We start from the raw sequence: 90,558 nt of genomic DNA on the forward strand, positions 1-90,558 counted from the left end.
AATGGGATTTAGTCAAACGTTTGCGTAAATGAATTATTACTTAGTGTCATAATGGTAGATATCGCCTTTACTTCAAAACAATATTAAAGATAATTAAATATAAATAAAGCTGGGTTTTTACATAATTCAAGTTTTATTTATATTGGCTTAACATCAAAAATAAGAATAAAATTCCTTTAAAAAAGAACGGTTTACGCCTTTTTTCGCACAATATACAAGACGTTAATTTTTTGTAAACTCCTCTGGATGGATTTAATTTCTTCTTAAAAATTCTTACATTTAGCATAAAACCCATTTACATGCTCGCTGGAATCAACAGATCAGATCAACTCAATAAATTAAAGGAATCAACAATTTGGGATATGGTAGTCATCGGAGGTGGTGCTACCGGCTTAGGAACGGCAGTGGATGCCGCCAGTAGAGGTTTCAAGGTCCTATTGATAGAAAAATATGACTTTGCCAAAGGAACCTCTAGCAAAAGCACCAAATTGGTCCATGGTGGAGTCCGTTACTTAGCCAATGGTGATATCAAATTAGTTATGGGTGCCTTGAGAGAACGAGGCCTGATCTTTAAAAATGCCCCACACGTTTCTTCCGTACAATCCTTTGTTATCCCTGTCTACTCGACATTTAGCAAACTGAAATATTTAATTGGCCTGAAGCTCTATGATTGGCTTGCAGGCAGTCTCCGAATCGGGAATTCGGAAGGCCTCTCTAAAGGGGAAGTCATCCAAAAATTGCCGCACATCAAGACCAAAAGCCTTAAAGGTGGCATCTTGTATTATGATGGCCAATTCGACGATGCTAGGTTGGCCGTAAACTTGGGCCAGACCGCTTTTGAACATGGTGCGACCGTATTGAACTATATGGAAGCGATAGAAATCCATAAGAATGAGCAGGGAAAAGTCAATGGTATCAGCATAAGAGATACTGAAACTAGCGAAACCTATCATATTAAAGCTAAGACGGTTATCAATGCGACGGGCGTTTTTGTGGATGATATCTTGAAGATGGACTCCCCTGCGCATAAGAACTTGGTTCGCCCAAGTCAAGGTTCGCATATTGTCATTGACCAGAAGTTCTTGGATGGTATCGACGCCTTGATGATTCCAGAAACCAGTGACGGCCGGGTTCTCTTTGGGGTGCCATGGCATGGGAAAGTGCTATTGGGGACCACAGATATCCCGATCAAGGATCATATGAACGAGCCTCGCCCGATGGAAGATGAAATCAACTTTATCTTGGAGACCGCAGACAGCTATTTAAACCCTGCACCGAAGCGTGAGGATATCTTGGCTATTTATGCGGGATTAAGGCCATTGGCTGCTCCAAAAGATGATGATGAAAGCACAAAGGAGATTTCTAGGGACCATAAGCTTATCCACTCTGAATCGGATTTGATCACGATCACTGGAGGTAAATGGACAACTTACCGTAAAATGGCTGAAGACACCGTCAATATGGCCATTCAGATCGGTAAACTGAAGGATGTACCATGCAGGACGAAAAGCTTGCCGATCCATGGTTCTACACCCGATGTATATCATGCACATTGGAATCTTTATGGTAAGGACTATCAAGCCATACAGCAACTGATCCAAGAGGATGAGTCATTGCGCGAATTGCTCGTGGATGGCTATGAGTACAACGCTGCTGAAGTCGTTTGGGCCTGCCGCTACGAAATGGTCAGGAAGGTTGAAGATTTCCTTGGCAGACGTTGTCGTCTATTGCTTCTAGACGCTGAAGCATCAATGAAGGCCGCTCCTAAAGTGGCTGAAATAATGGCCAAAGAATTAGGGAAACCTGAAGGATGGGCACAAGAAGAAGTTAACCAATACATTGAACTAGCTAAACGCTACACACTATAATTCAAGACTATATAAACCTTAGAGAATGAAAGAATATATTGTTGCATTAGATCAAGGAACGACAAGCTCAAGGGCAATTTTATTTAACAAGAAGGGTGATATCGTGAATATTGCCCAGAAGGAATTTCAACAGATCTACCCTAAATCTGGATGGGTAGAACATGATCCGCAAGAGATTTGGTCTAGCCAGATGGCGGTTTTCACTGAAGCTTTGGCGAAATCCAAGACCAAGTTGGAATCCATCAAAGGAATCGGGATCACCAACCAACGGGAAACCACCGTGGTTTGGAACCGTAGGACTGGAGAACCGATCTATAATGCAATCGTATGGCAAGATCGAAGAACTGCTGACTATTGTGCCAAGCTGATCCAGGATGGACACTTGGACATGGTTCAGGAGAAAACTGGTTTGCTGATCGATTCTTACTTCTCTGCTACCAAGATTAAATGGATCCTGGACAATGTGAAAGGGGCAAGAAAGCTTGCAGAACGCAAGGAGCTTGCTTTTGGAACCATTGATTCCTGGTTGATCTGGAACTTGACCAATGGCGAAAAACATGTTACAGATGTGACAAACGCATCGAGGACCATGCTATACAATATCAATGTGTTAAAGTGGGACAAGGAATTATTGGAATTATTTGATATTCCGGAGTCCTTATTACCGGAGGTTAAGAGTTCATCGGAGGTTTATGGTGAAACTTCTACGGAATTGGGCAGCCGTCCTATTCCGATTGCCGGTATCGCTGGGGATCAACAGGCAGCTTTATTTGGCCAGATGTGTATCAAAAAGGGAATGGCAAAGAACACCTATGGAACAGGCTGTTTCTTGTTAATGAACATTGGTAACAAGCCTGTAAAGTCTGAAAACAAACTGGTAACGACCATTGGTTGGAAAATCGGGAAAGAGGTGGTCTATGCACTTGAAGGCAGTATTTTTATCGGAGGAGCGGTTGTTCAATGGCTGAGAGATGAATTAAAGATTATCAAAAAATCAAGTGATGTGGAAGCTTTGGCCAGCAGTGTTGACACCACGGATGGCGTCTATCTCGTTCCAGCCTTTGCTGGATTGGGCGCTCCACATTGGAACCCGAATGCGAGAGGTACCATCTTTGGGATCTCAAGAGGAACTACTGATGCCCATATCGCTAGAGCGGCGATTGAAAGTATTGCCTACCAGACCCATGATATCCTGAAAGCGATGGAAGCTGATTCGAAAACCAAGATCAAGGAATTGCGCGTGGATGGTGGAGCGACACAGAATCAATTTCTTTTGCAATTCCAGGCGGATATATTAAAATCTACGGTGGTAAGACCTAAAATAACGGAAACAACCGCAATGGGGGCAGCATTTCTAGCAGGTCTTGCCGTTGGGTTCTGGAAAGATTTAGCTGAACTGCAAGAATTGTGGCAAGAAGACAAACGCATTGAAAACAACAAGTCTGCAAAGCTTGACAAGAACCTTGAAGAATGGAATCGCGCGGTAAATGCAGTCATTTACTGGTCGAATAACGCTTAATACCTATTTGATAACATATTACTATAACTAAACCTAGAAATGACACCATTTATAGCTGAACTTGTTGGCACCGCCGTAATGATACTCTTGGGGGGCGGAGTTGTTGCCAATGTTGTATTGAACAAAACGAAAGGAAATGATTCAGGATGGATCGTAATCACTACTGCATGGGCTTTGGCCGTATTTGTAGGAGTAAACATAGCTGCTCCTTATTCAGGTGCCCACTTAAACTGTGCAGTGACCATAGCGAATTTAGCATTGGGTAAAATGGACCTCGCTACTTCCCTATCCTATATTGGGGCTCAATTCTTGGGAGCAATGATTGGAGCAACGGTGGTATGGTTGGTCTACAAAAGTCATTTTGATGCCACAGAAGACCCTGGAGCAAAACAAGCGGTATTCTGTACAGAACCCGCTATCCGAAACCTGCCTATCAATTTGATTTCAGAGGTGGTTGGAACTTTTGTTTTGATCTTCACTATCCTTCATTTTACAGATGCCAAGCTTTCTGATGATACGGTTGTAGGCTTAGGTTCCATTGGAGCCATCCCTGTTGCCTTCTTAGTTTGGGTTATTGGGCTTTCCTTAGGGGGAACTACTGGTTATGCCATCAATCCGGCAAGGGACTTAGGTCCAAGGATCATCCATGCGATACTCCCGATAAGGAACAAAGCTGGATTTGATGCAGGTTATGCTTGGGTACCGGTTCTTGGTCCAATTATTGGGGCATTATTAGCTGTAGGTCTGAATTTATTGATTCACTAAAAAGATATGAAAAAAGGATTCTTTAGGATTTTGAACAAAATCAACCAGAAAGTACTTCCAAAGTATAGCAAGGAGGATCCTTCTAAACTAAGTAAGCTACAACAGGCTGTTGTAGCTTACCGGTATTATGTATTGATAAATTCGATGGATTAGGAAACGGCTTTGTCCTTTTCGTCATCCCCAGGAGTTTCATCAATGATCTTAACCACATTTGAAGGGAAGACCATATTCTTTCCATCCAGCACATTTTTGATATCCTCGCCTATCTGATTCTTGGTTGCCCAGAATACTTCACGATTAGCCCATGCCCTCACCACTAAACTGATACCGGTCTCTTTCAGGTCCCCTACGATTACCTCTTTCTTAGGCGCATCTAGAATTCTTTCATCTGAATTCAATACCGAAAGGATAGCCTCGCGAGCTACTTTGATGTTAGTATCATAGGAAAGAACAAAAGTGAACTGCATCCTACGGGCTGTGATTTTTGTATAGTTCTTGATAACCGAATTCGCCAAGGTGCCATTCGGGCTAAATACACGGATTCCATCGTCATCGATAATGGTGGTATACAAGAGGTCGATCCTTTCGACGGATCCCGAAGAACCATTGGCACTCGAAATATAATCGCCGACATCAAATGGTCTGAAAATAAGAATCAAAACCCCTCCAGCAAAGTTGGACAGACTACCTTGCAAGGCCATACCTACTGCCAATCCGAAAGCAGACAAGGCCGCAATAAACGATGTGGTTTCAATACCCATGGTATTTGCTACCGTGAGGATCAAAAGCGCATACATTGCAAACTTCATCAAGCTCTTGATAAAGGATCGGATCGAAATGTCAACATCCTTTTTCACAAATCGCTTGTCGATAAATCTCAGAACGAATTTAATGACGTAACGGCCAATAAATAGGATAAAAAAACCAACGGCTATACTCGGGATTTTAAGAAGGATTACGTCGAACAACTTCTCAAGGCTGGATTCTAAGTTTGCAAAGTTCATTTTCTTGCTGTGATAATTTAGCCCAAAAATAAAAAAATAGTCTTTTATTCAGTAGATGGCTTAATATTTTAAATAACTTTAACATATGGACTACTGCTATTTTGATAATAACGCCACCAGTAAGATAGATGATCAGGTCTTTAAAGCCATGCTAACCTATTTAAAGGATTCTTATGGAAATGCTTCCAGTATACAGCATAAATTAGGACGGCAGGCAAACCACGCTATCGAGAAGGCTCGCATACAGGTTGCTGACTTACTGAACGTAAACCCTAAAGAAATTTATTTCAGTTCGGGAGCAACAGAATCCATAAACACCGTAATCAAGGGAATCAGCAAGGCATACCAATCTAAAGGCAACCATATCATCACTTCCAGCGCGGAGCATAAAGCTGTATTAAGCAGCTGCCAAGCGGTTGAAAAAGAAGGCATGAAGGTTAGCTATCTTTCAGTTAACAAGTTTGGGGTAATCGACCTGGAAGAACTTAAAAACACCATTACGGATCAAACGGTCTTGGTTTGTATAATGGCTGCCAATAATGAAACAGGTGTACTGCAACCCATTGAGGAAATTGCAGAGATCTGTTCCAATAAGGACGTTCTTTTTTTCTGCGATGCCACCCAATGGATAGGAAAGCTTCCTTTGGATCTCTCAAATATCCCTATTGATATACTTTGTATGAGTGCCCATAAAATTCATGGTCCCAAGGGAATTGGCGGCCTGTATATCCGCAGAAAGTCTAAACCCATACAGATTCCCGCATTGATCGTTGGAGGCAAGCAGGAATCAGGATTTCGAGGTGGAACTTATCCAGTCCATCAAATTGTTGGCTTAGGAGAGGCCGCTAACCAAATCAATTTTGAACATAAGGACGTTGGAGAAATAAGAGATTATTTTGAAAAGAGACTTTTAGAAGAGATTGAGGAAAGTGAAATCAAAACACTAGGCAGCAATCGATTACCTAACACTAGCAATGTGCATATCAAACATGTAAAAGCAACTGAATTAATGACCAAACTCCCAACACTAGCTCTTTCCTCAGGTTCTGCTTGTGTCTCTGGTGATCGTGATCCATCCCATGTGTTAAAGGCTATGGGCTATACCGACGATGAGGCTTATTGCAGCCTTCGGTTCAGCTTTAGTAAATACAATAGCATGGAAGAAATTGACTATGCGATTCCACTCATAAAAGCAGCCTGTGAAAGCATTAGAAAGGATTCACCTATATGGGAGATGTACAAGGAGGGATTAATTTGACAGAAGAAAGATGATTGAAATCATATTTCATATTTGTTTTATGTATTTTTGTAGAATTATTCAAAGGAGAAAAACATGGTTACCGTAACTGATAAAGCAAAAGAACGTATAAGCGCAATTATTAAGGAGGAGAACTACGATAACACTTATTTCGTACGTGTTGCTGTTGAAAGCGGTGGTTGCTCTGGCCTGTCTTACAAACTGAACTTCGATAATGAAGAGAAAAAAGGAGATCAGTTTTTCGAGGACAACGGAGTAAAGATCTGTTTGGACATCAAATCATACCTTTATTTAGCAGGAACAGAATTGGATTACACCGATGGATTGACTGGAAAAGGTTTTGAATTCCATAATCCTAATGCATCAAGAACTTGTGCTTGCGGAGAGAGTTTCTCTGTATAAGAAAAAATAAAATCGATAAAAAGGCTAGCTGGATCAGTTAGCCTTTTTTATTTCCCAAGCTATGATCAATCTGCTGACCATGCCATACCTTGCCATTCCCTCAATCTGATTATTATGCTTCAGGTATTGGTTGTAAAACAAACCTGAAACATCAGAAATCCAACCTGTATAGCGCATCCAGTAATCTTGGTCTTGCTTAATATCTGCCTTCACCTTAGGAGAAAGCTTCTCTTTAAAGACCTCAAACTTCGATCGATCCACCAAATACAAGGTCCTTAGCAGGTAGGTCACACTTTCATAATAGGCAGCATATTGATACCAAGGATCAGAATGGTCCTTCAATTTAACAAAGGCTATAAAATTACATTCGTCCTCAAATCCTATCCCCATCTGATGGGAAAGCTCATGTGCCACGGTGAAAGGATAACTGGTCTTCGGCATTTCTGCATTGATATGGGCTTCGTTGCTAAATGGGTTGAAATACCCTGACACCCCAAAATATGAGGCCATAGGCCCAATCAATGGTGTTTTTATCTTAACCTGTGATTTTGTAAGCATAGGAAAAGTATGGTCCTGTTTCATCAATTCCTGAATCTGTTGGTCCGCCTTCTCCCTATCCTGATCAGTGATATCTATTTGCTCGCGAAGTGCATTAGCTTTGCTAATATGAGCCTCCAATACTGAAAGATGGCCTTCCAGAATGATGGTATCTACTTTGATATCGAGCTGTTTACTGATTGGAATTCGATAATAATTCAAAGCCCAGGCAGCGTAAAAGAAGATATAGAAACTGAGCAACAGGCCTATAAACCTGAGGAACTGCCGACCAGATTGGGAAAACTGCTTCTTGAAGAGCAAAAGAATAGTCTTCAATAGATTCCATCCAAGAAGGATAAAAACCAAGGCATAGATCAAGTCGCCAATACTAAAGGGCAGCCATCCAAAGAGAAACCTTGGGATATAAACATAAATTGGGTAGAAACCGCGGCTATAGGCGCTTTCTACCCAATTAGAATTAGATTGCAAGATCTGTAAGCCCAATATCAGCAAAATACAGATGCCAATCCATTTGTAATACTGCTTATTTGACTTAGGTCTTGCCATAACTAATCTTCGTTTTCGAAATATAGTTTATAATAATTCATTCCCTTATCCTCATCATAGCCCTTTTCTAGGAGCTCCCGCTTACCATGCACATAAATATGGAAGTTTTTATCCAGTTTAAGCACAGATTTATAGCTACTTGCCATTTTCTTCACGGCAGGAGCTGCAATATCAAAGTTTGATTGGAAAGGCGTTTCAAATTCATCTTCAAAATTGCTCTTATAATCCTTGAACAAGGAAATAGCATCTGGATTACCAATTACCTCTTCGTTGAATTCATCCTCCACAAAGGTCTCCTTGGTTTTGAAATAATTCATCGAACGATTCATCAGATCAATTTTATCAGCTTTGTCCATATCAAATACCTCATCAATCTTGTCATTGACAAAGTTTTTATAGACTTTCATCAGATTCCCGGTCTGTTGGTAATTATCATTTCTGGTCTTCAGCTTCAAGAAATCATCCTTCCAATAAACTGCTTCCGAACCATTGGTTGGATCTACACAGAGCACTTTATAGCCCTCCTCCTCTTCAACATTTACAATGACAACCCCTTTATCCAGTTTATTGATATTGATCGCCTTCTCCTCATAATTCACACCTAGGCCGGATGCCTCGGTATAAACTTTTAAATAAGCTTCCTTATTTTCAGACTTAAAGATTCCGATCGCTTTATGCTCCTCTCCTTCCAATTGCACATTATCTAGAGCTACGACATATAATTCCCCAGATTTGATCTTAGGATGCTCCGTCACCTCATAAAGAAACTTAGCGATGGATTTCGAGAACTCCACAAATCCTAGATCTCCCGAAAAATACTGTCTAGAGAAGTAAAAAACCTCATTCAATTCTAAGGTATCATTAGGATGGTAAAACCGATACACTTCATTGGCCTTTGCAAATGGCTTCATAAAATATTGCATCAACAAGTCTGCTAATATCTCATCAGATTTAACATCTACTTCTTCCTCAGATAGGGTAAAATACTCGTCTTGGCTCTTGTTTCCTACATGATGGATAATCAGGTTCAGGAAACTAGCATCTTGGTGAAAAAACATAATTCTTTATAAATCGTAAATATCTATGGCGGTCCTGTAGGTGTTAACATGCGCATTGACGATATCCTTGATATGGACAGAATACCCTCCACCCATACTCACCTCGACAGGGACCTTAAATTTCTTGCAATATTGAAACACAACGGCATCTCTCTTTCGGCAGCCCTCCATACTCAGCTGAAACTTCCCAAGCTTATCGGTCGCCAAAACATCAACCCCAGATTGAAAATAAACAAAATCAGGTTCAACTTCATCAAATAATTTGGGGAGCCTATCTTCTAATATGGAAAGATACTCTTCATCTTCGATACCATCATGCAAAGGGATATCATAATGAGATTTCTCCTTCTTGAATGGAAAGTTTTTCTCTCCATGAATAGAGAAAGTGATGATATCAGGATGGTCCTCAAAGATATGGGCAGTCCCATTTCCTTGATGCACATCCAAGTCTATGATCAAGATCTTCTTTGCTAGACCTTCATGGTACAGATAAGCTGCTGCAACAGCTTGATCATTCAGCAGGCAGAAGCCTTCGCCGAAATCTCTACCCGCGTGATGGGTTCCACCAGCGGTATTGAAGGAAACCCCAGTTTTCATGGCTTCTAGCGAAGCCTTAATGGTTCCATCAATCAAGTACCTTTCTCGGGCAACCAGCGATTCAGTCATCGGAAAACCAATCCTACGGACCATCTTGGGGTCCAAGGTCAGGTTTAATAGATCGTCGGTGTATTTCTTGTCATGTGCTAGGTAAATCACTTCTTTATCAACCAATTTAGGCTCAAAGAAAGACTCTTTCCCCACCAAACCTTCATAAATTAATTGTTCAGGAATGAGCTCATATTTCAACATAGGGAAGCGATGTCCTTCTGGCAAAGGTTGTATATAAGCAGTATGATGGGCGATTTTTAGCAATTCCAAGATTTTGAAACGAAGATATGCAATCCTTGAGCAAAATTAAATCCCTCCTTAAAAATCTTCTCAGCTATTGCTATTTTCAACTCATTAACTTAACTTTAATACAACACTAGCTAGCTGAATCTCATTTAGTTACTAGAAAGTTTGACCATTATAAACAATTTATCATCAGGAGGTAATATGTTCAACAAGAAAAACAACTCCTCAAAAAATGAGTCCCAGCCATCTGGGAAGCATCCATTTATCAAAAGTCTGAAAGCTAAACTGATAGCAGAAAGGAAAAAGGATATCATGAAATTGATTATGGAGGACCTTAGGCACAATAACTTTGTTTTTAGTAATAATTAACCCATTATTAAAACGAAATAACGCGATTTCTGTTATACAGTTAGATACCTAGACATGTAGCATTATGGTAATAGATATTAATTCGCTATTAGGAGCAGAAATCGTAAAAACTGAGGAAGACTCCAAGTCGCAGACACTTTTTGTATCCCTACTTCTGGATGACGATGCCGGACATCATGGTCATGAACGAAAAATGAAGTTCGACCAAGTCACCCATTACTCCCGGTCTGAAATTGCGCATGAAGGCTATCCCGTGATCCTGGAGATATCCGAAACTGTCCCTGAAATCGAAAAGAACTTCGACAACGACCACAACCGCAAACGTTTTAAAATAGATACCACCTCGGGAATCATCATCCTAGAATTTGAACGCGTAGAAATAATGGAGTAGTTTTTGCAAAAAATATCATTAGTTTAGAATCAAAATCTATATGTTGCTGATCGATATTCATACCCACAAACATTCAGAACCTGATCCTGGTGTCCTGACCTTACCCAATGTCATTGTATCCAAGGAGTCTATCTACAGAAAGCCTTGCAGTGCAGGTATCCATCCATGGTATATTGATGAGAATTTTGACCTGCAGTTTGAAACCTTAAAACGCTATCAAGCGCAGGAAGGTGTGATAGCCGTCGGGGAATGTGGTTTAGATAAAATGACCTCTACCCCTTGGGAAAAGCAGGTTATGGCATTTGAAAAGCAGATCGAATTAGCCAACGAAATCAACAAACCCATAATAATACATTGTGTTAGAGCCTATTCAGAGGTCTTCAGCTCACTGACTGCTAAACATAACAAAGTTCCCGTTATGATGCATGGCTATGCAAAAAACTGGGCATTAGCAGAAACCCTTCTTAAAAATGGCTATTATCTATCCTTAGGCCCACATATCCTACAGGGCGGAATGTTGGAGGTCATCCGCAATATCCCTCTCGATCGTGTTTTCTTAGAATGTGACGATAAGAATGCGAAAATCTCTGAAATTTATGCTTATTTTTGCCGCGCCAGAAAACTGTCTATGCAGGAACTGGAGCAGCAGATCTTGCTGAATTTCAAGAAGGTTTTTAATTATAGTATAAAAGAATGATGGATATATCATGGCTTTCTCGCACCGAAGCACTTGTCGGTAGAGAGGCTCTGGAGAAATTGGCAAACTCACATGTCATGGTACTTGGTCTAGGCGGTGTAGGTTCCTTTGCCGCTGAATTTATTGCAAGGTCTGGTGTAGGGAAAATGACCATTATCGATGGTGATACCGTAGATCCGAGCAATAGGAATAGGCAATTACCTGCTTTGGCAACTAATCATGGCGAATCAAAGGCCCAAATCATGAAAGAGAGACTTTTGGCAATCAATCCTGAACTGGAATTGAATGTCGTGCAAGAATTTATCTTGCCGCAGAGCATCCCCGGTCTATTGGAACTAAAACCTGATTACTGCGTAGAAGCAATTGATAGCATTACCCCAAAATTATTCTTTATCCGTTTAGCATTGGACTCACAGATTCCATTTGTCAGTTCCATGGGTGCAGGTGGTAAAGTCGATCCTACTAAAATCCGCGTAGCCGATATTGGCAGTACCTTCAACTGCAAGCTTGCACAGCATATCCGCAAAAAACTCAAAAAACACGGCATAAAAAAAGGAGTCAAAGTTGTTTTCTCAACCGAACTCCCAGATAAAGACTCTCTATTGTACACCGATGGCAGCAATTTCAAAAAATCTGCCTACGGAACTATGTCCTACCTCCCAGCAGCATTCGGTGGCACCTTAGCCTCCGTAGCTATCAGGGATTTAATGGCGTGAAAGTAGTATTTTGAAACTAGTATTTAGTATCAAGTATTTAGTATTTAGACCCTTTCAACCGTCTAAATACTAACTACTAACTACTAAATAATATCTAATGTTGCAAAAATGCCTGTTTTATTAAGACACTTGTCTAAATACTAACTACTAAATACTATATACTACCCAACAACCACCTTCACCATATCATCTACTCCCAAATATTTCTGGGCAATATCCTGAACTTGGTCGGCGTTGATATTACGGACGATATTGCTGTAATAAGTATAGTAATCCAAGTCTAGGCCTGAAAAATAGACGGACTTGAATTTATCGACATGCGAAAATATAGATTCCAGACTGCCTAGCATGGCGCCTAGCATATAGTTCCGCACCAATTCCAATTCTTCTTCGCTTACCTTTTCATCCTGTAATCTTCTGGACTCCAATTCGATCTGTTGCAAAGTATCCTCCGTGTAAGCCGAGCCTACATCGGTTACAATCGAAATAAATCCAGCATGGTTTAAGTTGGCCACAAGCGAGCCAATGCTGTAGGTATAGCCTTTGTCTTCACGGATATTACTCATCAATCTGGAACCAAAGAACCCACCAAACAAGGTGTTCACAAATTGCAATGCCGGATAATCCGCATGCGAACGCTTGATACCGATCTTTCCAAGACGGATTGAGGATTGCAATGCTCCAGGCTTATCCACTTTAAGAAGCTCTAAATTATGTCCTGCCTTTTGGATGAATGGAGTATGCTTGATCTGAACCTCCCCTTGCCATTGATCTTCAAAATAATTCCTGAAACTGAACAAGACCTCAGGGGTAATATTTCCAGAAAGAAATAATGTAGCGTTTTTAGGTTGGATCTGCTGCCTGTACAATCTGGCAATATCTTCCCTATCCAAGCTCTTTAACAATTCATCAGTAACAGACTGCCCGTATCGAGTCGACCCGAACAAGCTATCGTAAAAACGACGGCGAGCGATAAAATCTGTTTTTTCCAATGATATCTGCAGACTTTGGCTGTTGTTCCTCACATAGGTTTCCAATTCCTGCTCAGGAATGATGGAATTATTCAAGATATCATTCACTATCGGCAGAACCGCATCAATATGCTTACCCAATGAATAAAGCGTCAAGGCATTATAATCAAAACTGAATTCCGGAACCAAATAGGCACCATAGAAATCAATCTTCTCCGCAATTTGGGCACTATTCAAGGAACTTGTACCTTCCTTCAACATAGAACTCAATGCAGTATTCCTTACCGGATTTTCAAAACCTTCAAAAAGGTTATTGAAAACAAACTCAGCCTTCACCAGCTCCTGATCTGGAGCATGGAACACAAAAACCTTCAGGCCATTTGAAAAATTGATCTCCTCAGGGCGCTCCAGGTTGATATCGCCAATTCCATTAATCGATGGTGCATGTATTCTATTCAGCATGTTCAGCCTCCTTACTTCTTGCATTGTACATTAATGTGGATGAGTTATCTCGCTGAAAGGTCTCCTGAGATACTCGCATGATATCTTCGGCAGTTATGTTCAAATATTTTTCTACTTCTTGATTATATAGTTCGGCATCCCCAAGCAATTCATAATACGCTAGGTTCATCGCCTTATCTAAGATCGATAGTTCAGCAAAGACCATGGTAGATTCTATCTTGTTCTTTACTTTAGTCAGCTCCTCTATGGAAACCAATTCCGTTTTCAGTTTATCCAACTCTTCCCAGATTGCTTTTTCAGCATCCTCCAGAGTTACCGTTTCAACCGGTTTACCTTCTACGACGATCAGGTTGTTATCCAAGCTTCCAAGCACATAGGCATTGATCTCGCTGAATAATTTCCGTTCTTTTACCAATCTCCTGTATAATCTGGATGAACTTCCTCTAGCTAGCACATCCGTGATCAGATCAACAACTTGATAGTTAGGATCCAATCGATCCACAGAATGGAAGGCAATATAAATGCTGCTCACTGGCACATCGGCAGTCACTTCTTCTACCCTAGCAGCAGTTTGCTTAGGCTCTTGAGGAAGGTTTCTATCATTTGGTTCACCAACCGGAATATCAGCAAACCACTTCTCAGCTAAAGCTTTGATATCATTTAACTTTACGTTACCGGTAATAGCTACGATCGCATTATTAGGCGTATAGAATTTCTTAAAGAAAGCCTTTACATCCTCCATTTTGGCATCCTCGATATGCTTGACTTCCTTACCGATCGTCGCCCATTTATATGGGTGCACCTTATAGGCCAAATCCCTCAACTTTAGCCAAACATCACCATAAGGTTGGTTTAGATAGCGCTGCTTGAATTCCTCGATCACCACATTGCGCTGCACCTCCAAGCCTTGCTCGTTAAAAGCTAAGCCCATCATACGGTCCGATTCTAACCAAAATGCAGTTTCAATATTGTTTGCGGGTAAGGTGATATAGTAGTTGGTGATATCGTTGGAAGTAAACGCATTATTCTCACCGCCAACTCTCTGTAAAGGTTGATCGTAGTTCGGGATATTAACCGAACCACTGAACATAAGGTGCTCAAATAGATGGGCGAAGCCTGTTTTGTCTTCTTGCTCATCCCGTGCCCCTACATTATACAAAATGTTCATGCATGCCATCGGACTATGAGGGTCCTCATGGACAAGCACTTTCAATCCATTCTCAAGAATGAATCTTTCAAATTTTATCATTGAATCTGAATTTCAATAAATACTAAACCCAGTTAATCCCCTTTTTCAATAGGGACAAAGTTTTTTCTTCTTTAGAATCTTGTTCGGTTTGGAAATTATAGAACCAATTCGCTTGTTCTGGCAAGCTCATTAATATGGATTCAATCCTTCCATTGGTCTCTAAGCCAAATTTAGTACCAGCATCATATACCAAGTTAAACTCCACATAGCGGCCTCTTCTCAGCAATTGCCAGTTCTTTTCAGCTTCAGTAAATTGTTTATTTCGGCTTCTATTTACTAATTCACTATATACTTTCGGGAATAAGTGGCCAAGATCACACGAAAAGTCAAAGATCTCTTGGTCAGAGATACCAGCCTTTTCAGGTGTTAATTTATCGTAGAATATACCACCAATACCCCTAGTCTCTTCTCTATGTTTGATAAAGAAGTACTGATCTGCCCAATCCTTGAATTTCGGGTAGAATTCCGAAGAATACTGATCACATACCTTCTTCAGCTCCTGATGGAAATAGGTAGCATCCGTTTCATCCACATAATGCGGAGTCAGATCAATACCACCACCAAACCAACGGATATTTTCATTCAATTCAAAGTACCGGATATTCATATGGATAATCGGCACCCAAGGGTTGTTAGGGTGAATCACAATGGATACACCAGTGGCAAAGAATTCCTCCTCGTCAACGCCAAATGCTTTCTTGATCTGCTCAGGAAGCTTCCCATGCACAGCAGAGAAATTTACTCCACCTTTTTCCAATATATTCCCATGTTGGATGACACGGGTCCTTCCGCCTCCTCCACCTTCACGTTCCCACAGTTCTTCCTCAAAACGAGCCTTACCATCCAATGCCTCTAGTGCTTGGGTGATCTCGTCTTGGATCTCTTTATATTTTTCAGCGATTTGATCTTTATTAATCATTACGTCAGTTTATCCGATAATGCTTTCACAGCTAATGTAGCTGATTGATTTTTATATAAAATATTGTAAACGGTATTGCAGATTGGCATATCAAGCTGATGATCCAGGATAATATCTTGGATGCAATCAGAAGCAAAATAACCCTCTGCTACCATATTCATTTCCATCTGTGCAGATTTCACACTATAGCCTTTGCCGATCATGGTTCCAAAGGTCCTGTTTCGGCTGAATTGCGAATAGGCAGTCACCAAAAGATCCCCTAAATAGGCAGATTGGTTGATCTCCCTTTTCTGCGGATCGATGGCATTGACAAAGTATTCCATTTCGCGGATTGCATTGGATATCAATACCGCCTGAAAGTTATCTCCATAACCCAGACCATGGCAGATACCGCAGGCTAGAGCATATATATTTTTAAGGACTGCGCCGTACTCTACGCCCAACATATCATTGGACACGACGGTTTTTATATAATGGTTTTGGAAAAATTGAGCAACAACTGCTGCATTAGCAGTGTTCTTAGAAGCAAAGGTCAGATACGAAAGCTTTTCAAGCGAAACCTCCTCTGCGTGGCAAGGGCCTCCAACGACAACTGTATCCTCCAATGGCACCTCGAATTTCTTATTCAAGAACTCTCCTACAATCATTTTGATCGACGGCACAATGCCTTTAATAGCAGATACTAGAAGTTTATCCTTGAAATCTTCAGGTTGAAGATCCTTTAATGCTTCCTCAAGATAAGCAGCCGGAGTATTCAAAATGATGATATCAGAATTTTGGAAAACATCCTTTGGTTCTGAAAACAAACTGATATGATCCAATTTAACCTCAACCGCACTAAGATAAGATGGATTATGATGGTATTGCTCTATATAATCAATATCTTCCTGCTTGCGAACCCACCAATTGATATGTTTAGTCTGCTGGTTATCTGTCAACATTTTGATCATTGCAGTAGCCCAACTTCCACTACCTATAACTCCAATTTTAGCCAAAAGTTCCCTCCTTTATTTGTATGAAAAACAAAGATACCAATAAAAGCCCGTTGCTAATGTAAAATAAAGCTTGATTTTACCGCTTATAGCTAAAGTGCAGGAACATCAGCCTTGAAATAAAACAGCCCAGAAATCAAAAAAAGCCACCCACGGCAGCTTTCTTATTAAGAATTTCTTTAATTAATCTACAATTATCGCAAGGAAACAAAGATTTCAACGGATGGCACCTCCGCTTGGCAACTTTCAGCCGAGTAAACCTCAAAATCCGCTTTATAGGCCCGATCTAAATCAGATGCCCAAATTTTTTCCCAAGCCGCATAAATGGCCGGACCCGAAATATCCCCTTCTACAATGGTCTTCCCATAGTGCGAAGCGGGAATCTCCCTTCCAACCATTCCCTCAGGAATTTCATCCAAGGAACTCACCTTGCAACCTATCAAGGCTAAATAAGGATGTTGAAAATCGCTTTCATAATCGGTATAAATGCCATAAACTGCATCATCGATACGATTCGGAATGGTTGAATCCAACCGTTCACCCGCAAACTTAGCCCATAATGCAGGGATATCCTGTGCCGCCGAACCATCGGTATTGCAGGTCTTGACAGCAATACCAATGACGTAAAATCTTTCAATATGTTCTTTACTCATCTTTTTTATTATTTGTTAGTGCAAAGGAAACCTTTGTATTGACAACAGCCTGTCAACATCAAACTCATATCTTGATTAACAACCAATCCAAAATCTTCTGATAAACTTGCTTCTTAATATCCTCATTCAACAACTCATGCCTCAATTTTGGATAAAGGTAATACTTCACATCTCTGCTCCCATGTTCGACCAACTCCTCAGCAGATTTTTTAACCCCATTTCCAAAATCACCAATTGGATCATCCTCTCCACTTAAAAATAGAACAGATAATTCCTTTGGAATCCTCTTCACCCATCCATTGCCACTGCCCCACAAGGTCACCTGCGCTGCCCCATAGAAAGCATTGTCCGTAAAATCTATCCCACAGTATTCATCTGCCAAGTAATTGTCCCTGTTTTCCAAGTTTAAGCTCAACCAATTTAGATCCTCATGGTTGGGTTCATCCTTAAACTTCCTGTTATTGATCTGGGCAAACTTATCGTTCATAAAACTGGACCTAGAGTTTGGAGCAACTTTATTTAGAACACCCAAAAACTTCGTTCCCAGTGAACTTCCCTTCATCGCATGTCCTGTACCGATCAAAACCGCTCCCCTAAATTCATCCCCAATCTCTTGAATGACATTTCTGGAGATAAAGGACCCTAAGGAATGCCCAATGATGAAATGAGGCTGATCTTTGTAATGCGAATTCAAGAACTGCGACATGCCAATAGCTACTTGGATCAGAAACTCTCCAGGTTTGCTTTCGTGGAAGAATCCTAAGTCCTCTTTATCCTTGGCAGTTTGTCCATGACCAGGATGGTCATAGCTCAGTACCGCAAATCCATTTTTCGAAAGAAAAGTAGCAAAATCATCGTAACGACCGCTGTGTTCCTGCATACCGTGAAGGACAATGATACTGCCGTATACTTGGTCAGAGCTTGGAAGATATAAGTTGTAGAAGACGTCGAGGTTTGTGCCTTCAAAGGAAATGGAATGAGTTCCGGATTTTTTAATAGCCATGTATAAAGTTAAAGATTTGGAGAGAGGAAAGGAAATGAAGGGGATGTGTAGGTTGTTGTGAGACTTCTATTGAAAATACTAAGTAGAATATGGTTATATTTAGTGGTAACTCCTGTTTATTTATTAATACACTTTAGATATTAGTTATTATTCATGATTTAATTGTAGAAAAAAGAGAAGATGAATTATACTATTAACGATAGCAAAGGGAATATTTTAAAGGTTAAAGCGTTTCACCCAGGGATTTTTCTTCAAGAAGAAATCGAGGAAAGAGAATTGCTTAAGAAAACAATTGCCCAACAACTTGAAATCTTACCAACAAACTTAAGTGAGATTTTAAAAGGAAAAAGGAATATATCTCCTAGACTGGCCGTAAGGCTAGAAATGGTGCTTAATATCAGTGCCGAATATTGGTTAAACTTACAAATGGCATGGGATTTACAGAAAGCAAGGAAAGAGGAATAGAGGTTAAAGATGTAGACTGATTAATTTTAGGATATTATTTTCGGTAAACTCTATATGATTCTCTGATTTTGGATCCTTCCAGGGCTTTTTCTATCTTTTCAACACCATAAAAATGTATTATTTCGGCCTTTTCTTCTTCAGTGCCCCTTTCAAAAACCCTTTGAATAATGGCCATATACTGCTTTTCCCAATTAATTTTTTGAATATCCGTATCCCAAAACAAGGCTTTACTCAGAATGTCCAGATCTGGGGTATTTTGAATTTCTTTTTCTTTAATTTTTTGGATATCGTAATCAGCCTGCAATAAAACTAGGGTACCTTCTTCCAATCCAAGCTTTTTCTCAATCTTCAGCGCCAATGCCGTACTAATACCTCTTTTTCCTTTGGTAATCGCATTAAATGTTTGGGGATGTTCTTCTAATGATAAAGCAAAGGGGCGTTGTTTGATGGAACGCTTCTTTAATTCCCTATCAAGTACAATCCCCGGATGGATACCCTTATATTTTTCATATTCTTTATCCATAAATTAAATATAAACATATTTGTTTATAGAATAAATACAGCGCATGGTTCGATCCCTCACCTACGCAAAAAAGCCTTCATCTTTTCGATGAAGGCTTTTTGTGCGGGCTGACAGGGATTATTATCGAAACCCTTGATACCATTTTAAACGTTTTTTGATAGCTTAAAAAGCTAATTTTCATCATTCTCCCAAAAGATAATGAGAAATATCGTTATTAATATTCTCCTTATCATTAACAATCGCAACACTATATTTAGCCCTTGTAAGTGCAACATATAGTTTTGAACGGCTTGTCTCTGCCAGTTCACTACTATTGTCTTTTATCCAATCCAAAAAAGGTTTGGTTGGGTAAATTAGAACTCTATCGAATGATAACCCTTTTGATTCGCCAAAATTCATTACACTATAGTTTTCCTTTATTCGTTTTTCTCTGCTATCATTTCTAAGTTGTATAGCTTTGTACTTTTGTAAATAACTTTCAATATCTTTTTCTTTAATGAAAAACACACCGTCGTGTCCTGTTTCTTTATAATTACCCGATGTAGTTACAGAAAAATTTGCAAATAGCTTGTTTGATAAATCACAAATAGGTTTATTACATCTATAATTTGTCATTAAAGATGTTTGGTCTGTTTCTATATTGATGGTCTTATCTTGGAAAAAGTAATTAACGACATTTGCTTTTTTAAATTGCTTGTTCTTTGGAGCACTATTAGTAGAATATGTTCCTTGCCGAGGGTCTCCAACTAACAATATGTTAGAACTACAATTAAAGAGAAGTTTCAGCAAAGTTAAATCGTAACCAGCCAAATCTTGAATTTCATCAATAAAAATATGGGAATATATTCTCGATATTCGGTCTATAACTGAACCGTTTGATTTTTCATTACACCGAAACACAAATTTAGAGAGTTTATCTGAATATATTTTTAGTTCTTTTGAGAAGTAATGCTTTTCAAACTCTTTCTCCTCTCCAAAATAGATTGGTTGCTTAGTTTTCGTGTACCCTTTTAGCCCTGATAGGCTGTTTACCAAAATCAATCCTTTAATCTTCTTGTCAAATAAAATTCCCTGAAAAGGTCTTACACCGTGTTTTAGCAAGAATGAAAACCACGTTTGTACAGTAACATTGTCAGGAATACATTTATTCTTTTCTATGATTTTCTTTCTTATCTCTGCTTCGTTAGCTTGGGTATAAGTGGTAATAAGAACATTACCCTCTTTTTGTTTAAGAGCTTCATCTATGAGAAAAGTCGTTTTTCCCGATCCTGCAGCAGCTATAATGAGTTTATTGTTGTTAAAAGTTGATTGCATCTAAAATGTATTGAGGATATTCTAAAGCTTCTTCTGTTTCAAATACTTTCAATGCACACTCGGTCTTGTTGGATTTCATATATCTATGCATGTCATCATTACTTTGGTAAGTTGTTCCAAACACTGTATTCAGCTTTTCAAGATTATTAGCTTTTAAAAATTTCGGTTCAAGAGTATTAAAATTGAACTCCTGTAAAACACCATTATCAATTGTCACATCAAAACAGATTTTTATAGTTGGTTTAATTTTATTACCAATATAATTTTCATACTTCCGCTTCAATGCTTCAACATTCCCGTCATTATCAGTAACAACAGCAACTTTTGTCCCTATTCTTTCAGCTATTTCCAAAAACCTTAAAAAAGAAGTACCAACCGAGATTACATCAACACTTTTCTCAATGGGAAGTTTTCCATCATAATTATTCATAAATGCCTTTTGAACAATAAGTTCATCGGAATCTCCCTCTACTAAAATCACCTTCTTGCATAATATTAGCCTTAAAGTGTCGTACCCAGACAACTTTTCAAAGAAATTATGCGTATCGACAGATAACTGATTTAATCTTACGGTTTTTCTGTCGTTCAATAATATCAAATGGTCAAGCCCTAATTTATTAGCTACAAAACTACTGTGAGTCGAAACTAAAACCTGTCTTTCTTCACTATCGTTTTTTATATCGCTGATTAGCTGATTAAGCTTAGAATAAGACAAATGGTTTTCAGGTTCTTCCAACAGAAGAATGTTGGCTTCTTTTGCTTTTTTATGTCCCAAAGCCAATTTAGTTTTTACTAAACATTGTTCGCCTTTACCAATATAGTGAAATGGAACATCTTCTAAGTATGTCATCAAGCTACTTTCCCACGCATTTTTTGAAGATAATTCAACAGACAATTCTACTTTTTTATCTGAAATTTTTGAAGCTGTTTTTATTTTCTCATTTATCTTTTTTATTGCTTTCTCACTCATAAAAGATTCTTTCATTCTTCTATGGGCTTGTGATATTTCTACCACTTCATTTGAATCCAAGAACTCTTTTACAATTCGAGAAATATAAATGTCAGAACCATTTTGAAGTTTGTTGCTTGAAGAATCAATTAAAGCTGATTTAATAGGAATTTTTCTTGGGGTGATACTTTCATCACGTGCAAAACTTGTCCACGAAACATTATAGTATTCGATTGGGAGTGTTTTTATCCCTCCAAGTTGTACTAAGTCTTCATATTCTTTCTGATAACTTTCATCAAAAGCCACTTTTAAGGAAAAACCACTTGTTTTAGACTTTTCACTATTTCCGTCTCCCTCAAATTCAGCAATATCTTCGCCCTCCATAAAGACTTCGATAAGGATATGTGGTAGTGGTTGGACTATATTCCCTTGTTCTAATCCCAAAATATACTCTGCGACAACCTCATTGTTAAATATATACTGTGATAGTTCATTCTTTAAATATTTTCCATTATGCAAACCTGTTAAAACGAGATGAATGGCTTCAATAATTGTCGACTTACCTGCTTCATTATTTCCTACAAGGATATTTATACCCTTATTTAAATTAAGCATAAAGGAGCCTTTAAAAGATTTGAAATTATGTATATGTAGTTTAGAAATGTTCATTTGATTGGTTAATAAAAGGTCTATTTTTCACATTATTGGTCATTGATAAAAAGAATCTTTTCCGCATTTAGATAGCTATAAAATATTATCTAAGATCTTGTTGAGATATTTTTTGAGAAAACTTTCTCTTTTTAAATGGATATTTCGAAATACAAAAATCTTTTTTCATCTTATGATCTTACTAAATTCAAAAACTTTTGAACGAATAGATTAACTTCAAGCTAAATCCGTCACTTTATAAATTATCTTTAATAGAATTAATTGTTTCAGATAATATTGATGAAATTTCAAAATCTAAAATCATTTGATAGGTATACTCTTTTATGTTTAATACATCAATTACTAAACAAAATCTAGGATTAATTTGGTATTTGTCTGAAAAATTATTTTTTAAATAAACAAACATAGTCTCGGCAAAAATTCCAAACTCTACTTTACTATACCCTTTAAGTTTAGCAATAAAACATATAGCACCAATAAAATCAATCCCATTACTTTTGAAAGAAAATATCTGATTTAATGTAATTTGAATTGGAATGTGATTTATTTCTAGTACTGGATGTTTAGTTAATTTTTCTAATATCTGAATCGATTCATCTGGGTACCAAGTTGAAAATTCAAAATCTTTATAATTATTTAATACGTCCAAATTCCGTCGATACATATCACGCGTTTGGTCACGCTTCGAACTCTTAAAATCATTTTCTATATCATTAATTTTATCTATTACAAATTGATTATTATTACTTTTAAAAGCATTACTCAATGCACTAATACTTCTAACCCAATAATCACCACCACTAGTTGAGTCAATAAGTTTAATTTTATCTAATGATTTTAAAAAAGTTTTTTTTGATTTATCAGATTTCCCGCGAAATACAATCATTTCTTTAACAGATATCTTTTTCATTGGTATAATTGGTTTAATTGGTATCCTTTTACTCAATCAAGGATTCTACCCTGAATTTACGAATGTTAATTAGATAAAGTAGAATTTGAAATTAGATTTATTTGAATGGGATAATTTTTTCTATAGATAGCAATACTTCAAAAACCTACGCAAAAAAGCCTTCATCTTTTCGATGAAGGCTTTTTGTATTTCGTTTTCCAGGAACATTCTCCATCAGCACCCGTGAGGGATTGGTTCAGCCCCACAAACCCCAAACGCAAACCCTGAACCCCCTGCGGGTCGAACCCCGCCCGGCACAAGGTTCGATCCCTCACCTACGCAAAAAAGCCTTCATCTTGCGATGAAGGCTTTTTGTATTTCGTTTTCCAGGAACATTCTCCATCAGCACCCGTGAGGGATTGGTTCAGCCCCACAAACCCCAAACGCAACCCTGAACCCCCTGCGGGTCGAACCCCGCCCGGCACAAGGTTCGATCCCTCACCTACGCAAAAAAGCCTTCATCTTGCGATGAAGGCTTTTTGTGCGGAGAGTGAGGGATTCGAACCCCCGAACCTGTGACAGTTAACGGTTTTCAAGACCGCCGCATTCGACCACTCTGCCAACTCTCCGCGACAAAAGTACAAATTCTGACTTGATCTCCAAATAAAAAATGAAAATAATATGGTTTAAAATCCCCTTTATAGCCTAATTAAGCTGATTTTTAACCCATTAGAGCAGGAAATTATTTTATCCAATGCCGTATTTTATTAACAACTTTAATAGTATAGAGGAAACACCAGCAAAATATTAAAAATATGTACTTGGAAGGCAATTAGTTAATGATTATTCCAGTAAAAAAAGAGATTTTATTTTGCTTTTATCAAGCAAATACCTACTTTTGCTTCACAAAATCAGGCGCCAATAGCTCAGCTGGATAGAGCAACGGTTTTCTAAACCGTAGGTCTTAGGTTCGAACCCTAATTGGCGTACTTAAAAGCTCTCTTCTTAGAGAGCTTTTCTGTTTTCTAACAGTTTGGTATTTACTTACCTAAAATTAAAACCGCGAGATTTTACAAGTTTCTCGCGGTTTCAATAAGTGTATTAACCCACCACCTTATTCCATCAAAACGTACAGCAAGCAGGTTTGAACTTGTTCACCGCAGCTTAATCATCCCCTAGTGAGCTATTCTAAATCTAATAATCCGGTATATTTTCACCCAACAATAGATCTCTCTTTATGACCAGCATCCCCTCTTCCATCACTGGTGTAACAATTCCTGAACCACCACGGTTAGGCAATTTTCCTATAAACGATTGCTTCAACAGTGGATCATTTGCAAAGAAGTATTCATCGAGATAATATTCATTGGTAGTCGGCTCCTTGATGGTGATATGGATATGCTCAGGTTCGCTTCGGTCGGGATATGAACCAGGTCGGAATGAATAGAAGGTATATTTTCCGTCTTTCCCAGTCTTGACCCAGCCACGGATATAGCCATGCCGTTTCGCCCAGCCCTTTTCATCGCCTTTTGTCTGATAGACTCCATGTCGATTGGTATGGTAGATATAGACAATGACATTCTCCGCCGGGGTCCTTGTTCCTTTCTTGTAAACAATTCCGGTAACCTTCATCTTAGGCTCATTGTTCTCAAATTCTGGAAGGGTATCTACGGAAGTCAACCGCTTGTCCCCATACTCATAGATCGCTTCACAGCCTTCGCAAGGACCTCCCACTATCCGTAAATTTTGCCCTTTGCATGATGCCATAACAGTACACATCAGCGACATCAAAAAAATTGAAAGATTGTTCTTTAAGTTCATAACAGCGTATTTTTTGTGATTATTACGCCAAATTAGAACCTAATGGAAAGGTATAAAAATGGAATAGGCTAAGCCGTGGACTTTATTGCTCAACCTGATTAAGATATTGCAAGCGGAACTTAAAATTTGCAGCATAAGTCCTGCTCAACCGATGGCATTTCCCATTGGACATAAATAGATCATAATCGCCATTCAGCCTAGACTTAAAAGAATTCAGTTTCGAAATGTTGATCAGCGTACTTTTATGGATCTGCACAAATTGATTTTCATCCAAGGATTCACTCATGCTTTTGAGAGTAGCATTATGGAGATATTCTTTGTGTTCCAGCTGAAGGCATACATAAGGACTAGCAGAACTTATGGCATAGATATCCTCGATCTTTACCAAGATTTTCTCTTTCCCATTTTGGACAAGAATGGAAGCCACAGTCTTTTTTTCAGCCGGAACCTCCTCAATCAGCTTATCAGGTGATTTAGCAACAAATCTGTGCGCCAGTACAAAACCTGTGTAGACAATAAATAATTTATAGAGATCATGGCTAATGGAATAAGTCAGAAACTTATAAAAGCTATACTGACCATGGTAAAATAAGATTGAAATAATGGAAGCAATTAGGGGCAACAAGGTCAAATGTACCGCCATAGCTGCCGCAATAAACAATGCTGACAGCTTTAAATCCTGAACTGGATGTTTTTTCAGGTTTCTTTGAAGGACGAAAAGGATTGGAATGCACAGAACCCAAAAAATATTGAACAATAGGGATTCAGAAAATATGAAAACATACCCACTCCTCCTGGACTCCAAAAAATCCTGAAACACCGTCAAAAATAGGATAAAGATAATGCCGATGGATAGATATAATAACCACTTGCTAGGCCCTTGGAATCTAGTAAACAAGCTTCTGTCTTTAGAAATTGGAAACAACATAACCTATCAATTTAATCGTATTGGAATCTAGACAACAATCTTTGGAACCGATTGTAAAACACAGAGCTAATGTAAATAAATCTTATTGATTATTAATTACTTATAATTGTATTTCATTAAGAAATAAATGAGGAAATTATGATATTTCTTTTTGAGCAGGAACATTATCCATTTCCAATTCTGAACGATCAGTGAAGAATCTGTATGGTTCTTCCCCCACGGGTTCTGTCATCCTTTACCGAAGGTAAAGGGACTGTACGCCAATGCAAAATGGTTTGTATGGTTTAGAGAACCTTCGTGCCTACAAATGACACGTTTGTTAAATCTGTTCTTTTAGGTATTTAGACCTATATTTCCTCACCAGAAGAATATTTTTTATCCACCATACATCCCCAGCGGGGATGAATTATTTTAGCATGGATGGTAAACAATAAAGGGCTAATGCAAAAACGATGTTCGATTAATCGAACATCGTTTTTGCGCGACTTCCAGGCTAACGTGCCATGTCTGCTAAAATAATGGAACCCAAAATGGGGTTCTATATTAAAAAAACAAAAGAGCTAATAGATTTTCATTGCCAACATGCTGTCATCAACTTCCGATAAATTTTTTCCAAATTTTTCATTCTCAGGTTGACAGTAAAAAAGAACATTGCCCATTTTCAATTCTGAACGATCAGTGAAGAATCTGTACGGTTCTCTCCTTGTATATCTTGTCATTCTTAACCGAAGGTTAAGAACCTGTACGCTAATGCAAAATGGTTTGTATGGTTTAGAGATCCTTCCTGCGTCAGGATGACCCTATAGTTGTTAACTTGGTTTAAAGGATTGTAAGCCAATGCAAAATGGCTTGCATGGTTTAGAGATCCTTCCTGCGTCAGGATGACCCCATAGTTGTTAACTTGGTTTGAAGAACCTGTACGCCAATGCAAAATGGTTTGCATGGTTTAGAGATCCTTCCTGCGTACCAATGACACCAAAAACTTTAACTTAATGATATTGCCCGATGGGGGTTTGGCAATGCAAACATCCATTCTTCCGAAGGAAGACCTTTAGCCTCCGGCTCATTTCCAGTGGCGGAAAAATGGATAGAATGCCGATGCCTGTGCGATGGGATTGGCCTTGGAATGCTTTCAATAGATCATCCCTTTTGATGGGATGACCTATTGAAAGATATTCCCGACAACAAGGCATTCTATCCATGTGCGGGAGCCCGTGCGAAAAGCCACCTTAAATGGGCCGAAGCGTTACGGATTCGAGTTGTTTTTGGTATCCGTGAGCTCCTTCGTCGGTTTTGGTTACTTTTGGGCTTCAAAAGTAACGAAGAATCTAAATTTTGTTTTTTGCCTTCCACTTTGCTGTCATTACCTTCCGATAAATTTAGCTCAAATTTTTCCTTCCCAGGATGACCCTAAAGTTGTTAACTTGGTTTGAAGGATTGTACGCCAATACAATATTGGTTTGTATGGTTCCGAGAACCTTCGTAACAACCCCTGGAACCTTCTTACCTCAAATTGCCCCCCTCTCCGTTAAAAAATGTTAATCCATACTACCAAATATAAGATAGGCACAGGCTTTGCGTTTTTATAGTACAAACAGAGTAAAAGAGTAATGAGTAAATAATTTCATAATTTAGGTTAATAATTGGTTAGTAAAAAAAACCTAAGCTTCCCCGGCTTAGGTTTTTTATTTTGCAGATGTTCTGAACCTCATTCGAGGCATATTCGGATTTTTTGCAAAATGGCTAAAATAATATTCAAAGTATCCTCAGGAAATCCACAACGAATTTAAAAGGAATTCTCGAATATGGCTCGAATAAGACTCGAATGAAAGTAAGCTATGTTCAACAATTCACTGAATAGTATTTGGGGAAATATTGGCAGGAAAACTGACCAGATCAAATACAGCAGTCCCACTTATTTATTGAAGACAAGATTTGCACATTAACCCATTTGAATAGCTTTCAAACCGAATTTTCGTTAAAATTTGTTAATCCTTACTGCCGAATATAAGATAGGCATAGGCTTTGCGTTTTAATAGTACAAACAGAGTAAAAGAGTAATGAGTAAATAATTTCATAATTTAGGTTAATAATTGGTTAGTAATAAAAATCCTAAGCTTCCCCGGCTTAGGATTTTTTATGTGCGGTAATTTCTTTCAACCAAAACACTGCATTAACTGTTTAATTAGCATGTTAGAAGATAAGAACTTTAGAAATACATGGATTTGGATCATTGTCTTGATTATTTCATTGATCATTATCTATTTCATTTGGCAATTCCTATTCTCCTCTGTGGCAGAAGTTTCAGAAGAATTTCCCAAATAATAAGTAGAGAATTTGTAGAAAGCCTGTATTTCTTTAAACCATTCCCAATAAGGAATCGAAAACTGTAGGTTACCAGTAAACAAATTCATGGTACATTTATTTGCTTGGTCAAATTATCTTATTTACCTTGAATATAAAATTTGAACCTATGCAGATTCCAATAAAAAATCCTTCCCAATATCTTGGAATACTAATAGCTGCGCTGTATGGCTTAATCATTAGATTTTTTGTTGAGCAGGATTCTATTATTTTTTCGAATAATGTCTATAATATTTCCTTCATTTTCATTACACCAGTTATTATAGGTGTTATCCCAATTTTATTCCTCAAGAACCAAGTCTATGAAAATGGTTTAAAGTCCTTTTTTTATCCAATTATTTCAGTATTCCTATTTATCGTATTAGCAGTCGTTACTAAACTGGAGGACCTATTGTGCATTTTAATTATCGGCCTACCCTTTTTTTTGATCGCTGGTACGGTTGGATTTATTGCTGGGAGCCTGTTGAAAAAAAGGGAGCAAAAGAAGAAGCTACTCTCTTTAGTGTTTCTTCCTCTGATCTTTCTCCCAATCGAAAAGTCATTTCCTGACAGAACTCAAGATTACAAAGTTTCCTATAGTCTCATTATCAATAAGAGTCCTGAATATATTTTCCCCAATTTAGTAGAGGTTCCCCATTTGACGGACAAAGAGTATAAGGAAGGTTTTTTTCAATTTATCGGAATCCCTCGACCTATAGAATCTAAATTATTTCAGGAAAACGGAACCCAATATAGAATAGGACAGTTTACGGATGGCTTGGCACTCTATGAAACCATAGAAAAACAGGTTGAAAATCAGTTTGTCAGTTATAAAATTGATCTTAATAAATCTCAATTGCGAGATAGACCAACCGATAATCATGTACTAAAAGGGAATAATTTTGAGTTCGATAATATTTACTACAGCCTATCGCCTATTTCATCAAATCAAACCAAGGTTACCTTGTCTTGTGATTATAAGATTACTTCAAAAATGAATTTCTATGCGAACTTTTGGGCCAAAATGGTAATCAAAGATTTTGAAACAAGATTGCTTGATGCCATTAAGGTCAAATTGGAAATGCAATAAAATGATTAAATTAAGGGTATGAATCTACCTCCTGAAAAACAGAAAATATTTGATGCGATTTGCAGTGATCTGGAAAAAGTAGAACATGTATCAGCTGTAGTCTTGGGTGGTTCCTATGCTACTGGTAGAGCAAATGCAGGTTCCGATATAGATATTGGGATCTATTACCATGAAAACAACCCCTTTGATATCCAAGAAATACAGAAAATTGCAAAGAAATATGCCCTGGACAATGCTCCCACCGTAACCCAATTTTATCAATGGGGACCTTGGGTCAATGGCGGCGCTTGGATCCAGACGGAAGCTGGAAAGATTGATTTCCTTTACCGCAATATCAACCAGGTAAGGAGAACGATTCAGGACGCTATGGAGGGCATTTGGGAAAATCATTTTGATCAACAGCCTCCATACGGATTTTCGTCGATGTTTTATCTGGCCGAGGTGGAAGTCTGCAAACCTATATTCGATCCCCAAAATGTTCTTCAGTACTTAAAATCATTGGTCAAGATCTATCCGGAAAATCTAAAGAATAAAATTGTACAAGACTCTTTGTGGGCAGCTGAATTCACCATCATCAATGCCGAAGGATTTGCCAAGAACAATGATTATTATAATACTTTTGGCTGTTTGACACGAGGATTGAAGTCCATAGTTCAAGCACTTTTTGCTATCAATGAAATTTATCCCATATCGGATAAAAAAGCCATAGAAATTTTGGAAAAAGCGGATCATAAACCCAAGGATTTAGCAAAGAAGGTCAAATCCATTCTAAGTGCTAAACCGTCATTAACCAACAATTTGATACAACTGAACGATTTGTTTAAAGAAGTGGTTCAATTATCAGATAAACTGTATACTCCTTTATTTAATTTCAAGCATTGATCAGCATGCTTATTGGAGCATAATTATTAAGGATTATTTAATATAAATTAAAGTACTAATAACCTTATCTCATGACAACAATCGACAAATACCTAGAGACCCATTATATACACCGGAGCAATTGGTTAAGGGCTGCTGTTTTGGGTGCCAATGATGGAATAATTTCTGTTGCCAGTTTAGCGATTGGGGTTGCAACTGCAAGCAGCAGTAGAGATCCAATTTTGCTTGCCACTGTTGCCAGCATGGTAGCTGGGGCATTGTCCATGGCAGCAGGTGAATATGTATCGGTCAGTTCGCAGACCGATATTGAGAAGGCGGATATAAAAAGGGAGGCAAAAGAATTGGAAGAAATGCCTGAGCTGGAACTGCAAATGTTGGCCAAGATCTATGAAGAGCGTGGCTTGAAAAAGGAAACTGCCTTGCTAGTGGCCAAGGAAATGACCGAACATGATGCTCTTTCTGCACATATCAGGGATGAACTGGGAATAACCGATATAAACCAAGCTAATCCAATCCAAGCAGCATTGGCTTCTGGCGCTGCCTTTACCGCAGGCGGTCTACTACCCCTATTGGTGGTCTTGTTTGCCCCAATGGAGTATTTGGAGTATTCCCTGTATGGGTTCACCATTATTTCATTAATTATCCTTGGGGCAGTATCTGCCAAAACAGGTGGAGCTAAACCGCTGAAACCAATCATTAGGATTGTTATTTGGGGAACGATTGCGATGCTGCTATCGGCATTGGTCGGATATATTTTTGGTGTGAATGTATAAATTAAAGAAAATTACAACCATACTCTACTTTAACTAGTATAGTTAATACTTAATTGAAAATCGGCTATGTTGATTAAACATTAGCAAGGGCCCAAAAGTTATTTTATTATCAGGATAAAGAAATGACCTACTTGAATATAAAAATTATTATTCCCTAATATTCCGCCAACTCTTGTAGTCGAAATACTAATAATTTTTATTTTTTGGAAAAATTAGCCTTTTATGATTTCCCCATTATCTATATTTATTGTTTAAACATTAATATTGTTTAAATAATTGTATCACACAACTAAAGTTCAGATGAGTAATAAAAAGTTTGATTTTCTCTTGGAGCAGGGTTTAAGGGCAGAGTTTGACCAAGTAGGTATCAAGCTTGATTTTAATACTGGGGATATTATAATAGAACCGAACAAATACATAAAAGTCATCCCCATCCTACTGAAAGGTACCATTAAGGTAATTCGAGAAACTAATGAGGGCAATGAATTGATTCTATACTATATAAAAGCTGGTCAGAGTTGTGCTGTTTCCTTATCCACATCATTAATGAACAAGCTGAGCAATATCAAAGCCATTGCAGAGGAAAAGGTGGAACTCATTGCAATCCCATCCTCCACTTCCGTAAAATGGTATGATAGCTATGCGAGCTGGAGAATGTTTGTATTGAGGACAATGGACAATCGATATGATGAAATCATCAATGCTTTAGACAGTGTTGCCTTCAAGAAAATCGATGAGCGCCTAATGGATTATTTAAAGGCCAAGACCGAAGCTGTACAAAGCAACATCCTCAACATCACCCATCAAGAGATTGCCAATGAACTTTCTACATCGAGAGAAGTAATCTCCCGATCATTAAAACAATTGGAGCAAAAAGGGATTTTGAAACTTTTTAGAAATAAAGTAGAAATTTTCTCTCCAATGTGATAAAAGTCACTGACAAGTGATAAGATAAAGTGCATTTTTGTTTTAGTGTTCACCCTAAATCATTTACTTATGAAAACTAACATGGGCCCACAAGACAAAACGATCAGAATTATCATTGCAGTGATTATTGCAGTTTTGTTTTTCACAAAAGTTATTTCCGGAACATTAGCAATTGTTCTATTGGTTGTTGCAGGAGTATTCGTCCTGACCAGTTTAATTGGATTCTGTCCATTATATAGCATCTTGGGAATCTCTACCTGCAAAAGGAAAGCAACAAACCACTAAAAAAGAAAATCACAATAACTATTATCTTTATACCTTAACCCCACTTAAATCCCTTAGGTGGGGTTGCTTTTTCCCTATTACCCTTAAAAGTATTTCATTAAGAAAAGGTCAAGTTTTGTTTAAGAAATTTATTATTTTTATAAATTATTCCTCGAAATCCAATGATATTAACAAATCACACCCTTAACAATCACCAAATTGCAGAAATTCAAGCCGACGATTATATCTGGAAAACAGTAGAAGACGGAACAGATGTGATGGGAGATGTTTATTACCAAGGTTTTGACAGGCTGATCATCCATGAAAAGAATATACATCCAGATTTCTTTGACTTAAAGACGAAAATGGCCGGCGAGATCCTACAGAAATTCTCTACCTATCGGGTAAGATTGATGATCGTGGGTGACTTTTCGAAATACAATAGCCAGAGTTTACGCGATTTTATTTCCGAGAGCAACAAAGGCAGGCTGGTTAACTTTGTGGAATCCGTTGAACTAGCTAAAACTAAACTTTCGGAATAATTTAGCCGTCATTTTATTTTTCAATTTTCTCCTTTCTATTGCTTTTTGAATTACATTTGTTCAAATTATTAATCCAAATGAATCCGATACTTCGTAAGATCCTTGCTGTCGTTTTAGGCATTGTAGTTGGCTCCGTGGTCAACATGGCTTTAGTTTCTATTAGTGGTACAGTAATACCTCCGCCAGATGGAGTGGATGTTACGACTGCTGAAGGCCTGAAGGCTGGAATGCATCTATTTGAGCCAAAACATTTCATTTTTCCATTCCTAGCCCATGCATTAGGGACATTTGTTGGCGCTCTGGTAGCTGCATGGATTGCACCGAGCAGCAAATTGACATTTGCGATGGTTATTGCGGTATTCTTCTTCTTGGGAGGCTTGGCATCCATATTTATGTTGCCTTCCCCATTATGGTATACCTTTGTGGATTTGGTGTTCGCCTATTTCCCAATGGCTTATTTTGCAAAAAACATTATCTCAAAAGATTAAAATATAAACAAACCGACCGAAAATTATTGAATTACGCTAATTCTTTGTTAAAAGATGTTAATCTAAAACTAAAAAGACACGAAAGTTTAAATCATCTCGTTATAATATCAAAGAAAAGCAAAAGAGTAATAAAGAGTAATTTCATAATTTAGGTTAATAATTGGTTTGGTAAAATCCTGAGCTTCCCCAGCTCAGGATTTTTTCTTTTAACTCCATTCTTGACCTGTTAAAAAACCTTAAATCCCCTCCTTTGGCATGGTAAATGCAATAATCCTATTTGTAACATCGTTATTACAATAGATTAATTAAACATATAACAAAAGATCAATCATATGAATGAACTATTTTTTTCAGCATTGTTTATAGGAAGTTTACTTTTCGGAAACCCTGAAACCAAAGAAATTCCTTCGGAGTTAAATATGAATCAAACGGAATTTGCAGAGCCTGCAGCAAAAGGTAAAATCGAACTTATCGCAGACGATAAGGATAAATTTGAATACAAGGTGATCGGTGACCAAGTAAATGAACCCCTAACTATATATGTAAATGAAAAAGCGCAAGGAGAAGTGAAAGTGGGTGAAATATTTGAAATCAAAAAACCTGAAAACACAAAAGCTGGTGAAAATCTAGAGGTTTCCTTAATGAACAAGGATGCTGAGTATGCCAACCATGTAATAAGCTTCTAATCTCAATTAAATTATAACATAAACAACCTAAGGAATCCTTAGGTTGTTTTTTTTATGGATTCTCCATAATCAATTCATTTTATAAGGAGGTCACAATCTTGAAGGGGTTGGCTCAACAAACATCAATCCTTCCGAAGGAAGCACTTTAGCCCCCGGCTCATTTCCTTGGCGGAGAGATGGATAGAATGCCATCGACTTGTGCGATGGGATTGCTAAAATAATTGAACCCCTCTGGGGCAGTAGATCGATAAAAATGCCTTTCTTTTCCGGTTCACACTGAGGAACGAAGTGTCTTGGAAAGATGCGAACCTTCAAAAAGAAAAACATCCAATGCTGCATTGGCGTACAGGTCCTCAATCTCCGATTGAGAATGACAGGAAATTGTGGGGCATTATCGTACAGATTCTTCACTAATCGTTCAGAATTGGAAATGTCCCAGAGAGGGATTCAGAGCGCAGCGAAGAATCTATTTTTTTATTTTAATAGAATTGTTGTCATCGAGAGCACAGCGAACGAACTATTTCCTTTCCTAGGGTAGATTTATAGAAAAATATTTCACCCCTTCCAGGGGTTATCCGGTAAACGGTACATTTTTCTACAAAGATTTCACCCCCGCTGGGGGTTTTCTGCAAACATTTATCCTTCCGAAGGAAGCACTTTAGCCACCGGTTCATTTCCAGTGGCGGAGAGATGGATAGAATGCCGTCGACTTGTGCGATGGGATTGGCCTTGGAATGCTTTCAGAAGATCATCCCATCAAAAGGGATGATCTTCTGAAAGATATTCCCGACAACAAGGCATTCTATCCATGTGTATGAGGATGTGCGAAAAGCCTCCTTAAATGGGCCGAAGCGTTTACGGATTCGAGTTGTTTTTGGTATCCGTGAGCTCCTTCGTCGGTTTGGTTACTTTTGCGCTCCAAAAGTAACGAGACATCTTTATGTTTATGAGTGGTAGAACGATTCGAATAGCTGCTGAGGGGATTTTCGTCGAAGAGATGGGACCAAACCTTCAATAAACAGGGTAAATCCTTCGGTGAATCCTCCATCAAAATCCTCAGGAACATTCACCGAAATATCAGCAACATTCACCGAGAAAGCTTCAGAATTGACCTATTTTGCCTGTTACGGCCTGTATTTCTGCTATACCTTTGAAGTATCAAATAAGAAATAACAAGAAAAAAATAAAACAGGTATTAATCATTAAAAAAATAAGTCATGAAAAATTTAGTAAAAACATTCGCAATCGCAGGTCTATTATTCGCTTCATCATTCACAGCATTTGCAATCGATAAAGACAAAGACAAATTAAACAGTGCCGTAGTAGAGAACGTAATTGATGCATACATCAATACTTCAGTAAAAGGTGATGTTGAACATTTGGACAACCTATTAGGCAAAGATTTCACATTGAAATACAATACTGAATACAATCAAGCACCGCTTTCAAGGACCAACTATATCAAACAGATCAAAAGTCAAAAAGGATTTACTTTCAATTGTGATAGCGACTATCAAATCGTTGAGAAAGCTGGAAAATACAGCCTTGCTAAAGTAACCCTTAATTTCTCCAACTTCAAACGTGTTGACTACCTTACCATGGTACAAGACAGTGAAGGCTGGAAAATCACTGAAGTAAATTCAGTTTTTGAAGAAAAATAATTGGATGCGACATATATAAAAAAGGCTGCTCTGTAAAAAGAGCAGCCTTTCCTATTTCTATCTGTCATAGAACATTGGAGGTTCGATTCCTAAACTCCTGAGGTAAACATAGCCTTGGGCACGGTGATGGACCTCATTATCCACAAAATATAGCAGGTTATCATAGATCGGCGCATTAAATTGTCCAAATAGGTTGTAATCTTCTGCAAACCTTTCCACTGGAATTTTATTGTAATATTCAGTAATCAATGGCGTCTGTCTGTCCCACTCCGCCAATAAGGCTTCTTTGGTATTAAATGGAACATCATGGTTAAAGCCCTCAGTGGTATTATTGTTAATCCCCTCTAGACCTGGTAATCCAATAGTCAATATTTCCTTTACCAAATCACTGAAAGGACGCATCCCTCCTATGCTATATTCAAATAATTCCTTTTCTGGAAACTTCTCAATTGTTTTTCTCGTTAAGCCTCTATGTCCTTGCCAATGGTCCAAAAAGTTTTCTTTCGTAATAATTCCTGTAGTGCTCATAATATTTTCTTTTTAAATGATTGAATAATCAAATTTAAGACCGATGGATGACAACCTTTTGTCAACAGAAATCAAATCGCCATAAATAAAAAAGCTTCCAAAAATTAATTTTGGAAGCTCTTTATTTTTCATACTCATTACAGTATCCGACCTACCGGATACAGCATGTAATCATGCTCATAATGATGCGTACGTTTATAGATCCATTCCAATTGCTCCCTTCCAATTTCTGCTAATTTTGGATCTTGCTTTTTAGCTTCCTCAAAACTCTTTTTTAATTCGGCATCATTCTTCAACAGTTCGGCTGCTGTATCTTCAAAAATATAGGCCGAAAAATATTCTTTCTGCGAAAGAATCGCGTCAAAGAAATTCCAGTTAAAAAAGGAGTCCATCGCCTCTGGTTCCAGAGTTTCTACGATATAACGATTAATATCCTGATTGGTTTCAATGATCCAATCGCCTTTATAAAATGGCACTTGCATCATTTTTGAACTGACCTCTACAGAATGATGCGGATAATGTCCTTCATAAACAGAACCTTGGGTCTTATAGGATGTGATATAGTACATTTCCACTTCCTTGATTTCATCCTGTGCCAACTGCTTCATCTTTACACCGTTCGTTTGCATCAGTTCTATCAACCTATCATAAGCCTGAGGTACGATATAAGCCTTTGGCTTCTTGATGATGATAGATGGTTTGTAATTAGCGAAATAAGGAACTTGCTTGCTGAATGGTTTATCCCTATCATAATACAATCTTTCCTGTCCGGAGACCTCACTAGTTTTTTTTCCTGATTCAAATCCCCTGAATTCAATTTTTCCTACATTCTCCGTGTCCAAGGTCCAACTAACAGGGAAATCTATTTGTGAAGCAACTTTTTCTTTTATCTTCTTCCGTAAAGCAACCAAGTCTTTGGACTCTTGGACGGAAACCTCAAATAAATTCTTCATCAAGGCATAGGTAGACTCGACTCTTTGCTGATAAGATTTCCACATGTGGGTTTCAGGCATATAGCCTATGGTATTATGCAGCGCAGCATATCCTGTAGAATATCGCGGACTTTCTAGAAATGATACCAATCCAGACTCAGGGGTCTCCCCTTTTGAGTTCACATAAGGAACCATTGGAAAGCCCTCTTTATCCATTCTCCTGTAAAGTTCATCTGTGAATTTCGATTTCATATAAGGAGCGAGATCCTGATGCAATTTATCCTTATGGGTTTCAATCAGGGTCATGACATATTGGTAATCCGCTCCGTTACTGGTATGGGTATCGAAAAATACATCGGGATCCCAAGTACTGAAAATCTTTTGGAACAACCTGGAATTTCGGGTATCGCCTTTTATAAAATCTCGATTGAGATCATAATGCTGTCTCGTCCCTCTAAAACCATATTCATTGGGACCATTTTGATTTACCCTTGACTCACCTCGGTTAAGCATCCCGGCAATATTATAGACCGGAATTACGCAAAGCACCAAATTGTCAGGTAATTTATTTCCCTGAAGAAGATTCCTGATAAACATCATGGAAGCATCGATTCCTTCTGGCTCCCCTGGATGGATCCCATTGTTGATCAACATCACGGCCTTTCCCTTTGCTTTTATACTCTTTGGATCAAAATCACCATCCTTGGAAAGGACGATCAGCTGCAAAGGCTTACCGACATCCGTCAATCCATAATCAATCATTTTCACATCCTTTCTTCCCTTCAAAAGGGAAGAATAGTATTGTTGCAATTCTTGATAAGTTACAGTAGTATTCTTTTTGGCATCCAGTTCATAGGGTATTTTCTGTGCTTTTATTTCCATCATTCCAGTAGATAACAACATAGCGCCTAAGGCTATGCTTTTAAATAAACTTGTATTCATGTTTAGTTTGGCTTATTAGGTGAATAAAGATAGAGATTATTTTTGTTTGAACGATTGAGGAAAGGGTCCCCTACATAAAAAAGGTGCTGTTCCAATGGAACAGCACCTTCTGAGTTAGCAGCACTAGTCTAAATACTAAATACTAAGTACTAACTACTAAATACTATTTCTGATTTGCACGGATGATATTCAATGCACCACCAGCTTTGAACCAACCGATTTGTTGTTCGTTGTAAGTGTGGTTTGCAAGAATCTCTTCAGATGTACCGTCAGCATGGTGTAATACCAATGTAAGCGGTTTGTTTGGAGCAAATTCAGTTAATCCGATGATATCGATAGTATCGTCTTCGTTGATTTTATCATAATCATCTTTATTCGCGAAGGTAAGACCAAGCATACCTTGTTTTTTCAAGTTAGTTTCGTGGATACGAGCAAATGATTTTACCAATACCGCACGAACACCTAAGTGACGAGGTTCCATAGCAGCGTGCTCACGAGATGAACCTTCACCATAGTTTTCATCACCAACAACGATTGAACCAATACCTTGAGCTTTGTAAGCACGTTGGGTTGCAGGAACCGGACCGTATTCACCAGTCAATTGGTTCTTCACATTATCAGTCTTGTCGTTGAAGTAGTTAACCGCACCGATCAACATATTGTTAGAAATGTTGTCTAAGTGACCACGGTATTTCAACCAAGGACCAGCCATAGAGATGTGGTCAGTAGTACATTTACCTTTAGCTTTGATCAGTAATTTCAAACCTTTAAGGTCAGTACCTTCCCACGCTGCAAACGGCTCTAACAACTGTAGACGGTCTGAATCAGGACTTACATCAACAGTTACGCTAGATCCATCAGCTGCAGGAGCTTGGTATCCTGGATCATCCACTGCGAATCCTTTTTCTGGTAATTCATCCCCAGTAGGAGGATCAAGTTTTACTTGTTCGCCGTTTTTGTTGGTCAACGTATCTGTAAGAGGGTTGAATCCTAAATCGCCTGAGATAGCGATCGCAGCAACCATTTCTGGAGAAGTTACGAAAGCAAAGGTATTCGGGTTACCATCAGCACGTTTTGCAAAGTTACGATTGAAGGAGTGAACGATAGTGTTTTTCTCTTGTTTCTCTGATCCAGCGCGATCCCACATACCGATACATGGTCCACATGCATTGGTAAAGATAGTAGCGTTAAGATCTTCGAAAGTTTTCAATAATCCATCACGGTCAGCAGTGAAACGAACTTGCTCTGAACCTGGGTTGATACCGAATTCAGCTTTAGTAACAAGTCCTTTTTCAACAGCTTGGCGAGCGATAGATGCAGCACGAGATAAATCTTCGTATGAAGAGTTAGTACATGAACCGATCAATCCCCACTCTACTTTTGTAGGCCAGCCGTTTTTACCAGCTTCCTCACGCATACGTGAAATTGGAGTATATAAATCTGGAGTAAATGGACCATTCAATGATGGTTCCAACTCAGATAAGTTGATTTCGATCAATTGATCGAAGTATTGCTCAGGGTTTGCATAAACCTCAGGGTCAGCTGTCAAGTGTTCCTTGATTGCATTTGCAGCATCAGCAACTTCTGCACGGTCTGTAGCACGCAAGTAGCGCTCCATAGAAGCATCATATCCGAACGTTGATGTTGTAGCACCAATTTCAGCACCCATGTTACAGATTGTTCCTTTACCAGTACATGATAAAGATTCAGCACCTTCGCCGAAATATTCTACGATAGCACCAGTACCACCTTTTACAGTTAAGATACCAGCAACTTTCAAGATCACATCTTTTGGAGCTGCCCAACCAGAAAGTTTACCTGTTAATTTTACACCGATCAATTTAGGGAATTTTAGCTCCCAAGGTAATCCTGCCATCACATCACATGCATCTGCACCACCAACACCGATAGCTACCATACCTAAACCACCTGCATTTACAGTGTGGGAGTCAGTACCGATCATCATACCACCTGGGAAAGCATAGTTTTCCAATACTACTTGGTGGATAATACCAGCACCTGGTTTCCAGAAACCAATACCGTATTTGTTCGATACAGAACTCAAGAAGTTGAACACTTCTGAGCTTTCATTTTTAGCACGATTTAAATCCTCTGCTGCTCCATCACGCGCTTGAATCAAGTGGTCACAGTGAACAGTTGAAGGAACTGCTGCTTTCGGACGACCCGCTTGCATGAATTGCAATAAAGCCATCTGTGCAGTTGCGTCCTGCATAGCTACACGGTCCGGTGCAAAATCAACGTATGATTTGCCACGCTCGTATGCTTCTGAGGCATTACCATCCCAAAGATGCGTATATAAAATTTTCTCAGCTAGAGTCAATGGTTTATTTACAACTTGACGGGCCGCTTTTACACGCTCATCATATTGAGAATAAACCTTTTTGATCATGTCTATATCAAAAGCCATTATTTGTAGTTTAATATGATTTATTAAATTTTAACTGTTAAGCCCATACTAAGAGCTGTTTACGCAAAAATACAAAAAAAACTGCGTTTTATTCGCATTTCTGCCACTTCAAGCTAATTTGGAAGTATTCTAAACAATGCTGTTAAACCAATTGAACTGAAGGGTCTACAGCCTTCAATTCCTGTATCGTTTGAACTGGATTTTCAGAACTAAACACAAAGCTTCCAGCTACTAAAACGTCTGCTCCAGCGGCCAATAATTTACCTGCGTTTGAAGTCCCTACTCCCCCATCAATTTCGATCAATACATCCGTATTTTGCTCCACTGCCAAAGCGCGTAATTCTTTAATTTTACTATACGTTCGTTCAATGAATTTCTGCCCCCCAAAACCTGGGTTTACAGACATTAAACAAACTAGATCGATATCCTGAATTACGTCCTTCAACAATGAAACTGGAGTGTGCGGATTTAACGCAACGCCTGCTTTACATCCCAATTCCTTAATCGCTGCTAATGTGCGATGTAAATGGGTACAAGCTTCATAATGAACCGTGATAACCTCTGCCCCATTGTCCTTGCAAACTTTCAAGTAACGATCTGGATCTACAATCATCAAATGCACATCCAAAGGCTTCTTAGCATGCCTTGCAATGGCACTCATAACCGGAAACCCAAAGGAGATGTTGGGAACAAATACCCCATCCATTATGTCAATATGAAACCAATCAGCTTCGCTCGCATTGATCATCTCTACATCACGCTGTAGGTTTGCAAAATCTGCTGCCAATACTGATGGTGCTATTAAGTGTTGTTGTGTGGACATGTCTTAAATTTTCTGCAAAGATAACAAGTATTATCCTCTAATTGAAAAATAGACAGGTTTTCCAGTGAAATGCTACATTCAACTTACAAACTCTTTCCAATTCCTGTTCCATCCTACTCCTGATTGCTAATGTTTTCAGATTGTCTTGGCCTAAAACCAAACTGTTTGCCGTAAAATAATTACATTTGTTAGTTAGGATTACTAAAATTAGATTGTGGCGAAATTAAAGATAAATTACCCTAAGGATAAATTACAGCAAAACTCCAGTTTGTGGAAATATGGGATGGTCGTTTTGACCATTGTCCTGATCTGTATATTCCTACCCAAACAACCCAGATTTAGGTACGAATACCAAAAAGGAAAACCATGGAACCATGAGAACCTGACTTCCCCTTACAACTTCGCAGTCCTTAAAACTGCCGAAGAAATGGAGCGCGACAAGCAATATATCCTAAATACTGTCCAACCAATCTATAACCTTAACGATGTTGCCAGTAAGGAACAGATCGATCAGTTCAACACGGATCTTAATGAAAAGTGGCAATCCAGCCAGCTTGACTCCACAGAGACCGGTAATCTCAATGACTATAGAGAAGTAGGTACTGCCCTCCTGAATTACATCTATGAGCGAGGAGTACTATCCCTAAATAATCGATACCAAAACAAGGGCAATGACTCTTCCAGAAATGATCCAACCTCCCTGGAATACAATTTTGTCCTTATCCACGATAATATAGCGCAGCAGAAGAATACTGTTGATTGCTATACCATAGAATCTGCAAATCAGTATATCGTTGGTGCCCTAGAGAAGAATAAACTGATCGAACATAAGAAATGGTTGTCTGAAGTCCTGAAAAACTACATTACCATCAACTATGTCTTCAATGAATCCCAGACTAACAAAGTTGAACAAACGGCTTTGGCAAACATCTCTACTACCCGAGGGATGGTCCAAAAGGACGAACTGATTGCGGAACAAGGGAAGATCATCAACAACGATACTTACCAAAAATTAGAATCCCTGCGAAAGGTATTCGAAGACGAATCCAGGATCAGCGGGGAGCAGAATCTAGTCACATTTGGGCACTTTATCCTGATTTCGCTAGCTATGGCGCTTTTGATGGTATTCCTATATTTCTTCAGGAGGGATATCTTCAACAACAACCGCTTATTGTTCATTATCTTCGTCGTCATCTTGGTGATGTTAGGGGTATTGAGTTGGGCTATCAAGATCAAGATCCCAAGCCTTTATTATATCCCATACTGTAGTGTGCCGATTATCTTCAGGTTATTATTCGATACGCGGATAGCATTGAACATCCATATCCTGATGGTACTGATAGCTGGACTTTTCGTCCCTAACAGCTTTGATTTTGTGTTCTTGCAATTCACTGCCGGAATGGTGGCTATCTACAGCATCCGTACCCTCGTAAAGAGAGAGCAATTCTTAGTATCCAGCGTCCTGATCTTAGGGACATACATCTTGGCGTACATGGGACTGGTATTGACCCGTAACGGATCTTTTTCTTCCATTTATTGGCAAGACATCCTTCCATTTACAGTGAGTGTGGGATTGACCCTCCTCGCCTATCCATTGATCTATGCCTTCGAGAAATTATTCGGAATCGTTTCTGACTTGACCTTAATGGAGCTGACCAACAGTAACTCCAGGTTATTGCGAGAACTTTCCTTAAAGGCTCCAGGTACATTCCAGCACTCCCTACAGGTTGCCAACCTAGCAGAAGCAGCCATCTATAAGATTGGTGGCAATCCTCTATTGGTTCGTGCAGGTGCCTTGTACCATGATATTGGCAAAATGATCAATCCGCTGTACTTTATCGAGAACCAGAAAACCAATGACAATCCACATGAGGAACTGACACCAGAACAAAGTGCACAGATCATTATCTCACACGTCCTGAAAGGAATTGAAATGGCAAGGAAAAACCAGATGCCGGAGGTCGTAATTGACTTTATCCGTACGCATCACGGTACTACCAAGGTTGACTATTTTTACAATATGGCAGTAAAAGCCAATCCAGATAAAGTAATTGATGAGTCCATCTTCAAATACCCTGGTCCAGTACCATTCTCAAAAGAAACAGCAGTCTTGATGATGGCAGACTCCGTTGAAGCCGCTTCCAGAGCTTTAAAGGAGCCTACCGAAGAATCTATCAATAATTTAGTGGATAAGATCATTGACCATAAACTCTTGCAGAGACAGTTCCAGAACGCGGATATTACAATGCGTGAGATCACAGAATCAGCGAAGATTTTCAAGGCTATGCTGAAGAGCATTTACCATGTACGCATTGATTACGATCTAAGTAAGAAGAAAGATAATTAAAAAAACAAATTGATATTCAAAAGGTTGCTGTAGGCGCTTCATAAAATGCGTATTTTTCACTAAATCGACTTTGAAGAGTGAAAATTTTGCGTTATGTTTGCACTGTCGAAACCCGGAGAGGTGCCTGAGTGGCCGAAAGGAACAGTTTGCTAAACTGTCGTACTGGAAACGGTACCGCGGGTTCGAATCCCGCCCTCTCCGCAAAGATATCTCAAAACCCTTCAATTAACATTGAAGGGTTTTATTTTTTACATCAAATTGCCAAACTTGTTTGAAGCAATTTGATGTAAAAAATAAAACCAGCGAGTGAAACGAGCGAAGGTTTTGATACTATCTTTTAGCCTCCCCCTAAGGGATCGCCGAAGGCAATCCCGCACTCCCTCGAATAAATTGATGTAAACAGATGGAAATCCCTTGAATGCTAAAGAAAACCTCAATGTTCGCTGCAAGAATTTCTGTGTTTGTAGAAAGAATTTCTGTGTTTGTAGAAAGAATTTCCTGTGTTTGCTAAAGAAAACCTCAATGTCCACTGAAAGAATGTCAACCTACTCACCCTTCCCCATTTCTTGCCCTATGACAAGCCAATTCCTTCCTCCCATCCTTATCTTTGATTTATCATATCCCCCACAACCATGAGAAAAATAATCGCCGCCTTCAACATGACCATCGATGGTAATTGCGACCATACCATCCCTAATCCCGATGCAGATATCCACGATCATTACAGTCATCTCATTGAAAATGCAGAAGCCCTTCTCTATGGAAGGATTACCTTCGAACTGATGAAGTATTGGCAAACCTTACTGACCAACCCTTCTGATAATAAATCCCACAATGATTTTGCTATCGCAATCGACAAAACTCCAAAAATAGTTTTCTCAAGGACAATGAAATCAACTGGCTGGGATTCCGCACAATTGTCCGATAAATCATTACCCGATATGATCAAAGAATTAAAAAACGGTGAAGGGAAAGATATCTTAATCTGTAGCAGGAGCTTAATTATCCAATTACTGAATCAAAACCTTATCGACGAGTTTCAGCTATGCATTCACCCCATTATCGCGGGACCAGGACTAATTTTGTTTGATAAAATAGAGAAAAGAATTGATTTAACCCTCAGTCACACAAAAACCTTCAAGTCCGGTGCTGTTATCCATTATTACACCCCGATCCGGAATCACAATTAACCGCAAAACCTATTTAGGCTCATGTTGATGACAATATCCATTGGCATTTCTAGTCATATGCTTACAACGCGTACCTTTTTTAGTGGTCCCTTTGCACTGTACAGACCTAGAAACTGCTCCTTGAGCTTCTCCAGGTTTTATCCCCAATCCACTTTGAGTAGTCTGCCCCACAAAACCTCTAGCCTTCGTTTGCCCAGGATTACATTGAGAACAGGCGCTAAGACCCATTTTCTGAGCATCAGCGATACTCAACGCATTTGAAACATTCTTGACATAACGGCATGTTGCAGTATGATATTTACTACCGGATGGAGTCTTGTAAACTGTCTGCGCAGATAGGCAAAAAGTTGACAGCACAAATAATATACTGATTAGATATCTCAAGGCAACAATTAGTATATACAAAGGTAATATTTGCTTTCAATAAAACTCTATAAATGAGTTATAGCATTGAATGAATCCAAAAAGCTATTATCAGCTTTCCGTCTAGTCTCTTGTACATTAATGACACAAAAAGGTTTAGGAAAATATTTCACCCCTACTATGGGTTATCCTTTCAACGGTTGATATTCCAGTATAGATCACAACAATTGTTACCCCCACCCTTTAACTATGGCGCCTCCTCTACAATGATCTTTTCAACGTTAATTTCATTATTCCAACCACCATCAATAGGTAGCTCTTTTCCATCCATCCAATACGTATCATAATGATTGCCAGATTCTGGAGAATAGGCTCCTAAAAACACATGGCCATTCTTCACAAATAAATCATCGAGAATTTTATTCTTTTTGATTTCTTGATGGACCTTCCCATTTTTCCAAACAGTGATCTCTCCTTGATCATCCAAACTGAAACTTGCAGCAATATAGGTATTGTCTCCTTCGACAAAGAACTTGACACCACTGATGGTTCCTATCTCTCTATCTGATTTTAACTTGATGGACTGGAAGAGTTTATTGTTTTTATAAATTAAAAAGGCTGGTAAATCTGTCCCTTTGTTAGAGTTTATGGTAGTAAACAAATAGATATCCTGCTGATTAAAACCGATATCTGATATGAGTTCAGGAGATTTTCGTTCTGTAAATATTTTACCGTTTTTCCAAACAATGGAATTGCTGCTCCTTTGAATGACATAAACATCATCATTTATTCCGGTTAGCTTATCGATTATTGGTTTTTTCCCATCTTTCTTTTCCAGATCATATAGTTTCCCATTTTTCAGGATATCGATAGAAGTTACCATTCCGTTGCTATAATCAGTCCGTTTTACATATATATCCTTGCTATTCGTAACATAAATCAGGTTACCGGTCGCAAAAAGATTTTCTATGACATGCTTTTTCCCGTTTAACCAATAAACGGGCGTACGTGAGCTTACGTTTTCTCCAACTTTACCCTCAAATCCAACAGCATAATAATCTTTCCCTTTTAAATAGGCACTCAACACTTTCCCGCCATTCTCAGCACCCTCTAAATTGTTTACTTTTCCGTTATACCAATATACCGGCCTTGAACCCAATGCATCCCCTTCTTTATTGGTACTGCCAAACATATAAATCTTTAAGCCGTCGTATGCAGGATCATAAGTTTCCGGAGATTCACTTCCGTCATTCTTTTTGTCCTTTTTGCAAGAACTAAAAGTTAACAGAAAGGTACTGAACAAGATTAATAGGGAATAAAATGTGAAATTGTGTCTTTTCATAGTGTGAGCATCAATTATCGGAAAGAATTAACCTGAATTAAAAATCCTTCCATTAATTATTCTAATGAACACAAATATGCTGAGTATTAATTAAAATTAGCAAAACCTGTTTTGCGTAATTATATAAATTAACAAGTTAAGTGAACCTAAATCGAAATTTTACCTTCGGTTTAGGTTCATTTAACACTGAAAAAGCAGCTTGGGATGCGCTTATTTATCCATTCAATCTTTCCAGCATCTTCAACCTTACCTCGGTCTGATGGTGGATCAATTTATCATAATCTGATGCCTTATCAAACAATTTAATGGTAACCACAAAAAGCTCGATCGAAAGGAAAAACAAAAAGAATAATAGATATACTGTAAAACCAATCTTGGAGCTTGTGATCACATCATGCAGGATATTCAGCTCATCAATGAAACCTGAAGACTTCCGCAGATCCTCCTCTTTTTTAGCTTTGATAGAGGCCAAAGAACCAAGGGTTTTGAATTTCTGGCCGTTCAAGATATTGATTTGTTCGTTGATCTGTTCCAACTCCCTCTTTTTAGGGTTTTCATTCACCATTTTATTGGTCGAATTTGTACTGTTTATCCGGTTTCCTTGGTTGTCCCTGGTCACTGAAGTGTTGGTATAGGAGGTCACGATCACAGGATTTTTCTGCAGATCTTCTGAAACGACTTTTTGCCTTGCCTCCAACTGCTGTATACTGGCATCTATACTCTTCACCTGCTCATCGATTTCATTTTCAGAGTTTTTCACAGCAATTTTCACCCTATCTTCCATGATTTGGGTTTTCTTCAGTTCGATATCATCCTTAAAGATGATTTGATCCAAGATAAACGAACCTAGAATAGCCATGACAATGGCGAGAGCGATCCTAAAACTGACAGACCATTTATTGACCTTAGTCGAAAGGATAATGATGCGTTCTATCTGGATAACCACAAATGCAGCGATTAAAGAAGCCATTACTGCCCCAAAAACGCCAACATGCAAATAACGAACCGCAAAGGAATAGGCAATGAACATCCACACCAGCACAATCAATAATACCGCAGAAGTAAACTTCTTGACGGCCTTTGAGCTCTGTTCACTGGAATGTTGGACCAGGTAATAGTTATAACCAGTTAGGAAACATCCAAACTTTAGCCAGGGATTCTTTTTCATATTAAAACTCTTTAGCTAATAGGGTCCTTTGGGTTATAGAAGCCAATCCTTTGGTAAAACCTCTTTTATAGGCCAATATGGCTCTTTCAAAAAGTCCAGAATCAGTTTTCAATGACTCTTCAATATCGCTCACCTTTCTCATGTGATTTTCTAGGTCTTCCTTTTTGGAAAGAAGTTCCTCCACTAGGTCAACCAATCCTGATCGCTTACGGGAATTGATATGGAATTCCAATTCTTTCAGAAACGAATCATGGTAAGTTTTAACCTTTGAAATTATGATCTCAAGATCAAACTTGATAAGCCTTAAATTATCTTCCTTATACTTTTCGTCGGGACTGGTCAAGGCATCATTGAAACCTTTGGATTCAAAGTCTGACTGGAGATAAGCATAGATAGTATTGATTCCTGTGAATGAACTTACAGGCGATGTCCAATCCTGATTGATGTCTTTTTCCACGAAAATATCTTCCGGTATAGGCGGCAGATGTCCGTTTAACAAAGCATCCTCAGGAGAAGTTTCGGATTGTTTTTTCTTAAAAAAATTAAATAGACCCATTAGATTAAATGTATTTGGTTGGTATTTTATACTTGCGATGCCCACGTTTATGGCAGAGCGCACAGAGCGTGATCAACAAATTGCTGGGATAGTCCCAAGGTTCCTTGAACTGGTTGAGCCGATTGATAAAATGGTATTGTCGATGATGTACTTGCAATTGATGAACATCCTGACAGATGACACACTTATTATTGTCCCTGGCCAGAATAGCTTTCCGCTTCTGTTTCCACCTGATATCAAACAAAGAGGCGCCGTAAGTACCGTGCGTATCTGGAGTATTCATCGAGAAAAAATTAATAATTGACAGTTTTACGTGTTAGTTTGAACTAAAGTAAGAAGACTTATCTGATATTCTTTCTCCATGGATTAAAAATCAAGGTTTTAGAAAGAATAAATTAATATTTGTAGACAATCCATTATTTTTTCATAAAAACTGAATTCCAATAACATTTCTTTGTAACTTAATCTATTCTTTATAGGTATTACTTAAAATTGATAAGAAATATTGTCAATCTTTACTTGCATTTCAACACTAACTTTGCGTTTCACCCCATTTTAACGAAACCTCCCGCAGATTTTCAAGATCAGACAGGAACCGTAAATGCCAATTCAACTATTTCCTCGTGTTACAATTTGAATTTTTAGAGAAGAAAAATCACTTAATCTAATTACCTAAATTATATAGTCATGGAATTATTAGAAAAAATTCTAAGTCTTGATCCGAATTATTTGATCATCGGATTACTCGTCCTATTTTTTACCTTGGAACAGATCAGCTCTAATCCATTTGCTTTCAAAAAAAGAGGCGAACATCTCATCCAGAACATCCTATTCCAGATTTTATTGACCCTGATGAACATCTTTTTTGTGGTCATCCAGGTCTACTGTATAGAATGGCTGAATAACCATAAAGTAGGTCTCCTATATCTTGTAGAGCTACCTTTCTGGACAAAACTGATTATCTCTGTCATGCTTTATGATTTCTCTACTTACTGGATTCATCGAGCGGCACACAAAGTACCCTTGCTCTGGCGACTTCATCGGGTTCATCATAGCGACACCAGTATGGACTCCTCCAGTAGCTTCCGCTTTCATCCACTCGAAATGATTCTGGTTTACGAAACAGGAAACATCCTATCGGCGGCTGTTTTCGGCACTGACGTTCTTTCCCTAGGTCTTTATTATTTTATCCTTTACATCTTCCTGTTCCTGGAACATTCCAATCTTCACTTTCCGAACTGGCTCAATAGATCATTCGGATTAGTCTTTGTGATGCCTGACCATCATCGCGTACACCATGACCAAAACCAATTCTATACCGACAGCAATTTTGCTGATATATTTATTCTCTGGGACCGCATATTCGGCACATTCAAAACCCTTCCGGTCCACAAAATGAAATATGGGCTTATTGAATTTGATAGCGAAGAGAAACAAAGTTTTCTATATCTGATGAAGAGTCCTTTTATCAATATTAAGAGAGTCAAGGGCGAGCGGGATGGTTGAAGCCCAAGGTTAAACATCCAGAAAAAAATTAGCTAATGAAAACCCTCTTTTTTACATCCCAAAAAAGGGGGTTTTATTCGAGGCATATTCGAGAATCATTCGAGCCATATTCGGAAAACCTACGGGCTCTTTTCGAACATGCTTTCCTATAAATTTTACTTGCTTATGGATGGTTCCGAATGTGACCAAATTAAGACCAGCATTAACTTGAAATAATTGAGCATTTTAAATAAGTCTTTTACAAAACCTAATAATCGACCAATTGCAGTCAAATTGGCTTCTTTTATTATCTGTAACTAGAGTAACTAACTTTTACTTTTTATTTCAGCATTTTTGATTGTACAACAATTAAGGTAAATGGGAAATATTAAGTTAGGCTTAAAGGAAAATTGGCAGCAATTCAGCTTATTGATCCTGGTGAACATGATGGTTGGAGGAATGGTTGGTTTAGAACGAACTGTTGTTCCATTGGTTGGAACGGAGGTTTTTAAAATTCAATCAGATGTTGTTGTATTTTCTTTTATCATAGCTTTTGGAGTTGTCAAAGCATTTACCAATTTAATTTCTGGAGTATTAGCAGATAAATACACCCGTAAGAAGGTCCTGATCATGGGTTGGTTGATCGGCTTACCAGTTCCATTCTTGCTCGCCTTTGGACCATCTTGGAACTGGATCTTGTTTGCCAATATTTTACTGGGGATGAGCCAGGGATTAGCATGGTCTATGACCGTCAATATGAAAATCGACCTTGTGGGCAAGAAAAGTCGGGGATTGGCAATGGGCTTAAATGAAGCAGCGGGATATGGAGCTGTGGGATTGACAGCCCTGTTGACTGGATACCTGGCTTCAGAATATGGCCTTAGGCCCCAGCCTTTCTATATCGGAATTGCTTATACCTTTATCGGACTATTGCTTTCCCTATTTGTTATTCGCGATACAAGGAAGTTTGCCCAATTGGAAGCCCAAGCTATACCCCTTCGTTTCTCCAGCGAAAAGGCTCCCAAACCAACACTTGCATGGGTATTCAAGGAAACATCTTTTCGGAACAAAAATCTGTTTTCAGTTTCACAAGCAGGTTTGATCAATAATCTGAATGATGGGATGTCCTGGGGAGTGTTCCCTTTACTTTTCATATCCATGGGGGTTGGATTGGATGGTGTAGGTTGCATCAAAGCTATTTACCCCGTAGTATGGGGACTTGGGCAGGTCATCACCGGTCCCTTAGCCGATAAATGGGGTCGCAAACCATTAATTGTTTGGGGAATGTTTGTCCAAGTGCTTGGCCATGTCGTCATCGGTATGGAAGCCTTTGAACCCTTGACTTCAGGAATCATAGGATCTATATTTTTAGGACTCGGTACCGCCATGGTCTACCCTGCACTCCTTGCCGCTGTCAGTGATGCTGCCCATCCTACTTGGCGAGCATCTTCGCTAGGTGTGTACCGCTTTTGGCGAGATATGGGCTATGCCATAGGGGCTCTGATGGCCGGTATAGTAGGTAATTTTTTTGGTTTGATGTGGGCAGTCCATATCGCAGGATTCGTCACCCTGCTTTCTGGAATTTGGGTTTGGCTAAAAATGAAAGAAACAAAATAAATACAATTAAAAATGCCATTTTTATACTTTAAATTGATTCAAGCAATAAAGCAATCAGCAAAAATGAGTAAGACAAGTTCGTATTCTTTTATAGCTCCTCTTGATATCATCGGTATCAACCCATTTGTATTTGTCCCAGAAACAATCCTTCATGACCTTTTCAGAATCCTCCATAGAGAAAAAGGAAATATTGCCTTAAAGGTCTCTGTCAACCGATCAAAATATCATCCACAAACTTTATTGCGCTATAAGGGAGATTGGAGACTATACATCAATACCAGTATGCTGAAAGACTCGCCCAAAAGATTAGGAGAAGAATTGATGATCAAGATAAAGCTAGATTTTTCAGAACGCAAGGTCAATATGCACCCTAAGCTTCAATCCGCGTTAGATGAAAATAGAGAAGCTAAGGCAGTCTTTGATTCCATAAGCCCTACTTTAAGGAAAGAAATAGTACGCTATATTGCTAACCTAAAAACTGAAAACAGCATTGTCCGTAATACGGACAGAGCTATCGCCTTCTTGTTAGGACAAGGAAGTTTTATCGGAAGAAATAAGATATAATCCTATTCAAGGAAGACTTATCAATTAGAAACTTTCTCCTTGAACTTCCTCAACTCCTCATCGATTAACTCTGGCCAAGTTTGTAGCCCCTCTCTGATCAGCTGTTCGCCAAATGTAGCATCCTCCTCTTTTGTTGCTGCGATGGCTTGCTCTTGCAATTGCTGCAGATATTCCTTTGTAGGTGGTTCCACATTGGTAGGAACGTCAGCCTTGATCTTTTTATCTTGATTTTCCATAGGCAATTGGCTTCAAGAATTAAGCCATAAAGGAATAACTGTACATAGTTTAGGCTTTAAATCATTAAAAAATTAAATCGATGATTGGCTCAAAAAGAAAATTTTACCGGCCATCCAAAACTAGTTGACTGATATTTCATTAATTTAGGAGTATAACCTGAAATTTATGAAGATCATCGATAAGCTTGCATGGATTGAAATTAAGGACGGAAAAATTCTGTCTACCAAATCATTCGGAAAGGAAAAATATTACATTCCTGGAGGCAAAAGAGAGGCTGGTGAATCGGATATTGAAGCCCTGACGCGTGAAATTTCGGAAGAACTGCAAGTCCAATTAATTCCAAGCAGCATCCATTATATGGGAACTTTCGAGGCACAGGCCGATAGTCATCCTGAAGGAACCCTTGTCAAGATGACCTGCTATACAGCTGAATATACTGGAGAGCTGAAAGCGAGTTCTGAAATAGAATGGGTTGAATGGCTAAACTATGCTGATCTGGAACGTGTTTCTGCCGTCGACAAAATCATCTTTAAACAACTAAAAGAGCAAGGAGATTTGCATTAAATTATTTCCAAAAAAAAATAAATCCAGTTTTTTGTAACCTTTTCTGCTTTGCTTTCCACTAATGTATAAAATCAAATAATATGGAAGCATTAGAAGTATTAATTCCAATTTCATTTTTTGCTTGTATTGTACTCTGTACATATTTTATCAGCAAATATAGATCTGAAACGATTACCAAATTAGGCGGACCGATTCCGAGAACACCGGGCAAACCAAATTCTTGGAAGAAAATTGGGATTGTGGTGATCGGCTTTGCCACCGGCGCACTATTATCAGGTATATTGTTTGCCACGGGCATATTGAAAGATTCAGATTGGGATGGTTTTATCATTATTGGGCTTATTTCCTTAACGGTAGGGATTTCATTAATTATTGCAGATAAACAAGACAAAAAAGAAGAGAACAGCATTGATGGATAGTCTTTACATAGACAAAATTCTTTCTGGAGATCGCCATGCCTTTAGCTACTTTATCAGTACCTATAAAGACATGGCCTTTTCCATTGCTATCTCTATTGTAAAAAACGAGCTTCTTGCCGAGGAAGTCGCCCAAGAGTCCTTCGTCCAAACCTATCTTTCATTGAGGAACTTTAAGGGCAATTCAAAATTCAGCACTTGGTTTTATAAGATCGTGGTGCATTGCTCTTACAAGATGATCCAGAAGAAATCCATTCAATTTGTGGAATTAGACCTCGGTCAGCACGATCTTCAGTTTGATGATCATGCCTTGAAAAACTTGATGATCGAGGAACAAAAACAAATGATAAACGAAGTTTTGAGAAGGTTACCCAGCAATGAAGCTCTCGCCTTGAGGTTGTTTTATCTCGAGGAATTATCAGCCGTGGAACTATGTGAAATTACGGGTTGGACCATGGCAAACTGTAAAGTCATCCTACACCGAGCTCGGAAAAGAATGGCAATAGAACTAAACAAAGATTTAAGTACAATGCAATATGGAGGAGAATAAGGACAATTTCAAGGAGTTCATGAAAATGGCAAAATTGGAGATGCCTTTTGATGATTTTGACGCCAAGGTAATGGCGAAAATTGAGAAGATTGAAGCAGAGCAAGAATCGATCAGCAAGTCTAGGAAATATGCATTGATATTTTTTGCTGCTGGTACGTTTTTTGGAATCTGCTTAAATTATCTAGTAACAGAATTGATTTTTCCCAAAATAGCAGATCATCAGCTCAGGAATTATTTGGGACTTTTTTCCCAAATGGTCTATGTGGTCTTGATTGTATTGTTCAGTGATAAAATCCTGAAGCTAAAAAGACTCCTAAAAAACCCTGAACTATAAATTTGCGGTTACCATTGTCTTAAGTTTTTATAAATCCGTCAAAAGTAAAAGTGTTTTACATTAATAATTTTTACTTTTATTAAAATTTATTGTTTTATGATGGATTTAGATCATTATAAACTATTAAAGTTTGTAAACACCTCCATGGACTTCGACAACTATTTCAGGTTGGTAAACGACAGCAAGGTGATGGAAATGATAACGGAAAGACCTATTGAATATGCTGAGGCACGAGAGGATTTCAAGAAACTATTGAAATTAAACTCCATCTCCCCAAACTTTGGCACCTTTAAAATCATTGAAAAGAAAAAAGGTTCATTTATTGGTTTAGCAAAACTTGAAATCACTGAATCCAATGCAGACATTGCAGAGTTAGGCTACATCATCATTCCTGAATTCTGGGGAAAGGGAATCGCAGGCCAGGTGGCAGAACATTTAATCCTATACGCTAAATCCATAAAAAACCTGAAGGGCCTATTTGCCATAATTGATCCAAAAAATTATGCCTCGCGAAAGATCTTAACCAAAAATGGATTTCAATCTAGAGAATTCCGAGATTTTGATGGGCTCCCAGGAGAAATATTAGAATTGACATTTTAAAATTATTAATGAAGAATAGTACGAGGAACTTCTATGTGCTGACTGGAGGACCTGGAACCGGCAAGACAAGTTTGTTAAAACTTCTTGAAGAAAAAGGAATCCCCTGTATTCCAGAAGTGGCACGGGAAATCATAAAAGATCAAATTATTAAACGAGGGTCTGCCCTCCCTTGGGCCGATAAGGATGCGTATGCCCAGTTGATGTGGACTGAATCCCTTCGCTCCTATGAATTGACCAAACAGAGTTATGAAACCGAAATGGTCTTCTTTGACCGAGGCCTGCTTGATAGCATTGGTTATATGGAAATGGAGAATATTAAGATCAGTCAAGAAATACAGGATTACCTAAGTACGGCCCTGTATAAAAAAATATTTATCCTTCCGCCCTGGGAAGATATCTATGTAACTGATGCTGAACGGAAACAAACTTGGCAGGAAGCCTTGGAAACCTTTGAATCCATGAAAAATGTTTACGAAAAATATGGATATGAGGTCATTGAAGTCCCTAGATTAACCTTAGCGGAACGGGTGCAATTCATCGAAAAAAACATATAAAAAAGGCTACCTAAAATTTTAGGTAGCCTCTCCATTTTAAATTATTGCCTTAATTTTTAGATTGGTAATCTTTATTTTGGGTCAATTTAGGGTTACGCTGAAGTTCATCCAAGGAGATTGGCCATAAAAGGTCAGAATCTTTGAATGTAGCTCCAGAGGCATTTTTACCGCCTACTAAGTTTATGTAGGTAACTCTTCCTTTTTCAGTCTCTGAAATAACTGGGAATTTACCGGTACGCAAACAGTCGTCCCACATCTTGAACTCAAGTGGCAATTCACGAAGGCGTTCAGTCCATACCTCTTCAACAAAAGCTGTTGGAGAAAGCGCCTGAAGTTCTGTAGTGAACTGTGCAACAGTTTTATTGGTTGTACTTGCACGAGCCTTGATCCTTGCCAAGTAGCCAGCAGCTTCAGCTGTTACGGCATTGGCAGCCTTAGCTGTACTTTCTGCAGCGATCAATAATGCCTCCGCATAACGGTAGATATTGAAATCTTTGGTACCACGACCAGAAGTCAATACCGCAGCTTCATCAACATAGTACCAAACACCAGCGTCTTCCGATTTCCAGATCTTTCCTGTATTCGGGTTTTTATATTCCCAGTGGAAAAATTGGTTAGGCTGGATCCTTAGGTCATCAGCTTTGTAAACGTTCAAGAACCTTTTAGTCGGTCCATAAACGCGTTCGAAGATGGCATATTTATCAAATACCGCTGTTGCTGAAGAGTTGAAGCCATAAGTTGGCCACCAACCGCTTGAAGAAATCGTTCCATCAAACTCATAGGCATAGATAGACTCCGCTAGGTTATCTGTCGAACGTAACTTGTTGTAAGCACTCTTCATTTTCAAATCCTCATTTGCAGTCAGGTTATGCGGAGAGTTGACCACCATTTTGGAATAGGTAGCAGCCTCTGCGAATTTGCCCTGTTGCAAGTATACATTGGCAAGGGTCATTGCAGCAACGTATTTAGTGATACGGTTCTTGTTCTCTGTAAAGGTTACAGCTGGCAATCCATCGACAGCATCTTTTAAGTCTTGCTCAATAGCTTGGTAAACCGTAGCTACTGGAGAACGCTCTAGGTAAAGATTGTCAAGGTTTTCAGTAGGTTCCAAATGCAAAGGCACATCTCCGAATGTTTTCACCAAATAGAAGTAGTTAAAAGCTCTGAAGAACTTCGCCGTAGCGATCAAGGTCTTCTGTTGGTTGGCATCCGTAAAAGGAATCTCAGGGATGTGTTTCACAGCACCATTGGCGATATTGATGGAATTATAACTATCATTCCAGATCGTGTTCATGGTGTTCGATACGATACGGGTGTTTTCCTGCCTGTTCAATAATCTTGAATACTGACAGATTAACTCTTGGTTTTCATAAGAGTTTGTAAAGTATCCCGTTAAAAATGTAGGTATAGAAGCTGTTGGGCCTAGGTATGCACTTCCGGCATTTCCGTATCTTACGGTTGCTCCCCTACGATATAATGCATTGACATTACCTATGGCTTGGGCCTCGGTCTTATAGAAGAAATTCAAGGTCTCATTGGACTTCGGCTGTTCTTCTAAAAACTTCTCGCAGGAACTCAAACCTAGCACACCTGTCAATAGTATAGCGATTGCAAAATTTCTAGTTTTCATAATAATAATTCTAAAGATTATAAGGTCAGGTTAACTCCGAAAGTGAAAGTCTTCGCTCTTGGGTAGGAGAAGAAAGTCATGTTCTGACCGAACTTGTTCCCTTCACCCAATGAGGTACTTTCAGGATCGTATCCTTGGAAATCCTTGTTGGTAAACAACCATGGGTTGTTCGCACTTGCATAGATGCGCAATGCCGAGAATCCCATTCTGCTAGCAAGGTCAGACTTGAAGGTATAACCCAATTGCAGCACGTTAACACGTAAGTATGAACCATCAACCACCCATTGTGAATCCACATTGGTATCCTGTCCTGCGTGACCATTGTTTGTCAAATAAATGGCCTGTTGCATAGTACCTGGATTGGTTCCATTGTATGCATCGGTCAAGATAGTTTTCAGACCATTGGTGATACCGAAACGGTCATAGGTCGAGTGGAAGAACTGTTGCATGGTTTCTACACCGTACACGAACTGAAGGTCAACCGTAAGGTCGAAGTTCTTGTAGTTCACGGTGTTGATAAAACTTCCCATCCAATCAGGCACACCCTGTCCCAAGATCCGCTGGGTAGTGGAACGTTTTGGCCTACCGATCTTGTTCTCGTCGATCTCTCCGTTTTCGAAATCCTGTACGGTATAGATCTTTTCACGTTCGTACCCGTAGAAACTGTTCAGGTTCTCGCCTACGCGGATGATACTGTTAGGTCCACCAACCCATCCGTTCAATAGGATATCTTCGTTGTTTTCACCTAGTTTCAATACCTTGTTCTTGTTGTAGCTACCGTTCAGGCTGATGTTCCAGGATAGGTCATCCCTGCGGATCGGATTGGCAGTAACCAATACCTCTACCCCACTGTTCCTTACTGAACCGATGTTTTTCCAAACATCATTGAATCCTGTAGAATAAGGTACCGGTGCTCTCAATAACAGGTCGGTTGTAGTCCTGTTGTAATAGGAGATATCAAAGTTCAATTTGTTCTCAAATAATCCTAATTCAAAACCAGCATCGTAGGTCTTTGTCTTTTCCCATTGCAATCCTGGGTTACCTAGGTTTCCTACAACATAAGATGGTTCACGGTTTCCGTTGATCAAGGTCGTTCCGGCACCGATCATGAACAATGATGAGTAAGGGTCGATCTCTGAGTTACCGGTGATACCGTAAGAGGTGTGGAGTTTCAGGTTGCTAACCGTAGTTTGGTCTTTCATGAACTGTTCGTTAGACACATTCCATGCTAAACCTGCAGATGGGAAGAAACCATATTTCTTGTCCTGTCCAAATTTGGAAGAACCATCGGCACGGGCCGTCAATGTTACCGAGTAACGGTCGTCGTAGCTATAGTTACCACGGACGAAATACGAGTTCATCGCCCATTTGTTCGTTCCTGATCCTGGAGAACCTGGGATAGAACCTACGCCTAGGTTATTGTATTCATAGGCATCGGTAGTGAATCCTTCGGTACGGGTATTGAAACCAAAGTAAGTACGTTCCTGCCAAGAAAGACCCGCCATAGCATTGATCCTATGTTTATCGAAGGTCTTGTTATAGGTCAGGTACGTTTCTTCTTGCCAGTATAGGTCATTCCAGCTGCTTACTTCCGCCCAACCGTTAGGTCTTGAGATGTTATTTAATAAAATAGAAGAGTAACCTCTGTATTCTTTTCTGTGGTTGTCAATACCGAATTGGGTCTTAAGGTCCAGACCATCAGCTAAATGGAAGGTCAATGCCGCATTACCGAAGATCTGGGTATTGTAACGCATTCTCTTCTGCAGGTCCAAGATAGAGACAGGGTTTGCCATACCTTCAAACGCTAACACGTTAGAGACCGTTGAAGATGAAGAGTTTGTGTATTTACCATCTGGTTGGTAGATAGGTAACCAAGGAAGCATTTCGATCATGGTACGACGTGCGTCCTGGCCTCCACCATCTTCCGGTGTATGGCGACCCCAAGTATGGTTCGCCAATAGGTTGACACTGGTCGATAACCATTCCTTTACCTTGGAATCATAGGCCAATTTACCGTTGATACGCTTGCTGTAGGTGTTGTTCACCACACCTTGGTTTTCGGAGTAGTTCAGGAAGGCACCTACCGATGAATTCTCGTCACCTTGTTGGATATCGATCTGGTGGTTGTGGGACAGGGAATTCCTGGTCGCCTCTTTCTGCCAGTCCGTATTGTACAATGGGTTACCGCTTGCATCGAAGTAGTTCGGGTCATTGAACCAGGAAGTCTTGCTCAGGTTCCAGTTCTTACCCTGCCATTTGTTCTCGTTCTCGAGACCGATCATGAAGGCATCCACCCATTCCTGTCCGCTCAGCACGTCCATATAGCGCTGTACGGAGTTGCTGCTCACCGAACCTTGGTAACTGATCGTCCTTCTGCCATCCTTGTTACCCCTTTTGGTAGTAACCAAGATTACACCATTGGCACCACGGGCACCATAGATCGCTGCTGAAGATGCGTCCTTCAATACCTCGATGCTCTGGATGTCGTTCGGGTTCAATAGATGGAAATCCTGCATCACCACTCCGTCCACAACGTAAAGCGGGTTGGAGGAGGAATTGATGGTGTTCGTACCGCGGATGATCACCCTATTGGCATAGGCACCCGGCTGGCTCGAGTTGGAATAGATGTTGACACCTGGAGCCTTACCCCTTAAGTTTTCCAGGGGACTGAAGCTCTGCGCCTTGATCATGTCCTCTCCTTTTACGTTGGAGATGGATCCCGTCACGTCGGACTTTCTCATGGTACCATAACCTACGACCACCAATTCTTCGATCTGTTGATCCGAACTCTCCAGAGAGAAGTTCATGGTCGTAGAACTTACCGTTTTCTCTTGGGACTTGAACCCTAAGAAATTGGCAACGATGACCTGACCGGTATTCGCTGCAATCGAGAAATTACCGTTGTCGTCGGTCTGGGTAGCGGTACTGGTACCTTTGACCGAAATGGTCACCCCGCCCATAGGCTGGTTAGTACCTGCATCACGGACAACACCTGAAACGGTCTGTTGCTGCAAATTAGTGGTTAGGACTACGTTCGGTCCGAAGCCAACATTGGCATTGGCCGGACTGTAACTTGTTGCGAGGAGCACTAAGGGAATAATCCATAGCCTCTTTCCTCTACGAGTAAAATTGTCAGAATTCCACATAAAAATATAGTTAATAATAAATAATGCTAAAACGATTTATAATTTTGGCTCTAAAAATCTCTAATACAGGTTTCCTAATAAATAATTGCTTTAGGCTTTCTTTTCAATAGTTAAAGTTCATCACGAATTAACGCAATAAATTTGATTTCAGCTATACTTTTTAAAAAATTTATAAACGGCTTTGTGTTCTGTAGTATTGATTAATGGATACAAAAAATTATAGTTAATTATTAAAATACATTCCTTAAAAGGAACTGTTTAATCACGAAGGTTAATTTATTATAATAAATTTACTGGAAAATAATGGAAAACTTAAAATAAACTGTAGATAAATATCTATATTTTAGGAATTGTCTGGGAGAATTGCCCAAAAATAAACGTGCAACTATTTATCTATTGTCAATAAATATAATGATAATAGCAGCCTGTAGATTTTCTCTATTCTTAAGATTTGGAACCTAAAAAGGAAATATCTTGTACCTCCAGAATATGTTTATTGTAACCATGGATGGATACAACGATCATGGCTTTAGCAACCTCTTCTAGGGTGAGGAAATAGGTTTTACTAAAAGGTCTCAAGATTGGATAAAGAGAGGTTATCAGTTTGAAGATACCTTTTACATTTTTTGCGCCAGGTGTAGGTCGCATAAAGGCAGGTCGAAAATTATATACCGCTTTAAAAGGCAGTTTCATTAAGTCATTTTCTGTTTTTCCTTTGACCCGAGCCCACATGGTTTTACCTTTTTCAGAACTATCGGTTCCTGAACCCGAAACATAACAAAAAGTCATGTCTGGATTAATGGAAACTAACTTTTTCGCAAAGTTTAAGGTGAGGTCATAAGTTAACTTGCTGTATTGTTGTTCATCCATTCCAATGGATGAAACACCAGCACAGAAATAACAAGCATTGTATGCAGAAAGATCCTGGCCAAGGCTATCGATATCAAGGATATCAGGTAGAACTACTTGCGACAATTTAGGATGTTGGAGGGGGTATTCCTTTCTATTGATAATCAAAACCTGGTCCACCTCAGGATTGACCAAACATTCCTGAAGTACACCTTCCCCAACCATACCTGTAGCTCCCGTAATAATCACTTTGAGTTTTTGCATACGTAATCTCAATAATCCAAAATCCTAATAAACAAATCGGTACACAAACTATTCCAAAATTTGGAAATAAACAGACCCTGCACATTAAATGATCGATTGATAATAATAACTTTCTCGCTATTTTTTCAAAATAGTAATCATGATTTTATATTTTAGAAATATTTTTTACTTTCACGTTTGTTTGAGAAATATTTTAATAAACAAAACCCAATCTATTAATATTAAATTAAAAATATCTATATGCTACAAATTTACCTTCGCTCTTTATTTATCTTCGTTTTCTGTTTTTTATTAATGTCCAAATCCCATGCACAGGGTCAAAAGTTTGCTTTCTTGGAAGGAATGGGTTCAGGTGTTTTGGTCAATGCCAATTTTGACATGAGATTTAAATCCGAATCAAGAGAAGGATTGGGATTCAAGGCCGGAATTGGATATTCGGGATTGTATATGGATGAACAATTATTGACCATTCCAATTGGTGTCAATTATTTGCTGGGAAAGAATAGAAGCGGATTGTTATTAGGCGTCAATGCATTGATTTCAGCCAGCTCGGACCATTACAATGGAGAACTAAAGTCTTTTGTTCCTTCATTGGAATTAGGCTATCGATTTCGCCCCATTGAAAAAGGCTTCGCATTCCAAGTGACTTATAATCCTCTTTTTAATACAGTTGATGGCTTTAAACCTTTATGGTTTGGTGTTGGCTTGGGTTACGCTTGGTAGTGCAGGAAAAAAACAAGTTTTTTATTAACCTAGAATAAACTTTTAGTCATTTTCATTGTCTATCTTTAAACTATTAGCGCCTGAAGAAATTAAAATAAAGCGTATTTAATGCTAATTCACTAACTGATTATAGATTATGAAAAACTTTACTTGCTTATTCTTATTCCTGACCCTGTTTATTAGCAGCTGTGAAAAGACTGAAGACATCAATGATTCCAACGTACAGTCCTTTCAGCTGATTGAAAACCACAAGGAGATTAAAGGAAAAGTTGTTTCAGTTACCGCGAATGAAAATTGCGGGAAAATCTATGTTTCAGCCAGAATTGACGGAGTAGATAGACAGTATGCTAACGTTTTCTTTACCTTATTGTCCAATGGAGTACTGGAATCCGTAAAATATAATGCTGACCTCCCAGCAGGACAAAACCTATTCTACACCCAGGCAATAGAGCCAAAAAAATCCTTTTCCATCGAAGACTTTAAATATGACCGTCAGAGTCAAACAGCCTCTTTTAAATTTAAGGGAAAAGTTTTTGGACATACTAATGCAAAAGCGGAAATGCAAATTGAGGGATCAGTCCATGCAAAGGATATTGAAAGTTTGAAGTGTGATGCAATCATTTTTGAAATTAGAACCACCGATCCAAAATTTAATTTCTTTTCGATAACAAGTTCCACCTCCAAAACCCATTTTGTTGATAAGGATGGATTCTATGATTACAATTATAAAAGTTTGTCCAATTCAGGGCAACATTTGAGACTAAGGTTAGAAAAAGGTATAGCTAACTATTAGGATCAAGAAATCGAGCTGGATGAGGAAAACCAGAAAAACTGGGTAGAATACATGGAATATACTGGTCCTTTCGTTGTAGGTTTAAACGTCAATATCATTCCATCAGAATGGAAGAAGTTTAAGGTCAAGGGCAAAATCCAATCCTTAAAAAAGCATTCAAATCCTCCAGATATTTTTGGTAAATATTTCGAGGGATACATGGTCTTGGATATCTATGATAAGGAAAAAATAATAGTAGAAAATGCTGTTTTACCTTTTGAGGTAAAAGATATATAAGGTTCATCAAATGAATGATGAAAGACATCCAATTAAACATAAATTGGATGTCTTTTTATTAAAAGGGCAGAATAAATTGCCAAAATCATTAAAAATGCGTTTATTTAAAACTTAAGATATCTTCCTATCGGAACCATTTTCAGGATGAACTAATTATGACAGAACGTAAGACTTTAAAGGACATTGCCAAAGACTTAAAACTATCTATTTCCACAGTTTCCAAGTCCCTATCAGATAGTTATGAAATCAGTGAATCCACTAAGAAAATGGTTAAGGACTATGCTGAAAAACATAACTATGTTCCGAATAAGGTTGCAAGGACATTGAAGACCGGCAAGACTAACACCATTGGCGTCATTGTTTTTAATATCAGCAATACATTCATCTCCCAAGTTCTTGATGGGATCCACAAGGGCTCCCAAATTGAAAAATATGATATCATCATCATGCAGAGCCGGGATGATGTCAACCTGGAAAGACATGCCATAGAGGTATTGAGAATGCGCGGAATTGATGGATTGCTGATCTCTCCTGTTACCTATAATTCCAATTACGAACAGCTCAAAAGCTTACAAGAATCTGGAATACCGGTGGTCTTGTTTGATCGAGTAGACCATGACTTGCAGACCCATAAGGTTGGAATCGACAACCAGATCAGTGCTTATGATGCAACCGAACATCTTATCAATTCAGGAAGAAAAAAGATATTACATATTACCGGTAAGAACATTGGAGTTTCAGAAGCTAGGTTGGAAGGATTCAAGAAATGCCTGAAGGACCATAAAATAGAATTCGACAATAATTTCTACCTGGAATGTGATTATAGCAAACATGATGAAATCGAAGATTCCATCATCAAAAAGCTGAATTATCTGAAAGCTACAGGTAATATGGTCAATGCAATCTTTGGTGCTACCGACGATATCACCACCCTGACCCTGGGTATCTTAGCTGAAATGGACATCAAGGTTCCCGAAGAAGTTTCAGTAATTGGATTCTCCAATATTAGGATTCCAAAATCATTGAACCCTTCCCTATCCACTGTTGTACAACCTACAGAAGAAATCGGATTGGTCGCTTTTCATAAATTGGTGGAACTCATCAATGCCAAGTATCCTATCGAGGATTATGAAACCATTGAATTAAAGACGAAATTAATCCCTAGGAGATCGTCGGTCCTATAAAAACAAAAACACCTGCAATCGTTTACAGGTGTTCAAAATTTGAAGTTATAATCTATAGCGTAAGCCTATAAAAATTGTGGATGGATCGATTCCTTCTGCTTCAAAATAAAACTTGGGTTTGTATCCAACGAAAGGAGAAAACTTCTTGATGTCGAACTGAAATCCAGCCTGGGCATTCAAGATTATATCATTTGCATCAGTACCTCGAATACCTTCAAAACCTAATCCTGCTCCTACAAAAACACTTGGCATCTTTTTCAAGAGCAACACGGTATATAAATAATCAGCTCCAAAATAATAAATCTTATAGTCTCCTAATCCCACCTGTGCTTGAATAGCCTGTCTTTCTGAGAAATCATATTTTCCATTTATTGAATAGAGCTTGGCATAAGATGGCGACTCCGTATTCCATTCTAAATGAGCTCCGATAGAGAATTGATTAGACTGGGCATTTAAATTGAAATGGATTACTTGAAGTAAAAAGATTAAAAAAAGAAGTTTTGTAATTTTAAGCATAATGATTTGTTAGTGGATTAATAAATAATCGCCAAATATATAAAAACATCTCATGGATAAAATCTAATTTATTAGCTTAAAAATAAAAAGGGAGCAGTACAACCGCTCCCTTGAAAACTAACCCTAATAAAATTAGAAAGAAGTTTATTTCCAACCCCCTCCTAATGCTTTATATACATTAACAACTGCATTGAGTTGTTGTTTTTTAGTTTCGATTAATTCGAGCTTGGCATCCAAGACATCCCTTTGGGTCATTAATACTTCCAAATAATCTGCCCTTGCGGATTTGAAGAGTTCATTGGACACATCAATCGATTTATTCAAGGCATCTACCTCTTGGTTCTTATATACATATCCCTTTTCCAAATTGTCAATATTGGACAACTGCGTCGATACTTCGGTGAAAGCATTCAGCAGCGTACGTTCATAATTGTAGATTGCTTGGATCTGCCTAGCATTTGCCGAATTGAATTCTGCCTTGATGGCATTTTTATTCAATAGCGGAGCAGTAAGGTCACCAGCTAAATTATACAACAATGATTCTGGCAACCTGAAAAGATAAGAAGGCTTAAATGCTTGGAGTCCGAAAGCTGCAGAGATATCTAGGGAAGGATAAAATTCTTTCCTAGCCACCTGCACATCTAGTTTGGCTGCAGCCAACTCATGTTCAGCTTGGAGAATATCAGGACGGTTGTTCAATAATTGGCTTGGAATCCCAGTTTTCACCGATGCTGGAACCAGATCAATAAAATTAGATTGATTCCTTGCAATTTCCTGTGGATACCTACCTAGGAGAAAATTGATTCTATTTTCAGTTTCCTTGATCTGTTGCAAGGTTGAAAATTCCATTCCCTTAGTTTTAGCAACCTCTGCTTCAAACTTCTTAACTGCCAATTCCGTTACCCGCGTTGCTTCCTTCTGGATCTTCACGACCTCTAAAGCTTTCTCTTGCAATTGGATATTCTGACGAATGATTGCCAATTGATTATCCAAAGCCAATAACTCGTAATAGGAATTCGCAACCTCCGCAATCAAACTGCTCAACACAAAATTCTTACCTTCTACGGTCGCCAAATATCGGTTAACCGCTGCCTGTTCGGAATCCTTCAATTTCTTCCAGATATCTACTTCCCAATGGGCAAATACCGAAACATTTAGATCACCTAGAGGATCTGGCATTTCATGTCCGGGTGTTATTTCAGTGGAAGCATCACCGGCACCCTGTGAGGTATAACGCCCAACTTTCTCCACGCCTCCGCCAGCACCAATGCCCACGATGGGTTTCAATGCTCCTTTTCGGAGCATGATATCGTTCTTGGCAATCTCCAGTTCTTGAAGGGTGATATTCAGTTCCTGATTATTCTTGAGAGCGGTATCGATCAATGATATCAGATTGGGATCGGTAAAGAATTCCCGCCATTTCACGTTTCCAGAGTTTGTGGTGTCCTGACTGGCCAATGAATCCACAAAGGCAGTCGGCATCACCTTATTTTCTTTCTTCTGCGTTGCCTGTGGCACTTTACAACTTGCTACTGAAAGGGCCAAGATTCCGACAGCAACCCAATTGAAGTAGTTATATTTTTTATTTTCCATCGATTTCTTCAGATAAAGGGTTTTCGTCTTCTTGTTTTATCAACTTCCGTTTGGAAGCGATCGTACCGAATATAAAGTACAAGCCTGGGATCACGAGGACCCCGAAGATGGTACCGAACAGCATCCCTCCTGCCGCCGCGGTACCAATCGTTCGGTTCCCGATAGCACCTGGACCCGTAGCCAGGACTAAAGGAATTAATCCTGCAATAAATGCAAATGAGGTCATCAAGATCGGCCTGAAACGCACTTTGGCACCTTCCATGGCGGCTTCAAAAATGTTCAATCCGTCCTCGTGTTTCTGGACGGCAAACTCCACGATCAACACCGCGTTTTTACCCAGTAAACCAATCAGCATGACCAATGCAACCTGTGCATAAATGTTATTTTCAAGCTGCAGCAATTTCAATAAGAAAAACGCTCCAAAGATTCCGACAGGAAGGGAAAGTATAACAGCAAATGGAAGAATAAAACTCTCATATTGCGCAGCCAAAATCAAATAGACAAAGCCTAAGCAGATCATAAAAATATAAATGGCTTGGTTACCGCGGGCAACCTCGTCCATAGAGATACCCGCCCAATCAATCGCATAGCCTCTAGGCAAGGTTTTCAAAGCGACTTCCTTGACAACATTGATCGCCTCACCCGAACTGTAACCTTGTTTGGCTGACCCTGAGATCTCAGATGCCAAGTACATATTGTGACGAGTAATTTCTGATAGACCATACACCTTCTCCATATGCATAAACTCTGAAAAAGGAACCATTTCACCTTTATCATTTTTAGCATATAGTTTCAAGATATCCTCTGGCAAGGCTCTATATTGTGGCAAGGCCTGAACCATCACCTTATATTGCCTATCAAATTTGATGAAGTTGGTTTCATAGTTCGAACCAACCAAGGTTGATAAGGTCGTCATGGCATTATCTATGGAAATCCCCTTCTGTTGAGCTACCTCATTATCGATCTTCAACAGATATTGCGGAAAACTCGCACTAAAGAATGTAAATACAGAAGCCAATTCAGGTCTATTGTTCAATTCTTTTACAAAATCCTTACTCACCTGTTCCATCTTCTGGAAATCATTGTTTCCAGTTTTATCCAATAGCCTCAATTCAAAACCTCCGGCAGCTCCATAACCCGGTACTGCTGGCGGTTGGAAGAACTCAATGGAAGCACCAGGGATGTTTTCGGCACTTTTCTCCAATTGCTCAATGATTTCCAAAGCAGATTCTTTCCTTTCTTCCCAACCTTTCAAATTGATCAAAAGGGTACCAGTATTCGCTGCTGTACCCTCATTTAGGATTTCATAACCAGCAAGGGAAGAAACTGAAGCCACTCCATCGATATCCTCTGCTTCTTTCTGTAGGTCCAAAGCGGCCTTATTGGTTCTTTCCAAGGTAGATCCCGGTGGAGTCTGGATTATGGCATAGATCATCCCTTGATCCTCATTTGGGATAAATCCAGAAGGCACGCTATTGTTTAGGAAATATGCCCCAATACAGAAAGCGATCAAGACTAGGAAGGTCAATGCACGCTTATTTACTATCTTGCTCAAGACCTTAACATAGCGATTTTGCATCTTGTCGAACCCCCTGTTAAAGGAATCCAAGAACTTATCTACGATGGATTTCTTACGTGGTTTTCCATGGTTGTTCTTTAAGAGAATGGCACATAAAGCCGGAGTCAAGGTCAGCGCCACGATACCCGAAAGGATAATGGAAGTCGCCATGGTAATCGAGAATTGTCTATAGAAGATCCCCACTGGACCCGACATAAATGCTACTGGGATAAATACCGCAGCCATTAAAAAGGTTATCGCGATAATTGCGCCTGCAATCTCATGCATGGCCTTTTTGGTCGCTTTATAAGCGGAAACATGATGTTCCTCCATCTTCTTATGGACGGCCTCGATGACGACGATCGCATCATCAACGACCACCCCAATAGCCAGCACCAAGGCAAAAAGGGTGATCAAGTTGATGCTGATCCCGAAAAATTGCATAAACAAGAATGCTCCGATCAATGACACAGGAACGGCAATCGTCGGGATCAAGGTCGACCGTAAATCCCCTAAAAAGAGGAATACGACTAAAGCCACCAAAATAAAGGCTTCAACCAAGGTATGCACTACCTTTTCCATCGAGGCATCCAAGAACTTGGATACATCGTAACTTATCTCATAGTGCAGCCCCTTAGGGAAAGATTGCTGCAGCTCTTCCATTTTCGCTTTTACATCCTTGATAACCTGCGAAGCATTACTACCATAGGACTGTTTCAGCACTATCGCCGCCGACGGTCTTCCGTTCAAGGTTGAATAGATATCGTACATAGCTGATCCAAAATGGATATCAGCCACATCTTTCAATCTCAAGATCTCCCCATTCGGATTTACCTTCAGGATGATATTTCCATACTCTTCCTCCGTTGTAAAACGACCGGAATATTTTAAGATATACTCAAATGATTGGGATTTAATACCCGAAGATTCACCGGCACGACCTGGAGAGGCTTCCAAACTCTGTTCTTCCAGCGCCTTCATCACTTCTTCCGAAGAAACCTTATAGGCGGTCATACGGTCAGGTTTCAACCAAATACGCATGGCGTATTCCCTATTTCCCAAGATATCTGCAACCCCCACTCCTGGTACACGTCTCAATTCTGACACCACATTGATATCAGCAAAGTTGAACATAAAGTTGCCGTCCAAATCCTTTTCGTCGCTATACATATTGATGTACATCAGCATATTGGACTCTTCACGGGTTATTTTCACCCCTTCACGAACCACAATAGGCGGAAGCTTGTTAACTACCGAAGCCACACGGTTCTGCACATTCACCGAAGCTTGGTTAGGATCGGTTCCCAAATCGAATACAATCTGAATACTGGCTTCCCCATCATTTCCGGCATCAGAAGCCATGTATTTCATGCCGGGCACCCCATTGATTGCCCTTTCTAATGGGATGATTACGGCCTTGATCATCAATTCTCCATTGGCACCGGGGTACTCTGCTTTCACATTCACCTTCGGAGGAGATATTGACGGAAATTGTGTTACTGGCAATTGTGTCATGGCCAATACCCCTAAGAATACGATAATAAGGGATATTACAATAGAAAGTACTGGCCTATTTATAAATCTGTTAAACATGTTATTCTATTTTTTCCTTACAACTTATTCTGTTCTGATCTTCAAATTCGAGATGGCATCCTTAGGCTCCACATACTCATACTTGATCTTCTCGCCATCCTTTACCTTTTGCAATCCTTCCAAAAGGATCTTATCGTTTGGAGCAATACCTCCTGCTACGACATATAGATCTGGAAGCGAAGCACTGATCTTGATCGGCTGTGATACCACTTTACCATCCTTACCGATCATAAATACATACTTCTTGTCTTGAACTTCATAAGTTGCCTTTTGCGGAATCAATAAGGCACGTTTCATCGGAACTTTCATTAAAACCTTACCTGTTTCACCATTCCTAAGTAACTTATTAGGATTTGGGAACCTAGCCCGGAAAGCGATATTACCAGTCTCCATATCAAACTCTCCTTCAATGGTTTCAACCATTCCTTTATGTTCTAATTCTTCATTATTGGCCAACAATAGGGACACGTGATTATCAGCACGGTTGGCTACGTTACGTTGATAATCTAAATATTCGGGTTCAGATACATTGAAATAAGCAAACATCTGGGAGTTATCCGATAAGCTGGTCAAAAGCTCCCCTTCATCTACCAAACTTCCCAGTTTCAATGGTATCCTATCAATAGTTCCATCAAATGGAGCTCTAACTTCTGTAAAGTTCAGATGTATTTTTGCGATTGCCGCTTCAGCCTTTGCTCGCTCCAGCTTAGCCTTAGCCATCGCCAATTCATTAGGCGACACGATGTTCTTGTCAGAAAGGTTTTGGGTATTCTGGACTTCAATCTGGGCCACCTCTACTTCTGCCATCTGCTTGTTCAGTTCAGCTTGGTACATAGTCGGTTTGATACGGAACAGCAATTGCCCTTTCCTGACCGTTTGGCCTTCATCGACATAAATTTGCTCTAGATAACCTTTCTCTAAGGCTCGCAATTCAATATTTCTTACGGATTTAATCTGTGACACATATTCTTTGTTAAAGCTGGTGTCAATTTCAGCTGGAGAGGTTGCAGTGTATTTGAAAGCCTCTTCCTTTTCTTCTTTTTTTGCATTGCAGGACACTAGGCATAATGCAGCCAGTGAACTCATGAGCATGACAACTCTCTTCATTTCGTTTTAAAGATTTTTTTAAAGTTTTTGAATGTAAAATGGGCTTGAACCCAAATGAGGGATAAGGACATTCAATAGTCAAAGAAGATTGTTAGTGCTTAAGAAAATAATAATTAAGATACCATCAAATCAACAGCATAAAATGCCAATGACCATTGAAGTATCAAGGGTATTAAATTCTCAATGAGCGTAAAGAAATGAAAATAGGATTGGGATTATTATCGAGGATAAGATCCCTAGTATTCTGATGTGTGTTTTTAGGAAAAAACACAAAGAAGCAAAATGCAATCAAACAAGAATAGAAAGCCATCTGAAGATGATAGTCTTTCCATAGCTGGAAGTCTTCAGACTCTTGCTCTAAAAGGATATGCTCGGCATGTCCCCCTAATCCATTTGAATTTGTTTGGGTGTATTTTAATTTTTGAAACTCATGTTGCTGTGCTTGGTCAGCACTGCCCGTAAAATGCTCCATGAAACTGATAGATGGCCTATCAGAATAATTGATTACCTCATGACTATTTCCACTCCTTATTAACAGGAAGAAGAAAAAAAGTACAAATGTGACAATCGTTTTCATTTGAAGGCAAATATACTATGTGGAATAATAATTCAAATAGCTTTAACAGATTTTAACCGTCATAATTCCGTCAGTAATTCATTATCAATTATTTAATTTTTATTATTAATATTTCCATATATAATAATTATGCCTTTTGTCGTAAATTTAACCTAGAGTAAAGACCTTGTTCAAAACCCATGGAAAGAGGAAATTTGAATAGCAGAGGAAATAGCGAATATATTCTTGCCCACTATTCTAAATATTTTAATTAACATTCCATTTCTTAACATACATCAATGTGCAAGAATAAATTTCCCCTCATCTTTGTTGAACAAAAACAAATAGAGAATAATAAAGAGAATAATATTATGGCAAATTGGAACTTAGATACCGCACACAGCGAAATCGAATTTAAAGTAAAACACATGATGATCTCCACTGTAAAAGGTCATTTTGAAAACTTCAATGTAAATGTTGAAAACAGCGAAGATGTACTAGATGCTGCAAAACATGTATCGGTAGAAATCAAAGCTGATTCCATCAACACTAAAAACAGCCAACGTGATCAACACTTAAAAAGTGAAGATTTCTTCGCTGTATCTCAATTCCCTGATATCAAATTCGTATCAACTGGAATCGAAAAAGTAGATGACGATGAATTCAAATTAACTGGTGACTTAACAATCAAAGATGTTACCAAACCTGTAACATTCGAAGTGGAATTCGGTGGTATTGGTAAAGACCCTTGGGGTAACCAAAAAGCTGGTTATACCGTAACTGGAAAAATCAACCGTAATGACTTCGGATTAACTTGGAATGCTGCCCTTGAAACTGGTGGTGTAATGGTAAGTGAAGACGTTAAATTCCAAGCTGATTTACAATTCGTATTAGCATAAGCTAATAATAAAAAAACAAGAAAGGCCAGAGTGATCTGGCCTTTCTTGTTTTTTAGACATAAGACATTAGAGCCTTTCTAGGTGCTTGTAATGATTGTTAACATTGTTTGTTCTAGCACGGCTGAAAAAACTTATGTCTGTTGTCTAATATCTCTATTTAACTTGAAGGCTTTTCATTGCCTTGCTCACCAACATCATATCCTTAGCTGTCAAATTAAACTTACCAGCACGTTTTGCCTTTAATTTTATGGTTAGGATCAAGCCATCTTTTGAGTTGATGACTTCCTTATCACCTAAGTTCACAAATGTAGGGTATAGAGCTTTCTGACCATTGCTATGCAACCTATCATTTGTCATATTGTTCATTTGTTTCGCTAAGTGATTATCGATTCCCACAAATTCAAAATCTTGAGGGTTATAAGGCAAAGCAAAAGAGAATGCATTGACATCTTTCAGATCGTCGGCTTTCACATAAACCTCCACGATATCGTCCTTGCTATAATCAGATTTAGAAGCTGAAATCTTCAATGATCCTGAAAGGTCTTCCTTAGGATCTACTTCTACTCCTCCTTCTAGCTTGGTAGCAACCGCTGAAATATCATAAGCGTCAATCAAGCCATTTTTATTGATGTCTCCATTGCTCACATAACCTTCAAAGTCGGCGTCTCCCATTCTCAAGCCTGTATAGTTTGTATAAGAAGTCAAATCATTGATGTCGATCAAACGGTCATTATTGATATCTCCAGGGCGGTAACTATCCGTTCCAGGAACCTTGAACACGTACAATTCCCTTCCCGAGCCAAAATCACCAACCGCTTTTGAAACCTTCAACTTCACAAACCTCGCTTTAGGTTGCTCTTTGAAGCTGAATTCCTTCATACTATCATTGTTTTCCCATTTGAAGTCTCCGGCTTCAGTCCATTGCTCTTTATCGTTGCTGAACTCCACTTTACCTTCCAACAAAATACCATTTCCTCTACCCGATCTTGGTAAATATTGGAACTTATCCAATTGGTTAAAGCTGTTCAAGTCCACGATCAAATCAAATGGAACAGCCTTTTGCCCCCATTTGGTATGCCACATATTGCCCTCATCAAAGTCAACTAAATTGTCAACTCCCTCTGATCCTTGATTAGGCACCGAAGTCTCGGCAGTCAAACCAGTAATTGCAAATTGCAGTGGATTAGACTTGGTGGTTTGTTCAAATTCCTTCCATTCCGAAGCACCATCCTTATTCACCGAACGGATCTTGAAAGTATATTGGGTCTCCGGTTTCAAGCCTTCAAACAACAAATGGTTGTCTTGGATATAACTATATTTTTGACCATCAAATTCGATCTCATAATAATCAGCATGGTCTACCCTATCCCAAGTAGGCTCTAAAGTATAGGCCTTAGTTTTTTCCTCAGAAATACTAACTGAACTTGGAGCACTCAGCACTCCTGAAGATTTCTTGAAACGATCCGCTGGAGCATATTCAAAGCCTTTGATAGTTAAACTGATTGGATTTAGGCTCACATCAGTTTCTTCTACTTTAACCAATAACTGTGGATTTTTAATGATCTGCGTCTGTTCGAATACTGAACCTTTCGTAGAAAAAGCATTTAAGTTCGGCTTCTCCTCATAATAGAACACATTATCAGAACCCTGCAATTCAGCCTTGCTCTGTACCTCTCTCAGCTTTATATTTTTCTTGCCTACTTTTACTGAAATCTTCTTAGGTCTTTTGGTCATATTGACCCGAAACTCTGTACTTTTCTGCTTCTCGAACCCTGGAAAATCACCTTCTGCATTATGAACCACGATATTCACCTCACCCTTCTTTTCCGCATCTGATTCAATGCAGGTATATACACCCTCTTTGTTTAAATAGGCTTGTGTATAACCATCATCATCATATTCATAGAAATTCGTTTTCCCCTCCGGATAGATTTCATAGATCCTATGTTTATTATTGATCTCCTGAACATTATTATTCGGATTTACCCTCGGGATAATCGCCCCTGCCTTAATAAAGACCGGTGTTTTCCAGATTGGAGCATCAAAATTATTGACGATGGTATTTCCAGCATAAAGATCACCCGAGAAATAATCAATCCAATTCCCCTCCGGTAGATAAATGCCATTTCGGATATCATTTCCAAGCGTATCCACTTTAGTCTCTTGATAGATTGGAGCAACCAACACAAAAGGACCATATAAGAACTGGTATTGCGTGGCAGAACCCAAGGTATAAGGATTAGGATAATCCAACATCATGGCGCGGATCATTGGTTTTCCATCAACCGCCTCCTTTGCTATACTGTATGCATAAGGCAAGAGCTCAGATTTCAACTTCAGATAATTTCTATTGATCGAGGTAAATGGTTCGCCAAGCGCCTGCGGATACTTCTCATTCGAACCCCATCCATCCATATTCAATTCCATCGGTGTAAAGGTCTTCCATTGAAAGTCGCGGGTATTGACCTTCGTATTCTTTCCTCCGAAAATACCATCCATATCCGAAGTGATATTAGGCTGTCCAGACAGACCCGAACCAATATAGGTCGGAATATGGAATCGTATATATTCCCATTGTCCACCGGTCTGATCTCCCGACCAGATACCAGCATAGCGTTGTGTGCCAGCCCAGCCATCCAAAGAAATAATAAATGGTCTGGCATTATTGCCGTAATAAGGCATGATATGACCTACATCGGCTACCCCATTCAACCCGAAGGAATAACCCGCTCCGACCCAAGCAACATCTGTTTTCAATACCCGAACACCGGCATCCCGAACCTCTTTCACAATATCCCTTTGCAATAAAGCATCGATGCTATCCTTAGGATGAAGGTCTGATTGCGTCCAAAGACCGATCTCCACCCCTTTCGAACGAGCATAATCACCTAATGACTTTAGGTTCTGAATATTTCCATCCAACGTTTTTTCCTGTCCATATCCAGCGCCATAGCCATCATTGGGCAATATCCAACCCAATGGCATATCATGTTGCTGATAGCGGTCGATTACCGCACGAGCTGAAAATTGATAATTGTTCTTTTCTCCGTTTAGAGACTCTTTCACTCCACCCTCATTTTTCTGGCTTTCCTTGTATCGCTTTCCGTCCTCAAACAAGATCCCTTTCTCATCTTCCTTCCAAAAATCACGGTTGTAAGCATTCAGATGGCCCTCATAAAAACCAAACTTCGGCATCAACACCGGATTTCCAGTCAACTGATAGAAATCATTCAATACACCAACTGGATTATCACTGACCATAAAAAACAGATCCAGATAATCAGAATCATGGCTCAGCTTTACCTTTCCTTTTTCGGTATTACCAAAATCATACTTCCCTTTCTTAAAAGTGTACCACATCATCCCATAACCTTTGGTAGACCAATAAAAAGGAGTTGGTGAAGCTACACCGCCATCTGTCCAATTATTGGTGTTCTCAATGGCGATGGACTTCCCTTTATGCGAAAAACGACCATTTTGAACGCCTCCACCATAAAAATATTCCGTTGGATCTTCCGATAACTGAAGGCTTACTTTTTTCTTGTTGAATGATATTGGGGCAATAGATTGGGTAACCAGCTGCTTATTCTTGATGTTGTATATTTTGAAAAGGCCATTTTCTTTGTTGATTTCCATTGCAGCATCCTTGGTTGAAATAAACCAAGAGCCATCTTTTTCAAGCAGCTCAAAATTATGCAACTTTTTACGGGGATTATTGACCAAGATCTGTGCAGCAGGTTCTGCCTGCGGATCTCTAACAACCGCCGATTTATTGTCTTGGAATAACCTAAAGATATTGTCAGCATAAAAGTCAACCAATAATAATTGATTATTGCTGAATTTGACTTGAACAGTCGTAGGGTTAATCTTCTGTACCGATTCTACTCGTACAGAATCTTCTTGAGTTTGTTGTTTTAAAGTTTCTGCGGCAACAAAAGTGCTCGCAGGAGAGGCTGTGCTAAATAATAGCGATAATCCCAAAGCCCAAAAGAGCTTTTGTTTGTTTCTATACATGCTATACGATCAAATAAAAATACTGCTATCTGTTTATAATCGTATGTTTTAAAAAAGGTTTTTAAAGGTATAAAAGTTTAACAGTACTCCATGATTATTCCACAAATATTTTACAGTAATCATCAGCCTTTCCGCTGTTCATTAAAATCTACAACTAAGGCTTAATAATTAGCAAAAGGGTAAAAAAATTAGATAGTTCAATAATTAAATTAAGTCCTAAGGCAGTTTTTATTCAAAATTTTTAAAAACTCTTGAAAAGGGATTGGTTTTTGTCATCTGAAAATCAAGATACTACCAAATAGCTATTAAATGGAAAATCAAGAGAAGGACCTAAGCAAGAAATATAAAGCTTTTATAAGTTATAGTCATAGTGATAATCAAGGTGAAGGTAGGAAATGGGCAGATTGGCTACACCATGCTTTAGAAACCTATGAAATCCCTGAAGACCTGATTGGCAAAAAGAATGCTGCAGGTCAGGAAATACCCAGACAGATTTACCCCGTCTTTCAAGATGAAAAGGAACTTTCAGCCAGTTCTAGCTTAAGCAGTTCGCTTACATCAGCGCTCGACCGTTCTGAATTCCTGATCTATTTAAGTTCGCCTCGGTCCGCTAGATCAACCTATGTGCGCGATGAAATCAAATATTTCAAACAGACAGGCAAATCCAAGCAGATCATGGCATTGATTCTTAAGGGAGAACCAGAATACGGCGATACCCATACCGATGCCCAATGTTTTCCAGATGAACTACGCTATAACATCGATCAAAATGGACAGGTAATCAAAAATCAACCAGAGGAAGTGCTGGCTGCTGATGTCCGTATCCCACATACGCAAGATGAGGGTTTCACTACAGCAGAAGGCTATCGTCGGTATTTGCACGAACAGGGAGTCGCGAACCATCTTATCAAAAATCAAGTCGAGGAATACAAGAAAAGGTTGGACCTCGCTTTACTGAAAATAATATCAGGAATCTTAGGTGTTCCACTGGGCGAATTGACCAAAAGGGATCAAGCCTATCAATTGGAAAAAATCAAACAGAAGAACAAAAACATCAAGCGCATTGCTACAGCAATCGGGGCATTAGGCGTCATAGCTATCATTGCCGGTATCTTTGCTTGGAACCAAAGAAACTCTGCCCTACGCAATCTTGCAAAATCCCTATATGCTTCTGGAATCAATAAATTGACAGAAAGCGAATATGGTGATGGTGCCGCTTATATTGCCGAAGCAACCCGCAGAGGTGATGAGAGTGCGGAACTTTTTGCCCATTCCATGTTGTCGGTCCAGGATGATCTTACCAGGATGCCCAATGTCAATTATGGCGTAACGCGCTTCTCCCCCGATGGTAAATGGTTGGTCGGATTCGCCAGTGCCGGAAACAACATGAATGTGCTTCAAGTTTGGGATGCAGTGGATAGAAAACTCATTAAACAAAGGGATGATATTGCCGCAATACAGACCCGATACCCATTGTTCGATGGAAAGAACAGGGCTTATGTCACCACGACGAACAGTAATATCGTCAGGTATGATATTGAAATTGACCAAAAAGAGGATCTTCGTTTAAACCCGGATAGCTCCTTTATTGCCATCATTGCAGTTTCTCCAGACGCTAGATATATTGTATTCAATAAAAGATCACGAGAGGTAGTTCTCTTCAATACTGAAACAAAACAAGAACAGGTCATCTCCGCAACAGAGCAAATTGCACCCTCTTCGGCCTACATTGACCCTAGCTCCAAAACTTTGTTCGTAGAGCGTCTTTTCCCTGAGGATTCAGAGGTAAGCATCTATGATCTAGCTGCTATTGATCCGAAACCCGTCTTTAAAAAACATTTCAAATCTGGAATTAAAACCCCAACCTTCAGTAAAGATGGTAACCAAATCGCCTTCCATAATGCTGATGGAACGAATTACTTCAACAAATCCAATGGCGTCCAATGGTCCGCCCCTTCAGCCATGTTAGTGAGGTTTACAGGCTTTACAGATAATGGCAATCTATACCAAGGAAATGATTCGCAGATCAACCAGATCAATACGTCGAACGGATCCATTGTCAATAGCAACAAATTACCAGAAAACATCTTCTTTTTCAGCAATATGATGAAGATCATGGAACAAGATGCTTCAAACGCTGAAACTAACTCCCCAGATTGGACCCAGTCTTTGGTAAGCGGTAATTCCCAAACATTCATCGAAAACAAAAAAGGAGATCCACTAAGGGTAGCTCAGTTCTACGAAACCAAGGACCTTGCCCATATAGAGCCAGGTATTACCGATGATTCTGCCTTTTTAAGGTATAGAGCAGGAAAGACAGTCGAAAGAATGGATCTTAAAACCGGCGAGAAAACTAAGAACTTTATCCAGATTCCGGAGGAAGTTACGGTCCATCTAGTTCTCCATAAAACCAAAAGGATCCTTGTTAAAGGCAAAAGTGGTAAAACCTACTTCTTTGATGCAACAACTGGAAAACCAGTTGGTCAGCCTTTTGATTCCCAAGCAAAACTGTATATTTTCAACAAAGATGAAACCCAAGTCCTTGCAAGGACAGGCAAGAACAGCTTTGCCTCATGGGATATTGAAACCGGAAAACAAAACATCAATTATTCTCAAGATCAAGATATCGCTGGATTTACTGTTAGTCCAGATTACAAATCCGTGATCCTTGTAAATCCTGATGGCTGGAAATTAGTAGATATTGCTTCCAAAAAAGTCCATATAGAAGGCAAGGAATCTTTAAGCAGTGGCGCATTCAGTCCCAATTCAGCTTACTTTATCAAGGTTAGCTCTACGGGAGATGCACAGGTTTTGGAAACCAAAACCTATAAACCCATATTGGAAATGAAAACCATCGCAACTCCGTTTATGGTCTTCAACAACCAAGGAAATACATTGGCACTTTCTGAAGATGCTACCCACATGCGTTTATGGGATTTGGAAGACAAAAAATCATTTGGTCAAACCATTCGCATCAGCAAAAACACCCAATATTTCCACTTCTCCGATGATGACAAACAGATCTTTGTACAGGACGATGGTGAAGGTATGCGCTATGCTGCTAAGGTGGTTGATGCAAAGACCGGCAATATCCTGACCATGCCTTTTATCAATGAGCGATTTGATCAGATCAATGTGATCCCCGGTGATAAAAGATTGATGACCATTGAATCCCTTATGAATGGGGTAGCGATCAATATCTGGGAAGTACCAGGTCAGGTCAGCATGTCTAAAGACCAATTGGCTAGAGATTTGGAAAAATTTTACGGCAAAAAATATGATAATGAAACCGGGGCAATCTTGAACTATATTGATACGACCGGCACTTATGATACTTGGTATTTCGAAGATCCATTTATTCGATCGGTCTCCCCTAGCTCCAACGTCAAGATTACCGATATCTTGAAGAAAAATTACCCTATCCAAAATGAAGCAAACCTTCAACTGTTGGCAGTGACCTATGACTACCATCCATTGGCAAGGGCAATGGTTGCCAATTATTTCAGCAGCAAACCTGAAACGCAATTAATTGGTCAACGCATGGTAGATATTACTCAAAAACAATTGATCAAGATCAAAAACAAAGAACTGAAATCCGAGGTTGAAAAGCTCTTGAATGAAGCAAAACAAAACTTAAGCAAATAAGGAATGAATTTAACAAGAAGACAAAAAGGTCTGTTGGGAATAGCATTTGTATGCTTTTTAATTATCTTATCATGGATAGGCTTATCCAAGTTCTTTCCTGAAAGCAACTCCTTACGCTACCTTCCAGATCGGATTTACCGCATCATCAAAATCGTCTTTGGTGGTGATCCTTCTGGCTCTGGCTTGGAAGCTGAAAATGTGCCCTGGGAATTGATCCTAGCTAAGATATGTGCCATCGGCATCCTTCTCTTCGGAGCTTATAAAATCATTCAAAAGGTATTCTCTGAACAGTTCAATCTTCTAAAAGCGTCTTTCAAACAGAACCATGTTATCTCGATAGGTATCTCTAAAAAAGGTAGACAACTTTTCCAAAGCTTAAAGGATGATTATCAGCAAAAAGGAATTGCCATTGAAAAGGAGACGGAACATGCCGACATCAATTCTGTTAAAAAACAAGGCCATCTCGTTATTATCGGGAATGCTGAAGAAGAAAGCACCTTATTGGAAGCCGGTATCATACGTGCCTCTAGCTTGATCGTGTTCCTGGAAAACGAACAGACCGTAATTGAAATCATTGAGTCCGTCCAAGATATCTACGACAAATCAAAATGTCAGAACAATTTACTCTGTTTCCTACATATCAGTAGTCCCCGGTTAATTGACTTAGTCAAAAACACTGGAATCCACTTAGATAACAACCAAATCCAACTTCGGTTCTTCAATATCCACAAGATGTTGGCTAGACAGTTTTTCTCGCAATTCCCAATAGATCTGCAGCGATCTGGAAAGAAACTTTCCGACATCAATAAAATAGTATTTTTAGGTTATGGGGATTTTGCAAAAGCAATGTTAATCCAAGCCATGCGGATTTTCCATATTTCTGTTGAAAACGATCTTAAAATAGCTGTTTATTCCGAGCAAGCTGAAAAAGACAGGAATTACTTCAAGGAGCAATATCCTAAAGCCAATAAGATATTCCCTATTGAATTCCACAATTTTCAAGGCACCTACAATGAATTGGTAGCAAGGGAAGACCTGTTGGAAAAAGGCGATGAAACCTTGTTTATTACTGCATTTGATCAAGATCAGACCAACCTCAACACAGCGCTTGAGCTATTGGACAAAACCCAGAACAGTAATTTTCCAATTTACGTGCTCAATGCTGAAGGCAAAGGACTGCGGAAATTAATCCGATATTCGGAAGAAAGCGATAGGATTAAATTCTTTGGACAGATGGAAGACATCTGTAACCTAGAATTCATTACCGGGAATAAGCAGGATAAACTGGCACAAGCCATCCATGATGATTACCGAAAACTGCTTTCAGGGGCTAGTTCCGAAAGTGCTAAATATACCTCTGATTGGCTTACTTTGAGTGAAGATGCAAAAGATGCCAGTCGCGCACAAGCTGACCATATCCCCTATAAGTTTTTATTGACCCATAAGGATTGGCCAGCAAGCAATCCAGATCAACTAAATTTTAGTGATGATGAAGTGGAAACCTTAGCCATTATCGAGCATAACCGCTGGATGGCGCACCGTTATATTAATGGTTGGGATTATGGGGAAGTCCGAAATGATGGGCAGAAACTCCACCCTTCCCTTATCCCTTGGGAGGTACTCAGTGAGAGTGAAAAACAGAAAGATCGCGATACCATCTTAAGAATAAAGATACTTTTGAACGAATAAAAAAGCTATAGCCCAAGAATTTGTCTTTGCAGATTGTTTGGGCTATATTTGATTGGCTTTAGGGGTATTCTGATAAGAATTGAGATAGACCCTTTGAACCTGATACGGTTAAAACCGTCGTAGGGAAAAGCATAATTGCTTGGCAAACCTAATTGCCTTTTCCCTTCCCTTTAGCCGTTATTGTTTTTAATTTTTCAAATAATGGAAAACGACATTTATCATTTATTGACTCAAGTCCGAGAAAAATCTCCACTAGTTCAAAACATTACAAATTTTGTGGTCATGAACAATACCGCAAACGCGCTATTGGCACTTGGTGCATCCCCTATCATGGTCCATGCAGAAGAGGAACTGGAGGAAGTCCTGAGTTTCTGCAATTCCTTGGTCATCAACATCGGTACGCTCAGCAAGCCTTGGGCAGACAATATGATCTTGGCAGCTCAACTAGCCAATAAGCTAGGCAAACCTTGGGTACTGGATCCCGTAGGCGCAGGTATCTCTTCACTACGAAATGAAACCCTACAGGCCCTTATGTTATTAAAACCAACTGTCATTCGTGGCAATGCCTCTGAAATCATCGCGCTCCAAAACTTCAACCGTAAAAGTGTTAAAGGTGTGGACAGCACCCATTCAAGCAGCTATGCCCTAGAAGCAGGGAAATTACTGCAAAAGGAAACTGGCTCCATCATTTGCATCTCTGGTGCTACAGATTATGTTATTTCCGAGAATGAGATCACTGAAATCAAAAACGGAACCTCTGTAATGACCAAAGTGACTGGAATGGGCTGTACAGCTTCTGCCATTACTGGGGCATTTATTGGCTTAGCGAAGCACCCCTACCAAGAAGCTGTAGCCGGGGTGGCTATCACAAGTCTTGCCGGCGAATTGGCCGCCAAAATCTCGAAAGGGCCAGGAAGTCTACAACTTAATTTTTATGATATCCTATTCAATCTCGCTAAAGAACAGATCTTGGGTAATCTAAAAATAAAAAGATATGCCAATCCATCCTGATTTCCCCTACCCCCTCTATTTGGTGATTTCAGAAAAAGATTGTGTTAACATGGATTGGCTACAAGTAGCTGAAGAAGCCATATTAGGCGGTGTGGATATCATTCAATTACGTGAAAAGAACCTCTCCCATGCAGCTTACCTAAAAAAGGCCAGGGCATTGAAGAAAATTACAGATCACTATCAAGTTCCATTGATCATCAATGATGCTCAAGACATTGCAGTTGAAATCCAAGCATGGGGAGTCCATGTCGGGCTCTCTGACACACAACCTTTAGCCATTGTCGAAAAATATGGGAATCAACTGAAAATCGGTTGGTCTTTGGAATACAAGAACCAACTGGAAAGCCCTCAAATGAATGCAACCCATCATTTAGGTCTGAGCCCTATTTTCAAAACAGCTACGAAGACCAATACGGTAACCACTTGGGGATTTGAAGGAATCAAGGAAATAAAAGGCTTGACCGACAAACCACTGATCGCCATTGGTGGAATGAACCCAAGCAATGCCAGACAGGCATTTGAAGCCGGAGCAGATTCTGTTGCAGTCGTGTCTGCAATTTGTAGCAGTACAGACCCTAGAAAAGCAGCAGAAGATTTGAAAGGATTATTAAAATGAAAGAAAACAAGAAATATAAAGTACCCACCGTTCTCAGTATTGCCGGATTTGATGGAAGTGGCGGAGCAGGCATCCAAGCCGATACCAAAACGATATCATCCCTAGGTTGCTATGCCATGAATGTCTTGACGGCTTTGCCGGTGCAAAACACCCAAGGCGTCAAAAACATCTTCGATATCCCTGTGGAGGCTGTAAAAGAGCAATTGGATTGCCTCTTTGAAGATATCTATCCGGATAGTATCAAAATCGGAATGGTACATAACAGCAAATTAGTGGAAACGATTTCCGATTTCCTAAAGTATTATAAAGGCAGTATCGTCTTTGATCCTGTCATGGTTTCCACCAGCGGGCATCGCCTGATCCAAGAAGAAACTATTGCGGCCATTAAGGAACTTTTGTTTCCCCTAGCCCAAATTATCACCCCCAATTTAGATGAAGTATCCGTATTGGTCGGTCGAGAAATCAGCACTGTTCATGCTATGGAGGAAGTCGCCGATGAGATCCTAAGTCTTGGCTGTAATGCGGCCTTATTAAAAGGTGGTCATCTTCAAAGCGATATACTCACCAGCATATTGATCCAGAAAAATCAAGCAGCGCAATACTTCGAATCAAGACGCGTCCAAACCAAAAACACACATGGTTCTGGTTGCTCCCTTTCTTCGGCAATCGCCTCTTTCCTCGCCCGTGGCTATCATTTGGAACAATCCACGGAAAATGCACTGATGTACATCAACAGTGCCATTAAAGGCAGCAAAGACTTAGTGATTGGAAAAGGGAATGGACCATTGAATCACTTTTTTAACCCGCAAAGACTTATTAAATATGAACTGGACTGATCAAGCTTGGGAAGCTATCCAACCCATCTATCAAGAAATATTGAAAATGCCTTTTATTGAAGAATTGAAAAACGGAACCCTTCCTTTAGAAAAGTTCCAATTCTACATGCTTCAAGATGCCAAATACCTCGAGCATTATGGTCGGGCCTTAGCCGCACTCGGTTCCAAGGCAGCAGATAATGAAATGGCCTTGGACTTCTTTGAATTTGGCAAGAATGCCCTGATCGTGGAAAGAGCTTTACATGAAGCCTATTTCAAGCAATTCAACCTTGAACCTAATCAAGAAATCACGATTGAACCGGTATGCCACCATTATATACATTTCTTAAAGAGTACCGTGGCCTATGATCCGATTGAAGTAGCCACAGCCGCAATCCTGCCGTGCTTTTGGATCTACAAAGAAGTTGGTGACCATATCTATCAAAATCAAAACACGGAAAATAATCCTTATAAGAATTGGATAGAAACCTATAGTGGCGAAGAGTTTGCCGAAGGGGTGAAAAAAGCCCTTCAATATAGTAATGATATGGCTGAGAACAGCACCGAAAAGGGTCGTAAAGCAATGTTAGAGGCATTTATTGCAGCAAGTAGGTTGGAATTTAATTTCTGGGATGCTGCCTACAGAAACATTACATGGTAGTCATTTCCCTGAAAAAAGAGCCAACTATTAAGATACGAAAAAAAGTACAGAATTAGCGCGCTCATGATCATTTATTAAGGTAATTAATCTCCTGTTTTAAATGCGATACGAAACTGATATTTGGGTATAACATTAAGGAAAACCATTAAAATCAAATATCATGAAACAAAGAGTTCCAGTATCGCAGATTATGACAAGCGAGTTGATTACCTTAACTCCAAAGGATAGCTTATATGAGGCTGAGAAATTATTCAAGAAACATAATATCCGCCACTTACCTATTGTAGAAGGCAAGAAATTAGTAGGTGTAGTCAGTTATTCTGATTTATTGAAAATAAGCTATGCCGATGTAAACGAAGAGGACGATATCGAAACGATCGTGTATGATATGTATAGCATTCCTCAGTTAATGGCTAAATCACCTTTGACGGTAGATCCAGAAGCCACCATAAAGGAAGTGACTGAAACCCTTTCTCAAGTTTCTTTCCATTCTATTCCAGTCGTGGACGGCGAAGATCTAGTTGGGATAGTAACTACCACTGATTTATTAAAATATTTTATCGATCAATATTAGTATTTTGTTAATAATTAATTTTCAGCTATAGACTCTAAGGGTTTATAGCTGAAGTTTTTTATAAAGAAATTTTTTATTACAAAAATCCGCAAAAGGATAGCTTTTGGCGCAGTTTTTGGGTATTTTTGAATATAAAATTTATACTATATGAAACAACTATGCATACTTGCTGGAACCGCAGCAATATTGACCTTCGGTGCTTGTACCTCCAATGCAAACAAACAATTGGAATCTAAAGATTCAAGCGAGACGGTAATCTCAGATACCAATGCCGTTGATACCACCCACACCTCCCAAAATTCACTTGACTGGGCAGGAACCTATTCCGGTGTATTCCCATGTGCTGATTGTCCTGGAATCAAAACAACAGTTACCTTAAACTCTGATGAAACCTTTACATACGAAGGTGAATACCAAGAAAGAGATACCAAAATCGAAGATACCGGTAAATTTATGTGGCATGATAACGGTAGTTCCGTTCATTTGGTAGGTAAAGAAGTGAACATGAAACTAAAAGTTGGCGAGAACCAATTGTTCTCCCTAGATCAAGATGGTAAACCTATCGATGGCCCATTGAAAGACCATTATATCTTGAAAAAAGTAACTCAATAATATTGAGGTTGTAAATATTGTATAGAGCCGGTTTGAAAAAACCGGCTCTATTTATTTCTACCCTTCTAGGGTAGTATTTCTCAAAAAATTCCTTTTCCAGTGTCAACCTAAGAAGGAAAAATTTGAGCTAAATTTATTGGTAGGTGATGACAGCAAAGTGGAAGGCACAAAAACAAAATTTAGATTCATTGTTACTTTTGAAGCCCAAAAGTACCAAACCGACGAAGGAGCTCACGGATACCAAAAACAACTCGAATCCGTAACGGCTTCGGCCCATTTAAGGTGGCTTTTCGCACAATCCCTCGCACATGAATAGAATGCCTTGTTGTCGGGAATATCTTTCAGAAGATCATCCCTTTTATTGGGATGATCTTCTGAAAGCATTCCAAGGCCAATCCCATCGCACAAGTCGACGGCATTCTATCCATTTTTCCGCCACTGGAAATGAGCCGGGGGCTAAAGTGCTTCCTTCGGAAGGATGGATGTTTGTGTTTTTAGCAAACCCCCAGTGGGGTGACACCTTGTAGAAAATCAGATTGTAAACCGAATAACCCCTTTTGGGGTTCCATTATTTTAGCTAGCATGGCACGTTAGCCTGGAGGTCGCGCAAAAACGATGTTCGATTAATCGAACATCGTTTTTGCATTAACCCTTTATAGTTCAATACCAATTCTAAAATAATTCTGCCCTTCTAGGGCAGTATATCTAAATAAAAACTCCTTTTCTAGTGTCAACCTGAGGGTTTCCCGAAGGTTCTCGGAGCCTTACAAACCATAATTGAATTGGCGTAAAGTTCCTAAATCTTCGATTTAGGATGACAGGGTATTTTAAAAGCGACCCGTACAGATTCTTCACTTTTCGTTCAGAATTTAATTGGGATAACAAGGATTTCTTCGTTGTACTCAGAGCCCCCTATAGCAAGTTTTGAATTCTGAATGGAATGAAGAATCTGTACAGTTTATTATTTTGAGCATTGTCATCCACAATCTTCGATTGTGGACCTGTAAGTAATATGAAATTTTAGGGAAATCAAAAAATGAATCCTGCATAAAGCGGGCGAATGCGATTCGCCCCTACAGTATCGGGGCCTTTCCAGCGACAAATTGACCATAATATTGGACTATCCGGTACCCTGAGCCGTACCCCGAGCGGAACCCTGAGCGGAGCCGAAGGGGAGTCGAAGGGGAGTCGAGGGGAAGCCTATCTCCATTAAGAATTCTTACTTCTCTCTTTCAAGATCCCTTTACAGATATCCGCCACCAAAGAAGGTCCTTCATAGATAAAACCGGTATATACCTGAACCAAACTCGCTCCGGCATTCAATTTCTCAATAGCATCCTCTGCAGAATGGATTCCTCCTACCCCAATAATCGGGAAAGCTTTATTGGATTTATCAGCTAGATATTTGATCACCTCGGTAGAACGACGGGTCAATGGTTTTCCACTGACGCCTCCTGGTTCTTGCACCAACATGCGGTGACTCTGCAACCCTTCTCTCGCGATGGTGGTATTTGTTGCGATCACTCCAGCGATCTTGGTTTCCATTACGATCTCTACGATATCATCCAATTGGGTGAAAGTCAAATCAGGCGCAATCTTTAAAAGGATAGGCTTTGGGTTGGCCTTTTCCAAGTTCAATTGCTGCAATGTATTCAGGATATGCATAAGCGGCCCTTTTTCCTGAAGATCACGTAAGCCCGGTGTGTTCGGTGAACTTACGTTCACTACAAAATAATCAACATAGTCAAACAAAGATTTGAAGCAATAGATATAGTCATTTACAGCTTCTTCGTTTGGTGTAACCTTATTTTTACCAATATTTCCGCCGATCAAAACGCCATTTCTTTCCTTCAGGAATTTCAATTTTCCAGCCGCTACATCAGCGCCTTTATTATTGAATCCCATACGGTTGATCAAGGCATGATCATCCACCAACCTGAACATCCTAGGTTTATCATTTCCCGGCTGCGGCTTTGGAGTAACGGTACCGATTTCAATAAAGCCAAATCCTAGTCTAGCCATATCCTCGATGTATTCTGCATTCTTATCGAAACCTGCAGCCAATCCTACAGGATTCTTAAAGGTTAAGCCAAAGACCTTGGTTTCTAACCTCGGATCTTCTACACAATACAAGGATTTCAACAATGCTTTTGAACCCCATACTTTATTAAAAAATTTCAAGCCTGAAGTCACATTATGATGCGCTTGTTCAGGGTTCATCGAGAAGAAAAATGGTTTAACTAGCTTATACATGAGTGCAAAGGTAGCCAAAGATGCAGAAATATTCATTACTTTTGCACCCGAAATGATATCTATAAATAACTTAACATTTGAAATTGGCTCTAGGGCATTGTACGATGAGGCAAACTGGCATATTAAACCAGGCGATAAAGCTGGTCTGATCGGTGCTAACGGTACCGGAAAGTCCACTTTATTGAAACTTATCGTAGGGGAATACGCACCTACCAGCGGGACCATATCCATGGCCAAAGACCTAAAATTAGGTTATTTAAACCAGGACCTCCTATCCTATCACTCGGAAAAAAGCATCCTCCATGTTGCAATGGAAGCTTTTGAGAGACAAAATCAGCTGCATACCGAAATAGAAAACCTGCTCAAGAAATTAGAAACGGATTATTCGGATGAAATCCTGAATAAACTGAGCGATAAACAGACTGAATTTGAGGCATTGGATGGTTACAGTATCGAATTTCGTGCTCATGAAATCCTAGCAGGTTTAGGTTTCTCGGAAGAGGAACAAAAAAGACCTTTGGCGACCTTCTCTGGAGGTTGGCGGATGCGTGTGATGCTGGCCAGGATCCTCCTGCAAGCTCCTGACATCTTATTGCTGGATGAGCCTACCAACCACTTGGACTTACCCTCCATCAAATGGTTGGAAACCTACCTACAAAGTTTTGAAGGCGCCATTGTGATTGTTTCCCATGACCGCTATTTCTTGGATAGGATCATCAATAAAACTGTGGAATCCAGAAAGGGAAAATTGACCCTTTATGCTGGAAACTACAGCTTCTATCTGGAAGAAAAATCATTGCGTGAAGAAATCCAAGGCAACCAATATAAAAACCAACAGGCCAAGATCAAACAAGAGGAAAGGTTGATCGAAAGGTTCCGTTCGAAAGCAAGTAAGGCTAAAATGGTACAATCTCGTATCAAAGCCCTTGACCGAATGGAAAAGGTAGATGAGGTGGATGATGACAACCCTGAAGTGAACTTCAGCTTTAAGTTCTCCAAACCATCGGGTAGACATGTGGTAACCATGGAAAACATTTCCAAATCATACCCCAACGTCGAAATCTTGGAAAATACGAATGGCCTGATTGAAAAAGGTGATAAAATTGCCCTGATCGGTGCCAATGGTAAGGGTAAATCTACCCTACTGCGGATCGTCGCAGATGCGGACTCTGAATTTGAAGGCAAAAGTACTAAGGGACATAATGTTTCCCAGACCTTCTTTGCCCAGCATCAATTAGAGGCTTTGCACTTAGAAAACTCCATTTTACAGGAATTGGTAGCTTTTGCGCCAAAACATACAGAAACCGAACTGCGTTCCATTTTAGGTAGTTTCCTTTTCACTGGGGATGATGTGTTCAAAAAGATCAAAGTCCTTTCCGGAGGTGAAAAATCAAGGGTGGCCTTAGCAAAAGCCTTGACTGCAGATGCTAACTTCCTTGTACTCGATGAGCCCACCAACCACTTGGACATGGCTTCAGTGAACATCTTGATCCAAGCCATGCAACAATATGAGGGTACCTTGATCGTGGTTTCCCACGACCGTTATTTCCTAGAGCATGTGGCTAACAAGATTTGGTTTATCGAAGACAAAGAAATCAAGGAATACCCAGGCACCTATCAGGAATATGAAGAGTGGAACTCCAAACGTGTAATCAAACCTGAAGCAAAACAGGAAAAGAAACCAAAGGAAGAACCGAAAAAAGAAAAAGCTGCTCCTTCTGAAGATACCAAAAGGATCATCCAGAAGAAAAATAAGGAATTATCAACTTTAGAAGAAAAGATTGAAAGCCAAGAATCTTTGGTTAAGCAATTGGAAACCGAACTCGCTAAAGAGGAAATCTATTCTGATGCTGTAAAATTACAGGAGCATACCAGAAATTACAACTCTGAAAAAGCCAAATTAGAAGGCCTACAACAAGATTGGGAAGCCTTGGCTGAAGAGATCATGAACCTAGAAGATTAAGGTCATTTTCTTATCCTAATTCGAGTCTTATTCGAGACTCATTCGAGGCATATTCGAGAAATATTCTATCCAGTTTGGGAATTTTCGGAATATGCCTCGAATGAGGTTATAGGCAGACCCAAGAAATCGCCTAGATCCCCATCCGAACTTAAATCCTTAATAACAAAGTCAGTAAGTATAGTTTTTTGTGTCTATGGGGCAATGTCTCAATAAGAGGTTTCGTTTTTCAGTGTCACCATGAGGAACGAATGGTCTCGGAAGTATTCAAACAATGATTGAATTGGCGAACAGGTCATCCATCTTCGATGGACGATGACAGCAAGTTGTGGGACATTTACGTACAGATTCTTCACTATTCGTTCAGAATTGGAAGTGTCTCAGAGAGGGATTCAGAGCACAGCGAAGAATCTATTTTTTATATTTTTTTAAGAAATCGTTGTCATCGAAATCGTAAGATGAGCAAACTATTTTTTATTGGTTTATGCAACTTAAAGGATATTTGCAGAAAAATATTTCACCCCTTCTGGGGGTTATACGTTGGGCGATTCGGTTTTCTACAAAGATTTCACCCACGCTGTGGGTTTTCTACAGACATCAAAGCTTCCTGCGGAAGCCCTTTAGCCTCTGGCTCATTTCCATTGGAGAAAAAATGGAAAGAATGTCGATATCCTGTGCGATGGGATTGGTTTGTATAAATTGTTCGACCAGGAATTTGAAAATCTATGAATCTCTTTAATCAGAGGAAGATAATAATTTAGGTTTGTATGCTGCGGGCGTATGCGATACGCCCCTACAGTATTGGGGTCTTTCCAGCGACAAATTGACCATAATCTTGGTCCATCCTCCCATCCTTGTTGGGTGAGCTGTACCCTGAGCAAAGCCGAAGGGGGGTCGAACCCTATCCTGGATCTTTTCCATAAACTTGGTCAATCCTCCCATCCTCGGTGGGTGAGCTGTACCCTGAGCGAAG

The 90,558-nt window shown here is 39.2% G+C and carries 84 protein-coding genes, 3 tRNA genes and 1 riboswitch; of the genes, 47 read left to right on the forward strand and 40 right to left on the reverse strand.

The genetic code is table 11. The features are described from left to right. The first annotated feature begins 299 nt into the window (after nt 1-299). From ACK2WI_RS02675 to ACK2WI_RS02690, 4 genes are read left to right on the forward strand one after another with little or no spacing between them, the layout of a single operon-like run. On the forward strand, nt 300-1,868 hold the full coding sequence (locus tag ACK2WI_RS02675; protein WP_409149698.1) for a glycerol-3-phosphate dehydrogenase/oxidase: 1,569 nt from the start codon (nt 300-302) through the stop codon (nt 1,866-1,868). Nucleotides 1,869-1,893: 25 nt separating this feature from the next. After that, nucleotides 1,894-3,387 carry a glycerol kinase GlpK gene (glpK, locus tag ACK2WI_RS02680; RefSeq protein ID WP_409149699.1) on the forward strand — a complete coding sequence of 498 codons (1,494 nt, stop codon included), beginning with the start codon at nt 1,894-1,896 and terminating at the stop codon, nt 3,385-3,387. 39 nt (nt 3,388-3,426) lie between these two features. Further along, nucleotides 3,427-4,152, forward strand: coding sequence for an MIP/aquaporin family protein (locus ACK2WI_RS02685; RefSeq protein ID WP_093097432.1), 726 nt, complete (start codon nt 3,427-3,429; stop codon nt 4,150-4,152). Nucleotides 4,153-4,158: 6 nt separating this feature from the next. Next, complete coding sequence (locus tag ACK2WI_RS02690) at nt 4,159-4,305, forward strand: hypothetical protein (RefSeq protein WP_312697887.1); 147 nt, start codon at nt 4,159-4,161, stop codon at nt 4,303-4,305. Here ACK2WI_RS02690 and ACK2WI_RS02695 read toward each other — a convergent pair. Beyond that, nucleotides 4,302-5,156, reverse strand: coding sequence for a mechanosensitive ion channel family protein (locus ACK2WI_RS02695; protein ID WP_409149700.1), 855 nt, complete (start codon nt 5,154-5,156; stop codon nt 4,302-4,304). The two genes, ACK2WI_RS02690 and ACK2WI_RS02695, sit on opposite strands and share 4 nt — an antisense overlap. An 85-nt stretch (nt 5,157-5,241) precedes the next feature. Between ACK2WI_RS02695 and ACK2WI_RS02700 the strand changes: the two genes are divergently transcribed. Beyond that, on the forward strand, nt 5,242-6,414 hold the full coding sequence (locus tag ACK2WI_RS02700) for a cysteine desulfurase family protein (RefSeq protein WP_409149701.1): 1,173 nt from the start codon (nt 5,242-5,244) through the stop codon (nt 6,412-6,414). 75 nt (nt 6,415-6,489) lie between these two features. Beyond that, nucleotides 6,490-6,816: an iron-sulfur cluster assembly accessory protein gene (locus ACK2WI_RS02705; RefSeq protein ID WP_093097436.1), complete on the forward strand. Its 327-nt coding sequence runs from the start codon at nt 6,490-6,492 to the stop codon at nt 6,814-6,816. Between the two features lie 33 nt (nt 6,817-6,849). Here ACK2WI_RS02705 and ACK2WI_RS02710 read toward each other — a convergent pair whose 3' ends face one another. Genes ACK2WI_RS02710 through ACK2WI_RS02720 form a run of 3 tightly spaced genes read right to left on the reverse strand, consistent with a single transcriptional unit; the run spans nt 6,850 to nt 9,896 of the window. Further along, a complete protein-coding gene (locus tag ACK2WI_RS02710; RefSeq protein ID WP_409149702.1) occupies nt 6,850-7,920 on the reverse strand; it encodes a DUF3810 domain-containing protein in 1,071 nt (356 codons plus the stop codon). 2 nt (nt 7,921-7,922) lie between these two features. Beyond that, a complete protein-coding gene (locus ACK2WI_RS02715; protein WP_409149703.1) occupies nt 7,923-8,978 on the reverse strand; it encodes a nucleoid-associated protein in 1,056 nt (351 codons plus the stop codon). A 6-nt stretch (nt 8,979-8,984) separates the two neighbouring features. Then, nucleotides 8,985-9,896 carry a histone deacetylase gene (locus ACK2WI_RS02720; RefSeq protein WP_409149704.1) on the reverse strand — a complete coding sequence of 304 codons (912 nt, stop codon included), beginning with the start codon at nt 9,894-9,896 and terminating at the stop codon, nt 8,985-8,987. Nucleotides 9,897-10,305: 409 nt separating this feature from the next. On the opposite strand from ACK2WI_RS02720, the gene ACK2WI_RS02725 reads away from it, so the two are divergent. From ACK2WI_RS02725 to ACK2WI_RS02735, 3 genes are read left to right on the forward strand one after another with little or no spacing between them, the layout of a single operon-like run. Continuing rightward, nucleotides 10,306-10,632: a hypothetical protein gene (locus ACK2WI_RS02725; protein WP_312697880.1), complete on the forward strand. Its 327-nt coding sequence runs from the start codon at nt 10,306-10,308 to the stop codon at nt 10,630-10,632. Between the two features lie 40 nt (nt 10,633-10,672). Then, a complete protein-coding gene (locus ACK2WI_RS02730; RefSeq protein WP_313366942.1) occupies nt 10,673-11,329 on the forward strand; it encodes a TatD family hydrolase in 657 nt (218 codons plus the stop codon). Then, nucleotides 11,326-12,045 carry a ThiF family adenylyltransferase gene (locus ACK2WI_RS02735; RefSeq protein ID WP_409149705.1) on the forward strand — a complete coding sequence of 240 codons (720 nt, stop codon included), beginning with the start codon at nt 11,326-11,328 and terminating at the stop codon, nt 12,043-12,045. Before ACK2WI_RS02730 ends, ACK2WI_RS02735 begins: the two co-directional genes overlap by 4 nt. A 161-nt stretch (nt 12,046-12,206) precedes the next feature. Here the strand turns inward: ACK2WI_RS02735 and ACK2WI_RS02740 are convergent, their stop codons facing one another. The 6 genes from ACK2WI_RS02740 to ACK2WI_RS02765 all read right to left on the reverse strand — a co-directional run bounded on the left by ACK2WI_RS02740 (nt 12,207) and on the right by ACK2WI_RS02765 (nt 18,294). Beyond that, entirely contained in the window at nt 12,207-13,478 is a 1,272-nt protein-coding gene (locus tag ACK2WI_RS02740) for a M16 family metallopeptidase (protein WP_409149706.1), read from the reverse strand. Then, nucleotides 13,468-14,727: a M16 family metallopeptidase gene (locus tag ACK2WI_RS02745; RefSeq protein ID WP_409149707.1), complete on the reverse strand. Its 1,260-nt coding sequence runs from the start codon at nt 14,725-14,727 to the stop codon at nt 13,468-13,470. Before ACK2WI_RS02745 ends, ACK2WI_RS02740 begins: the two co-directional genes overlap by 11 nt. A gap of 22 nt (nt 14,728-14,749) precedes the next feature. After that, nucleotides 14,750-15,646 carry an oxygen-dependent coproporphyrinogen oxidase gene (gene hemF, locus ACK2WI_RS02750; RefSeq protein ID WP_093097450.1) on the reverse strand — a complete coding sequence of 299 codons (897 nt, stop codon included), beginning with the start codon at nt 15,644-15,646 and terminating at the stop codon, nt 14,750-14,752. After that, the gene (locus ACK2WI_RS02755) at nt 15,646-16,641 is read right to left on the reverse strand and encodes an NAD(P)H-dependent glycerol-3-phosphate dehydrogenase (protein WP_409149708.1); all 996 of its coding nucleotides are present in this window, start codon (nt 16,639-16,641) and stop codon (nt 15,646-15,648) included. The genes hemF and ACK2WI_RS02755 overlap by 1 nt, the downstream gene beginning before the upstream one ends. Before the next feature lie 191 nt (nt 16,642-16,832). Beyond that, a complete protein-coding gene (locus tag ACK2WI_RS02760; protein ID WP_409149709.1) occupies nt 16,833-17,291 on the reverse strand; it encodes a GyrI-like domain-containing protein in 459 nt (152 codons plus the stop codon). Between the two features lie 64 nt (nt 17,292-17,355). After that, on the reverse strand, nt 17,356-18,294 hold the full coding sequence (locus ACK2WI_RS02765) for an alpha/beta fold hydrolase (RefSeq protein ID WP_409149710.1): 939 nt from the start codon (nt 18,292-18,294) through the stop codon (nt 17,356-17,358). A gap of 180 nt (nt 18,295-18,474) precedes the next feature. Here ACK2WI_RS02765 and ACK2WI_RS02770 point away from each other — a divergent pair, with 180 nt between their 5' ends. Beyond that, entirely contained in the window at nt 18,475-18,759 is a 285-nt protein-coding gene (locus ACK2WI_RS02770; RefSeq protein ID WP_095067885.1) for a HigA family addiction module antitoxin, read from the forward strand. Between the two features lie 34 nt (nt 18,760-18,793). On the opposite strand, the gene ACK2WI_RS02775 is transcribed toward ACK2WI_RS02770, so the two are convergent. The 5 genes from ACK2WI_RS02775 to ACK2WI_RS02795 all read right to left on the reverse strand — a co-directional run bounded on the left by ACK2WI_RS02775 (nt 18,794) and on the right by ACK2WI_RS02795 (nt 23,732). Further along, the gene (locus ACK2WI_RS02775) at nt 18,794-19,282 is read right to left on the reverse strand and encodes a transcriptional regulator (protein ID WP_409149711.1); all 489 of its coding nucleotides are present in this window, start codon (nt 19,280-19,282) and stop codon (nt 18,794-18,796) included. A gap of 180 nt (nt 19,283-19,462) precedes the next feature. Continuing rightward, entirely contained in the window at nt 19,463-20,596 is a 1,134-nt protein-coding gene (locus ACK2WI_RS02780) for a UvrD-helicase domain-containing protein (RefSeq protein WP_409149712.1), read from the reverse strand. Next, on the reverse strand, nt 20,580-22,214 hold the full coding sequence (locus tag ACK2WI_RS02785) for an ATP-dependent nuclease (protein WP_409149713.1): 1,635 nt from the start codon (nt 22,212-22,214) through the stop codon (nt 20,580-20,582). The genes ACK2WI_RS02780 and ACK2WI_RS02785 overlap by 17 nt, the downstream gene beginning before the upstream one ends. Before the next feature lie 235 nt (nt 22,215-22,449). After that, nucleotides 22,450-23,124, reverse strand: a complete 675-nt coding sequence (locus ACK2WI_RS02790) for a hypothetical protein (protein WP_409149714.1) — start codon at nt 23,122-23,124, stop codon at nt 22,450-22,452. Nucleotides 23,125-23,647: 523 nt separating this feature from the next. Next, a tRNA-Ser gene (locus ACK2WI_RS02795) sits at nt 23,648-23,732 on the reverse strand. 286 nt (nt 23,733-24,018) lie between these two features. Here ACK2WI_RS02795 and ACK2WI_RS02800 point away from each other — a divergent pair. Next, nucleotides 24,019-24,092, forward strand: a tRNA-Arg gene (locus ACK2WI_RS02800). Between the two features lie 205 nt (nt 24,093-24,297). Here the strand turns inward: ACK2WI_RS02800 and ACK2WI_RS02805 are convergent. The 3 genes from ACK2WI_RS02805 to ACK2WI_RS02815 all read right to left on the reverse strand — a co-directional run bounded on the left by ACK2WI_RS02805 (nt 24,298) and on the right by ACK2WI_RS02815 (nt 26,795). After that, nucleotides 24,298-24,924, reverse strand: a complete 627-nt coding sequence (locus ACK2WI_RS02805) for an intradiol ring-cleavage dioxygenase (RefSeq protein ID WP_409149715.1) — start codon at nt 24,922-24,924, stop codon at nt 24,298-24,300. An 82-nt stretch (nt 24,925-25,006) separates the two neighbouring features. Then, entirely contained in the window at nt 25,007-25,852 is an 846-nt protein-coding gene (locus ACK2WI_RS02810; protein ID WP_409149716.1) for a LytTR family DNA-binding domain-containing protein, read from the reverse strand. Nucleotides 25,853-26,573: 721 nt separating this feature from the next. Then, complete coding sequence (locus tag ACK2WI_RS02815) at nt 26,574-26,795, reverse strand: hypothetical protein (RefSeq protein WP_409149717.1); 222 nt, start codon at nt 26,793-26,795, stop codon at nt 26,574-26,576. Nucleotides 26,796-28,042: 1,247 nt separating this feature from the next. On the opposite strand from ACK2WI_RS02815, the gene ACK2WI_RS02820 reads away from it, so the two are divergent. The 10 genes from ACK2WI_RS02820 to ACK2WI_RS02865 all read left to right on the forward strand — a co-directional run bounded on the left by ACK2WI_RS02820 (nt 28,043) and on the right by ACK2WI_RS02865 (nt 35,508). Continuing rightward, entirely contained in the window at nt 28,043-28,177 is a 135-nt protein-coding gene (locus ACK2WI_RS02820; RefSeq protein WP_261772042.1) for a hypothetical protein, read from the forward strand. Between the two features lie 148 nt (nt 28,178-28,325). Continuing rightward, entirely contained in the window at nt 28,326-29,285 is a 960-nt protein-coding gene (locus tag ACK2WI_RS02825; RefSeq protein WP_409149718.1) for a phage holin family protein, read from the forward strand. 18 nt (nt 29,286-29,303) lie between these two features. Next, nucleotides 29,304-30,167, forward strand: a complete 864-nt coding sequence (locus ACK2WI_RS02830) for a nucleotidyltransferase domain-containing protein (protein ID WP_409149719.1) — start codon at nt 29,304-29,306, stop codon at nt 30,165-30,167. A 71-nt stretch (nt 30,168-30,238) separates the two neighbouring features. Continuing rightward, nucleotides 30,239-30,940, forward strand: a complete 702-nt coding sequence (locus ACK2WI_RS02835; protein WP_409149720.1) for a VIT family protein — start codon at nt 30,239-30,241, stop codon at nt 30,938-30,940. A gap of 300 nt (nt 30,941-31,240) precedes the next feature. Continuing rightward, nucleotides 31,241-31,867, forward strand: coding sequence for a Crp/Fnr family transcriptional regulator (locus ACK2WI_RS02840; protein ID WP_312698523.1), 627 nt, complete (start codon nt 31,241-31,243; stop codon nt 31,865-31,867). Nucleotides 31,868-31,936: 69 nt separating this feature from the next. Then, entirely contained in the window at nt 31,937-32,152 is a 216-nt protein-coding gene (locus ACK2WI_RS02845; RefSeq protein WP_093097476.1) for a DUF2892 domain-containing protein, read from the forward strand. A 161-nt stretch (nt 32,153-32,313) separates the two neighbouring features. Next, on the forward strand, nt 32,314-32,673 hold the full coding sequence (locus tag ACK2WI_RS02850) for a DUF4180 domain-containing protein (RefSeq protein ID WP_093097477.1): 360 nt from the start codon (nt 32,314-32,316) through the stop codon (nt 32,671-32,673). Between the two features lie 77 nt (nt 32,674-32,750). Next, complete coding sequence (locus tag ACK2WI_RS02855; RefSeq protein ID WP_093097479.1) at nt 32,751-33,161, forward strand: hypothetical protein; 411 nt, start codon at nt 32,751-32,753, stop codon at nt 33,159-33,161. A 332-nt stretch (nt 33,162-33,493) separates the two neighbouring features. Then, nucleotides 33,494-33,847, forward strand: coding sequence for a hypothetical protein (locus ACK2WI_RS02860; RefSeq protein ID WP_409149721.1), 354 nt, complete (start codon nt 33,494-33,496; stop codon nt 33,845-33,847). A gap of 1,217 nt (nt 33,848-35,064) precedes the next feature. Beyond that, nucleotides 35,065-35,508 carry a nuclear transport factor 2 family protein gene (locus ACK2WI_RS02865; protein ID WP_093097484.1) on the forward strand — a complete coding sequence of 148 codons (444 nt, stop codon included), beginning with the start codon at nt 35,065-35,067 and terminating at the stop codon, nt 35,506-35,508. A 57-nt stretch (nt 35,509-35,565) separates the two neighbouring features. Here ACK2WI_RS02865 and ACK2WI_RS02870 read toward each other — a convergent pair whose 3' ends face one another. The 4 genes from ACK2WI_RS02870 to rpe form a co-directional block, all read right to left on the reverse strand. Continuing rightward, on the reverse strand, nt 35,566-36,036 hold the full coding sequence (locus tag ACK2WI_RS02870; protein ID WP_093097485.1) for a DinB family protein: 471 nt from the start codon (nt 36,034-36,036) through the stop codon (nt 35,566-35,568). A gap of 137 nt (nt 36,037-36,173) precedes the next feature. Beyond that, nucleotides 36,174-37,910: a M14 family zinc carboxypeptidase gene (locus ACK2WI_RS02875; RefSeq protein ID WP_409149722.1), complete on the reverse strand. Its 1,737-nt coding sequence runs from the start codon at nt 37,908-37,910 to the stop codon at nt 36,174-36,176. Nucleotides 37,911-38,073: 163 nt separating this feature from the next. Continuing rightward, complete coding sequence (locus ACK2WI_RS02880) at nt 38,074-40,338, reverse strand: aconitate hydratase (RefSeq protein WP_093097487.1); 2,265 nt, start codon at nt 40,336-40,338, stop codon at nt 38,074-38,076. A gap of 142 nt (nt 40,339-40,480) precedes the next feature. Beyond that, complete coding sequence (gene rpe, locus ACK2WI_RS02885) at nt 40,481-41,161, reverse strand: ribulose-phosphate 3-epimerase (protein WP_409149723.1); 681 nt, start codon at nt 41,159-41,161, stop codon at nt 40,481-40,483. Nucleotides 41,162-41,375: 214 nt separating this feature from the next. Here rpe and ACK2WI_RS02890 point away from each other — a divergent pair, with 214 nt between their 5' ends. The 3 genes from ACK2WI_RS02890 to ACK2WI_RS02900 all read left to right on the forward strand — a co-directional run bounded on the left by ACK2WI_RS02890 (nt 41,376) and on the right by ACK2WI_RS02900 (nt 44,698). Then, nucleotides 41,376-43,508, forward strand: a complete 2,133-nt coding sequence (locus tag ACK2WI_RS02890) for an HD family phosphohydrolase (RefSeq protein WP_093097490.1) — start codon at nt 41,376-41,378, stop codon at nt 43,506-43,508. Between the two features lie 114 nt (nt 43,509-43,622). Next, nucleotides 43,623-43,709: transfer RNA gene (locus ACK2WI_RS02895), tRNA-Ser, on the forward strand. Nucleotides 43,710-44,140: 431 nt separating this feature from the next. After that, nucleotides 44,141-44,698, forward strand: a complete 558-nt coding sequence (locus ACK2WI_RS02900) for a dihydrofolate reductase family protein (RefSeq protein WP_409149724.1) — start codon at nt 44,141-44,143, stop codon at nt 44,696-44,698. Nucleotides 44,699-44,707: 9 nt separating this feature from the next. Here the strand turns inward: ACK2WI_RS02900 and ACK2WI_RS02905 are convergent, their stop codons facing one another. The 5 genes from ACK2WI_RS02905 to ACK2WI_RS02925 all read right to left on the reverse strand — a co-directional run bounded on the left by ACK2WI_RS02905 (nt 44,708) and on the right by ACK2WI_RS02925 (nt 48,410). After that, a complete protein-coding gene (locus tag ACK2WI_RS02905) occupies nt 44,708-45,103 on the reverse strand; it encodes a DUF5763 domain-containing protein (RefSeq protein WP_409149725.1) in 396 nt (131 codons plus the stop codon). Between the two features lie 205 nt (nt 45,104-45,308). Next, nucleotides 45,309-46,403 (reverse strand): hypothetical protein, encoded by a 1,095-nt coding sequence (locus ACK2WI_RS02910; protein ID WP_409149726.1) that lies wholly within the window; start codon nt 46,401-46,403, stop codon nt 45,309-45,311. Between the two features lie 214 nt (nt 46,404-46,617). Beyond that, entirely contained in the window at nt 46,618-47,571 is a 954-nt protein-coding gene (locus tag ACK2WI_RS02915) for a DUF4407 domain-containing protein (protein ID WP_093097597.1), read from the reverse strand. Between the two features lies 1 nt (nt 47,572). Continuing rightward, a complete protein-coding gene (locus tag ACK2WI_RS02920; protein WP_093097599.1) occupies nt 47,573-48,127 on the reverse strand; it encodes a hypothetical protein in 555 nt (184 codons plus the stop codon). Nucleotides 48,128-48,131: 4 nt separating this feature from the next. After that, nucleotides 48,132-48,410, reverse strand: a complete 279-nt coding sequence (locus tag ACK2WI_RS02925; RefSeq protein ID WP_093097601.1) for an HNH endonuclease — start codon at nt 48,408-48,410, stop codon at nt 48,132-48,134. 404 nt (nt 48,411-48,814) lie between these two features. Between ACK2WI_RS02925 and ACK2WI_RS02930 the strand changes: the two genes are divergently transcribed. The 3 genes from ACK2WI_RS02930 to ACK2WI_RS02940 all read left to right on the forward strand — a co-directional run bounded on the left by ACK2WI_RS02930 (nt 48,815) and on the right by ACK2WI_RS02940 (nt 51,793). Beyond that, complete coding sequence (locus ACK2WI_RS02930; protein WP_409149727.1) at nt 48,815-49,633, forward strand: sterol desaturase family protein; 819 nt, start codon at nt 48,815-48,817, stop codon at nt 49,631-49,633. A 357-nt stretch (nt 49,634-49,990) separates the two neighbouring features. Further along, a complete protein-coding gene (locus ACK2WI_RS02935; protein WP_409149728.1) occupies nt 49,991-51,229 on the forward strand; it encodes an MFS transporter in 1,239 nt (412 codons plus the stop codon). A 63-nt stretch (nt 51,230-51,292) separates the two neighbouring features. Continuing rightward, on the forward strand, nt 51,293-51,793 hold the full coding sequence (locus ACK2WI_RS02940) for a YdeI/OmpD-associated family protein (protein ID WP_409149729.1): 501 nt from the start codon (nt 51,293-51,295) through the stop codon (nt 51,791-51,793). A gap of 20 nt (nt 51,794-51,813) precedes the next feature. Here ACK2WI_RS02940 and ACK2WI_RS02945 read toward each other — a convergent pair whose 3' ends face one another. After that, nucleotides 51,814-52,029: a hypothetical protein gene (locus ACK2WI_RS02945; RefSeq protein ID WP_409149730.1), complete on the reverse strand. Its 216-nt coding sequence runs from the start codon at nt 52,027-52,029 to the stop codon at nt 51,814-51,816. A 166-nt stretch (nt 52,030-52,195) separates the two neighbouring features. On the opposite strand from ACK2WI_RS02945, the gene ACK2WI_RS02950 reads away from it, so the two are divergent. From ACK2WI_RS02950 to ACK2WI_RS02975, 6 genes are all read left to right on the forward strand, one after another. Continuing rightward, nucleotides 52,196-52,594: an NUDIX domain-containing protein gene (locus ACK2WI_RS02950; RefSeq protein WP_312697505.1), complete on the forward strand. Its 399-nt coding sequence runs from the start codon at nt 52,196-52,198 to the stop codon at nt 52,592-52,594. An 80-nt stretch (nt 52,595-52,674) separates the two neighbouring features. Further along, entirely contained in the window at nt 52,675-53,013 is a 339-nt protein-coding gene (locus ACK2WI_RS02955; RefSeq protein ID WP_093097613.1) for a hypothetical protein, read from the forward strand. Next, nucleotides 53,006-53,560, forward strand: a complete 555-nt coding sequence (locus ACK2WI_RS02960) for an RNA polymerase sigma factor (RefSeq protein ID WP_093097826.1) — start codon at nt 53,006-53,008, stop codon at nt 53,558-53,560. Before ACK2WI_RS02955 ends, ACK2WI_RS02960 begins: the two co-directional genes overlap by 8 nt. After that, nucleotides 53,547-53,894, forward strand: a complete 348-nt coding sequence (locus ACK2WI_RS02965; protein WP_409149731.1) for a hypothetical protein — start codon at nt 53,547-53,549, stop codon at nt 53,892-53,894. The genes ACK2WI_RS02960 and ACK2WI_RS02965 overlap by 14 nt, the downstream gene beginning before the upstream one ends. 96 nt (nt 53,895-53,990) lie before the next feature. Further along, nucleotides 53,991-54,494: a GNAT family N-acetyltransferase gene (locus ACK2WI_RS02970; protein WP_409149732.1), complete on the forward strand. Its 504-nt coding sequence runs from the start codon at nt 53,991-53,993 to the stop codon at nt 54,492-54,494. Between the two features lie 8 nt (nt 54,495-54,502). Next, complete coding sequence (locus ACK2WI_RS02975) at nt 54,503-55,048, forward strand: AAA family ATPase (RefSeq protein WP_313368684.1); 546 nt, start codon at nt 54,503-54,505, stop codon at nt 55,046-55,048. A 49-nt stretch (nt 55,049-55,097) separates the two neighbouring features. Here ACK2WI_RS02975 and ACK2WI_RS02980 read toward each other — a convergent pair whose 3' ends face one another. The 3 genes from ACK2WI_RS02980 to ACK2WI_RS02990 all read right to left on the reverse strand — a co-directional run bounded on the left by ACK2WI_RS02980 (nt 55,098) and on the right by ACK2WI_RS02990 (nt 60,937). Continuing rightward, nucleotides 55,098-56,678, reverse strand: coding sequence for a RagB/SusD family nutrient uptake outer membrane protein (locus ACK2WI_RS02980; RefSeq protein ID WP_093097618.1), 1,581 nt, complete (start codon nt 56,676-56,678; stop codon nt 55,098-55,100). A gap of 17 nt (nt 56,679-56,695) precedes the next feature. After that, nucleotides 56,696-59,824: a TonB-dependent receptor gene (locus tag ACK2WI_RS02985; protein ID WP_313368685.1), complete on the reverse strand. Its 3,129-nt coding sequence runs from the start codon at nt 59,822-59,824 to the stop codon at nt 56,696-56,698. Nucleotides 59,825-60,268: 444 nt separating this feature from the next. Beyond that, nucleotides 60,269-60,937: an NAD-dependent epimerase/dehydratase family protein gene (locus tag ACK2WI_RS02990; protein WP_409149733.1), complete on the reverse strand. Its 669-nt coding sequence runs from the start codon at nt 60,935-60,937 to the stop codon at nt 60,269-60,271. A gap of 294 nt (nt 60,938-61,231) precedes the next feature. Here ACK2WI_RS02990 and ACK2WI_RS02995 point away from each other — a divergent pair, with 294 nt between their 5' ends. The 4 genes from ACK2WI_RS02995 to ACK2WI_RS03010 all read left to right on the forward strand — a co-directional run bounded on the left by ACK2WI_RS02995 (nt 61,232) and on the right by ACK2WI_RS03010 (nt 63,913). Next, nucleotides 61,232-61,660, forward strand: coding sequence for a hypothetical protein (locus ACK2WI_RS02995; protein ID WP_313368477.1), 429 nt, complete (start codon nt 61,232-61,234; stop codon nt 61,658-61,660). A gap of 136 nt (nt 61,661-61,796) precedes the next feature. Further along, entirely contained in the window at nt 61,797-62,453 is a 657-nt protein-coding gene (locus tag ACK2WI_RS03000) for a hypothetical protein (protein WP_409149734.1), read from the forward strand. Between the two features lie 51 nt (nt 62,454-62,504). Further along, nucleotides 62,505-62,729 (forward strand): hypothetical protein, encoded by a 225-nt coding sequence (locus ACK2WI_RS03005; protein WP_409149735.1) that lies wholly within the window; start codon nt 62,505-62,507, stop codon nt 62,727-62,729. Nucleotides 62,730-62,884: 155 nt separating this feature from the next. Next, complete coding sequence (locus tag ACK2WI_RS03010) at nt 62,885-63,913, forward strand: LacI family DNA-binding transcriptional regulator (RefSeq protein WP_313368479.1); 1,029 nt, start codon at nt 62,885-62,887, stop codon at nt 63,911-63,913. A 45-nt stretch (nt 63,914-63,958) separates the two neighbouring features. Here the strand turns inward: ACK2WI_RS03010 and ACK2WI_RS03015 are convergent, their stop codons facing one another. The 5 genes from ACK2WI_RS03015 to ACK2WI_RS03035 all read right to left on the reverse strand — a co-directional run bounded on the left by ACK2WI_RS03015 (nt 63,959) and on the right by ACK2WI_RS03035 (nt 70,857). Beyond that, a complete protein-coding gene (locus ACK2WI_RS03015) occupies nt 63,959-64,429 on the reverse strand; it encodes a hypothetical protein (RefSeq protein WP_409149736.1) in 471 nt (156 codons plus the stop codon). Nucleotides 64,430-64,573: 144 nt separating this feature from the next. Beyond that, nucleotides 64,574-66,022, reverse strand: a complete 1,449-nt coding sequence (locus tag ACK2WI_RS03020; protein WP_409149737.1) for a TolC family protein — start codon at nt 66,020-66,022, stop codon at nt 64,574-64,576. Then, a complete protein-coding gene (locus tag ACK2WI_RS03025) occupies nt 66,012-69,173 on the reverse strand; it encodes an efflux RND transporter permease subunit (RefSeq protein WP_409149738.1) in 3,162 nt (1,053 codons plus the stop codon). The genes ACK2WI_RS03020 and ACK2WI_RS03025 overlap by 11 nt, the downstream gene beginning before the upstream one ends. Nucleotides 69,174-69,197: 24 nt before the next feature. Beyond that, nucleotides 69,198-70,280, reverse strand: a complete 1,083-nt coding sequence (locus ACK2WI_RS03030; protein WP_093097632.1) for an efflux RND transporter periplasmic adaptor subunit — start codon at nt 70,278-70,280, stop codon at nt 69,198-69,200. Between the two features lie 172 nt (nt 70,281-70,452). Further along, on the reverse strand, nt 70,453-70,857 hold the full coding sequence (locus ACK2WI_RS03035; RefSeq protein WP_093097634.1) for a hypothetical protein: 405 nt from the start codon (nt 70,855-70,857) through the stop codon (nt 70,453-70,455). Between the two features lie 350 nt (nt 70,858-71,207). On the opposite strand from ACK2WI_RS03035, the gene ACK2WI_RS03040 reads away from it, so the two are divergent. Then, nucleotides 71,208-71,735, forward strand: coding sequence for a YceI family protein (locus ACK2WI_RS03040; protein ID WP_093097829.1), 528 nt, complete (start codon nt 71,208-71,210; stop codon nt 71,733-71,735). Between the two features lie 153 nt (nt 71,736-71,888). On the opposite strand, the gene ACK2WI_RS03045 is transcribed toward ACK2WI_RS03040, so the two are convergent. Further along, nucleotides 71,889-75,749, reverse strand: a complete 3,861-nt coding sequence (locus ACK2WI_RS03045) for a TIM-barrel domain-containing protein (protein ID WP_409149739.1) — start codon at nt 75,747-75,749, stop codon at nt 71,889-71,891. Between the two features lie 309 nt (nt 75,750-76,058). Here ACK2WI_RS03045 and ACK2WI_RS03050 point away from each other — a divergent pair, with 309 nt between their 5' ends. The 8 genes from ACK2WI_RS03050 to ACK2WI_RS03085 all read left to right on the forward strand — a co-directional run bounded on the left by ACK2WI_RS03050 (nt 76,059) and on the right by ACK2WI_RS03085 (nt 85,372). After that, the gene (locus ACK2WI_RS03050) at nt 76,059-79,394 is read left to right on the forward strand and encodes a TIR domain-containing protein (RefSeq protein WP_409149740.1); all 3,336 of its coding nucleotides are present in this window, start codon (nt 76,059-76,061) and stop codon (nt 79,392-79,394) included. A gap of 3 nt (nt 79,395-79,397) precedes the next feature. Further along, entirely contained in the window at nt 79,398-81,083 is a 1,686-nt protein-coding gene (locus ACK2WI_RS03055; RefSeq protein ID WP_409149741.1) for an NAD-binding protein, read from the forward strand. 50 nt (nt 81,084-81,133) lie between these two features. Further along, nucleotides 81,134-81,226, forward strand: a riboswitch (TPP riboswitch). A 58-nt stretch (nt 81,227-81,284) separates the two neighbouring features. Then, nucleotides 81,285-82,094: a hydroxyethylthiazole kinase gene (gene thiM, locus ACK2WI_RS03060; protein WP_409149742.1), complete on the forward strand. Its 810-nt coding sequence runs from the start codon at nt 81,285-81,287 to the stop codon at nt 82,092-82,094. Continuing rightward, entirely contained in the window at nt 82,078-82,710 is a 633-nt protein-coding gene (gene thiE / locus ACK2WI_RS03065) for a thiamine phosphate synthase (RefSeq protein ID WP_409149743.1), read from the forward strand. The genes thiM and thiE overlap by 17 nt, the downstream gene beginning before the upstream one ends. Next, complete coding sequence (gene thiD / locus ACK2WI_RS03070; RefSeq protein WP_409149744.1) at nt 82,707-83,546, forward strand: bifunctional hydroxymethylpyrimidine kinase/phosphomethylpyrimidine kinase; 840 nt, start codon at nt 82,707-82,709, stop codon at nt 83,544-83,546. Before thiE ends, thiD begins: the two co-directional genes overlap by 4 nt. Beyond that, nucleotides 83,533-84,186 carry a thiaminase II gene (gene tenA, locus ACK2WI_RS03075; RefSeq protein WP_409149745.1) on the forward strand — a complete coding sequence of 218 codons (654 nt, stop codon included), beginning with the start codon at nt 83,533-83,535 and terminating at the stop codon, nt 84,184-84,186. The genes thiD and tenA overlap by 14 nt, the downstream gene beginning before the upstream one ends. A 160-nt stretch (nt 84,187-84,346) precedes the next feature. Continuing rightward, nucleotides 84,347-84,760, forward strand: coding sequence for a CBS domain-containing protein (locus ACK2WI_RS03080; protein WP_409149746.1), 414 nt, complete (start codon nt 84,347-84,349; stop codon nt 84,758-84,760). A 147-nt stretch (nt 84,761-84,907) separates the two neighbouring features. Then, nucleotides 84,908-85,372, forward strand: a complete 465-nt coding sequence (locus tag ACK2WI_RS03085; RefSeq protein ID WP_409149747.1) for a copper resistance protein NlpE — start codon at nt 84,908-84,910, stop codon at nt 85,370-85,372. A gap of 231 nt (nt 85,373-85,603) precedes the next feature. Here the strand turns inward: ACK2WI_RS03085 and ACK2WI_RS03090 are convergent, their stop codons facing one another. Together ACK2WI_RS03090 and ACK2WI_RS03095 are read right to left on the reverse strand one after the other, a co-directional pair. Beyond that, nucleotides 85,604-85,756 carry a hypothetical protein gene (locus ACK2WI_RS03090; protein WP_409149748.1) on the reverse strand — a complete coding sequence of 51 codons (153 nt, stop codon included), beginning with the start codon at nt 85,754-85,756 and terminating at the stop codon, nt 85,604-85,606. Nucleotides 85,757-86,581: 825 nt separating this feature from the next. Continuing rightward, nucleotides 86,582-87,625 (reverse strand): quinone-dependent dihydroorotate dehydrogenase, encoded by a 1,044-nt coding sequence (locus ACK2WI_RS03095; protein ID WP_093097653.1) that lies wholly within the window; start codon nt 87,623-87,625, stop codon nt 86,582-86,584. A 52-nt stretch (nt 87,626-87,677) separates the two neighbouring features. On the opposite strand from ACK2WI_RS03095, the gene ACK2WI_RS03100 reads away from it, so the two are divergent. Beyond that, nucleotides 87,678-89,588 carry an ABC-F family ATP-binding cassette domain-containing protein gene (locus ACK2WI_RS03100; RefSeq protein WP_093097831.1) on the forward strand — a complete coding sequence of 637 codons (1,911 nt, stop codon included), beginning with the start codon at nt 87,678-87,680 and terminating at the stop codon, nt 89,586-89,588. 732 nt (nt 89,589-90,320) lie between these two features. Here the strand turns inward: ACK2WI_RS03100 and ACK2WI_RS03105 are convergent. After that, nucleotides 90,321-90,558: hypothetical protein (locus ACK2WI_RS03105; protein ID WP_409149749.1), on the reverse strand; the 238-nt coding region annotated here is incomplete at its 5' end.

The sequence above is a fragment of the Sphingobacterium sp. BS-2 genome (assembly GCF_046161205.1).
Classification (GTDB): domain Bacteria; phylum Bacteroidota; class Bacteroidia; order Sphingobacteriales; family Sphingobacteriaceae; genus Sphingobacterium; species Sphingobacterium mizutaii.

Excerpts from the sequence above, each read along its gene's own strand:
- ACK2WI_RS02675 (WP_409149698.1), top strand. The coding sequence starts at position 300 with ATGCTCGCTGGAATCAACAGATCAGATCAACTCAATAAATTAAAGGAA.
- glpK (WP_409149699.1), top strand. The coding sequence starts at position 1,894 with ATGAAAGAATATATTGTTGCATTAGATCAAGGAACGACAAGCTCAAGG.
- ACK2WI_RS02685 (WP_093097432.1), top strand. The coding sequence starts at position 3,427 with ATGACACCATTTATAGCTGAACTTGTTGGCACCGCCGTAATGATACTC.
- ACK2WI_RS02690 (WP_312697887.1), top strand. The coding sequence starts at position 4,159 with ATGAAAAAAGGATTCTTTAGGATTTTGAACAAAATCAACCAGAAAGTA.
- ACK2WI_RS02695 (WP_409149700.1), bottom strand. The coding sequence starts at position 5,156 with ATGAACTTTGCAAACTTAGAATCCAGCCTTGAGAAGTTGTTCGACGTA.
- ACK2WI_RS02700 (WP_409149701.1), top strand. The coding sequence starts at position 5,242 with ATGGACTACTGCTATTTTGATAATAACGCCACCAGTAAGATAGATGAT.
- ACK2WI_RS02705 (WP_093097436.1), top strand. The coding sequence starts at position 6,490 with ATGGTTACCGTAACTGATAAAGCAAAAGAACGTATAAGCGCAATTATT.
- ACK2WI_RS02710 (WP_409149702.1), bottom strand. The coding sequence starts at position 7,920 with ATGGCAAGACCTAAGTCAAATAAGCAGTATTACAAATGGATTGGCATC.
- ACK2WI_RS02715 (WP_409149703.1), bottom strand. The coding sequence starts at position 8,978 with ATGTTTTTTCACCAAGATGCTAGTTTCCTGAACCTGATTATCCATCAT.
- ACK2WI_RS02725 (WP_312697880.1), top strand. The coding sequence starts at position 10,306 with ATGGTAATAGATATTAATTCGCTATTAGGAGCAGAAATCGTAAAAACT.
- ACK2WI_RS02730 (WP_313366942.1), top strand. The coding sequence starts at position 10,673 with ATGTTGCTGATCGATATTCATACCCACAAACATTCAGAACCTGATCCT.
- ACK2WI_RS02735 (WP_409149705.1), top strand. The coding sequence starts at position 11,326 with ATGATGGATATATCATGGCTTTCTCGCACCGAAGCACTTGTCGGTAGA.
- ACK2WI_RS02740 (WP_409149706.1), bottom strand. The coding sequence starts at position 13,478 with ATGCTGAATAGAATACATGCACCATCGATTAATGGAATTGGCGATATC.
- ACK2WI_RS02745 (WP_409149707.1), bottom strand. The coding sequence starts at position 14,727 with ATGATAAAATTTGAAAGATTCATTCTTGAGAATGGATTGAAAGTGCTT.
- hemF (WP_093097450.1), bottom strand. The coding sequence starts at position 15,646 with ATGATTAATAAAGATCAAATCGCTGAAAAATATAAAGAGATCCAAGAC.
- ACK2WI_RS02760 (WP_409149709.1), bottom strand. The coding sequence starts at position 17,291 with ATGAGTAAAGAACATATTGAAAGATTTTACGTCATTGGTATTGCTGTC.
- ACK2WI_RS02765 (WP_409149710.1), bottom strand. The coding sequence starts at position 18,294 with ATGGCTATTAAAAAATCCGGAACTCATTCCATTTCCTTTGAAGGCACA.
- ACK2WI_RS02770 (WP_095067885.1), top strand. The coding sequence starts at position 18,475 with ATGAATTATACTATTAACGATAGCAAAGGGAATATTTTAAAGGTTAAA.
- ACK2WI_RS02775 (WP_409149711.1), bottom strand. The coding sequence starts at position 19,282 with ATGGATAAAGAATATGAAAAATATAAGGGTATCCATCCGGGGATTGTA.
- ACK2WI_RS02780 (WP_409149712.1), bottom strand. The coding sequence starts at position 20,596 with ATGCAATCAACTTTTAACAACAATAAACTCATTATAGCTGCTGCAGGA.
- ACK2WI_RS02785 (WP_409149713.1), bottom strand. The coding sequence starts at position 22,214 with ATGAACATTTCTAAACTACATATACATAATTTCAAATCTTTTAAAGGC.
- ACK2WI_RS02790 (WP_409149714.1), bottom strand. The coding sequence starts at position 23,124 with ATGAAAAAGATATCTGTTAAAGAAATGATTGTATTTCGCGGGAAATCT.
- ACK2WI_RS02805 (WP_409149715.1), bottom strand. The coding sequence starts at position 24,924 with ATGAACTTAAAGAACAATCTTTCAATTTTTTTGATGTCGCTGATGTGT.
- ACK2WI_RS02810 (WP_409149716.1), bottom strand. The coding sequence starts at position 25,852 with ATGTTGTTTCCAATTTCTAAAGACAGAAGCTTGTTTACTAGATTCCAA.
- ACK2WI_RS02815 (WP_409149717.1), bottom strand. The coding sequence starts at position 26,795 with ATGCAAACCATTTTGCATTGGCGTACAGGTTCTTCAAACCAAGTTAAC.
- ACK2WI_RS02820 (WP_261772042.1), top strand. The coding sequence starts at position 28,043 with ATGTTAGAAGATAAGAACTTTAGAAATACATGGATTTGGATCATTGTC.
- ACK2WI_RS02825 (WP_409149718.1), top strand. The coding sequence starts at position 28,326 with ATGCAGATTCCAATAAAAAATCCTTCCCAATATCTTGGAATACTAATA.
- ACK2WI_RS02830 (WP_409149719.1), top strand. The coding sequence starts at position 29,304 with ATGAATCTACCTCCTGAAAAACAGAAAATATTTGATGCGATTTGCAGT.
- ACK2WI_RS02835 (WP_409149720.1), top strand. The coding sequence starts at position 30,239 with ATGACAACAATCGACAAATACCTAGAGACCCATTATATACACCGGAGC.
- ACK2WI_RS02840 (WP_312698523.1), top strand. The coding sequence starts at position 31,241 with ATGAGTAATAAAAAGTTTGATTTTCTCTTGGAGCAGGGTTTAAGGGCA.
- ACK2WI_RS02845 (WP_093097476.1), top strand. The coding sequence starts at position 31,937 with ATGAAAACTAACATGGGCCCACAAGACAAAACGATCAGAATTATCATT.
- ACK2WI_RS02850 (WP_093097477.1), top strand. The coding sequence starts at position 32,314 with ATGATATTAACAAATCACACCCTTAACAATCACCAAATTGCAGAAATT.
- ACK2WI_RS02855 (WP_093097479.1), top strand. The coding sequence starts at position 32,751 with ATGAATCCGATACTTCGTAAGATCCTTGCTGTCGTTTTAGGCATTGTA.
- ACK2WI_RS02860 (WP_409149721.1), top strand. The coding sequence starts at position 33,494 with ATGAATGAACTATTTTTTTCAGCATTGTTTATAGGAAGTTTACTTTTC.
- ACK2WI_RS02865 (WP_093097484.1), top strand. The coding sequence starts at position 35,065 with ATGAAAAATTTAGTAAAAACATTCGCAATCGCAGGTCTATTATTCGCT.
- ACK2WI_RS02870 (WP_093097485.1), bottom strand. The coding sequence starts at position 36,036 with ATGAGCACTACAGGAATTATTACGAAAGAAAACTTTTTGGACCATTGG.
- ACK2WI_RS02875 (WP_409149722.1), bottom strand. The coding sequence starts at position 37,910 with ATGAATACAAGTTTATTTAAAAGCATAGCCTTAGGCGCTATGTTGTTA.
- ACK2WI_RS02880 (WP_093097487.1), bottom strand. The coding sequence starts at position 40,338 with ATGGCTTTTGATATAGACATGATCAAAAAGGTTTATTCTCAATATGAT.
- rpe (WP_409149723.1), bottom strand. The coding sequence starts at position 41,161 with ATGTCCACACAACAACACTTAATAGCACCATCAGTATTGGCAGCAGAT.
- ACK2WI_RS02900 (WP_409149724.1), top strand. The coding sequence starts at position 44,141 with ATGAGAAAAATAATCGCCGCCTTCAACATGACCATCGATGGTAATTGC.
- ACK2WI_RS02910 (WP_409149726.1), bottom strand. The coding sequence starts at position 46,403 with ATGAAAAGACACAATTTCACATTTTATTCCCTATTAATCTTGTTCAGT.
- ACK2WI_RS02915 (WP_093097597.1), bottom strand. The coding sequence starts at position 47,571 with ATGAAAAAGAATCCCTGGCTAAAGTTTGGATGTTTCCTAACTGGTTAT.
- ACK2WI_RS02920 (WP_093097599.1), bottom strand. The coding sequence starts at position 48,127 with ATGGGTCTATTTAATTTTTTTAAGAAAAAACAATCCGAAACTTCTCCT.
- ACK2WI_RS02925 (WP_093097601.1), bottom strand. The coding sequence starts at position 48,410 with ATGAATACTCCAGATACGCACGGTACTTACGGCGCCTCTTTGTTTGAT.
- ACK2WI_RS02930 (WP_409149727.1), top strand. The coding sequence starts at position 48,815 with ATGGAATTATTAGAAAAAATTCTAAGTCTTGATCCGAATTATTTGATC.
- ACK2WI_RS02935 (WP_409149728.1), top strand. The coding sequence starts at position 49,991 with ATGGGAAATATTAAGTTAGGCTTAAAGGAAAATTGGCAGCAATTCAGC.
- ACK2WI_RS02940 (WP_409149729.1), top strand. The coding sequence starts at position 51,293 with ATGAGTAAGACAAGTTCGTATTCTTTTATAGCTCCTCTTGATATCATC.
- ACK2WI_RS02945 (WP_409149730.1), bottom strand. The coding sequence starts at position 52,029 with ATGGAAAATCAAGATAAAAAGATCAAGGCTGACGTTCCTACCAATGTG.
- ACK2WI_RS02950 (WP_312697505.1), top strand. The coding sequence starts at position 52,196 with ATGAAGATCATCGATAAGCTTGCATGGATTGAAATTAAGGACGGAAAA.
- ACK2WI_RS02955 (WP_093097613.1), top strand. The coding sequence starts at position 52,675 with ATGGAAGCATTAGAAGTATTAATTCCAATTTCATTTTTTGCTTGTATT.
- ACK2WI_RS02960 (WP_093097826.1), top strand. The coding sequence starts at position 53,006 with ATGGATAGTCTTTACATAGACAAAATTCTTTCTGGAGATCGCCATGCC.
- ACK2WI_RS02965 (WP_409149731.1), top strand. The coding sequence starts at position 53,547 with ATGGAGGAGAATAAGGACAATTTCAAGGAGTTCATGAAAATGGCAAAA.
- ACK2WI_RS02970 (WP_409149732.1), top strand. The coding sequence starts at position 53,991 with ATGATGGATTTAGATCATTATAAACTATTAAAGTTTGTAAACACCTCC.
- ACK2WI_RS02975 (WP_313368684.1), top strand. The coding sequence starts at position 54,503 with ATGAAGAATAGTACGAGGAACTTCTATGTGCTGACTGGAGGACCTGGA.
- ACK2WI_RS02980 (WP_093097618.1), bottom strand. The coding sequence starts at position 56,678 with ATGAAAACTAGAAATTTTGCAATCGCTATACTATTGACAGGTGTGCTA.
- ACK2WI_RS02985 (WP_313368685.1), bottom strand. The coding sequence starts at position 59,824 with ATGTGGAATTCTGACAATTTTACTCGTAGAGGAAAGAGGCTATGGATT.
- ACK2WI_RS02990 (WP_409149733.1), bottom strand. The coding sequence starts at position 60,937 with ATGCAAAAACTCAAAGTGATTATTACGGGAGCTACAGGTATGGTTGGG.
- ACK2WI_RS02995 (WP_313368477.1), top strand. The coding sequence starts at position 61,232 with ATGTCCAAATCCCATGCACAGGGTCAAAAGTTTGCTTTCTTGGAAGGA.
- ACK2WI_RS03000 (WP_409149734.1), top strand. The coding sequence starts at position 61,797 with ATGAAAAACTTTACTTGCTTATTCTTATTCCTGACCCTGTTTATTAGC.
- ACK2WI_RS03005 (WP_409149735.1), top strand. The coding sequence starts at position 62,505 with ATGGAATATACTGGTCCTTTCGTTGTAGGTTTAAACGTCAATATCATT.
- ACK2WI_RS03010 (WP_313368479.1), top strand. The coding sequence starts at position 62,885 with ATGACAGAACGTAAGACTTTAAAGGACATTGCCAAAGACTTAAAACTA.
- ACK2WI_RS03015 (WP_409149736.1), bottom strand. The coding sequence starts at position 64,429 with ATGCTTAAAATTACAAAACTTCTTTTTTTAATCTTTTTACTTCAAGTA.
- ACK2WI_RS03020 (WP_409149737.1), bottom strand. The coding sequence starts at position 66,022 with ATGGAAAATAAAAAATATAACTACTTCAATTGGGTTGCTGTCGGAATC.
- ACK2WI_RS03025 (WP_409149738.1), bottom strand. The coding sequence starts at position 69,173 with ATGTTTAACAGATTTATAAATAGGCCAGTACTTTCTATTGTAATATCC.
- ACK2WI_RS03030 (WP_093097632.1), bottom strand. The coding sequence starts at position 70,280 with ATGAAGAGAGTTGTCATGCTCATGAGTTCACTGGCTGCATTATGCCTA.
- ACK2WI_RS03035 (WP_093097634.1), bottom strand. The coding sequence starts at position 70,857 with ATGAAAACGATTGTCACATTTGTACTTTTTTTCTTCTTCCTGTTAATA.
- ACK2WI_RS03040 (WP_093097829.1), top strand. The coding sequence starts at position 71,208 with ATGGCAAATTGGAACTTAGATACCGCACACAGCGAAATCGAATTTAAA.
- ACK2WI_RS03045 (WP_409149739.1), bottom strand. The coding sequence starts at position 75,749 with ATGTATAGAAACAAACAAAAGCTCTTTTGGGCTTTGGGATTATCGCTA.
- ACK2WI_RS03050 (WP_409149740.1), top strand. The coding sequence starts at position 76,059 with ATGGAAAATCAAGAGAAGGACCTAAGCAAGAAATATAAAGCTTTTATA.
- ACK2WI_RS03055 (WP_409149741.1), top strand. The coding sequence starts at position 79,398 with ATGAATTTAACAAGAAGACAAAAAGGTCTGTTGGGAATAGCATTTGTA.
- thiM (WP_409149742.1), top strand. The coding sequence starts at position 81,285 with ATGGAAAACGACATTTATCATTTATTGACTCAAGTCCGAGAAAAATCT.
- thiE (WP_409149743.1), top strand. The coding sequence starts at position 82,078 with ATGCCAATCCATCCTGATTTCCCCTACCCCCTCTATTTGGTGATTTCA.
- thiD (WP_409149744.1), top strand. The coding sequence starts at position 82,707 with ATGAAAGAAAACAAGAAATATAAAGTACCCACCGTTCTCAGTATTGCC.
- tenA (WP_409149745.1), top strand. The coding sequence starts at position 83,533 with ATGAACTGGACTGATCAAGCTTGGGAAGCTATCCAACCCATCTATCAA.
- ACK2WI_RS03080 (WP_409149746.1), top strand. The coding sequence starts at position 84,347 with ATGAAACAAAGAGTTCCAGTATCGCAGATTATGACAAGCGAGTTGATT.
- ACK2WI_RS03085 (WP_409149747.1), top strand. The coding sequence starts at position 84,908 with ATGAAACAACTATGCATACTTGCTGGAACCGCAGCAATATTGACCTTC.
- ACK2WI_RS03090 (WP_409149748.1), bottom strand. The coding sequence starts at position 85,756 with ATGCTTTCAGAAGATCATCCCAATAAAAGGGATGATCTTCTGAAAGAT.
- ACK2WI_RS03095 (WP_093097653.1), bottom strand. The coding sequence starts at position 87,625 with ATGTATAAGCTAGTTAAACCATTTTTCTTCTCGATGAACCCTGAACAA.
- ACK2WI_RS03100 (WP_093097831.1), top strand. The coding sequence starts at position 87,678 with ATGATATCTATAAATAACTTAACATTTGAAATTGGCTCTAGGGCATTG.